The 114,984-nt window shown below is 65.0% G+C and carries 104 protein-coding genes (2 of these 104 only partly in view); 45 read left to right on the forward strand and 59 right to left on the reverse strand.

The window, feature by feature from the left end; genetic code table 11:
- Positions 1-744, forward strand: the final stretch of a protein-coding gene (locus N0K08_RS00995; RefSeq protein WP_261498126.1) for a sensor histidine kinase. 1,191 nt of this gene lie to the left of the window's left edge; only the last 744 of its 1,935 coding nucleotides appear in the window; the start codon falls outside the window, past its left edge; it ends in the stop codon at positions 742-744.
- A 76-nt stretch (positions 745-820) separates the two neighbouring features.
- Here N0K08_RS00995 and N0K08_RS01000 read toward each other — a convergent pair whose 3' ends face one another.
- From N0K08_RS01000 to N0K08_RS01015, 4 genes are all read right to left on the reverse strand, one after another.
- On the reverse strand, positions 821-2,263 hold the full coding sequence (locus tag N0K08_RS01000; protein ID WP_261498127.1) for an NAD-dependent succinate-semialdehyde dehydrogenase: 1,443 nt from the start codon (positions 2,261-2,263) through the stop codon (positions 821-823).
- Between the two features lie 183 nt (positions 2,264-2,446).
- A complete protein-coding gene (locus N0K08_RS01005) occupies positions 2,447-3,679 on the reverse strand; it encodes an acyl-CoA dehydrogenase family protein (protein ID WP_261498128.1) in 1,233 nt (410 codons plus the stop codon).
- 2 nt (positions 3,680-3,681) lie between these two features.
- Positions 3,682-4,671, reverse strand: coding sequence for a Bug family tripartite tricarboxylate transporter substrate binding protein (locus tag N0K08_RS01010; RefSeq protein ID WP_261498129.1), 990 nt, complete (start codon positions 4,669-4,671; stop codon positions 3,682-3,684).
- 30 nt (positions 4,672-4,701) lie between these two features.
- On the reverse strand, positions 4,702-5,511 hold the full coding sequence (locus N0K08_RS01015) for an IclR family transcriptional regulator (protein ID WP_261498130.1): 810 nt from the start codon (positions 5,509-5,511) through the stop codon (positions 4,702-4,704).
- Positions 5,512-5,671: 160 nt separating this feature from the next.
- Between N0K08_RS01015 and N0K08_RS01020 the strand changes: the two genes are divergently transcribed.
- The 3 genes from N0K08_RS01020 (at position 5,672) to N0K08_RS01030 (ending at position 7,706) form a co-directional block, all read left to right on the forward strand.
- Positions 5,672-6,889 (forward strand): CaiB/BaiF CoA transferase family protein, encoded by a 1,218-nt coding sequence (locus N0K08_RS01020; protein WP_261498131.1) that lies wholly within the window; start codon positions 5,672-5,674, stop codon positions 6,887-6,889.
- A 104-nt stretch (positions 6,890-6,993) separates the two neighbouring features.
- Positions 6,994-7,386: a YidH family protein gene (locus N0K08_RS01025; protein WP_315967982.1), complete on the forward strand. Its 393-nt coding sequence runs from the start codon at positions 6,994-6,996 to the stop codon at positions 7,384-7,386.
- Positions 7,383-7,706, forward strand: a complete 324-nt coding sequence (locus N0K08_RS01030) for a DUF202 domain-containing protein (protein ID WP_261498132.1) — start codon at positions 7,383-7,385, stop codon at positions 7,704-7,706. Before N0K08_RS01025 ends, N0K08_RS01030 begins: the two co-directional genes overlap by 4 nt.
- 13 nt (positions 7,707-7,719) lie before the next feature.
- On the opposite strand, the gene N0K08_RS01035 is transcribed toward N0K08_RS01030, so the two are convergent.
- Both N0K08_RS01035 and N0K08_RS01040 read right to left on the reverse strand, forming a co-directional pair.
- Positions 7,720-9,204: a sensor histidine kinase gene (locus tag N0K08_RS01035; RefSeq protein ID WP_261498465.1), complete on the reverse strand. Its 1,485-nt coding sequence runs from the start codon at positions 9,202-9,204 to the stop codon at positions 7,720-7,722.
- Positions 9,204-9,929 carry a response regulator transcription factor gene (locus N0K08_RS01040; protein ID WP_261498133.1) on the reverse strand — a complete coding sequence of 242 codons (726 nt, stop codon included), beginning with the start codon at positions 9,927-9,929 and terminating at the stop codon, positions 9,204-9,206. The genes N0K08_RS01035 and N0K08_RS01040 overlap by 1 nt, the downstream gene beginning before the upstream one ends.
- 96 nt (positions 9,930-10,025) lie before the next feature.
- Between N0K08_RS01040 and N0K08_RS01045 the strand changes: the two genes are divergently transcribed.
- From N0K08_RS01045 to msrA, 4 genes are all read left to right on the forward strand, one after another.
- The gene (locus tag N0K08_RS01045; RefSeq protein WP_261498134.1) at positions 10,026-10,664 is read left to right on the forward strand and encodes a cytochrome b/b6 domain-containing protein; all 639 of its coding nucleotides are present in this window, start codon (positions 10,026-10,028) and stop codon (positions 10,662-10,664) included.
- Positions 10,664-11,455 (forward strand): molybdopterin-binding protein, encoded by a 792-nt coding sequence (locus N0K08_RS01050; protein WP_261498135.1) that lies wholly within the window; start codon positions 10,664-10,666, stop codon positions 11,453-11,455. Before N0K08_RS01045 ends, N0K08_RS01050 begins: the two co-directional genes overlap by 1 nt.
- Positions 11,456-11,550: 95 nt before the next feature.
- Complete coding sequence (locus tag N0K08_RS01055) at positions 11,551-11,847, forward strand: pentapeptide MXKDX repeat protein (RefSeq protein WP_261498136.1); 297 nt, start codon at positions 11,551-11,553, stop codon at positions 11,845-11,847.
- Positions 11,848-11,929: 82 nt separating this feature from the next.
- On the forward strand, positions 11,930-12,631 hold the full coding sequence (msrA, locus tag N0K08_RS01060) for a peptide-methionine (S)-S-oxide reductase MsrA (RefSeq protein ID WP_261498137.1): 702 nt from the start codon (positions 11,930-11,932) through the stop codon (positions 12,629-12,631).
- Between the two features lie 38 nt (positions 12,632-12,669).
- Here msrA and dsdC read toward each other — a convergent pair whose 3' ends face one another.
- From dsdC to N0K08_RS01075, 3 genes are read right to left on the reverse strand one after another with little or no spacing between them, the layout of a single operon-like run.
- Entirely contained in the window at positions 12,670-13,638 is a 969-nt protein-coding gene (dsdC, locus tag N0K08_RS01065) for a DNA-binding transcriptional regulator DsdC (RefSeq protein WP_261498138.1), read from the reverse strand.
- 46 nt (positions 13,639-13,684) lie between these two features.
- Positions 13,685-15,040, reverse strand: coding sequence for a D-serine ammonia-lyase (dsdA, locus tag N0K08_RS01070; RefSeq protein WP_261498139.1), 1,356 nt, complete (start codon positions 15,038-15,040; stop codon positions 13,685-13,687).
- Between the two features lie 29 nt (positions 15,041-15,069).
- A complete protein-coding gene (locus N0K08_RS01075) occupies positions 15,070-16,410 on the reverse strand; it encodes a GntP family permease (RefSeq protein WP_261498140.1) in 1,341 nt (446 codons plus the stop codon).
- Between the two features lie 247 nt (positions 16,411-16,657).
- Here N0K08_RS01075 and N0K08_RS01080 point away from each other — a divergent pair, with 247 nt between their 5' ends.
- The 4 genes from N0K08_RS01080 to xth all read left to right on the forward strand — a co-directional run bounded on the left by N0K08_RS01080 (position 16,658) and on the right by xth (position 21,104).
- Positions 16,658-18,910, forward strand: a complete 2,253-nt coding sequence (locus N0K08_RS01080) for a hypothetical protein (RefSeq protein WP_261498141.1) — start codon at positions 16,658-16,660, stop codon at positions 18,908-18,910.
- Positions 18,911-18,937: 27 nt separating this feature from the next.
- Positions 18,938-19,507, forward strand: coding sequence for a hypothetical protein (locus N0K08_RS01085; protein WP_261498142.1), 570 nt, complete (start codon positions 18,938-18,940; stop codon positions 19,505-19,507).
- Positions 19,504-19,992: a type III secretion system chaperone gene (locus N0K08_RS01090; protein WP_261498143.1), complete on the forward strand. Its 489-nt coding sequence runs from the start codon at positions 19,504-19,506 to the stop codon at positions 19,990-19,992. Before N0K08_RS01085 ends, N0K08_RS01090 begins: the two co-directional genes overlap by 4 nt.
- A 335-nt stretch (positions 19,993-20,327) precedes the next feature.
- Complete coding sequence (gene xth, locus N0K08_RS01095) at positions 20,328-21,104, forward strand: exodeoxyribonuclease III (protein ID WP_261498144.1); 777 nt, start codon at positions 20,328-20,330, stop codon at positions 21,102-21,104.
- 75 nt (positions 21,105-21,179) lie between these two features.
- Here the strand turns inward: xth and N0K08_RS01100 are convergent, their stop codons facing one another.
- The 32 genes from N0K08_RS01100 to surE form a co-directional block, all read right to left on the reverse strand.
- Positions 21,180-21,890, reverse strand: a complete 711-nt coding sequence (locus N0K08_RS01100; protein WP_261498145.1) for a PA2169 family four-helix-bundle protein — start codon at positions 21,888-21,890, stop codon at positions 21,180-21,182.
- A gap of 267 nt (positions 21,891-22,157) precedes the next feature.
- Positions 22,158-23,720, reverse strand: coding sequence for a nitrogen regulation protein NR(I) (ntrC, locus tag N0K08_RS01105; RefSeq protein ID WP_261498146.1), 1,563 nt, complete (start codon positions 23,718-23,720; stop codon positions 22,158-22,160).
- 39 nt (positions 23,721-23,759) lie between these two features.
- Positions 23,760-24,839 carry a nitrogen regulation protein NR(II) gene (gene glnL / locus N0K08_RS01110; protein WP_261498147.1) on the reverse strand — a complete coding sequence of 360 codons (1,080 nt, stop codon included), beginning with the start codon at positions 24,837-24,839 and terminating at the stop codon, positions 23,760-23,762.
- Between the two features lie 9 nt (positions 24,840-24,848).
- Positions 24,849-25,346, reverse strand: coding sequence for a hypothetical protein (locus N0K08_RS01115; RefSeq protein ID WP_261498148.1), 498 nt, complete (start codon positions 25,344-25,346; stop codon positions 24,849-24,851).
- A 208-nt stretch (positions 25,347-25,554) separates the two neighbouring features.
- Complete coding sequence (gene glnA / locus N0K08_RS01120) at positions 25,555-26,970, reverse strand: type I glutamate--ammonia ligase (protein ID WP_261498149.1); 1,416 nt, start codon at positions 26,968-26,970, stop codon at positions 25,555-25,557.
- Between the two features lie 178 nt (positions 26,971-27,148).
- Positions 27,149-27,970: a competence/damage-inducible protein A gene (locus N0K08_RS01125; protein ID WP_261498150.1), complete on the reverse strand. Its 822-nt coding sequence runs from the start codon at positions 27,968-27,970 to the stop codon at positions 27,149-27,151.
- A gap of 6 nt (positions 27,971-27,976) precedes the next feature.
- The gene (locus tag N0K08_RS01130) at positions 27,977-28,864 is read right to left on the reverse strand and encodes an EI24 domain-containing protein (RefSeq protein WP_261498151.1); all 888 of its coding nucleotides are present in this window, start codon (positions 28,862-28,864) and stop codon (positions 27,977-27,979) included.
- A 25-nt stretch (positions 28,865-28,889) separates the two neighbouring features.
- Positions 28,890-29,876: a sterol desaturase family protein gene (locus N0K08_RS01135; protein ID WP_261498152.1), complete on the reverse strand. Its 987-nt coding sequence runs from the start codon at positions 29,874-29,876 to the stop codon at positions 28,890-28,892.
- A gap of 20 nt (positions 29,877-29,896) precedes the next feature.
- A complete protein-coding gene (locus N0K08_RS01140) occupies positions 29,897-30,697 on the reverse strand; it encodes a polysaccharide deacetylase family protein (RefSeq protein ID WP_261498153.1) in 801 nt (266 codons plus the stop codon).
- A 7-nt stretch (positions 30,698-30,704) separates the two neighbouring features.
- Positions 30,705-31,652 (reverse strand): YncE family protein, encoded by a 948-nt coding sequence (locus N0K08_RS01145; RefSeq protein WP_261498466.1) that lies wholly within the window; start codon positions 31,650-31,652, stop codon positions 30,705-30,707.
- 285 nt (positions 31,653-31,937) lie between these two features.
- Positions 31,938-32,462, reverse strand: coding sequence for a phosphoribosyltransferase (locus N0K08_RS01150; protein WP_261498154.1), 525 nt, complete (start codon positions 32,460-32,462; stop codon positions 31,938-31,940).
- A 40-nt stretch (positions 32,463-32,502) separates the two neighbouring features.
- Positions 32,503-33,879, reverse strand: a complete 1,377-nt coding sequence (locus N0K08_RS01155; RefSeq protein WP_261498155.1) for an adenylosuccinate synthase — start codon at positions 33,877-33,879, stop codon at positions 32,503-32,505.
- Between the two features lie 19 nt (positions 33,880-33,898).
- Positions 33,899-35,056, reverse strand: coding sequence for an ATP phosphoribosyltransferase regulatory subunit (locus tag N0K08_RS01160; RefSeq protein ID WP_261498156.1), 1,158 nt, complete (start codon positions 35,054-35,056; stop codon positions 33,899-33,901).
- A 215-nt stretch (positions 35,057-35,271) separates the two neighbouring features.
- Positions 35,272-36,156 carry a protease modulator HflC gene (hflC, locus tag N0K08_RS01165; RefSeq protein WP_261498157.1) on the reverse strand — a complete coding sequence of 295 codons (885 nt, stop codon included), beginning with the start codon at positions 36,154-36,156 and terminating at the stop codon, positions 35,272-35,274.
- A gap of 9 nt (positions 36,157-36,165) precedes the next feature.
- On the reverse strand, positions 36,166-37,533 hold the full coding sequence (hflK, locus tag N0K08_RS01170) for an FtsH protease activity modulator HflK (RefSeq protein WP_261498158.1): 1,368 nt from the start codon (positions 37,531-37,533) through the stop codon (positions 36,166-36,168).
- A 174-nt stretch (positions 37,534-37,707) separates the two neighbouring features.
- Complete coding sequence (hflX, locus tag N0K08_RS01175) at positions 37,708-38,871, reverse strand: GTPase HflX (protein ID WP_261498159.1); 1,164 nt, start codon at positions 38,869-38,871, stop codon at positions 37,708-37,710.
- A gap of 58 nt (positions 38,872-38,929) precedes the next feature.
- Positions 38,930-39,187 (reverse strand): RNA chaperone Hfq, encoded by a 258-nt coding sequence (gene hfq / locus N0K08_RS01180; protein ID WP_408642885.1) that lies wholly within the window; start codon positions 39,185-39,187, stop codon positions 38,930-38,932.
- A 274-nt stretch (positions 39,188-39,461) separates the two neighbouring features.
- A complete protein-coding gene (gene der / locus N0K08_RS01185; protein WP_261498161.1) occupies positions 39,462-40,799 on the reverse strand; it encodes a ribosome biogenesis GTPase Der in 1,338 nt (445 codons plus the stop codon).
- Positions 40,800-40,812: 13 nt separating this feature from the next.
- Positions 40,813-41,952 carry an outer membrane protein assembly factor BamB gene (bamB, locus tag N0K08_RS01190; protein WP_261498162.1) on the reverse strand — a complete coding sequence of 380 codons (1,140 nt, stop codon included), beginning with the start codon at positions 41,950-41,952 and terminating at the stop codon, positions 40,813-40,815.
- Between the two features lie 8 nt (positions 41,953-41,960).
- Positions 41,961-42,635 carry a YfgM family protein gene (locus N0K08_RS01195; protein ID WP_261498163.1) on the reverse strand — a complete coding sequence of 225 codons (675 nt, stop codon included), beginning with the start codon at positions 42,633-42,635 and terminating at the stop codon, positions 41,961-41,963.
- Positions 42,636-42,652: 17 nt separating this feature from the next.
- The gene (gene hisS / locus N0K08_RS01200) at positions 42,653-43,921 is read right to left on the reverse strand and encodes a histidine--tRNA ligase (protein WP_261498467.1); all 1,269 of its coding nucleotides are present in this window, start codon (positions 43,919-43,921) and stop codon (positions 42,653-42,655) included.
- 137 nt (positions 43,922-44,058) lie between these two features.
- The gene (ispG, locus tag N0K08_RS01205; protein ID WP_261498468.1) at positions 44,059-45,297 is read right to left on the reverse strand and encodes a flavodoxin-dependent (E)-4-hydroxy-3-methylbut-2-enyl-diphosphate synthase; all 1,239 of its coding nucleotides are present in this window, start codon (positions 45,295-45,297) and stop codon (positions 44,059-44,061) included.
- 30 nt (positions 45,298-45,327) lie between these two features.
- Complete coding sequence (locus N0K08_RS01210) at positions 45,328-46,242, reverse strand: helix-turn-helix domain-containing protein (protein WP_261498164.1); 915 nt, start codon at positions 46,240-46,242, stop codon at positions 45,328-45,330.
- Between the two features lie 13 nt (positions 46,243-46,255).
- Positions 46,256-47,083 carry a type IV pilus biogenesis/stability protein PilW gene (gene pilW / locus N0K08_RS01215; RefSeq protein WP_261498165.1) on the reverse strand — a complete coding sequence of 276 codons (828 nt, stop codon included), beginning with the start codon at positions 47,081-47,083 and terminating at the stop codon, positions 46,256-46,258.
- Positions 47,084-47,105: 22 nt separating this feature from the next.
- A complete protein-coding gene (rlmN, locus tag N0K08_RS01220) occupies positions 47,106-48,227 on the reverse strand; it encodes a 23S rRNA (adenine(2503)-C(2))-methyltransferase RlmN (RefSeq protein WP_261498166.1) in 1,122 nt (373 codons plus the stop codon).
- An 81-nt stretch (positions 48,228-48,308) separates the two neighbouring features.
- On the reverse strand, positions 48,309-48,734 hold the full coding sequence (gene ndk, locus N0K08_RS01225; protein ID WP_261498167.1) for a nucleoside-diphosphate kinase: 426 nt from the start codon (positions 48,732-48,734) through the stop codon (positions 48,309-48,311).
- Positions 48,735-48,859: 125 nt separating this feature from the next.
- The gene (locus tag N0K08_RS01230; protein WP_261498168.1) at positions 48,860-50,194 is read right to left on the reverse strand and encodes a pseudouridine synthase; all 1,335 of its coding nucleotides are present in this window, start codon (positions 50,192-50,194) and stop codon (positions 48,860-48,862) included.
- Positions 50,195-50,239: 45 nt separating this feature from the next.
- A complete protein-coding gene (scpB, locus tag N0K08_RS01235; protein ID WP_261498169.1) occupies positions 50,240-50,929 on the reverse strand; it encodes an SMC-Scp complex subunit ScpB in 690 nt (229 codons plus the stop codon).
- Positions 50,930-51,080: 151 nt separating this feature from the next.
- A complete protein-coding gene (locus tag N0K08_RS01240; RefSeq protein WP_261498170.1) occupies positions 51,081-52,076 on the reverse strand; it encodes an RluA family pseudouridine synthase in 996 nt (331 codons plus the stop codon).
- A gap of 61 nt (positions 52,077-52,137) precedes the next feature.
- The gene (locus tag N0K08_RS01245) at positions 52,138-52,998 is read right to left on the reverse strand and encodes a peptidoglycan DD-metalloendopeptidase family protein (RefSeq protein ID WP_261498171.1); all 861 of its coding nucleotides are present in this window, start codon (positions 52,996-52,998) and stop codon (positions 52,138-52,140) included.
- Positions 52,999-53,010: 12 nt separating this feature from the next.
- The gene (locus tag N0K08_RS01250) at positions 53,011-53,682 is read right to left on the reverse strand and encodes a protein-L-isoaspartate(D-aspartate) O-methyltransferase (RefSeq protein WP_408642891.1); all 672 of its coding nucleotides are present in this window, start codon (positions 53,680-53,682) and stop codon (positions 53,011-53,013) included.
- Between the two features lie 104 nt (positions 53,683-53,786).
- Entirely contained in the window at positions 53,787-54,569 is a 783-nt protein-coding gene (gene surE, locus N0K08_RS01255; protein ID WP_261498173.1) for a 5'/3'-nucleotidase SurE, read from the reverse strand.
- Between the two features lie 116 nt (positions 54,570-54,685).
- Here surE and N0K08_RS01260 point away from each other — a divergent pair, with 116 nt between their 5' ends.
- From N0K08_RS01260 to rpoD, 10 genes are all read left to right on the forward strand, one after another.
- Positions 54,686-55,660, forward strand: coding sequence for an NADPH:quinone oxidoreductase family protein (locus N0K08_RS01260; protein WP_261498174.1), 975 nt, complete (start codon positions 54,686-54,688; stop codon positions 55,658-55,660).
- A gap of 503 nt (positions 55,661-56,163) precedes the next feature.
- Positions 56,164-57,375 (forward strand): sodium/glutamate symporter, encoded by a 1,212-nt coding sequence (gene gltS, locus N0K08_RS01265; protein ID WP_261498175.1) that lies wholly within the window; start codon positions 56,164-56,166, stop codon positions 57,373-57,375.
- Positions 57,376-57,384: 9 nt separating this feature from the next.
- Positions 57,385-59,334 carry a gamma-glutamyltransferase family protein gene (locus tag N0K08_RS01270; RefSeq protein ID WP_261498176.1) on the forward strand — a complete coding sequence of 650 codons (1,950 nt, stop codon included), beginning with the start codon at positions 57,385-57,387 and terminating at the stop codon, positions 59,332-59,334.
- A gap of 175 nt (positions 59,335-59,509) precedes the next feature.
- The gene (locus N0K08_RS01275; protein WP_261498177.1) at positions 59,510-61,024 is read left to right on the forward strand and encodes a phospholipase D family protein; all 1,515 of its coding nucleotides are present in this window, start codon (positions 59,510-59,512) and stop codon (positions 61,022-61,024) included.
- A 77-nt stretch (positions 61,025-61,101) separates the two neighbouring features.
- Positions 61,102-61,350 (forward strand): ParD-like family protein, encoded by a 249-nt coding sequence (locus tag N0K08_RS01280; protein WP_261498178.1) that lies wholly within the window; start codon positions 61,102-61,104, stop codon positions 61,348-61,350.
- Positions 61,347-62,138 (forward strand): type I methionyl aminopeptidase, encoded by a 792-nt coding sequence (gene map, locus N0K08_RS01285; RefSeq protein ID WP_261498179.1) that lies wholly within the window; start codon positions 61,347-61,349, stop codon positions 62,136-62,138. The genes N0K08_RS01280 and map overlap by 4 nt, the downstream gene beginning before the upstream one ends.
- A 12-nt stretch (positions 62,139-62,150) precedes the next feature.
- Positions 62,151-62,486 carry an SMR family transporter gene (locus N0K08_RS01290; protein ID WP_261498180.1) on the forward strand — a complete coding sequence of 112 codons (336 nt, stop codon included), beginning with the start codon at positions 62,151-62,153 and terminating at the stop codon, positions 62,484-62,486.
- Positions 62,487-63,999: 1,513 nt separating this feature from the next.
- Positions 64,000-66,315: a membrane-bound PQQ-dependent dehydrogenase, glucose/quinate/shikimate family gene (locus N0K08_RS01295; RefSeq protein ID WP_261498181.1), complete on the forward strand. Its 2,316-nt coding sequence runs from the start codon at positions 64,000-64,002 to the stop codon at positions 66,313-66,315.
- Positions 66,316-66,563: 248 nt separating this feature from the next.
- The gene (gene dnaG, locus N0K08_RS01300) at positions 66,564-68,582 is read left to right on the forward strand and encodes a DNA primase (RefSeq protein WP_261498182.1); all 2,019 of its coding nucleotides are present in this window, start codon (positions 66,564-66,566) and stop codon (positions 68,580-68,582) included.
- A 269-nt stretch (positions 68,583-68,851) separates the two neighbouring features.
- Positions 68,852-71,260, forward strand: a complete 2,409-nt coding sequence (gene rpoD / locus N0K08_RS01305) for an RNA polymerase sigma factor RpoD (RefSeq protein WP_261498183.1) — start codon at positions 68,852-68,854, stop codon at positions 71,258-71,260.
- A gap of 232 nt (positions 71,261-71,492) precedes the next feature.
- Here rpoD and N0K08_RS01310 read toward each other — a convergent pair whose 3' ends face one another.
- From N0K08_RS01310 to N0K08_RS01325, 4 genes are all read right to left on the reverse strand, one after another.
- Positions 71,493-72,485, reverse strand: a complete 993-nt coding sequence (locus tag N0K08_RS01310) for an isopenicillin N synthase family dioxygenase (protein WP_261498184.1) — start codon at positions 72,483-72,485, stop codon at positions 71,493-71,495.
- 258 nt (positions 72,486-72,743) lie between these two features.
- A complete protein-coding gene (locus N0K08_RS01315; protein WP_261498185.1) occupies positions 72,744-73,712 on the reverse strand; it encodes a tripartite tricarboxylate transporter substrate-binding protein in 969 nt (322 codons plus the stop codon).
- Between the two features lie 57 nt (positions 73,713-73,769).
- On the reverse strand, positions 73,770-74,996 hold the full coding sequence (locus tag N0K08_RS01320; protein ID WP_261498186.1) for a CaiB/BaiF CoA transferase family protein: 1,227 nt from the start codon (positions 74,994-74,996) through the stop codon (positions 73,770-73,772).
- Positions 74,997-75,017: 21 nt separating this feature from the next.
- Positions 75,018-75,980: a hydroxymethylglutaryl-CoA lyase gene (locus tag N0K08_RS01325; RefSeq protein ID WP_261498187.1), complete on the reverse strand. Its 963-nt coding sequence runs from the start codon at positions 75,978-75,980 to the stop codon at positions 75,018-75,020.
- A gap of 113 nt (positions 75,981-76,093) precedes the next feature.
- Between N0K08_RS01325 and N0K08_RS01330 the strand changes: the two genes are divergently transcribed.
- The 3 genes from N0K08_RS01330 to N0K08_RS01340 all read left to right on the forward strand — a co-directional run bounded on the left by N0K08_RS01330 (position 76,094) and on the right by N0K08_RS01340 (position 77,953).
- Positions 76,094-77,017: a LysR family transcriptional regulator gene (locus tag N0K08_RS01330; RefSeq protein WP_261498188.1), complete on the forward strand. Its 924-nt coding sequence runs from the start codon at positions 76,094-76,096 to the stop codon at positions 77,015-77,017.
- A 198-nt stretch (positions 77,018-77,215) separates the two neighbouring features.
- Positions 77,216-77,530 (forward strand): winged helix-turn-helix transcriptional regulator, encoded by a 315-nt coding sequence (locus N0K08_RS01335; RefSeq protein WP_261498189.1) that lies wholly within the window; start codon positions 77,216-77,218, stop codon positions 77,528-77,530.
- 69 nt (positions 77,531-77,599) lie between these two features.
- Entirely contained in the window at positions 77,600-77,953 is a 354-nt protein-coding gene (locus tag N0K08_RS01340; RefSeq protein ID WP_261498190.1) for an FKBP-type peptidyl-prolyl cis-trans isomerase, read from the forward strand.
- 177 nt (positions 77,954-78,130) lie between these two features.
- Here N0K08_RS01340 and ppsA read toward each other — a convergent pair whose 3' ends face one another.
- The gene (ppsA, locus tag N0K08_RS01345) at positions 78,131-80,524 is read right to left on the reverse strand and encodes a phosphoenolpyruvate synthase (protein WP_261498191.1); all 2,394 of its coding nucleotides are present in this window, start codon (positions 80,522-80,524) and stop codon (positions 78,131-78,133) included.
- 290 nt (positions 80,525-80,814) lie between these two features.
- Here ppsA and ppsR point away from each other — a divergent pair, with 290 nt between their 5' ends.
- Complete coding sequence (ppsR, locus tag N0K08_RS01350) at positions 80,815-81,636, forward strand: posphoenolpyruvate synthetase regulatory kinase/phosphorylase PpsR (RefSeq protein ID WP_261498192.1); 822 nt, start codon at positions 80,815-80,817, stop codon at positions 81,634-81,636.
- A gap of 231 nt (positions 81,637-81,867) precedes the next feature.
- On the opposite strand, the gene ahpF is transcribed toward ppsR, so the two are convergent.
- A complete protein-coding gene (gene ahpF, locus N0K08_RS01355; protein ID WP_261498193.1) occupies positions 81,868-83,424 on the reverse strand; it encodes an alkyl hydroperoxide reductase subunit F in 1,557 nt (518 codons plus the stop codon).
- Between the two features lie 94 nt (positions 83,425-83,518).
- Positions 83,519-84,082, reverse strand: coding sequence for an alkyl hydroperoxide reductase subunit C (gene ahpC / locus N0K08_RS01360; RefSeq protein WP_175504699.1), 564 nt, complete (start codon positions 84,080-84,082; stop codon positions 83,519-83,521).
- A 281-nt stretch (positions 84,083-84,363) separates the two neighbouring features.
- On the opposite strand from ahpC, the gene bfr reads away from it, so the two are divergent.
- Positions 84,364-84,840 carry a bacterioferritin gene (gene bfr / locus N0K08_RS01365; protein WP_261498194.1) on the forward strand — a complete coding sequence of 159 codons (477 nt, stop codon included), beginning with the start codon at positions 84,364-84,366 and terminating at the stop codon, positions 84,838-84,840.
- 187 nt (positions 84,841-85,027) lie between these two features.
- Positions 85,028-85,294 carry a VF530 family protein gene (locus N0K08_RS01370; protein WP_261498195.1) on the forward strand — a complete coding sequence of 89 codons (267 nt, stop codon included), beginning with the start codon at positions 85,028-85,030 and terminating at the stop codon, positions 85,292-85,294.
- Between the two features lie 15 nt (positions 85,295-85,309).
- Here N0K08_RS01370 and N0K08_RS01375 read toward each other — a convergent pair whose 3' ends face one another.
- Positions 85,310-87,886, reverse strand: coding sequence for a DNA internalization-related competence protein ComEC/Rec2 (locus N0K08_RS01375; protein ID WP_261498196.1), 2,577 nt, complete (start codon positions 87,884-87,886; stop codon positions 85,310-85,312).
- Positions 87,887-88,037: 151 nt separating this feature from the next.
- Here N0K08_RS01375 and N0K08_RS01380 point away from each other — a divergent pair, with 151 nt between their 5' ends.
- On the forward strand, positions 88,038-88,496 hold the full coding sequence (locus N0K08_RS01380) for a RidA family protein (protein WP_261498197.1): 459 nt from the start codon (positions 88,038-88,040) through the stop codon (positions 88,494-88,496).
- Positions 88,497-88,568: 72 nt separating this feature from the next.
- Here N0K08_RS01380 and parC read toward each other — a convergent pair whose 3' ends face one another.
- Genes parC through N0K08_RS01395 form a run of 3 tightly spaced genes read right to left on the reverse strand, consistent with a single transcriptional unit; the run spans position 88,569 to position 93,747 of the window.
- The gene (gene parC, locus N0K08_RS01385) at positions 88,569-90,908 is read right to left on the reverse strand and encodes a DNA topoisomerase IV subunit A (protein WP_261498198.1); all 2,340 of its coding nucleotides are present in this window, start codon (positions 90,906-90,908) and stop codon (positions 88,569-88,571) included.
- A 2-nt stretch (positions 90,909-90,910) separates the two neighbouring features.
- Positions 90,911-91,729, reverse strand: a complete 819-nt coding sequence (locus N0K08_RS01390; protein WP_261498199.1) for a lytic transglycosylase domain-containing protein — start codon at positions 91,727-91,729, stop codon at positions 90,911-90,913.
- Between the two features lie 32 nt (positions 91,730-91,761).
- Positions 91,762-93,747 carry a DNA topoisomerase IV subunit B gene (locus tag N0K08_RS01395; protein ID WP_261498200.1) on the reverse strand — a complete coding sequence of 662 codons (1,986 nt, stop codon included), beginning with the start codon at positions 93,745-93,747 and terminating at the stop codon, positions 91,762-91,764.
- A 432-nt stretch (positions 93,748-94,179) separates the two neighbouring features.
- On the opposite strand from N0K08_RS01395, the gene N0K08_RS01400 reads away from it, so the two are divergent.
- The 5 genes from N0K08_RS01400 (at position 94,180) to bamC (ending at position 98,375) form a co-directional block, all read left to right on the forward strand.
- Positions 94,180-95,373, forward strand: coding sequence for an MFS transporter (locus tag N0K08_RS01400; protein ID WP_261498201.1), 1,194 nt, complete (start codon positions 94,180-94,182; stop codon positions 95,371-95,373).
- 3 nt (positions 95,374-95,376) lie between these two features.
- Entirely contained in the window at positions 95,377-95,523 is a 147-nt protein-coding gene (locus N0K08_RS01405; RefSeq protein ID WP_261498202.1) for a hypothetical protein, read from the forward strand.
- Between the two features lie 13 nt (positions 95,524-95,536).
- Positions 95,537-96,106: a class I SAM-dependent methyltransferase gene (locus N0K08_RS01410; protein ID WP_261498203.1), complete on the forward strand. Its 570-nt coding sequence runs from the start codon at positions 95,537-95,539 to the stop codon at positions 96,104-96,106.
- A gap of 228 nt (positions 96,107-96,334) precedes the next feature.
- The gene (gene dapA, locus N0K08_RS01415) at positions 96,335-97,231 is read left to right on the forward strand and encodes a 4-hydroxy-tetrahydrodipicolinate synthase (RefSeq protein WP_261498204.1); all 897 of its coding nucleotides are present in this window, start codon (positions 96,335-96,337) and stop codon (positions 97,229-97,231) included.
- Positions 97,232-97,274: 43 nt separating this feature from the next.
- Positions 97,275-98,375 carry an outer membrane protein assembly factor BamC gene (bamC, locus tag N0K08_RS01420; RefSeq protein WP_408642886.1) on the forward strand — a complete coding sequence of 367 codons (1,101 nt, stop codon included), beginning with the start codon at positions 97,275-97,277 and terminating at the stop codon, positions 98,373-98,375.
- Positions 98,376-98,433: 58 nt separating this feature from the next.
- On the opposite strand, the gene N0K08_RS01425 is transcribed toward bamC, so the two are convergent.
- The 3 genes from N0K08_RS01425 to N0K08_RS01435 form a co-directional block, all read right to left on the reverse strand.
- The gene (locus N0K08_RS01425) at positions 98,434-98,739 is read right to left on the reverse strand and encodes a hypothetical protein (protein WP_261498205.1); all 306 of its coding nucleotides are present in this window, start codon (positions 98,737-98,739) and stop codon (positions 98,434-98,436) included.
- 408 nt (positions 98,740-99,147) lie between these two features.
- A complete protein-coding gene (locus N0K08_RS01430; protein ID WP_261498206.1) occupies positions 99,148-100,269 on the reverse strand; it encodes a cupin domain-containing protein in 1,122 nt (373 codons plus the stop codon).
- Between the two features lie 196 nt (positions 100,270-100,465).
- Positions 100,466-101,419 carry an AraC-like ligand-binding domain-containing protein gene (locus N0K08_RS01435; RefSeq protein ID WP_261498207.1) on the reverse strand — a complete coding sequence of 318 codons (954 nt, stop codon included), beginning with the start codon at positions 101,417-101,419 and terminating at the stop codon, positions 100,466-100,468.
- A 205-nt stretch (positions 101,420-101,624) separates the two neighbouring features.
- Here N0K08_RS01435 and N0K08_RS01440 point away from each other — a divergent pair, with 205 nt between their 5' ends.
- From N0K08_RS01440 to N0K08_RS01470, 7 genes are all read left to right on the forward strand, one after another.
- Entirely contained in the window at positions 101,625-102,851 is a 1,227-nt protein-coding gene (locus tag N0K08_RS01440) for an amino acid ABC transporter substrate-binding protein (protein WP_261498208.1), read from the forward strand.
- Between the two features lie 48 nt (positions 102,852-102,899).
- Positions 102,900-103,781 (forward strand): branched-chain amino acid ABC transporter permease, encoded by an 882-nt coding sequence (locus tag N0K08_RS01445; RefSeq protein ID WP_261498209.1) that lies wholly within the window; start codon positions 102,900-102,902, stop codon positions 103,779-103,781.
- Positions 103,778-104,707, forward strand: coding sequence for a branched-chain amino acid ABC transporter permease (locus N0K08_RS01450; RefSeq protein ID WP_261498210.1), 930 nt, complete (start codon positions 103,778-103,780; stop codon positions 104,705-104,707). The genes N0K08_RS01445 and N0K08_RS01450 overlap by 4 nt, the downstream gene beginning before the upstream one ends.
- The gene (locus tag N0K08_RS01455) at positions 104,704-105,453 is read left to right on the forward strand and encodes an ABC transporter ATP-binding protein (protein ID WP_261498211.1); all 750 of its coding nucleotides are present in this window, start codon (positions 104,704-104,706) and stop codon (positions 105,451-105,453) included. Before N0K08_RS01450 ends, N0K08_RS01455 begins: the two co-directional genes overlap by 4 nt.
- Positions 105,446-106,159, forward strand: a complete 714-nt coding sequence (locus N0K08_RS01460) for an ABC transporter ATP-binding protein (protein WP_261498212.1) — start codon at positions 105,446-105,448, stop codon at positions 106,157-106,159. The genes N0K08_RS01455 and N0K08_RS01460 overlap by 8 nt, the downstream gene beginning before the upstream one ends.
- A 21-nt stretch (positions 106,160-106,180) precedes the next feature.
- Positions 106,181-107,632 (forward strand): aldehyde dehydrogenase, encoded by a 1,452-nt coding sequence (locus tag N0K08_RS01465; RefSeq protein ID WP_261498213.1) that lies wholly within the window; start codon positions 106,181-106,183, stop codon positions 107,630-107,632.
- Between the two features lie 144 nt (positions 107,633-107,776).
- Complete coding sequence (locus N0K08_RS01470) at positions 107,777-108,304, forward strand: FKBP-type peptidyl-prolyl cis-trans isomerase (protein ID WP_261498214.1); 528 nt, start codon at positions 107,777-107,779, stop codon at positions 108,302-108,304.
- A 42-nt stretch (positions 108,305-108,346) separates the two neighbouring features.
- On the opposite strand, the gene N0K08_RS01475 is transcribed toward N0K08_RS01470, so the two are convergent.
- From N0K08_RS01475 to coaBC, 4 genes are all read right to left on the reverse strand, one after another.
- Positions 108,347-108,934 carry an outer membrane lipoprotein gene (locus N0K08_RS01475; protein ID WP_261498215.1) on the reverse strand — a complete coding sequence of 196 codons (588 nt, stop codon included), beginning with the start codon at positions 108,932-108,934 and terminating at the stop codon, positions 108,347-108,349.
- A 186-nt stretch (positions 108,935-109,120) separates the two neighbouring features.
- Positions 109,121-109,570 carry a dUTP diphosphatase gene (dut, locus tag N0K08_RS01480; protein ID WP_261498216.1) on the reverse strand — a complete coding sequence of 150 codons (450 nt, stop codon included), beginning with the start codon at positions 109,568-109,570 and terminating at the stop codon, positions 109,121-109,123.
- Between the two features lie 143 nt (positions 109,571-109,713).
- On the reverse strand, positions 109,714-110,136 hold the full coding sequence (locus N0K08_RS01485; RefSeq protein WP_261498217.1) for a hypothetical protein: 423 nt from the start codon (positions 110,134-110,136) through the stop codon (positions 109,714-109,716).
- A gap of 53 nt (positions 110,137-110,189) precedes the next feature.
- Positions 110,190-111,446, reverse strand: coding sequence for a bifunctional phosphopantothenoylcysteine decarboxylase/phosphopantothenate--cysteine ligase CoaBC (gene coaBC, locus N0K08_RS01490; protein WP_261498218.1), 1,257 nt, complete (start codon positions 111,444-111,446; stop codon positions 110,190-110,192).
- Positions 111,447-111,569: 123 nt separating this feature from the next.
- Here coaBC and N0K08_RS01495 point away from each other — a divergent pair, with 123 nt between their 5' ends.
- The 4 genes from N0K08_RS01495 to eno form a co-directional block, all read left to right on the forward strand.
- Positions 111,570-113,234: a CTP synthase gene (locus N0K08_RS01495; RefSeq protein WP_261498219.1), complete on the forward strand. Its 1,665-nt coding sequence runs from the start codon at positions 111,570-111,572 to the stop codon at positions 113,232-113,234.
- A 29-nt stretch (positions 113,235-113,263) separates the two neighbouring features.
- Entirely contained in the window at positions 113,264-114,121 is an 858-nt protein-coding gene (gene kdsA / locus N0K08_RS01500; RefSeq protein ID WP_261498220.1) for a 3-deoxy-8-phosphooctulonate synthase, read from the forward strand.
- A gap of 2 nt (positions 114,122-114,123) precedes the next feature.
- A complete protein-coding gene (locus N0K08_RS01505) occupies positions 114,124-114,414 on the forward strand; it encodes a DUF1330 domain-containing protein (RefSeq protein WP_261498221.1) in 291 nt (96 codons plus the stop codon).
- A 118-nt stretch (positions 114,415-114,532) separates the two neighbouring features.
- Positions 114,533-114,984, forward strand: the 5' portion of a protein-coding gene (gene eno / locus N0K08_RS01510) for a phosphopyruvate hydratase (RefSeq protein ID WP_261498222.1). Its footprint extends 835 nt past the window's final position; the window shows 452 of its 1,287 coding nt (coding positions 1-452); the start codon lies at positions 114,533-114,535; its stop codon lies off the right edge, out of view.

A 114,984-nucleotide genomic window follows, 5' to 3' on the forward strand; every position in this document is an offset into this window, starting at 1 on the left:
TTGATGGGCTGGAAGATCGCCGGCTATATGCGGCGCATCGACGGCTTCAACACGGAGCTGCACGCCAACGTCACCCAGGCGCGCGCCGAACTGGCGCAGGTGCTGGAGCAGCAGAAAGCCCAGGCCGTGGAAAACGCCAAGCTGCAGGAGCGCGCCCAGATCGCGCACGATCTGCATGACGGCCTGGGCGGCAATCTGGTGCGCTCCATGGCCCTGGTGGCGCATGCGCCTGACTTGTCCCAGGACCGCGTCATGTCGATGTTCAAGGTGCTGCGCGATGACTTGCGGCAGGTCATTGATTCGGGCTCCAGCGCCACCACCCCTGTGCCCGAAACGCCGAGGCAATGGCTGGCCCCGCTGCGCCACCGGCTGACCATGATCCTCGACGAGCTGGGCATCCAGGCACAGTGGCGTATCGACGAAGACTGGAAGACCGCGCCCACCGCCATCCAGTGCCTGGCGATGGCGCGCTTCGTGGAGGAGGCGTTCTCCAACATCATCAAGCACAGCCGTGCACGCCATGTGCGCGTGGTCAGCATACAGCCCTCGGACATCTCATGGCAGGTGGTTGTCGAGGACGATGGCGTGGGCTTCGATGTCGCCACCGCGACCGCCGCGCGCCTGGGTATCGGCATGCAAAGCATGCGTGCGCGACTGGCGCGCACCAACGGCAGCCTGGAAATTCAGTCCCGACCGGGGCGTACGGTGCTGAACGCACACATGGTCCTCGCGCCCGGCAATTAACGTATCGCCCAATGAAAAAAGCCTGGGCCATGGCCCAGGCTTTGGTTCTCAACGCCCCATGGGGGCGCTGCGATCGTCAGACGCCGGTCACCGCCACGGCCTTGCTGATCAGGTGCTCTTCCAGCGCTTCGTGGCCGCCTTCGCTGCCCAGGCCGGAATCCTTGATGCCGCCGAACGGCAGTTCAGCCGAAGGCGTCGCGGGCTGGTTGATCCACAGCATGCCGGTTTCCACGCGATCGGCCAGGGTCTGCACGTTCTTGAACGACTTGGTGAAGGCATAGGCCGACAGGCCGTAGCTCAGGCGGTTGGCTTCGGCAATGGCGTCGTCCAGCTGACGGAAAGTGCGCAGGCCGGCGATGGGGCCGAACGGCTCCTCGTTGAACAGCATGGAGTCCATGGGCGGGTTGACCACCAGCGTGGGCGCGAAGAAGTTGCCGACGTCGCCGATGCGGTGGCCGCCGGTCACCACCTCGCCGCCCTTGGCCTTGATGTCGGCCATGATGGTTTCCATGGCCTGCAGACGGCGCTCGTTGACCAGCGGTCCGAGCTTGGTGTCGGCCGAGAGGCCGTCGCCGACCTTGAGGCTTTCCGAGTAGGCAACATAGGCATTCTGGAAATCCTTGGCCAGGGATTCATGCACCAGAAAGCGCGTAGGCGCGATGCAGATCTGGCCCGCATTGCGGTACTTGGCCACGCCGATGGACTTGGCCGCGAGTTCCACATCGGCATCTTCGGCGACGATCACCGGCGCGTGGCCGCCCAGCTCCATCACCACCTTCTTCATGTGCGCGCCGGCCTTGGCGGCCAGCAGCTTGCCCACGGCCGTGGAGCCGGTGAACGTGACGAAGCGGATCACCGGGTGGGCGATCAGGTAGTCGGAGATTTCGGCCGGATTGCCATACACCAGACCCACCACGCCGGGCGGCACGCCGGCGTCGACAAAGCACTGCAGGAAGGCGGCGGGCGAGGCCGGCGTATCTTCGGGGGCCTTGCACAGGAAGGAACAGCCCGTGGCCAGCGCCGGGCCGATCTTGCGGGCGACCTGGTTGAGCGGGAAATTCCAGGGCGTGAAGGCGGCAACGGGTCCGATGGGCTGCTTGAGCACCATCTGGTGGCTGGCGGGGTTGGCGCCGGGCACGATGCGGCCGTAGACGCGCCGGCCTTCGTCGGCAAACCATTCGATCATGTTCGCGCAGCTCAGCGCTTCGCCGCGCGCTTCGGCCAACGGCTTGCCCTGCTCCACGGTCATGATGTGGGCGATCGCATCCGCGCGCTCGCGCAGCAGCGCGGCGGCTGCGCGCATGATGCGCTGGCGCTCCACGGAGGACGTGGCACGCCAGATTTCAAAGCCTTTTTGCGCCGCGGCCAGGGCCAGGTCCAGGTCTTTCACGCCGGCATGCGCCACGCGGCCGATCACCGTGCCGGTCGCAGGATTGAGCACGTCGATGGTCCGGCCATCGGCTGCATCCTGCCATGCGTTGTTGATCAATAGACGCGTATCGGGGTATTGGAAGCTCATGGAAATCCTCTGCTGAAAGTGGACCGTTGGACGTTGGCTTGACTGCATGTTCCCCGCTATTGCGGGCAACGCGGCGAGACAAAGAATACTAGATGATCCAGCCGTGGCAAAAGTCCATTTCACCGATCGCCCATCGCGGGCTCGTTTGCCGGCCTTCTTTGGCGGATGGCCGGCGCCGCGCGCTCAGTAATCCACCAGCGACCCCGCGTGCAGACAGGGGTTGCGCTCCGCGGAGCGACTGCGGCGCACGGCATCGCGGCCGATCACGGTCTTGTGCACTTCGCTGGAGCCTTCACCGATCTGGTTGAGCTTGGCGTCGCGGAAGAAGCGCTCCAGCGGAAAGTCCTGCAGGTAGCCGCGCCCGCCAGTGAGCTGCAGCGCGTCGGTGACCACTTTCATGCACAGGTCCGTGGCCTGCAGCTTCGCCATGGAGGCAAAGATGGCCACGTCGGCATCGCCGCGATCGTATTTCTCGGCCGTCAGCGCCAGCAGCGCGCGTGCCGCCTCAATCTGCACGATCATTTCCGCCAGCATCCACTGCGCGCCCTGGTGCTCGCCCAGCGACTTGCCGAACAGCTGGCGGTCCACCATGTAGGTGGCGGCAATTTCCACGGCGCCGATCGCGCGCCCCAGCGCCATGGCGGCATGGCCGATACGGGCCCTGAGCAGTGCGTCCTGCGCCAGATGAAAGCCATCGCCTTCCGCGCCCAGCCGGTGGCTCACCGGCACGCTGACCCCCCGGAATTCCAGGGAGGAGATGGGCACGCCATACCAGCCGAGCTTACCCACCTCCGGACTGATGTCGAACCCCGGGGCATCCCTGGGCACCAGCACGGCGATGAAGACCGAGGGATCATGCGCCGCGCGCCCCACGACCGCGAACCAGTCGGCCGTGGTTGCGCGCGTGATGAACTTCTTGCGACCGTCCACGATGTAGTGGTCGCCCTCGCGGCGAATGACGGTTTCCAGCCCGCGCACGTCGGAACCCGCGCTGGGCTCGGTCAGCGCAAACGCCGCCTGGAGTTCACCGGAGCACAAGCCTGGCAGAAGGCGCGACTTGAAATCGTCTGAGGCCCCTGCCGCAATGGCCCGTGTGGAAAGGTCGGTGCCGGTGATCAGGGAGGCCGAAGTGCTGCAGACCCGGGCCAGTTCCTCGATCACGCGGATGCGCAGCACCTGGCGCGCATCCGTGCCGCCATAGGCCTTGGGAAACGCCGTTGCGACCACGCCTTCGCGTGCCAGCAGGCGGAAAGTGTCCCAGGCAAAAACGTCCTCTTTCGCCACCTCCGCGGCCTTGGGACCTATCACCTCCCTGGTGAGACGGCGCACGCGCTCCACCATTTGCAACTCCTCGGTCGTGAGGCCTTGCAGGAAATGTTCGCCGAACAGGCGCGCTGCTGCTGTTGATTCGCTCATTTTCAGTTTCCTTGATTCGGCTGGATCCCAGCCTGTTTCACCACCGCACTCCATCTGACGACTTCTTGGGACAGGAAGCGGTCGAACTCCGGCCCTGTCTGGGGCGCACCTTCCAGCGCCAGCGTCTGGAATTTCTTCTTCACGTCCGGCAAGGCCAGGGCCTGCGCGACGTCCGTGGAAAGCTTTTGCAGCACGGGCTCGGGCGTGCGCCTGGGCGCGACCAGCGCCAGCCAGGTACCGACTTCGAATCCCGGCAGCCTGGCGGCCTCGGCGACCGTGGGCGTGAGGGGCAAGGCCGTGGACCGTGCCCCGGTCGTGACCGCAAGAGGACGCAGCTTGCCGGCGTTGATGTGCGGCAGTGCCAGCGAGGTGGACATGGGCATCATGTCGACGCGCCCCGCCAGCAGATCGCTGATCGCTTCCGGCTGCCCCTTGTAGGGCACATGCGTCAAGGGGATGCGCGCCGACTGTGCCAGCAGCTCTCCGGTCAGATGCGACGAAGTGCCCAGGCCGGAGCTCGCGTAGGTGGGCGGCGCCGCGCCCTTCTTCGCGATGTCGACCAGTTCCGCCATGCTTTTTGCAGCGAAGCCGGGGTGCACCACGATCACGTTCGGGATGACGCCGAACCCGGCAATGCCTTTGAAATCGCGCACCGGATCCCAGGTGATGCTTTTCTGCAGCAAAGGCGCGACGGCATACGAAGGGGACACCATCAGCAAGGTGTAGCCGTCGGCCGCCGACTTGGCCACGTATTCCGTGCCTATAGCCCCCCCCGCACCGGGCTTGTTCTCCACGATCACCGGCTGGCCGTACTGGTGCGCCAGCTTGTCCCCGACGATGCGTGCGATCGAGTCCACCACGCCGCCCGCGGGATAGGGAACAAGGATGCGGATCGGCTTTTTCGGAAAGCCGTCCTGCGCCGCTGCCGTCGCGGCCATGCACAGGGCCGTGACGCCCATCACCGCGGCGATGGCCTGTTGAAAACGCTTCATGTTTTTGTCTCCTGATCGATGAACAACCGCCTACCTCAGGCCCTGCGCAAGCTCCAGTTCTCTGACGGCTTTCTTGAGCAGCGGCACGACTTCGTGCAGCAATTTCTCACTCGCATTGCGATGCGCATACAGCGTGCAATTCATGGCCAGCGCGGGTTCTCCCGGAACGCAGGCAATGGGCACGGCCACGGCATTGATGTCCTTGTGCCAGTCGCCGGCAACATGGCAGCAGCCCTCGGCGGCGAACAGCTGCCGGGCCTTCTCGAAGGCATCCCGAGAGCCCTCGAACATTGCCTGGTCGTGCACTTTCAGGTAGTTGAGGATGGCGGCGCTTTCCGCGGGCGGGGCCGCAAGAATGAGCGCAAAGCCGATGGCGCTTTGCAGCAGCGGGCGGGTCGTTCCGATGTCGGGCAGATGCGCATTTCCCTTGTCCGCCCGGACGGACTCCACGTAAACGACATGGGTGCGATCGCGCATCCCGAGGTTGACGCTGCACCCCGTGGCCTGCGCCACTGTTTCCATGATGGGCCGCGCGATCTGGCGCACGCTCATGCTGGCCAGCAAGGGATAGCCCAGCGACAGAACACCCGAGCCCAGGCGGTATTTCTGCAGCTTGTCCACCCGGCTCAGATAGCCCAGCAAGGTGAGCGTGTAGGTCAGCCGCGAGACCGTCGGTCTGGGCAGGCCGGTGCGCTCGGAGATCTCGCGGTTGCCCAGCAGCGGCTCGGCCAGCGTGAACGCGCGCAGCACTTCCATGCCGCGCGCCAGATTCATGGCGAACTGGCGGTCGGCGCTCAGATCGTGCGGATTGACCAGACCGGGCAAGTGGATGGGAGACATGGTGCGTGGCTTGGATGTGTTGGAGGGCATGATGGTTTTCGCCTGGTGGGAAGTCAACGAAACGTGCACGCGATTTCGCTGTGCGAAATGCCCATTGTGGGATGCAAGCCGCTCTGGCAAAACTCCGTGTACGCAACCCTTGCACCACGGAGATCTTCAGTTGAACCCTAGCCCCAGCAGCAGTAGCGGCGGCGCCTTGTCAGGCGTGCGCATTCTTGACATGGCCACGGTCCTGGCCGCGCCCTTTGGCGCCACCTTGTGCGCGGATCACGGCGCCGACGTGGTGAAGCTGGAGCTGCCCGATGGCAGCGACACCTTGCGCGGCCTGCAGCCGGTGAAGGACGGCACGGCCCTGTGGTGGAAAGTGGCCAACCGCGGCAAGCGCGGCATTTCGCTGGACGTGCGCCAGGCCCGGGGGCGCGAACTGCTGCTGCAGATGCTGCCGAAGTTCGATGTGCTGGTCGAGAACTTCCGCACCGGCACCATGGACCGCTGGGGCCTGGATGCGGCCACGCTGTTCGCCGCCAATCCGCGCCTGGTCATACTGCGGCTGACGGGCTTCGGCCAGACCGGGCCGGACCGCCTGCGCCCGGGCTTTGCGCGCATCTTCGAGGCCAAGAGCGGATTCACCAGCCTCACCGGCGAGAAAGGCGGCTCGCCGCTGCACTCCAATTTCCCCGTGGGCGATGCAGTGGCCGGCCTGTTTGCAGCCTTCTCCATTGCCGCGGAAATCGCGCGCCTGCGCGGCGACCCGCAGGCCCAAGGCGTGGAAGTGGACCTGTCGGCCACCGAAGCGCTGTTTCGCCTGCTCGACCCCTTGCCCGTGGAGCATGAGCAGCTGGGCCTGGTGCGCCAGCCCGAAGGCAATTGCGCCAGCTATACGGCGCCCAGCAATATGTATGCGAGCCGCGAGCAGGTGTATTTCACCGTCGTGGCCTCGTCGAATGCCATCTTTGCGCGCCTGGTCACGGCCATGGGCCAGCCTGGCTGGGCCAGCGACCCGCGCTTCGACACCAATCCGCACCGTGTGCAAAACCTGCAGGCCCTCGACAGCGCCTTGTCGGACTGGTTTTCGGCCCACTCTTACGCAGACATAGAGCGCACGCTGGAAGCGGCCGGCGTGCCGTTCAGCAAGGTCTACACCATAGAAGATATACAGACCGATCCGCAGTTCATGGCCCGCGAAGCCATCGTGCGCCTGCCCGACCCGCTATACGGCAGCCTGCCCGCACCCTGCATTGTTCCGCGGGTGCTGGGGCGTCACATGGCCATTCCGCGCACCGGGCCCGACGTGGGCGAGCACAACGCCCAGGTCTTTGCCGAATTCGACGTGGGCGCCGAGGAGCTGGCGTCGCTCAAGGCGCAAGGCGTGGTGTGAACGTGGGTCAGCGGTCATAGAATCGACAGCGACCCATCTGAATCCCACCCTCCATACGCTCCGTCCGCACCGCGCAGAGAGCGTCTGGAACCAACGAGGCTGCTGTGAAAGAGACCCCCTCTCCCAAGAAAAAACGCACGCTGCGCGAACCCCAATGGCGGCAGGAGGGAACGGAGCCCGATTACCGTTTCTCGCTGGCCAATGAACGCACCTTTCTCGCCTGGATACGCACCGCCCTGGCGTTGCTGGCCGGCGGGGTGCTGCTGGACCAGTTCTCCACCAAGCTCGGTCCGCACCTGGTGGTCGTGGCGCTGGCCGTCGTTCTGGGCATGCTGGCAACCGCGCTGTGCGGCCTGGCCTATGTGCGCTGGCGCGCCAATGAAGTCGCCATGCGCCATGCCCGCAAATTGCCGGGCACGCTGGCCATTCCGCTGATCTCGGCGGTCACGTTGGTCCTCTCGGCCGTGCTGGTGTTCCTGCTGATGGTGCAGGCATGAACCCCGGCGCGCAGGCGCGGGACCCCGGCCTGCAACCCGAACGCACGGCCTTGGCCTGGAGCCGTACCGGACTGGCGATGCTGGTCAATGCGCTGCTGGCCCTGCGCACGGGCTGGACCAGCCACCAGGCGCCCATCACGGTGCTGGGCTTTGTGTTGCTGCTGGCCTCGGGCGCCATCATCTTCTACGCGGCCTGGCGCCGGCGCCACCTGCTGCGCGGCCAGGGCCCCATAGCGCCATCGGCGCATGCCATCGCCGCAGTGGCGGCCGCCACGCTGCTGGCCTGCGCGGTCGAGCTGGCGTCGGTGATCTCGGGCTGAAGAATCCGGGCGCTCAAGCGCCTTCGGCGCCAGACAGCTGAAAGCGAAACACCGCGCCCTTGTCAGGCAGCTGCACCAACTGGATCTCGCTGCCGTGCAATTGCAGTATGCGCTGGACGATCACCAGGCCCAGCCCACCGCTGCTGGCGCTGTCGGTGCGCGAGCCGCTCATGAACACCGGGCGCATGAACAGCGACTTCTGCAGCGCCCCCGGAATACCGCCCCCGGTGTCGCTCACCTGCACCGCCACACCCGCGTTCTGGGCTCGCAACTGCACCACGATTTCACCGCCCACGGGCGTGTGGCGGATGGCGTTGTCGAGCAGGTTGGTCAGCACCCGCTCAATCATGCCCAGATCGGCCGACACCACCGGCAGGCCCGGCGCGATATCGGGCGTGAGCCGCTGGCGGCGCGCTTCCGCCGCCAGCTCGAATTTCTGGAACACGTCCTGCACCAGATCGGCCAGCGCGAAGCGCTCTTTCTCCGGCTTGACCACGCCGTATTCAAGCCGCGCCAACTCGAACACCTCCTGCGCGAGCCGGCCCACCTTGCGGCTCTGGCCCAGGGCGATTTCCAGGTAGCGCCGCCGCTCCGCCTCGTCCAGCGTGCCGGCCTTGAGCAGCAGGGTTTCCAGATAGCCATGCAGCGAGGTCAGGGGCGTGCGCAGGTCGTGCGAGATATTGGCGAACAGTTCGCGCCGCTGCTGGTCCTGCAAGCTCAGCTCGCGCCATTGCTCGGCGATGCGGCGCGTCATCTGGGTAAACGCCTGGCCCAGTTGCGCGATCTCGTCACGGCCCTGCGACAGACGCTCCAGTCTGGGCAGTTCGCTTTCCAGCGAAACGCCTTCGGTTTCGAAGCGCTTGACCGCGGCTGTGAGCTCGCGCAGCGGCCGGGTGATGAGGCGAAAGGCCGCCAGACCTGCAATCAGCCCCAGCAACGCCACCAGGCCCATCAAGCCCAGCGTGGTGCGCAGCACGTTGTCGGTCGCCGTGTGGGCCACCAGCGCATCGTGGTCTTCGCCCTGGAGCACCACATAGACATAGCCGGCGTCGCGCCCGCCCATGCGCAGCGGGGCCGCGCTGAACACCTTGGAAGCGTACGGACTGCGTGGATCGTCTCCCAGAATGGGCAAGGGTTTGCCGTCCAGCAAGGCGCGCACCGGCCCCAGATCCACGCGGTCGCGCTTGAGGTGACCGGGCGGTGCGGCCTGGGCCGCTATGCGGCCGTCCAGCCCCAGCAGGTAGACCTCCACGCTGGGATTGACGGCCATGAGCTTGTCGAACAACTCCTTCACCGCGGCCTGGTTGAGACCGCCTGGCTGCATCAGTTCGGCGTTCTCGGCGATGTGCGCCGCCAGGCCGCTGGACAGGCGCTGAATGACTTCCTGCTCATGCTTGCCGGTGGCGCGCACCTGCAGCCAGACCGACGCGCCGCAGCACACCAGCAACAGCACGGCGAACACGGCCGACAGCCGCCGCGACAAGCTGGCCCAGGCCATCATGGTGCGGCCTCCCCGCCGGCCGCGGCCGACAGCTTGTAGCCATGCCCCCACACGGTGAGAATGTGGCGCGGCTGCGCCGGGTCGGCTTCGATCTTGATGCGCAGCCGGTTGATGTGCGTATTGACCGTGTGCTCGTAGCCGTCGTGGCTGTAGCCCCAGACATGGTTGAGCAGGTCCAGCCGTGAGAACACTTTGCCGGGGTTGCGGGCGAAGAAATACAGCAGGTCGAACTCGCGTGGCGTGAGCTCTATGGACTTGCCCGCGACGCGCACTTCACGCGCCTGCGGCTCGATGTCGATCTCGCCCAGCGAGAGACTCCCCAACTCCATGCGCGCATTGCGCGCCAGCGCGTCGGTACGCCGCAGCAGCGCCTTGACGCGGGCCACCAGTTCCAGCACCGAGAAAGGCTTGGCCAGGTAGTCGTCGGCGCCCAGCTCCAGGCCGAGGATGCGGTGCACTTCGCTGGAACGGGCACTGATGATGATGATGGGCGTGTAGCGGGCCATGGCCCGGGCGCGGCGACAAATCTCCAGGCCGTCGACGCCCGGCAGCATCAGATCGAGCACCAGCGCATCCCATTGGCCGCGCTCCAGTTCGCGCAGGCCCGCATGGCCGTCGGCGGCGTGCTCGACCACATAGCCTTCATCGCGCAGATGCATGCGCAACAGCTCTGCAATGTGGAGATCGTCTTCGACGATCAGTACGCGCTTGGTGGAGTCCATGGGCTGCATTTTCTCGCGATACGCGCTGGAGAGTTATCACAATTAATTGAACTTTGCGTGATACATCCGCCATGGGCTGCGCTCAAGAATTCAGCCATGAACAGCACTCTCATCGCCCCTCCCGCCGATCCGGCTGATCGTCGGCCGATTCACCCGCTGTGGATGCGTATCACGCACTGGCTCAATGCCTTGGCCGTGGTCATCCTGGTGATGAGCGGCTGGCGCATCTACGACGCATCGCCCTTCTTCCCGTTCTCCATCCCGGCGGGCATCACGCTGGGCGGCTGGCTCGGCGGTGCGCTGCAGTGGCATTTCGCCGCGATGTGGCTGCTGGTGTTCAACGGCCTGTTGTACCTCACGCTCAACATCGCCAGCGGCCGGCTGGCCCGCAAGTTCTTCCCGCTCACACCGCAAGGCGTGCTGCACGACCTGCGGGCCGCCCTCCAAGGCAAGCTCGCGCACTCCGACCCACGCCGCTACAACCACGTGCAGAAACTGGCCTATCTGTTCGTCATGCTCGACCTGATCGTGCTCGTGCTGTCGGGCCTGGTGCTGTGGAAGTCGGTGCAGTTTCCCCTGCTGCGCGAATTGCTGGGCGGCTACGAGTTTGCGCGCCGCATCCACTTCTGCGCCATGGCCGCCATCGTCGCCTTTCTTGTCGTGCACCTGGTGATGGTGGCCCTGGTGCCCAGAACCCTGCTCACGATGATCCACGGCCGCGCGCCCAAAGCATGATGAAAATCCACAAAGCCCACACCCTGCTCGATATCGACGGCGACGCCGTGCTGCGCGAAGCCCGTTCGCTGATCGGCAAACAGCTGGCCCAGCCCGCTCGCCGCGCCTTCTTGCAGCGTTCGCTCACGCTCGGCGGCCTGTCGCTGCTGACCGGTTGCAGCCTCAGCGACAACAGCCAGGTCGAATCCGCGCTGCTCAAGATCTCGCGCTTCAACGACAAGGTGCAAGGCCTGATCTTCAGCCCGACGCAGCTGGCACCGACCTATACCGACGCCGAGATCACGCGCCCCTTTCCCTTCAATGCCTACTACGGCGAAGACGAAGTGCGCATCGTCGACGAAGCCGGCTACCGCCTGGAAGTGACCGGCATGGTCGCCGACCGGCATGCCTGGACGCTGACCGAGCTGCGCGCCATGCCGCAGACGGACCAGATCACCCGGCATATCTGCGTCGAAGGCTGGAGCGCCATCGGCAAGTGGGGCGGCGTGCGTTTTGCCGACTTCCTGCGCCACATCGGCGCCGACACCAGCGCCAAGTACGTAGGTTTCAAGTGCGCCGATGACTACTACACCAGCATAGACATGGCCACCGCGCTGCACCCGCAGACGCTGCTGACGCTGACCTATGACGGGCAGCCGCTGCCGCCCAAGTACGGCTTTCCGATGAAGCTGCGCATGCCGACCAAGCTGGGCTACAAGAACCCCAAACACATCATGGCGATGTTCGTCACCAACACCTATCCGGGTGGCTACTGGGAAGACCAGGGCTACAACTGGTTCGGAGGCAGCTGAGGGGCTGCGCCCCTCGACGGCCAAAGAAAGCGCGAGGCCCCGTTCCCAGGAACCGTGCCGATTTCGACAACCGACTCTCCACTGAAAGGCTACAAATGAACAAGCTCACCGCAACCCTGCTCGCCACCTGCCTCGCCTTCGCCGGCGCCTCGGCTTTTGCCGCGGACGACATGGCCAAGGATGGGATGGCGAAGGACGGCATGGCCAAGGATTCGATGTCCAAAGGCGGCGTGAAGAAGGACTCCATGTCCAAGTACGGCATGAAGAAGGACTCCATGGCCAAGGACGGCATGAAGAAAGATGCCATGGGCAAGGACAGCATGAAGAAGGACTCCATGGCCAAGGACGGGATGAAGAAAGACGCCATGGGCAAGGACGCCATGTCCAAGTAAGCACGGGGGAGCATGGCGGGCAGGACGCTCCTGCCACGCCATGGCCCCGCTCCAGAATCGACACCTTTCGAAAGCAAGCACCATGAAATCCTTCGCACTGACCGCCGCCGCCCTGGCCGCCGCGGCGCTGCTCGGCTATGCCGCGCCTTCGGCCGCGGAAGCTTCCCGGCGCGTGCCGGCGCCCGCGACCGACAGCACCGCGGCCAGCACCGCCAAGACCGAGACCGCGGTGTTCGCCGGCGGCTGCTTCTGGGGCGTGCAAGGCGTGTTCCAGCACGTCAAGGGCGTGAGCAACGCCGCCTCGGGCTATGCCGGCGGCGATGCCAGGACAGCGCACTACGATGCCGTCGGTTCAGGCCGTACCGGCCATGCCGAAGCGGTGCGCATCAGCTACGACCCGCAGCAGATCAGCTACGGCCGGCTGCTGCAAATCTATTTCTCGGTGGCGCACGACCCGACCGAACTCAACCGCCAGGGCCCCGATAGCGGCACGCAGTACCGCTCGACCGTGTTCGCGGAAAACGCCGAACAGGCGCGCATCGCCAAAGACTACATCGCCCAGCTCAACCAGGCCAAGACCTACGGCAAACCGCTGGCCACCACGGTGGAGCTGTCCAAGCCCTTTTATCTGGCCGAGGACTACCACCAGGACTATCTGACGCAGCACCCGAACCAGCCCTATATAGCGATCAACGACTTGCCCAAGATCGCCGAGCTGCAGAAGTTATTCCCCGAAATGTACAAAGCCACGCCGGCGTTGTTTCACGCGGCAAAGGCCCGCTGAGCTGAGGCGGGGGGTGACCAGACCTGCCCGCAGCCGCCTCACATCTCGAGCCGGCCATCGTCCTTGCCCGTCGATGGACCTGCGCACTCGTGCAGCCAGTTCATGAACACCTGCAAGCGCTTGGGAATGGCCGCCAGCGGCGGATGCACCAGGTAATAGTCGTAATGGCCTGAGCGGCGAAAGCCGGCGAAAGGCAGGACCAGCTCGCCACGATCCACCCGCTTTTGCACCAGCCGCTCGCGGCCGATGGCGATGCCTGCGTGGTTCATGGCCGCCGTCACGCTCAGATCGGAGCGATCGAAAGTCAGGCTGCGCTTGGGCAACATGGCCAGCATATGGTGTTGCTCTGCCCAGAGCATCCACTCCGCGTCATAGGCCGCATGGTCCCAGGCCAGGGAGTCATGCAACAGGGTGCAATGCCGCAGGTTCTCGGGATTTTCGTGCAGCCGGTGGCGCTGCGCGTAGGCGGGGCTGCACACTGGCGCCAGCCGTTCGCGCATCAGGCGATAACTCGTCAGCCCGGGAAATTCGCCATTGGCGTAATACAGCGCCAGGTCGATTTTCCGGGTGCGGAAGTCGACATTGTCATTGCCTACCCGCAGATCCAGCGAGACCAGGGGGTAGCGCTCAAAAAAGTCCGCCAGTCGGGGAACCAGCCAGCATTGAGCCACCGAGGGCCGGACATAGAGTGCGATGGCGCCAGCCACTTCCACTTGCGAGGATTGCTCCAGGGCGTCCGACAACTCGCCCATGGCATCCTGCAAGATGTTGAAGATGCGTTCGCCCTCCTCCGTCAGACCGACCTGCCGGGTCAGGCGCAGGAACAGCTTGATGTCCAAGGCCGCTTCCAGCCGACTGATGCGGTGGCTCACGGCGCTGGCGGTCAGACACAGCTCCTGCGCCGCGCGCGTGAAGCTCAGATGGCGCGCCGCCACCAAAAAGGTATGCAGGTTCGCGAACTGGCTGCTGTTGAGCCTGGAGCTGATACGGGGAGGAAGATTGAGCACGACAGTTTTCCTTCAGCCGCCGCCGCGCATGTGCACCGCGTGCGGCCTAGCCTGCAGCATTCTCCAGCAATTGGCGCCCCTTGGCGAGGTAGGCCTGCATCTCGTCCGCCGGCACCATGTTGCCGCCCGTGGCCCAGACCAGGTGGGTGGCGTTTGCCATGGTCTGGCTGTCCAGGCCCGCACGGGCCTGATAGCCCCGGTCCGCATGGACTCTGGCGATGCCCGGCACGCCGGCCAGCGCGGACGGCTCCAGGCGCAGACCTTCGCTGCGCTCCATCAGCGCCAGCAGGCAGTACAGCTCTTCATCGCTGACGGTGTAGAAACCGTCGAGCAGACGCTGCATGGCCTGTCCGACAAAGCCCGAAGCGCGTCCGACAGCCAGTCCATCGGCCGCCGTCACATTGTCTATGCCGAAATCCTGCACGGAGATCTTGTCGTGCAGCCCGGTATAGACGCCCAGGAACATGCACGGCGAGTGCGTGGGCTCGGCGAAGATGCAGTGCACGGCATCGCCGAAAGCCAGCTTCAAGCCGAACGCCACGCCGCCCGGCGCGCCACCGACGCCGCAGGGCAGGTAGACAAACAAGGGATGCTGTGCATCGACGGCAATGCCCGCTTGCGTCAACTGCCCTTTGAGCCGCTCGGCAGCGACCGAGTAGCCCAGGAACAGGTTGACCGAGTTCTCGTCATCGACGAAATGGCAGGTGGGATCGGCCTCGGCCTGCTTGCGGCCTTGCTCCACGGCGACGCTGTAATCCGAGGCGTACTCCACGACCGTGACGCCATGTGAGCGCAGCCTGTCCTTCTTCCATTGCCGCGCATCCGCGGACATGTGCACCGTCACCTGGAATCCCAGCGCCGCGCCCATGATGCCGATCGACATGCCCAGGTTGCCGGTCGAGCCGACCGCGATCTTGTATTGGCCGAAAAAGGCCCGGGCCCGGTCGCTGTCCAGCACGGCATAGTCATCGTCCAGCGCCAGCAGACCACCCGCCAGCGCCAGGTCTTCGGCATGCTTGAGCACTTCATAGATGCCGCCGCGCGCCTTGATGGAGCCGGAGATCGGCAGATGGCTGTCCCGCTTGAGCCACAGCGCGCCTTGCAGCGCCTGGCCGTAGCGCTCGGCCAGCAAGGGCGACAGCTGCAGCAATGGCTGAATGTCCGACTCGATGATGCCCTTGCTGCCCGCGGTTTCCGGGAATGCGCGCTGGAGGTAGGACGCAAAGCGCGCCAGTCGCGCGCTGGCATCGGCCACGTCGGCGGCGGTCAAGCCCACATCGCCCAGGGCTTGCGCCACCGGCGCCACCGCGGGATTGAACCAGCTGGTTTCCTGCAGCGCGACCAGGTCGCGAATCAAGGGGTGGCTGGCATACCAGCCTTCAAGTGTTTTTCCTGAAATCATGATGGGTTTCTTCTATTAAGACGGTGGAATCAAACAACGCGCGACAGCAGCAGCGTCAACGCCAGCGCGACACACGAAGCCAGCACGGTGGCCGAAGTGAACTTCTTCAAGGCGTCGGCCAAGGAGACGCCCAGGTATTCCTTGACCACCCAGAACGCCGAATCCGTCACATGGGTCCAGCCGATGGCGCCGGCACCGATGGCGATCGCAATGATTTCCTTGCTCACCGTGGGGTGCGCTCCCAGCATAGGCGCCACCATGCCGGCGGCGCTGATCATGGCCACCGTGGCCGAGCCGACGGCGAAGTGCATCAGCCCGGCCACCAGCCAGGCCAGGATGATGGGGTTCATATTGAATTGCGCCAGCGAGCCGGCCAGCGCCGTGCCCACGCCGCTGTCGATCAGGATGCCGTTGAACGCGCCGCCGGCCCCGATGATCAGCAAGATCCCGGCCAGCGGAGGAAAGCTTTTCTGCGTGTGCTTGAGCAGGTCGGCCATGGACAGGCCGCGGCGCAGGCCCAGCGCCCAATAGGCGAACAGCACGGCGATGGACAGCGCGATCAGCGGCGTTCCCAGAAACGACACCACGCGAAACGCCGCGGAGTCCGGGGGCAGGCTGGCGGCGAAGCTTTTGCCCACCATCAACAGCAAAGGCAACAGGATGGTCAGCAGCGTCAGGCCCAGGCTGGGCAGATCCCGGCTCTCGCGGTTCTCGCAATGCTCGTCCAGAAAAGCCTCTTGCGCGGCCGGCGCCTGGGGCTTGCACACCAGCTTGATCCACAGCGGCCCGGCAATGATGGCCGTGGGCAAGGCCACGATCAGGCCGTAGACGATGACCTTGCCCACATCGGCACCCAGCATGCCGGTGATGGCCATGGCCGCGGGGTGTGGGGGCAGCATGCAATGCACGGCCATCAAGGACACGGCCAGGGGCACGCCCAGGTACAGCAGGTTGATCCGGGTCTCCTTCGCCACGACATAGATCAGCGGAATGAGCAGAACAAAGCCCACCTCGAAGAACACCGGTATGCCGGCAATGAAGCCGACCAGCATCATGGCCCAGGAGGCGCGCTCCTTGCCCAATGCGTTCAACAGCGTCTGGGCGATGCGCTCGGCCCCGCCGGACTCTTCCAGCATCTTGCCGAGGATGCCGCCCAGGCCAATGATGGCGGCCAGGAAACCCAGGGTGCCGCCCACCCCTTTTTCAAACGAAGCGGCAATTTGCAGCAGCGGCATGCCGGATCCGACACCCACCACAAAGGACGCTGCGATCAAGGCCAGAAAGGCGTGGACGCGCACTTTGACGATGAGAAAAACGATCAACAAGATGGCGGCAAGCAACACCAGCAAGAGAGAGGAACCACTGTGCATTAGATCTCCTAGACGAGCTTTATTTCTGAAAATAGTGATATGAATCAGGCTCTTTCCAGGCATTAAAGGTCGCGGCACAGGATCTGACAACGGATGAATTTTCACCGGACGGATGACGTGGAGTCATCCATGGGGCGCATTGCGCGGCATTGTTTTCGGCCCCTCCCTGGACGCCATGGAACGCTCGGCGCGCTGGCGTTACTAACCCCCAACGATCTTCCCCCAAAGCACTGCGCAAGGAACCGCTGTGACCGCAATCATCGTGAATCAAGACAGTTTTCTGATGGGAATACTGAACGCTCCGTCGGCGTCTGCGTCCGAAGCGGTGAAAGGAAAATTTCAAGGGCGCCAGGTACAGGTGCGGGCTCAAGCGCAGAGCATCACCCCCGCGCCGGCGGAACCAACGGCGTCCGCCGCCCCCACTTCTCTGGAGCAGCGCCAGGCGCGGCCGGCGAGCGCTGCCCCCTCGCTGGTGCGGCAGGCCCGCTACGGAGCCCTGCCCTCCACCACTCAAGTGCACATCTCCACCGGAAACGCTGGCGAAGTCGCCAAGGCCAGGGGGCTTCCCTCGATGGGCCAGGTCATCGCCTACGGCGGCCCTGCCAAAAGCTACTCCCTGCTTGAACGGTTCATGAATCTTTTTCGCAGCGACAAGTCATCGGTCCACTATCAAAAAACGCTCACAGGGCTCAAGGCCTACCATGAAGCGTGCCTGACGGGGACAGCCCAAAAGGCGAAGACCCGCCTGGACGAGCTGGCCAAGATGGTGGATCGGTATGGCCAGGGTAGCGACGGCAACTACCTTCGCACGGGAGTCATGCGGGAGCTGCGCAAGCTGATCGCCAACGAACAGGTCGCGCTGACAAATCTGGCCACGGAATTGCAAGGTGGCGCCCTGCCCCAGGGGGCGAGCTTGTTGCATGCGCTGGCTTTCTCCCACGCAGGGGTGTCCCTCAAGGAGATGGCCGGCTTGATGGACAAGGGTTTGAAGCTGGACCAGGCTGCGCCGGAAACATTGGAGAACAAACGACGGCAGCCCCAGGGCTATCTGAAATTTCTCGCCAACCTGGAAAGCTACCACGCCGCCGGCGCCGCAAAGGACGCAGGCGCACGAAGCGACATTGGCCTGGCCAAGCAGGCGATGGCTTTGCTGAACAAGCTGGAAATCTCCACACAACGCTATATCCACACCAACAGCGGCGACCACAAAGACGATCCACACACCGAGACCCTCAATGACCTGCGCGATCAGATTCCCATCGAACGCCAGGTGCTGCAAGGCCTGCTCGATGAGCTGAAAAATGGTGGAAAACTGCCTGAAGGGGCCGATCTGTCACATGCACTGGCCTTCGCCCGCGAAGGCGTTTCACTGAAGGACATGGATCGCCTGATGGCCAAGGGCTTGCTGCCCAACCAGGCATCGGATGCACGCGAGCTGCTGGACTCCGAGCGTGCCATCAGCCTGATGGACAAATTGAATCACCTCACGCCCGAGAAAAAAGCCGAGATTGAAGAAAGCGGATTCAGCGAGAACGAGATCCTTTTGCTGGAACTCAGCGGGCTGGGCCCAGAAGGCGGTGCGGAATACCGGCGCCTGGGCATCCCTATCACTCACCAGACCATCGTCACCCAGCACACCGACGAGCAGCGCCTGGGCCATATGTCGCGCTTGGGTGCAGGCGCTTTCAACGAAGTCTTCATGGCGCGATACATCGGGTCTGATGGTGTCGTCAAAGGCGTCTTCAAACCGCTGAACAACACGGAAGACGGCTGGGTAGCCCATATGATCGGCATCGACTTGACGCACCCGCAGATCGCCAACCGCAATCTGGCCACCCAGGATGTGGCCCGCGCCCTCGGTTTCGATGTGGTGGTGGACTGCCGGATCGGCGCCCGCCAGGACCCAGAGACGCAGGAGTTGCAGCTCGGACTGGTGATGGGTCGCGCTCCGGGGAACACCGCATGCGACACTCCCCGCGACCACTACGCGAATCCCGAAGTGCGGCGCGAGATCACCAAGCTGCAGTTGCTCGATCACCTGGTCGGACAAGGAGATCGGCATGGCAACAACTACTTCATCGACGTGCAAAAAGATGAAAAAGGCCAAACCAAGGTCAAGGTTTCGGGCATAGACAACGACCAATGCTTCGGCAGGAACACCCTGCACGGCAACGACATCTGCCATGGCACGGGTAGGCGTCGCGATGGCTTCCGCGGCACGCTAATGCCCGGGCTGATCGATACCGACATGGCAGCAGCCCTTCGCAGCATCACACGGCAACGCCTGAGCGCCCTGCTGAACGACAAGCTGAGTCCGGCCGAAGTGGACGCGGCCCACATGCGCCTGCAGTCTCTGCACAATCACGTGGACCAGCTGGAACGCAGAGGGCGAGTCATCACGCCCTCTGAGTGGAATAAGCAAAGTGACAGAAGATCCCTTCTCAATAGTAGCAACAGCTACTTTGCACGGGACGCGGACAACGCCGATCTCGTCTTCTGAGCGACAGCCCCCATTGAGACATATTCCATGAACATCGACCTGAACCAAGCCGAAGCGTTCCTGCGCACCGAAGGCCTCAGCCTCCCCGCACTGCCGCCCGAGTTGGCCGCGCAATTGCGCGAGCGCGCTCCCGGCATCTATTCCACCGGAGAGCTCGTGGCTCCGCCCTATACGCTGGAGGCGTATGTGACCGAACTGCTGAGCGCCGCGAACCCTGGCGATTACGCCGTGCTGGCCATGGATGGCCACGGCAGCCAGAGCTGGGCGTTTCACTACTACCTGGTGAGCGGCCCGCTGGCGCTGTTCGTCCAGTTGCCCTGGGGGGGCGTCTACACCGACGTGGACAGCGCCCGCGCCGAAATCGAGCGCGTGCTGGCCTGGGCCCGACCCTTGCCACAGCGGCTGGCCGAACTCCGGCAGCAAGGCCGCCTGGCGCCACAGCAAAAGCTGCTGGTGGTGCTCACCCGCTTCTCCGAGCCACGCTGGGCCTGGGTCCACCCGCCCGAAACCGCGGAAATCCGCTGGCAACCGCCTGCGCAGATGCTCAGCCGCATCGACGCGGAACTGACTACCTTGAACGAAAAGCAGCACACATGAACACACCGGAACGCCTGCAGGCACTGTTGCACGAACTGGGTCAGCGCATGGGGCTCAGCCAGCTTCAGATGGACGCAGACGGAGGCTGCGCGCTGGAACTGGACCAGCGCATGGTCGTCAGCCTGCAGTACCGAGAGACCGAAGACGAACTCTGGCTGTACGCGGACCTCGGTCCGGTCCCCGGGAGCAGCCCGGCCTTCTACGAAAAACTGCTGCAGGCCAATCTCTTCTGGCAGCAAACCTCGGGCGCCACCCTCAGCCTGTCCGGAGACCAACCGCCCCATGCGGTGCTGACCCATGCCTTGCACTGGATGCCCATGGATGACACCCGCTTGGGCGCGGCGGTGGAACGCTTCGTCAACGCCGTTGAGGAATGGCAAGCTCAGCTGACCCAAGCCGAGACCGCCGCAGAATCCAAGGCCGAGGATTCGGCCCACGCCCCCATGGCAAACGCCATGGAGCTGCTGCTGCGCTCACGCGCCTGATACACCGGCGCGGCACGATCCCGCGCGGTTCACGGCCATCGCCCTGCCCCCCCCCCCCCGACCGGGGGCTTTCCCCCCGCCCCATACGCCTCACCCACCGCCGCCCTGGCGGCTGCGTTCCTCACCCTGCGTGCGGCAAACAGCGGGTGCGAGTCAACGCAGGCAAGCGAACGGTATCACCGCCCAAAGCCTTGAGAAGCGCCTCCAAGGCCGGCTGTCGCAAAATGCTGCATAGACCGTCGCGGCAAGGCCTTGAATTGCGGCTCGCCACATGGCGAGTCCACCGGACAAGACCCACGCCGCAAGCTACTGACTCTGCTGAGGATTTCCCAAAAATGAAAATTGCCACCTGGAACGTCAACTCCCTCACCGTGCGCCTGCCCCAGGTGCTCGACTGGCTGCAAGCCAACCCGGTCGATGCACTGGCCTTGCAGGAGCTCAAGCTCACCGACGACAAGTTCCCCCTGCTGGCCTTGCAGGAGGCGGGCTACCACGCGGTCACCCATGGACAGAAAACCTATAACGGCGTGGCCATTCTGAGCCGCACGCCGGCGCGCGACGTGGTGCGCAATATCCCGGACCTGGAAGATCCGCAGGCGCGCATCATCGCCGCCACGCTGGACACCCCTACGGGCCCGCTGCGCCTGATCAACGGCTACTTCGTCAACGGCCAGGAACCGGGCAGCGAGAAATTTGCCTACAAGATGCGCTGGCTGGAAGCGCTGCGCGAATGGGTGCGCCAGGAACTGGCCGCCAACGAGCGGCTGGTGCTGGTCGGTGACTTCAACGTCGCGCCCGAAGACCGCGACTCGTTCGACCCCGAAGGCCTGCGCGAAACCATCCACCACACGACCGAGGAACGCCAGCATTTCCGCGACTTGCTGGAGCTGGGCATGACCGACGCGTTCCGCATGTTCGAGCAGCCCGAGAAAAGCTTTTCCTGGTGGGATTACCGCATGCTGGGTTTTCAGAAGAACCGCGGCCTGCGCATCGACCACATCCTGGTCAGCGACGCCCTCAAGCCCAGCGTCAGCGCCTGCACCATCGACCGCGCGCCGCGCAAGAACCCCCAGCCCAGCGACCATACGCCCGTGGTGGTGACCCTGGACTGAAAGCCGAGTCAGTTATCCATGGCGCTTTGCGCCACCCGCCGCCGGTGAGCCTGGCGCGCAGCGGCTCAGGGGGGCTTAGATTCCCCCCGGCATGCAAGTGCGCAGCCAGTGCAAAGCTTCGATGCTGCGCTGCACCGCCATGGCCTGGCGTTGCAGCAGGGAGTGCGCGGCCTCGGGCAGGCTTTCGCGCAAGGCCACGCCATAGGCCAGCAGCAGGATTCTTTCGGCCTCCTCGCTGGCGTCGAGCAGGCTTTGGTCGGTGTGCGGACCCATGGCGGCCTTGATCGCCTCCCAGCCGCGCAGCAGGGAGCCCGCAAACGAGCGCCCGCCGGCCGCCGTCGACTCCAGGGTGAATTCGCGCGTCAACTCGCGTGAGGCGGATTCGAAATCCTGGCCGTGGCGTCCCAGCACCTGCTGCAACAGGCCTTGCGGCGTTTGCGCGGCAGCGATCTGCAGGCTTTTCACGGTCTGCAGGTTCAGGCGCTGCAGCCCCTGGACCACGGCCAGCAACTGCGGCCGCGGCAAAGCCGCTGCCGGCTCGGCACTGCGCACACGTTCCCAGGCCGCATGGGCCGCACCGACCACCTGACGCCAGTCCAGCAGGCTCGCGCCGCTGACCCGCCCCCATTGGGCTTCCAGCAAAGGGGTGATGGAGGCAAAGTCACCGGGGTATTTCTCGGCAGCCGTCCAACCCAGCTCGTAGGCGGGCCGGTACTGGTCGTAACCGCGGCCGTTCACGTAGTAGGGTTCGAGGTGGTAGTGGTTGTGCCAGAAGCTGTCCTGCAAGGCGCTCTGGCTTGGCGACGCAGGCCGGCTTTCGATGCCGGGCGCGCATGCCGTGGCGGTGGGTCGGTGCCAAGCCCGCCCCCAGCGCCAGCGCCGTTCTGCGCGCGGCCGGGAAGAAGCATCAGCAATCCGGGGGTCAGGCATGAAAACACACTCCGTAGACAATTTCATCCAATTGTCATCCTCTGCATGGAGTGCGCAGGTCAGCGAGGCCGACGCCAGGACGTAGGACAAGAGACGACGTGGGCCCGCGCCGTCACCTGCCGGTCAATGCTCTTCGCTGACGTCCAGACCCAGCTCCTGGATCTTGCGGGTGATGGTGTTGCGCCCTATGCCCAGGCGTTGCGCGGCCTCCATGCGGCGGCCATGGGTGACCAGCAAGGCCGTGCGGATCAGGTGCGACTCGAAACGGCGGCTGAGCACGTCCCAGACATCGGTCTGGCCGCTTTCGAGCAGTGCGCGTGCCTGGACGTTCATCAACGGCTCCCAGGTGAGCATTGCCGCCCCCGCCAGCAGTTCATCGGCGCTGGAAGCGGCCTGCGGCTCGACCCCGCCGGCCGCGGCCATCACCGGCTCGCCAAACCCGCTCTCGACGCTCACGGGCGGGACCGCCTCCGTCAACGGCACCACGCTGCTGATCGCTGCTCCGGGGTGCTCCTGCAGCACTTCGGGCGGCAGGTCCTTGACGGAAATCTGCTGCGCCGGCGCCATCACCGTCAGCCAGTGGCAAATGTTCTCCAACTGGCGCACATTGCCGGGAAAGGAAAATTCCTCCAGCCGCTGCAAGGCCGACTCGGCGATGCGTTTGGGCTCCACGCCCAGCTGGCGCGCGCTTTGCTGCAGAAAGTGACGCGCCAGCATGGACACGTCTTCCTTGCGCTCGCGCAAGGCCGGCAGGCGCAGCCGGATCACGTTCAGGCGGTGGAACAAATCCTCGCGAAAGGCGCCCGCACGCACGCGCAGCTCCAGATCCTGGTGGGTCGCGGCAATCACCCGTACTTTCGATTTGACCGGCGCATGACCGCCCACGCGGTAGAAATGTCCGTCGGACAGCACGCGCAGCAGCCGGGTCTGCAGGTCAAACGGCATGTCGCCGATTTCATCGAGAAACAAGGTGCCGCCATCGGCCTGCTCGAAGCGTCCGCGGCGCTGGGTCTGCGCACCGGTGAACGCGCCGCGCTCGTGGCCGAACAGCTCGCTTTCCAGCAAGTCCTTGGGGATGGCCGCGGTGTTGATGGCCACGAACGGGCCGCCCGACACCGGCGAGTGCTTGTGCAGCGCGCGCGCCACCAGCTCCTTGCCCGAACCCGACTCGCCCGTGATCAGCACCGTGACCTGGCTTTGACTCAGCCGGCCGATGGCGCGGAACACGTCCTGCATGGCCGGTGCCTGGCCCAGCATTTCGGCCTGCAGGGGCTGTTGCTCTTCAATGATTTCCTCGCGCTGGCTTTCCTCGACGGCGCGGCGGATCAACTCCACCGCCTTGGGCAGGTCGAAAGGCTTGGCCAGGTATTCGAAAGCGCCGCGCTGAAAGGCCGAAACGGCGCTGTCCAGATCGGAGTAGGCCGTCATGATGATCACCGGCAAGCCGGGCTGCTGGGCACGCACCTGCTCCAGCAATTGCAGGCCCGAGCCGCCGGGCATGCGGATGTCGCTGATCAGCACCTGCGGCGGCAGGCGTGCGGCATCGCTGGCATCGGCGTCGGCCAGGGCATCAAGCACTTCGCGCGGATGGGTAAAGCTGCGCGTAGGCAGGTTCTCCCTGGCCAGCGCTTTCTCCAGAACGAAGCGGATCGAGGGGTCGTCATCTACTATCCAGATCGGCTTCATACTTGCTTGCTTCCTTGCGTTTAGGGTGTATCCAGGACCTCAAGGCAGAGGGATGAGAATGCGGAAATCCGTGCACCCGGGCTGGCTGTCGCATTCGATCAAGCCATCGTGTCGCTGCACAAAAGTCTGGGCCAATGTCAGCCCCAAACCCGATCCCCCATCCCGTCCAGACACCAAGGGATAGAAAATCCGCTCCCTGATGGCCTCTGGCACGCCTGGTCCGTTGTCAATCACATGCAATTCCAATGCCAGGCGGTAGCGTTGCTTGCCAAAAGTCACCTGGCGCGCGACGCGGGTGCGCAAAGTGATGCAGGCATCGCCTTGCGCCATGCGTGCCGACAGCGCCTGCGCGGCGTTCTGCACGATGTTGAGCACCGCCTGGATCAGCTGCGCCCGGTCGCCGCGAAACTCGGGAATCGAGGTGTCGTAGTCGCGCCGCACGCTCAGGCCTTGCGGGTACTCGACCAGCACCAGCGAGCGCACGCGCTCGCAGACTTCGTGGATATTGACATCTCCCACCAGGTGCGGATGGCGATGGGGTGCGAGCAGGCGGTCGACCAGGCTTTGCAGACGGTCGGCCTCGTGCACGATCACCTGGGTGTATTCGCGCATCTCGGGGCTGTCGAGGTCCATTTCCAGCAGCTGCGCCGCGCCGCGGATGCCGCCCAGCGGGTTCTTGATCTCGTGGGCCAGATTGCGGATCAGCTCCTTGTGGGCCTGGGTCTGCTCCAGCAGCCGTTCTTCGCGGTCCTGGCGCACCTGTTGCTCCAGCGGCGACATTTCCAGCAGCACATGGCCCGTGCCTTCGGTGATGGACACGATCACCTGCACCGGCAAGGCCTCCTTGGCCTGGCGGCGCAGGCTGGCCTCATAGCGCAGGGCCGCGAAGTCCTGTCCGCGGGCGCCGGCCATGGCCTTGCGCAGCAGCGCCGGATCGACAAAATGCTCGGCGAAATCGCTGCCTTCGAGCATGCGGCGCGACAGCCCCAGGGCATTTTCCAGCGCCGCATTGGCAAACAGCGCGGCCCCGTCCATGTTGAGCACCGCCGTCAGCGTGCACAGCGAATCAAAGGCATCGTAGGCGCTCTCAGGGCGCTTGCGTTCAGTCGAAAGGGACATGCATGGTCTTCAGTTGCTGGGCGCATCACTGGATGCTGCCGGCAGGCGGGCGATTTCGCGGCGCAGGCCGGCAATATCGCTGGTGACACGCGCGATCTGGGCCTTGAGTTCGGCCGTGCGTTCGATATAGCCCTGGGGGTTGCGCAGCTCCAGCGCCGAGCGCTGGGGCGTGCCATTGTTGTATTCGAGCTCCAACTGCGCCAGGCGCTCCTGCGACTTGGCCAATTCGTCCTGCAGGATGGCGCGCGCATCCGAATCCCGGGCACGCTGGACGCTGCTGGCGGCAGGCGCATTGCCGCGCGGGGCCGCGGCCGCAGGCGCGGGCGTGGCCGCAGGAAGCGATCCACCGTGGATCACGGTCACATGACCGCCTTCCACGGGCTTGCAGCCGCGCTCCTTGGCCTGGCTGACGTTGTTGGTGTATTCATTGCCGCAGCGGTAGATCACATTCTGGGACCACGCAGCGGACATCCACAACGGCAACAACAGTACAAGCATTTTTTTCATGACATTCCCTCGGTCACCCGCGGCAGAAAACAGGCGCGGCTTATGACCCTCCAGTATCGCCTGATCACGTGACAAAAAGGCAAGTTTGTGCCCCCCACGCCCGCCGACCTTCGATGACCTGCAGGCGCAAAAAAAGCGGCTTGCGCCGCTTTCGGAGATCTGCCGGCCCCGGCAAACCGTGCGGGCTTGCGGGGCGGCATGCTCTGGCTCAGAGCGAGTAGTACATGTCGTATTCGACAGGGTGCACGGCCTGGCGGAAGCGGGTCACTTCGCCCATCTTCAGCTCGATGTAGGCGTCGAGCATGGAGTCGGAGAACACGCCGCCCTTGGTCAGGAAGGCACGGTCAGCGTCCAGGGCTTCGAGGGCCTGGTCCAGGCTGTGGCACACGGTGGGCACCAGCTTGTCTTCTTCCGGGGGCAGATGGTACAGATCCTTGGTCGCGGCTTCGCCGGGATGGATCTTGTTTTCCACGCCGTCCAGACCGGCCATCAGCAGAGCCGAGAAGCACAGGTAGGGGTTGGCCAGTGGATCGGGGAAGCGCGCTTCGACGCGGCGGCTCTTGGGGTTGGCCACGTAGGGAATGCGGATCGAAGCCGAGCGGTTCTTGGCCGAGTAGGCCAGCTTCACCGGAGCTTCGTAGCCAGGCACCAGGCGCTTGTAGCTGTTGGTGCCGGGGTTGGTGATGGCGTTCAGTGCACGGGCGTGCTTGATGATGCCGCCGATGTAGTACAGAGCGTAGTCCGACAGACCGGCATAGCCGTCGCCAGCGAACAGGTTCTTGCCGTCTTTCCAGACCGACTGGTGCACGTGCATGCCCGAGCCGTTGTCGCCAGCGTAAGGCTTGGGCATGAAAGTCGCCGTCTTGCCGTAGGTGTTGGCCACGTTCCAGACCACGTACTTGAGCTGCTGCGTCCAGTCGGCGCGTTCCACCAGGGTGGAGAAGCGCGTACCGATTTCGTTCTGGCCTGCGCCTGCCACTTCGTGGTGGAAGACTTCGACCGGAATGCCCAGGGATTCGAGAATCAGCGACATCTCGGCGCGCATGTCTTGCGTGCTGTCGACGGGAGGCACGGGGAAGTAGCCGCCCTTGGTCGTGGGACGGTGACCGCGGTTGCCGGAATCGAACTTGGTGCCGCTGTTCCAGGGCGCTTCGTATTCTTCGATTTCGTAGCTCACGTGACCGGGTTCATTGGTCCAGCGCACGCCGTCGAAGATGAAGAATTCGGGTTCGGGACCGAAGTAGGCCGTGTCGCCCAGGCCCGAGGCCTTGAGGTAGGCTTCAGCGCGCTTGGCGATCGAACGCGGATCGCGGTCGTAGGCCTTGCCGTCGCTGGGCTCGATCACGTCACACTGCAGGAACAGCGTGGTTTCTTCGAAGAAAGGATCGATGTTGGCGGTATTGGGATCGGGCATCAATTGCATGTCCGAGGCTTCAATGCCCTTCCAGCCGGCCACCGAGGAGCCGTCAAATGCATGGCCCGAAGTGAACTTGTCTTCATCGAAATGCGACACAGGCACAGTCACGTGCTGTTCCTTGCCACGGGTATCGGTGAAGCGCAGGTCAACAAACTTGACCTCGTTCTCTTTCACCATCTTCATCACGTCTGCAACGGTCTTCGCCATCAGGATCTCCTGGAAAAACGGCTTGTTCAAAAGGGTTGCGGAACATCAAGCAGTTTGCGTGCCAACTTTGCACACCCTGCCCTGAAGCCCCACGCGTGTCCCGCCACACGCCAAAGACGGGACACTGCGCACCCGCGGATGTCACCAAAACAGTGCAATCCGCCGGCGCTGAAAAAAATCACAAATCACGCACCAATTCGGTGCTTGTTTTTGCACCAATAGAGTGCAGACCCGCCAGCAACTCGGGCCAGGCCGCAGTCACGTCCACCGCCGGGCCTTTGAGGCCCAGCTCCACATGGGGGCCATGCTCGGCATGGTCCACGCTGGGCAGGCTGAAGACGCGGATTGCGCCATGCGTCGCTTCCAGCTGCTGCATCAGCGGCGTGAGTGTAGCCTCGCCCACGCCAAACACCAGCACCGAACGCTCCTGCCGCGCGGGGCCATTGAACAGCGGCGCATAGTGCCGCTCGAGCACGCTTTCCACCATGGGCCAGGCCATGACCGGAAAGCCCGGCACGAAATGCACGGCCCCGCCCTTGCGGCCCGCGCAGGAGAAGCCGGCAATCTTGTTGTAGGGGTTGGGAATGATGGTCGCGCCCTGCGGGAAATTGCCCATTTGCAGGCGGTGCAGGTTATCGGGTCGGTCGGGCTCGAAAGCCTCGCCTTTTTCCAGCGCGACATCGCGCATGCGCTCCTGGATCAGCGCCACCGCCTCGGGGTGCAGCGCGAGCGGCACGCCCAGGGCCTGGGCCGCGCACTGGCGGGTGTGGTCGTCGGGCGTGGCACCGATGCCGCCGAACGAGAACACCACGGATGCGCTGTCAAACGCCCGCGACAGCGCCGCCGTCAGCAGCGGGCGGTCGTCGCCCACGTACTCGGCATGGGACAGCGTCAAGCCGCGAGCGGACAACAGCTCGATCAGCTTGGTCAAATGCTTGTCGGCCCGCTTGCCCGAGAGAATCTCATCGCCAATGATGAGGGCGCCAAACTGCAAATCCATGAAGAATCACTTGGTGGAGGAGGAAAGAGAAGGCGCGACGACCTCGGCCGCGGGCTGCGGGGCCAGCGGCACGATCACGTCAGATGCATCAACGACGGGCCCGCCGGCGCGCAACTGCTCCAGCGCCGCCAGGCAGAAATGGGCAAACCACAGCGAAGAGAAAGCGAACACCAGCGCATAAATCCAGATGGCCACGGGAATCAGCACCCAGAACGCCGCCAGGAAGACCATGCCCGAAGCCCAGACCAGGGCCGGCGCCGCGCCCAGGTAGCCGCAGACCACGCCCATGGCCATCAGGCTGTAGCGGTGGCGCAGGAACAGCGTGCGTCGCTCGGCCTTGCTCGCATGCTCGGCCAGGGCGTCAAACGCCATGACGCGGTACGTCAGCCAGCCCCAGATGATGGGCGGAATGAGCAGCACCAGCGGCGGCACGAACCACAGCGGCACGGACACGATCAAGGCAATCAGCGCGATCAGGGTCGAGCCCAGCGACCAGGCCAGGCTGGCCAGCAGCGAGCCGCCCTTCTTGCGCTCGAGCCTGTCGAACCGCCGCTCGGCCACCAGGGACACCAGCGCGGGCGTCATGCACAGGGCCACCAGCAGCAGGGACAGCACGACGATGATGGGCATGGCCACCAGGACCACCAGCACCGGCGCGACAGCGGCCGAGCCAAAGCCCACGCCTCTGGCCTGGAGCCAGCCCCAGACGGTTTGCAACCAGCTCGCGCCGTCGAGCAGGCCTTGCACCCACTGCACGGCCGGAGCCCAGTAGAAGTAACCCAGCCCGGTGGAGAGCAAGGCCATGAACAGCAGCGGCACCAGCGACCACAGAATTACCCGTTTGTGCAGGCAATAAGCTGCTGCGCGCCAGAAGGAGTCGATAAGCAGTCTCATGCCCCTAGCATACCGATTGCGCGCCTCAAGCGCGACCCATCAAACGCTGAATTCCCCGCCACTGCTGTGACCAGAAGCCCTGGCCATAGTCACGCAGCCGTCCTTGGCGGTCCGGCTCGACCTGATCCCGCACGCCGGTAGGGTCATAGCGCAGCTCGAAATTTGCCGTGCCGAACAGCATGTCCCACCAGGGCAGCAGCACGCCGAAGTTGTTGCCACCCCTCCGCCGAGCGGCTTTCCCGGCCACTGGCGCCGCTTCGTGGCCTATGCCAATGGTGTGGTGGCGTCGATGAAAGCGCGGGCTGATCCACAGACGCTCGCCGATGCGGCCAAACCACAGGCGCACATTCGCGTGCTGCAGGCTTTCACTGAGTTGGGTGATGGCGACGATGGCGACGAACTGGCCCGGGGCCAGGCCGATGATCTGCGCCACCAGCACGATGATGCTGTCACGCAACAGGTCGTCGAGCAAATGGTTGCGGTTATCGCTCCACACCGTCATCTGGCGCTGCGAATGGTGCAGCGAATGCAGCTTCCACCACCAGCGGAAATGGTGCTGGCCGCGGTGAATCCAGTAATCGACCAGGTCGAACACCAGCAGATACAGCAGCAGGCTGACCCAGGCCTTGTCGGTCACGCCGGGCCAGAGATCGTCGATGTGGAAAGTAGGCAGGCCCCAGACGCGCAGCGTGCCGAACAGCCCGTCCCACAGCGGGTCCACGGCAAAGAACAGCGCGACGCGAAACAGGCCCAGCCGGTGCACCAGGGTGTAGACGATGTCCACGCGGATGGCGCGCCTGTCGGTCACGGCTTCGACCGGCCGCCAGCGTTGCAGCGGCACGATCAGCAGCAGCATCACGCTCAGCTGGATCAGGCCCACCAGCAGCCAGCCGGTGGCCGTATAGCCGTCCTCCAGAAACTGACCCAGGCCCGCGCCAAACAGCAAGGGCTGCACCACGGTCTCGAACAGCCACTGCCGTGCGGATTCAAATAAGTTCACCAATGCGTCCATTACCTGCCCTAGTCCTGTCTTCAGCGCTGCTGCGCAATCCAGCGTGAATAATCGGGGTGCGCATCCAGCGTGCGAAAGCAAAAGCCTTTCTGCTTGAGCCCGACGATCAATGGTTCGAGCACGGCCGGCGCCCAGGGATCCTTGCGCGACCAGATGCCCAGGTGCGCCAGCAAGATATCACCGCTGCGGATGCGCTGCAGCGCCTGCTGCAGCAAAGCCGCATTGCTCACGCGCTCACTGGGCAGTTCGTCGCCGAGAAAGCCCGCGGGCGACCAGCCCACATGCGCCCAGCCGCAGGACTTGGCCGCGGCCAGCAGCGCAGGCGAAGTCTTGCCGCCTGGCGCGCGAAACAGCGGCAGCGGCTTCTTGCCCGTGATCTGCTGCAACCGGTCGGCCGAGCGGGCGATTTCCGCGCAATAGCCGGCGGCGCTGAGCGTGAAGGTCTGGCCTTCGCGCGGGCCGGCCGAAGGCCGGACGCGAAACGCCGGCGACTGGACCGCGGTCGCATCGGCACGCCAGTAGGTATGCGACCAGGTGTGCGACGCAAACGCATGGCCTTCGGCGGCGCGTGCGCGCCACCAGGGCGCCCAATGCTCACCCAGGCTGCCATCGCCCTCTTGCGTGGCCTCGTTGGCCGCAAAAAAGGTGACCAGCACATGCTGGCGCTTGAGCACGTCGGCGACCAGCGGCGCCACGCCCATGTGGCCGGTGTCGAAAGTCAGGTAGACCGGCTTGCAGGCGTCCTGCGCCCAGGCCCCCAGGGACAGCAGGCTGCTGCCCAGCAGACAGACCCCCAGCCATGCGGTGCGACGCGGCAGCATGGCGCGCTCAGCGCGGCGCGTGCGCCAGCGTCCACACGCCGTGCGGCGACTTGCCCACGCTGACCTGCTTGATCACTTTTTTCTCCACGGTGTCGATCACCGACAGCTTGCGCGCCCAGCGCGAAGTCACATAGATGTAACGGCCGTCGGCCGACACATCCATGCAGTCCGGGCCGCCTGGCGCCGGATAGTTGTCGACCACCTGCAGGGATTGCATGTCGATCTTGCTGATGGTGTTGGCCACGCGGTTGCTGACGTAGAGGTGGCGCTTGTCGCCCACGGCGCGGAACGCATGCGCGCCGTTGCCGGTCTTGATCAGCGCGACATTGCGCGGCGGGCCCGCCGAAATGTCGAACACTTCCACGCTGTCGCTGCCCATGAGGCCGACAAACAGCCGGCGCCCATCTTCGCTGCCGTAGACATCGGCTGGCGTGGCACCGGTGCGTACCCGGGCCTTGATGGTTTGCGTGGCCAGGTCGATGGCCACCAGCTCATCGCTGTCCTGCATGGTGGAGTACACCGTGGTGCTGTTGGCGTCTATCCACAGATGGCTGGGCGTCTTGCCCGTGGCCACGCGCTTGGCCAGCACCAGTTGCTGGCCGTCCCAGCGGAAGAAGTCGATGTGATTGAGCCGGTTGGCGGCCGTCACCAGCCACTTCATGTCGGGGCTGAAACGCAAGTGATAGGGGTCGGAGATATCGCGCACCGTGCGCTGTACCTGGCCGGTGCGCGGGTCCAGGAAAGTCAGCGAGTTGCCGAGCGCATTGGCCACGACCAGCGACTTCTCATCGGGTGTCAGGTAAAGATGGTGCGGCTCCTTGCCCGTGGGAATGCGCTCCGTCTCGACCCAGCGCGACGGGTCGATCACGCTGATCGTGGCATCGAGGGAATTGAGCACAAACACCGGCGGCAAAGGCTGGGGTACGGGCTTGGGAGCCGGTGGCACGACAGACACCGGAGGCGCCGCGGCAGCCCCCTTGGACGCCACACAGGCCAATCCAATCAACGCCAGGGCAGCGCGTCGCTGCAGGAACGAATTGAGCTTCACAAACCACCACTTTCTAAAGTGCGTGCAGTGTATCTTCAGGCTTGCACGCTTCCAGCCGACGAGATCAAGCTTGTGACCTGATGTCATCTAAAACCAACAAATACCGCTGGCCTTCCCTGGGGAAAGCGGGTTTGCCCATGAAAAAGGACCGCCGCGGCGGTCCTTGAGGCGCAAAGCCCGGTCAGTGCAAGCTTACAGCTTCCACTTTTCCAGCAGCTTTTCAGGGCCCATGTTGTCGTAGCTTTCGAACGGCTGATGGATCCAGGGGTTGCTTGGCAGAAATTCCACCGAGTAGTCGGCTTCGAAAGTCGACAGGCCCTTGGTCCAGATCACGGCGCTGCGCAGCTCGGTGATCGGCGGGTAGTTGCTCTTGAGCATCTTGACCACGGCATTGAGCGTATGGCCCGAGTCCGCCAGGTCGTCGACCAGCAGCACGCGACCGGCGATCTCGCCCTTGGGCGTGGTGATGAAGCGCGCGATGTCCAGGTGGCCCTGCACCGTGCCGGCTTCGGCGCGGTAGGAGCTGGTGGACATGATGGCCAGCGGCTTGTCGAAAATGCGACTCAGGATGTCGCCTGGACGCAAGCCACCCCGTGCCAGGCACAAGATGGTGTCGAATTCCCAGCCCGACTGGTGGATCTTGAGCGCAAGCTTCTCGATCAGGCCGTGGTACTCGTCATAGCTCACATACAGGTGGTTACCGTCTTCGGTCAGCATGGTGAGGTCCTGTTTCTATCGTGGATACAGCAGGCTGCGTTCAAGCGGCGCTGTAAGGGTTGTGCATGAGAATGGTGTGGTCGCGATCAGGGCTGGTCGACACCATGGCGATAGGCACACCGGTCACTTCGGCGATGCGGTCCAGGTAGCGACGCGCCGATGCGGGCAGCTTGTCGTACTCGGTCACGCCCACGGTGGTATCGGTCCAGCCGGGAATGGTTTCGTAGATCGGCTTGCAGCGGGCGATGTCGTCCGCGCCCATGGGCAGCAGGTCGATCGTTTCGCCGTCGAGCTCGTAGCCCACGCACAGCTGGAGTTCTTCCAGGCCGTCGAGCACGTCGAGCTTGGTGATGCACAGACCGGACAGGCCGTTGACCTGGGCCGAGCGCTTGAGCAAGGCCGCGTCAAACCAGCCGCAACGGCGGCTGCGACCCGTGGTCACGCCCTTTTCGGCACCGATGGTGCTCATGTGATAGCCAGGCGTGCCTTCCTTTTCCCAATCCAGTTCGGTGGGGAACGGACCGCCACCCACGCGGGTGCAATACGCCTTGGTGATGCCCAGCACGTAGTGCAGCATGCCAGGGCCCACGCCCGAACCGGCGGCGGCATTGCCGGCCACGCAGTTGCTCGACGTCACATAGGGGTAGGTGCCGTGGTCCACGTCCAGCAGCGTGCCTTGCGCGCCTTCGAACAGCAGGTTGCCGCCAGCCTGGTGGGCTTCGTTGAGTTCACGCGAAACGTCGGCCATCATGGGCTTGAGCATTTCTGCATGGCGCATGGCTTCGTCGTAGACCGCATCGAACTGCACTTCGCCGTCGATGATGTAAGGCTTGAGGCCGTCGCCGAACGTGAAGTTCTTCGAGCCCAGCACGTGCACCAGGATGTGGTTGTGCAAGGCCAGCAGTTCGCGCAGCTTGGTGGCGAAACGCTCGGGGTACTTCAGGTCCTGCACGCGCAGCGCGCGGCGGGCGATCTTGTCTTCGTAGGCAGGGCCGATGCCGCGGCCGGTGGTGCCGATCTTCTCGGTGCCGCCTTGTTCACGCGCCGCTTCGCGGGCCACGTCCAGGGCTGCATGGAAAGGCAGGATCAGCGGGCAGGCTTCGCTCACGCGCAGGCGGTTGCGCACTTGCACGCCCGCCTTTTCCAGGCCTTCGATTTCCTCGAACAGCTTGGCTGCCGACAGCACCACGCCGTTGCCGATGTAGCACTTGACGCCAGCGCGCATGATGCCGCTGGGGATCAGGTGCAGCGCGGTCTTCACGCCGTTGATGACCAAGGTGTGGCCGGCATTGTGGCCGCCCTGGAAGCGCACCACGCCTTGGGCGCTTTCCGTGAGCCAATCCACCAGCTTGCCTTTGCCTTCGTCACCCCATTGGGTGCCGACCACGACGACGTTGCGACCTTTGCTTGTTTTCATAATCAAATCCGATGAATTGTCAAATGCCTGAAATGGCTTGTACGACCCATTGCCCGGCGACTTGCACCAGTTCTCGGTCGCAGTGAAATTCGTCCACTTCGCTGCCATGGCCCGGCAGCACGCAGACCACCGTTTCGCCCTGCGCGCGCAAAGCGGCGATGGCCGCGCTCACATCCTGCGCATCGCCCCAGGGCGCGCGAATGGCGGCCTTGAGGGGGCGTGTGGGCACGACGCTGACCAGTTGCTTGATGTCCAGACTGAAGCCGGCCGCGGGTCGGTTTCGACCGAACACGGCGCCGACTTCGTCGTAGCGGCCGCCGCGCACCAGCGCATCGCTGGCACCGGGCACGTACATCGCAAAACGGGTTCCGCTGTAGTAGCCGTAGCCGCGCAGATCGGCCAGATCGAAGGTCACATTCACGCCGTCAAGGCGCGATGCGAGCCACTTCAGATGGGCCAGCACTTCGGGCACGCCGGCAATGCCGGCCAGCGCCTTCTCGGCCTCGTCCAGCACCTGCACGTCGCCGTACAGCTGCAGCAAGGCCATCAGGCCCTGGCGCGAAGCGGTGGGGAAGTCGCGGGTCAGCTCGGCCAGCTCGCTGGCGTCCTTGGTCGCCAGCGCGCCGTGCACGGCATGCAGCCGCTGGGCATCGACGGGCACGCCGGCGAGCAGACTGCTCACCACGCGCACATCGGCCAGGTCGACGCTGACGTCGCTCACCTGGGCGCTGCGCAAGCAGGCCAAGGCCAGCAGCAAAGCTTCAAGGTCCGCCTCCAGGCCCGCATGGCCGTAGATTTCCGCGCCAAACTGCAGCGGCTCACGGGTGGCACGCGGGCGGTCGGGACGGGTATGGAGCACCGGGCCGCAATAGCAAAGACGTGTCACGCCTTTGCGATTGAGCAGGTGGGCATCGATACGGGCCACTTGCTGGGTGGTATCGGCGCGCAGGCCCAGCGAACGTCCGGACAGCTGGTCAACCAGCTTGAACGTTTGCAGGTCCAGGGCTTCGCCGGTACCCGTCAGCAGGGACTCCAGATGCTCCAAGAGGGGAGGCATGACCAGCTCATACCCATAGCTACGCGCCGTATCGAGCAATCCTCGACGCAATTCTTCGATGTGCCGTGCCTCGGAAGGCAATACATCGGCGATGTGATCCGGCAGGACCCAAGCAGACATGGAAAAATGGGAGGCTGTTAAAAACGCGATTCTACGGGATAGCGGCGACCCCTCACCCATCCAGACCCCATGGCCCAGCCTGGGTACACGTTATTGCTTGCACAGCGGCGCGGATCCACTTCCGAAAATCCATGTTCTGCCGCCGCCCCGCAATGCAAAGAGGGACCTGAGCCCCTCTTTTTTGCTTGCGTGCCTGACGCGCAGGCGCCGGTCGTTTACTTGGCGCCGCCGCTGCGCATCGCCTTGAAGAATTCCGACGACGATGGGTCGAGCACCATCACGTCGCTCTTCTTGCTGAAGCTCGCCTTGTAGGCTTCGAGGCTGCGATAGAACTGCGCGAACTGTGGATCGCGACCAAACGCTTCGGCATAGACCCGTGCGGCTTCGGCATCGCCCTGGCCCTTGACCTTCTGGGCGTCACGGTAGGCGTTGGCCAGCGTCACTTCACGCTGACGATCGGCTTCGGCGCGAATCTTCTCGCCTTCGGCCGCACCGGTCGAGCGCAGCTCGTTGGCGGCGCGCTTGCGTTCGGCTTCCATGCGGCGGTACACCGATTCGGTGATGGCTTCCGCATAGTCGACACGCGTGATGCGCACGTCGACCACATCCACGCCCCAGGGCTTGGCGCCGCGCACGGCTTCCAGCACTTCGCGCTTGACATCGGCCATCAGCGCTTCGCGCTTGTCCGCCAGCAGGTCCTTGACGGTGCGCTTGTTGATTTCCTCCTGGAAAGCATTGCGCACCACACGGTTGAGCTGCATGGCGCCGGCGTTTTCGTCCAGACCCACGTTACGGATGTACTCCGACGGCTCGGAAACGCGCCAGCGCACGTACCAGTCGATCACCACGCGCTGCTTTTCAGCGGTCAGCATGGGTTCGGTATCGGTGCTGTCAAGCATCAGCAGACGCTTGTCGAGGTAGCGCACGTTCTGGAACGGCGGGGGCATCTTGACGTGCAGGCCTGGCTCGGTGATCACATCCTTGATCTGACCCAAGGCGTAGACCACGCCAAACTGGCGCTGATCCACCACGAACAACATGGAACTCAGCAGGGCCAGCACCACCAACAGGCTGGAGACAATAAATCCGACTCTGTTCACAAGAATCTCCTAGCGTGCTTCGCGCTCGCGCGAACGACCGGAGTCGCGCACACGGGCATCATTCGACAAAGTGGAAGGCGCGACAGCCGCACCTGGCGCCGTGGCTGCAGCCGACGCATCCGCCGCGGCAGCCGCACCACCCTGACCGACGCTCTGCATGATCTTGTCCAGCGGCAGGTACAGCAGGTTGGAGCCCTGGCGTGAATCCACCAGCACCTTGGTCACATTGCCATAGATCTGCTGCATGCTTTCCAGATACAGCCGGTCACGCGTGACCTGTGGTGCCTTCTGGTACTCGGTGAGAATCGAGCTGAAGCGCTGGGCATCACCCTCGGCCTGGGCCACGATGCGCTCCTTGTAGGCGCCGGCTTCCTCGGCCAGACGGGAGGCGGCACCGACGGCACGCGGCACCACATCATTGGCATAGGCCTGGGCCTCGTTCTTGGCGCGCTCACGCTCCTGTGTGGCCTTGAGCACGTCGTCAAACGCCGCCTGCACCTGCTCGGGCGGACGCACGCCGCCCTGCTGCATGTTGATGCCGACAATTTCGACGCCGACCTTGTAGCGGTCCAGAATGGTCTGCATCAGGTCACGCACGCGGGGCGCGATCTGGTCGCGCTCTTCGGACAGGGCTGCGTCCATGCGCATCTTGCCGACCACTTCGCGCACCGACGATTCAGCCACCTGCACCACGGCTTCGGCCGGGTTCTTGCTCTCGAACAGCCAGGCGCGCGCATCGTTGAGGCGGTACTGCACGGCGAACTTGATTTCGACGATGTTCTCGTCCTGCGTCAGCATGGCCGACTCGCGCAGGCCCGTGCTCTTGATGATGTTGTCGCGGCCCACGTCCACCGAGCGGATCTGGGTCACGAACACCAGTTCATGGCGCTGGATGGGGTAAGGCAGGCGCCAGTTGAAACCCGCGCCGACCGTACTCTGGTACTTGCCGAACTGGGTGATCACGGCCTGCTGGCCTTCCTGCACGATGAAGAAGCCCGTTCCCAGCCAGATCAGCACGGCGACGCCGGCGATCAGGCCGACTCCCACACCGGCATTCTTCATGTCGGGCTGGAAGTTGCCGCTATTGCGACCATTGGGCGGCTGACCATTGCCACCGTTCTTGCCGCCGAACAGGCCGGACAGCTTGCGGTTGAGGTCACGCCACAATTCGTCCAGGTCCGGCGGTTGTCCGCCCTGTCCCTGGGGGTTACGGTCACGGCCATTGGCTGGCGGCGGGGTCGGCTTGTCGCCGTCCGGCCGCGTGCCGTCCGTGTCCTTGTCATCGCCTCGACCCCAACGAGGATCGTTCAGGTTGAACATCCCCCGAAGGCGCTTGGGCAGCAGCGCCCAACGGGGCGCGCGGTGTGAAAAATTCATGCGAAAAGTCTCAGTTTTTGCAAAAGACAGGGATCTCGTCGGCATTGTGCCCAAACTGGGCGTGGCGCCTTATTCCATCTCCATATCAAACGTGCACTTTGTCGGCTTCGCTTGTTTTATGTTTTGTACTGTCCGCGCTTCGCCTTCGCGTTCACGCTTGATCTAGAAATGGAATCACATATCAGCGTGTATATCGGGGATCTTATCCGCCCCCTTCGCCGCCAGAACACTTTCCGTGAGCAGTTGCCGCAAGGCGGGCAGGCCTTCGCCGCTGCGCGCACTGACAAACAGGCGCGGAACAGGTTGACCATCCCACTCATACTCATCCTGCAACACTGCCGGACGCAGCTCGCTGCCAATGGCATCGAGCTTGTTGAAGACCAGCACCTGCGGGATATCCGCGGCACCGATTTCGGTCAGCACTTTTTGCACTTGCGCGATCTGCTCTGGGAAATCCGGGTTCGAAGCATCGACCACGTGCAGCAGCAAGTCGGCATCGACGGCCTCCTGCAGCGTGGCCTGGAAGGCATCGATCAGGCCATGCGGCAAATCGCGGATGAAACCCACCGTATCCGACAGGGACACGGACTGGCGTGCATCGCTCAAGTAGAGCTGACGGGTCGTGGTGTCCAGCGTGGCGAAAAGCTGGTCGGCAGCGTAGGCCTTGGCCTTGACCAGGGCATTGAACAGCGTGGACTTGCCGGCATTGGTATAGCCGACCAGGGACACGTTGAACACATCCTGGCGTTCACGCTGGCGCCGCTGGGTCGCGCGCTGCTTCTTGACCTTGACCAGCCGCTCGCGCGTGCTCTTGATGGCCTTGTCGATCATCCGGCGGTCGAGCTCGATCTGGGTTTCACCCGGGCCGCCGCGCGCACCGATACCACCGCGCTGGCGTTCCAGGTGGGACCAGCGGCGCACCAGCCGTGTGGCCAGGTATTGCAGGCGGGCCAGCTCTACCTGGAGCTTGCCTTCATGGCTGCGCGCGCGCTGGCCAAAGATCTCGAGAATCAGCAGGGTACGGTCAGTGACCGGCATGTCCAGATGGCGCTCGAGATTGCGCTGCTGGGCCGGGCTCAGCGCCTGGTCGAACAGCACTTCCTGGGCACCATGCATCTGCGCGAGCATGCGGATTTCATCGGCCTTGCCGCTGCCGACAAACAGGGCCGCATCGGGCACCTTGCGCTTGCAGGACAGGCGGGCTACGGGCTTGAGGCCCGCGGTTTCGGCCAGCAGGCCAAGCTCTTCGAGCTCGCCGTCAAAATGGGGAAGTCCGAAGTCCACGCCGACCAGGAGGACGGGCGTGGGCTGGACATGGGGGGAGTCAGGAGAACCCATGGAGCTCTCCTGTCAGAACGCGACTCCCGGACGCATGGCTTAGGTCTGGGTGGTGCAATCAAGCGCCTGCGGGTTCGTTGTCCGCAGGCGTTTCGGCCGTGGAGAAATTCACGGCGCGGCCAGGAACAATGGTGGAAATGGCGTGCTTGTACACCATTTGGGTGACGGTGTTGCGCAAGAGCACAACGTATTGATCAAAAGACTCAATCTGACCTTGCAGCTTGATACCGTTGACCAAATAAATGGAAACCGGCACATGCTCGCGGCGCAGTGCGTTGAGAAAGGGATCTTGGAGGAGTTGGCCTTTATTGCTCACGATATTCTCCGTGTTCAAGGAGTGTTGTTGTAAACCGACACCTTACCACAGAGCCTTGCGCGCCCCGCATCACCGGGGTTTTGCAAGGCCTTGGGCTCAGTTATGCATGGTACTCGCACATCCACTGCCTCTGAAACTGGCGCGCACCAGCAATGGGGCAGCGAGGAAGGGCCGCCCCGCACCGAGGCTGCAGCCCCTAGCCGGGCGCCCCCCTCCACCGAAGGATGAGAGGGGGAAACCGGGGCCGGCCATCCGGCGTAAGCGGCTCAGGGGGTCAGTCCTTATCCGCGTAAGGATTGGTCGAGGTCTTCATTTCTATGCGCAGCGGCGTGCCCACAAGGTTGAATTCCTTGCGGAAACGCCCTTCGAGGAAGCGCTTGTACGTGTCGGTGACATGCTCCAGCGAATTGCCGTGGATCACGATCACCGGCGGGTTCATGCCGCCCTGGTGGGCGTAGCGCAGCTTGGGGCGGAACATGCCGCCGCGCTTGGGCGCCTGGAACTGCACGGCTTCCAGCAGCAGGCGCGTGAGCACCGGCGTGGACATCTTGCAGGTCGCGGCCTTGTGCGCCTGGACAATCGAAGTCCACACCGGGCCCAGACCCTGGCGCTTGCGCGCCGAGATGAAGTGCATGGAAGCGAACTTGAGGAAGGACAGGCGCGATTCGATGGAACGCTGCAGCAGCTCGCGCTGGTACTCGTCGACCGCATCCCACTTGTTCACGGCCAGCACCACGGCACGGCCGCTTTCCAGAATGAAGCCGGCGATGTGCGAGTCCTGCTCGGTCACGCCCTGGGTGGCATCGATCAGCAGCAGCACGACGTTGGCCGACTCGATGGCCTGCAAGGTCTTGACCACGGAGAACTTCTCGATGGCTTCGAAGACCTTGCCCTTGCGGCGCAGGCCGGCCGTGTCGATCAGCTCGAACTTCTGGCCGTTGCGCTCGAAAGGCACGGAAATCGCGTCGCGCGTGGTGCCGGGCATGTCGAACGCCACCAGACGCTCTTCACCCAGCCAGGTGTTGATCAGCGTGGACTTGCCAGCATTGGGACGGCCGGCCACGGCCAGCTTGATGGGACCCAGCTCGCCGTCGTTGATCTCTTCCTCGGGCTCGGGCAGGTGCAGCGGCGCCAGCGCCAGCTCCACCAGGTCGCGCACGCCCTGGCCGTGGGCCGCGGACACCGCGAGCACTTCGCCCAGGCCGAGTTCGTAGAACTCGGTGAGCTGCGCGCCCTCCTTCATGCCTTCGGCCTTGTTGGCCACCAGCAGACAGGGCTTGCCCAGTCGGCGCAGGTATCGGGAGATGTCATGGTCCTGCGCCGAAACGCCGGCCCGTGCATCGACCACGAAGACCACCACATCGGCTTCGGCCACGGCCTGCTGCGTCTGCTTGGCCATCTCCTTGAAGATGCCGCTGGTCGCGTCAGGCTCGAACCCGCCGGTGTCAATCACGATGTACTCATGCTTGCCCTGCTTGCCCTGGCCGTAATGACGATCCCGCGTCAATCCGGCATAGTCGGCGACGATCGCATCTCTCGACTTGGTCAGCCGATTAAACAGCGTCGATTTGCCCACATTCGGGCGCCCTACAAGGGCAATAACTGGCTTCATCCCAGAATACCTATCAATCCGGCCGGAAGCCGTACACGCCACCACGGCGCGTCACGATTACCAGCGTATCCGCAGCCACCACTGGTGCTGCAGCAATCCCGGAGTCATCCGTTGTCAGGCGGTTCAGCGGTGAACCATCCTCTTTGGACAACAAATGAACCAGACCATAGTCATCGCCTACGACCACCGAACGCCCCAACAGCAAAGGCGCTGTCAGCTTGCGGTGTTGCAGGCGATCCGTTGACCACAGGCGGCTGCCATCGGCACGCCTCCATGCGATCACTGTTCCATTGCTCTCGGCCCCGACCACGCTCTGGGCGTCGCCGCCCACGCCTTCGGCACCGCGGGCAGGTTGTGCCCACAGCAAACGGGCGCTGGCCGTATCCACGCAGCCCACGGACGCCTGGAAGGCGCGCGCGCACAGCTGAGCTCCATCCCGGCTGGTCGTGCCCACCAGATCCACCAGACGCTCCACATCATTCGTGCCGCGCGGGCTGGCCAAAGGCGCTTCCCAGAGCACGGCACCGTTGTCGGGGTTGAGGCCCACCAGGCGACCGGACAGGCCCGCCACCAGGGTATTGCCCACGGCCGTCAACACGCCCGCCTGGCGCAGGACCAGCGATTCGCCGGTGCGCTGCTGAACCCACAGCTGCTGACCGCTGTCGGCATCGAACGCGGTCAGCGCACGGTCCGCCGACAGGACGAAGACCCGCCCGCCGGCCACCAGCGGCGGCGTATAGGACGCTGCCGGCAGGCGCTTGCGCCAGACTTCGCGGCCCTGCTCCAGCAGCACCACTTCATTCGACTGGGTGACCACCGCCTGGCGGCGCTCGTCCCCACCGATGCCGGCGGTCAGCGGCTGGCCGATCTTGACCTGCCACAGCGCAGCACCGCTTTCGGCGTTGAGCGCCTGCAGGCTGCCGTCGGCGCCCGCGAAGGTGACCGTATTGCCACGCACCAGCACCGCCAGCGGCAGACGTGCCACCGGCTCGATCTTTGCCGTCCAGGCTTTTTGCACCTGCAGCAGCGCCACATTCGGGCCCAGGTCCAGAGGCTTGGCCTTCTCGGCGCTCCACAGGGCGCAGCCGCCCAGGCTGGCCAGCAAAGCCAGCGCGCACAGGCTGCGCGTCAGGCGGGCAGAGGTTGTTGACACGGCGCCGCTCACAGCTTGACCTTTGCGGCGGTTGCCTCGGCCTGCACTTGCACGCCCAGGGCATTGAGCTTGAACTCGACCAGGCGACGGTAGTCGATCTGGTTGTCAAAGGCCTTGTAGGCCTTTTCGTATTCCGCCACGGCTTCGGTCTTCTTGTCCTGCATCGCATAGACATCGCCACGGCGGTCTGCGGCCGCGGCGGCAAACTCGCTGGGGAAAGAAGCCGTCAGTTGCTGCAACGCGGCGTCCAGGTTCTTTTGCTCGATCAGCACGCCGGCCAGGCGCAGACGCGCCACGGCCTGCAGGCCGCTGTCATTGCCATGCTCGGCAACCCAGGCCAGCGCGCCCTTGGCTTTGTCCCACTCGGCGCCATCGGCCCAGGCCTTGGCAGCCATCAGACCGGCTTGCGACGCCTGCTCGGTGCCCGCGTAGCTGCTTTGCAGATCCGCCAGGGCCAGGCCCACTCGGTCGAGCTGCCGGCCTTCCACGGCCACCGTCACCGCGTCCGCCAGGGCCGCCGCTTGGGTGGCCTGGCGGGCTTGCCAGTACTGGTAGCCATTCCAGGCAGCAAAGCTGCCGACCACGACAAGCAGGGCACCCGTGATAGGGGTACCCCATTTGTTCCAGAAATGCTTGAGCTGGTCGAGTTGCTCTTGTTCTTCAAGGTCTAGATGTTGGGCCATGGCTTTGCTGGGTGTTTTTAGTCGTTCGATTGTAGAAGGGTCGCCCACTGCTCCACAGCGCTGAGGGATTGCGTGGTCTGGGCACCGCTGCCGTCGCGCAGGGATTTCACCGTCACCTGGCCCTGCGCCAACTCGTCCGAGCCGAACACCAGGGCAAAGCGGGCGCCGCTGGCATCCGCTTTCTTGAACTGCGATTTCATGCTGCCCATGCCTTCGCTGGCTGCGCCCGCGGGGCTGTGCAACTGCACGCTGACGCCGGCGCGGCGCAAGGCCTGCACCACCGTGCTGACCTGGGGCAGCGACGCCGCATCCGGCACCACCGCATAGGCGTCAGGCACGGGCACGGGCGATGCCACGCCCGCTTCCTTGAGCAGTTCGAGCACGCGTTCCACGCCCAGCGCCCAGCCCACGGCCGGAGCGGACTTGCCGCCGATCTGCTCGATCAGATAGTCGTAACGGCCGCCGCCGCAGATGGTGCCCTGCGAACCCAGCTGGTCGGTGATGAATTCGAACACCGTCAGGTTGTAGTAGTCCATGCCGCGCACCAGGCGCGGGTTGATGCTCCAGACCACGCCGTTGGCGTCCAGAATGGCGGTGACGGCATTCAGGTGGGCCAGCGAAGCTTCGCCCAGGAAGTCGAGCAGGCGCGGAGCGGCCTGGACCATGGCCTGCATGGCCGGGTTCTTGGTGTCCAGAATGCGCAGCGGATTGCTGTGCAGGCGGCGCTTGGCTTCTTCGTCGAGCAGTTCATGGTGCTGCTCGAAGTAGGCGATCAGCGCCGCACGGTGGGCCTTGCGCTCCTCGGGCTGGCCCAGGCTGTTGAGTTCCAGGCGCACATGCTGCAGGCCCAGTTCCTTCCACAGCGCGTCGGCCAGCAAGATCAGCTCGGCATCGACTTCGGCGCCGTGAAAGCCCAGGGCTTCGGCACCGATCTGGTGGAACTGGCGATAGCGGCCGCGCTGCGGACGCTCGTGGCGGAACATCTGGCCCATGTAATACAGGCGCTTTCCGCCGTCGTACAGCAGATTGCTTTCCACCACGGCACGCACCACGCCGGCCGTCGCTTCGGGGCGCAGCGTCAGCTGCTCGCCATTGAGCCGGTCTTCAAAGGAGTACATCTCCTTCTCGACGATATCGGTCACTTCGCCCAGGCCGCGCACGAACAAGGGCGTGGGCTCGACGATGGGCGTGCGGATATTGCGGTAGGCATAGCGCTGCATCAGGCTGCGCACCTTGTCTTCCAGCCATTCCCAGCGTGCGGAATCGGGTGGCAAGATATCGTTCATGCCTTTGACGGCAACGATTTTTCCCTGCTTGGGAGCCGAAGTTTTGGTTTCAGTGGTCACGGCAAAAATGGGTCAAATGAAAATACAGGCGCCTGGCCCGCGCCAAGGCAGCGGGTCAGGCGCGTCGGGCGCCGGGCTTACTGCCCCTGGGGCCCATAGCGGCGTCGCACATAGTTGTCGACCAGCGCATGGAATTCTTCGGCGATATTGTCCCCGCGCAGCGTCAAGGCCTTTTCACCATCGATGAACACCGGCGCCGCTGGCGCTTCGCCGTTGCCCGGCAAGCTGATACCGATGTCGGCATGCTTGCTCTCGCCCGGGCCGTTGACGATGCAGCCCATCACGGCCACGCGCATGGCTTCCACGCCGGGATAGCTCACGCGCCAGACCGGCATCTGCGAACGCAGGTGGTCGTCGATGCGCTTGGCCAGTTCCTGGAAGGTGGTGCTGGTGGTGCGGCCACAGCCTGGGCAGGCGGTGACGCTGGGCACGAACATGCGCATGCCCAGGGACTGCAGAATCTCCGAAGCCACCACGACTTCCTGCGTGCGCGCTTCGCCGGGCTGGGGCGTCAGGGACACGCGAATGGTATCGCCAATGCCTTCCTGCAGCAGTACCGACAGCGCGGCCGCCGAAGCCACCGTGCCCTTGGTGCCCATGCCGGCTTCGGTCAGGCCCAGGTGCAAGGCGTAGTCGCAGCGCTGCGACAGCGCGCGGTAGACCGAAATCAGGTCCTGCACGCCGCTGACCTTGCACGACAGAATGATCTGGTCGCCGTTCAGGCCCATGGATTCGGCCAGGCGTGCCGAGTCGATGGCCGAAGTGATCAACGCTTCGTACATCACCTGGCGCGGATCCCAGGGCTGGGACCGGCGGCTGTTCTCGTCCATCAGACTGGCCAGCAGATCCTGGTCCAGACTGCCCCAGTTGACGCCGATGCGCACGGCCTTGTCGTAACGCGCCGCGGCTTCGATCATCTGACCGAATTGCTTGTCGCGCTTGTCGCCCTTGCCCACATTGCCCGGGTTGATCCGGTACTTGGACAGCGCCTTGGCGCAATCGGGGAAGTCGGTCAGCAGACGGTGGCCGTTGTAGTGGAAGTCGCCCACCAGCGGCACGTTCTCGCCCATGCGGTCGAGCTGCTCGCGGATATAGGGCACGGCGGCGGCCGCTTCGGGCGTGTTCACCGTGATGCGCACCAGCTCGGAGCCGGCCTGGGCCAGTTCCTTGATCTGGATGGCCGTTTCCACCGCATCGACGGTGTCGGTATTGGTCATGGACTGGATGCGCACCGGGGCATCGCCACCGATGGTCACGACCCTGTCACCCCAGACCACCTTGGCCTGGCGCGAGCGCCGTGCCGCCGGAGCGGACATGGCGATGGCAAGCTGTTCTTTGCTGTTCACTTATTTCACCTCAAACCGCGCCGCGTTGCCGCGCGCAACCGCCGGCAGGTCGAATGCCTGACCGCGTACCTGCAGTGTGGTGACGTCGGGACGGCCGACAACCACCGACACCGGCAAGGCCGCGGACACCTGCACCGACTCGCCAGCATTCAAATTCTTTTGCAGCACCACCGCGCCGCGCGCGTCCTTGACCTGCACCCAGGAAGTGGCCGTGGCGTTGAACGCCAGCAAGGCACCGCCCGCATCGGCGCCAGCAACCGGAGTTTCCGGCGCGGGCACGGCGGGCGGGGTCACCGCGGGCGCAGCCACCGCAGCTGGCGGCACCGCCGCCGCAGGCTGCTCGGCCGCAGGCAGGACCGCGGCAGGCGCGACCTCTACGGCGGGCAGCATGGGCGCGGCCTCGGGCAAGACGCTTTGCGGCGCCTCCACGACGGCAGGCGCGCTGGCCGACTCTTGCACAGCCTCGTCCATGGCACCGTGGGGCATGAAATACACAATGCCCGCGGCCAGCAACAACGCCGCCATGGACCACAAAGCCTTGCGCGATACGCTGGAGCTGTTGGCCGTCATGCCGCCACCGCTCTTGCCCGCACGCGCCTTGATGGGCTCGTTCAAATGCATGCGCTGCGAGTCGAAACCCTTTTGCTCGCTGCGTGGCAGCTTGTCGAGAATCGGCCCTGCATCCAGGCGCAGGCTGCGGCAGATGCTCGAAGCCAGCGCGCGCATGAACACAGTATCGGGGAATGCCGCCAAATCGTCGGCTTCCAGCGCCTCGAGCTTGTGCACCGGCACTTTCAGCGAACTCGCCAGGGCCGCCACATGCAGGCCCGCGGCTTCGCGCGCCTGGCGCAGCAATTGCCCTGCGGTCACTTGACTCCCCTGCGCGGCCTGCTGCGTTTCCAAGACACCGGACATCTGCAACTCTCTCTCACTCATTGAATGCACCCCGTTGATAGGCCAACCACTCACGCGACTCTGGAAAACGCTTGCCCAGCGGGCCGGCCAACTGCGCCATCGCCAGCCGGTCCCCCCGCGCACGTTCCACCTTGATGCCCAGCCACAGCGACTCGGCGTTGGCCTGGTCGCTGTTGTTCAGGCGGCGGATATAAAACTGGGCGCGCGCCACATCCCCCTGAACATACAGCACGTTGGCCAGGTTGTAAGCCACGACCGGGTTGCCGGCGTCGATTTCATAGGCCTTGAACAAGGCCTCTTCGGCCGCCTTGTGCTGGCCCGCGCTCTCGTAGCACAAGCCCTTGGCCATCCAGGTCTTGACCTTGGCCTGGTACATGGGCTGGGACAAGGCCTCGTTGAACAGCTTGTCCGCCTGCGCAAAACGCCGCTGCTGGCACTGCAGCCAACCGTAGTTGTGCAGCAGATTCGCATCGCGCGGACTCAGCGCCAGGGCCCGTTGAAAGCCGTCTTCGGCCAACGGCAGATCGCCCATGCGCATATAGATCAGTCCGCGCAGATTGTGTGCGTCGGCATAGTTGGGATCGGTCGCCAGCGATTTCTTGACTTCGTCCAGCGCGACTTCCATCTTGTCCGACTGGAAATAATTGGATGCCAGCTCCAGGCGGATGCGGGCACGCCGCCGGACATCGGTCTCATCGGAAGGCGTGACCAGATCGGCATGCGAGGAATCCGCGCCGCGCATTCCTCCCGCGCACCCCGTCAGCAGGACCAGGCCAAGACAGGCTGCAAGCCCCCAGCCCTGGTATGAACTTCTTCGCCTACCGATTTTTCCAGGATTCATGCCATCTGCCTGTTAGGCCCCTTCAGGAGGAAGGAGTAATCGCGATTGTCCGACGTTTTGCCATGCGCTCCGCGGCGCGCGTCCTGTCCTGGACGTCTCCGGCCAATTGGCCGCAGGCGGCATCGATGTCATCACCGCGCGTTTTGCGCACCGTGGTCACAAGGCCCCCCTGGGTGAGGATGCGTGCGAACTCGGTCACCTGGGCCGCCGGCGAACGCAGCAGACCGGAGGCCGGGAACGGATTGAACGGAATCAGATTGAACTTGCACCAGGGCCGGCCGTTGCCGTACGAGCGCACCAGTTCGATCAGCTTGCGGGCATGCTCGGGCTGGTCATTGACGCCGTCGAGCATGCAGTATTCGAAAGTGATGAAGTCCCGCGGCGCGTGCTCGAGGTAGCGCTGGCAGGCCTGCAACAACTCATCGATAGGGTATTTGCGGTTGAGCGGCACCAGATCGTCGCGCAGCACGTCGATAGGCGCGTGCAGGGAGACGGCCAGGGCCACGGGGCAGTCCTGCCCCAGGCGGTCCATCATGGGCACGACGCCCGAGGTGGACACGGTGACACGCCGCCGCGACAGGCCGTAGCCGTGGTCGTCAAGCATGACGCGCAGCGCCGGCACCAGCGCCGTGTAGTTTTGCAGCGGCTCGCCCATGCCCATCATCACCACGTTGGAGATGATGCGCTCGCTCTTGCCCAGGCGCTTGCGCAGCGAATGTTCGGCAAACCACAGCTGGGCGACGATTTCGCCCGTGGTGAGGTTGCGGCTGAAGCCCTGGTGGCCCGTGGAGCAGAAGCGGCAACCCACGGCACAGCCGGCCTGGGACGAAATGCACAGCGTGCCACGGTCGTCCTCGGGGATGAACACGGCCTCGACCGCATTGCCACCGCCCACATCAAACAGCCATTTGACGGTGCCATCCTGGGACACATGTTCAGTGATCACAGGCAGCGCCGTGACGCAGGCGCGCGTCTTGAGCTTCTCGCGCAAGGACTTGGCGAGGTCGCTCATTTGTTCAAAGTCACTCGCACCGCGCTGGTGTATCCAGCGAAACAGCTGCGTAGCCCTGAAACGCTTCTCGCCGAGCTGTTCGCAGTAGGCGCTCAGTCCGTCGAGATCAAATTCGAGAAGATTAGTAGTCATATCGGCATGCGAGTCCACGCCGGCCGCAAGACACCGGCAGCGAGGAAACCCGAGGGCTCCCGCTGCGCAGCGTCTACGCGATCAACGCGAGTAGATGTTCAGGCCAGGGAAGAAGAAAGCAACTTCTGCCGCGGCGGTTTCTGCAGCGTCCGAGCCGTGCACTGCATTGGCGTCGATGCTGTCGGCGAAGTCAGCGCGGATCGTGCCGGCTTCAGCCTTCTTGGGGTCGGTAGCGCCCATCAGTTCGCGGTTCGTCAGAATCGCGTTTTCGCCTTCCAGGGCCGTGACCATCACGGGACCGGAGATCATGAAGTCGACCAGGTCCTTGAAGAAAGGACGGGCAGCGTGCACAGCGTAGAACTGTTCAGCTTCCAGGCGCGACAGGTGCATCATGCGAGCAGCCACGACCTTCAGGCCAGCGCCTTCGAAACGAGCGTAGATCTGACCGATCACGTTCTTGGCAACTGCGTCGGGCTTGATGATGGAGAGTGTGCGTTCGATAGCCATTTGATTTTCCTTGAGGGTATTAAAAATTTTTGTCCATAAGAACAAAACCCACCATTCTAGCGATCTCGGGCATACACCTGACTCTCCACCGGGGACTGTCAGCGCTCGCGCTCAGCGGCGACCGCTCAGCGGCGCCCGCGGCGCTGGGCCGTGGCGCGCTTGGCTTCCTTGCGGGCGCGCGACAGGCTGTCCTGACCGATGAAGCCGGGTCCCGTCTTCAGCGGATCGGCCTGGACTTCGCTCATCTGCGTAGGCTTGCGGCCTGCGCGCGGCGCTGCCGTGCGTGCGGCAAAAATGCCACCACCCTTGCGTTCTGGATTCGGCGGACGGCCGGTACCGCGTGTGGCCGGGCGACCCGCGCCACGCGGCGCGCGCTCTGCGCCTTCGCCTTCCGGGATCTCGGTCGGGATGCGGGCCGCCTGGCGCAGGGCCTGGATGTCCTTCTCGTCGAGTTCCATGAACGCGCCGCGCTTGAGGCCGCGCGGCAGCAGCATGGCGCCGTAGCGGATGCGGATCAGGCGGCTGACCGCATGGCCCACCGCTTCGAACATGCGGCGCACTTCGCGGTTGCGGCCTTCGGAGATCGTCACGCGGTACCAGCAGTTCGCGCCTTCGCCGCCGCCGTCTTCGATGGAGCCGAAGGAGGCTTCGCCGTCCTCGAGCTTCACACCGTCGAGCAGGCGCTGCTTTTCTTCCTTGTTCAGCGCGCCCAGAACGCGCACGGCGTACTCGCGCTCCAGGCCGAAGCGCGGGTGCATCAGGTTGTTGGCCAGCTCACCCGAGTTGGTGAACAGCAGCAGGCCTTCGGTGTTCAGATCGAGGCGGCCGATGGACTGCCATTTGCCCTGGTGCAGGCGCGGCAGACGACGGAACACGGTCGGGCGGTTTTGCGGGTCGTCATGGCTGACGACTTCGCCGGCCGGCTTGTGGTACGCCAGCACGCGCGCCTCAGGCGGCTCGATGCGAAAGCGGATGGGCTTGCCGTTGACCGTGATCTGGTCGCCGTACTGCACGCGCTGACCCACATGGGCCAGTTCCTTGTTGACCGAAATCTTGCCTTCAAGGATCAGCTTTTCCATTTCCAGGCGCGAACCCATGCCGGCCTGGGCCAGCACCTTGTGCAGCTTGGGCGAATCGGCCTGGGGCGTCAGAACGCGCTTTTCCGGCGTCGTGTCTTCGGGCAGCAGCTCCTGAGCGTCGAGCTCACCGGCCACCACATCGGCAAAATCGAAGCCCGCCAGGGGCTCGACCACTGGCGCGGGCACAGGCACGGGCGTGGGCTTGATCGCCGTGGCACGGCGCGGGCCCTTGCCGAACGCGCCCTTGACCTGCTCGGGGCGCTGGCGTGGCTGGGGACGCTGGCGCGCTGCGGGGCGCGTTGCGGGATGCGCTTCCTGGCTTGCGTCTGCATCAGGCACCGCGTTGAGGTTGCCGTCTTTATCCGCCGTCGATTCATTCATCATATTTTCCTGTGTCGCATCACTGCGAGACCCTGTTCATTCCATTCAAACCTGGGGCAAAAGCGAACTTTGTCCATCCAGGCCCGTGGTGTTATCCGAAGCTGCTTCCAGCACCGCGTCACCCTTTTCCACGCCCTCTTCCACCTGCTCCACTGCCTGCGCCGTTTCGGGCTCCGGCATGGACGACGCCTGGTCCAGCGCCTTGAACAGCTCTTGCTGCGCAACGCCAGCTTGCGTCGCCGGCAGCTGGTCCAGGGACCGAAGGCCCAGGTCGTCCAGAAACTGCCGCGTCGTGGCCAGCAGCGCCGGTCGACCCACGGTTTCCCGGTGGCCTATGACCTCCACCCAGCCGCGGTCTTCAAACTGCTTGATCAGCAGACTGTTGACGGTGACACCACGGATATCCTCGATATCGCCGCGGGTCACGGGCTGCTTGTAGGCAATGATCGCCAGCGTCTCCAGAGCCGCCCGTGTATAGCGCGGGGGTTTTTCCGGATGCAGTCGATCGAGGTAAACGCGCATTTCCGGACGGCTTTGAAACCGCCATCCGGAAGCAACCTGCACCAGCTCCACGCCGCGCGACGCCCAGTCTTCTTGCAGTTCCAGGAGCAGGTTTTTGACAGTGTCGGTCCCGAGTGCATCGTCAAACAGCGCACGCAGGTCTCGCAGGGAGACCGGCAGCGGCGCGCATATCAGTGCAGTTTCCAGAACCCGTTTGGCATCGACCGTATTCATGGTGCAGCGACTCGGGATAACGCGCCCCGGTGCAGGGGCTAAAGGGGGAAAGCGAAAAGCGCTTTCAAGTGTGGGCAGCTTCTACAGAACGTGTCGTCAACACGTTCTCAGGGCGTGGCGCTCACGCGGCTCACCCCGGACTGACCTGGCGTCAATTGTAGCTGAGTCGCCAAAATTCACAGGCTGCCTGCATATCGGCCGGCAGCGGCGCATGGAATTCCAGCGACTTGCCGGTCATGGGATGCACAAAGGCCAGACGAAAAGCGTGCAAGGCCTGGCGCTGCATGCCCGCGGCCGGATGGCCGCCGTAGACGCTGTCGGCCACCAGCGGGTGACCGATAGAGGCCATATGCACCCGGATCTGGTGGGTGCGGCCGGTGTGCAGTGTGCATTGCACCAGCGCGCCTTCGTCGCAGCCGGCGAGCAGCGCGAAATCCGTCTGCGCGGTCTTGCCCGCATGCAGGCCCAGATCGACCACCGCCATCTTCAGGCGGTTGCGCGGATCGCGGCCTATGGGCCGGTTCACGCTGCAGGTCTTGGCGCCCAGCCAGGGCTTGTGCGCCAGCGCCAGATATTTGCGGCTGACATCGCGCGCGGCGATCAGCGCCACCAAGGCGTCCATGGTGGCGCGGTCGCGCGCGACCACCATCAGGCCGCTGGTGTCCTTGTCCAGGCGGTGGACGATGCCCGCGCGCGGCACATGGGCGGCGCGGGGATCGCGGGCCAGCAAGGCATTGAGCAGCGTGCCGCTCCAGTTGCCCGGCGCGGGATGGACCACCATGCCCGGCGCCTTGTTCACGATCAGCAGGTGTTCGTCTTCATAGACCACGTCGATGGGCAGGGCTTCGGGCTTGAAGGCCTGGCTTTGCAGCGTGGGGCGCATCTCGACCACCAGCGCATCGCCGGCCTTGACCTTGAGCGAGGCTTTTTCCGCCACGCGCTGGTTGACCTGCACCGCGCCCAGCGCCAGCAGTTGCTGCAGGTAGCTGCGCGAAAACTCGGGCACCAGCGCGCACAGCGCCAGGTCCAGGCGCTGGCCGTGCTGCTCTATCCCCACGCGGGCCTGGCGCGATTCCAGAATTTCTTCTTCCGGTGCGCCAGACTCCTCGCTGAGGGACGAGTCCGACTCCAGAGAAAATTGATTCATAACGTAAACAGTGTTCGCAGGGCCGCCGGCCATCCGGCATAGCTCCTGCGGCTCTCAGGCTTTAGCGCGAAGGCAGGTAACGCGAAGGGTCGACAGGCTTGCCCTGGCGACGCACTTCAAAGTGCAGCTTCACGCGGTCGGCGTCGGTGCTGCCCATTTCGGCGATTTTCTGTCCCTTGCGCACGCTTTGGTCTTCCTTGACGAGCAAGGACTGGTTGTGCGCGTAGGCCGTCAGATAGGTGTTGTTGTGCTTGAGGATGATCAGGTTGCCGTAGCCGCGCAGACCTGCGCCTGCATAGACCACCCGGCCATCGGCCGCCGCCAGCACGGGATCGCCGGCCTTGCCGCCGATGTCGTAACCCTTGTTGCGCGACTCGTCAAAGCCCGCGATCAAGCTGCCCGACGCAGGCCAGATGAAGCCCATGTCATCGTCGGAGCCGGTTTGCGCGGACGCAGCTGGCTTGGGCGTGACAGGCGTAGCCGTGGCCGCGGGAGCAGGCGTGGCGGGCGTCGTTGCGCCGCCAATCACCACGGGCGCCACCGAGCGACCATTGCCGGAGTCCGTCGAGCCGGACGACGACACCGCGGAAGCCGGAGGAATCACGCGCAGCACCTGACCTACCTCGATCAGGTTGGCGTTTTCCAAGTTGCTCCAGCGGGAAATATCTTTCCAGCTCTGGCCGGTTTCCAATCCGATACGGATCAGCGTGTCTCCAGGCCTGACGGTGTAGTAACCCGGCTTGCCCGCATTCTCCGCACCCGGCAAGGGCTTGGCAGCCACACCCGACGACACGGAACCCGCTGACGATGCGGTTCCTCGATCTTCCACTGGAGCCCTGTTCACTTGTGAACCACAGCCGGCCAGGACAAACCCCGCGAGCAGCACAGATCCCCAAGCCCCAAGACTTCGCGATACCAACATAAGCAATCCCTTTTAGGCAATACCTGATTTTAGAGGGACAAAGTTCACTGCCTCGAGAACCGTCCTTTTAAGCCCGTACGGCGTTTTGTCAATTACCAATAAACTTTGGCCGCCAGCGCCGTTGCCCATGGGCGCAACCAGCCTGCCGCCCATGGCCAATTGTTCGCACCAGGCGTCGGGAATGGACTCGCCACCCGCCGCCGCCAGGATGCCTGCATAGGGCGCACCCTGGGCATAGCCCAGCATGCCATCGCCGAACAGCAGGTGTACATGCGCCAGCCGCAGCGGACGCAGATTGTTGCGCGCTTTCTCATGCAGGCCACGCAAGCGCTCTATGGAGTAGACCTCCCGCGCCACGCGCCCCAGCACCGCCGCCTGGTAGCCGCAGCCGGTGCCGACTTCCAGCACCCGGCCCAGACCGCCCTGCGCGCATTCGGCGCCCAGCAGCAGCTCGGTCATGCGCGCGACCACGCTGGGCTTGGAAATCGTCTGGCCCAGGCCTATGGGCAGGCTCGTGTCTTCATAGGCCTGATTGACCAGGGCGGTGTCGACAAAATGGTGGCGCTCCACGCTGGACATGGCCTGCAGTACCTTTTCCGACGTCACGCCGCCGCGCGCCAGCCGTTGCACCATGCGACTGCGTACCGCGATCGAGTCCATGCCCACGCCCAGGGGCACGTGCATGGGCGCGGGCGCACGCGGCACCTGCCCCTGGCCGGCTTTCGCGGACACGGCGGAAGGACTGGCCGAAGAAGCGATCCAGGAAGGGAAACCAGGTCGGCGTTGCGTCACGGCGCAGGCCCTCCCTGGTCCGGATCCAGCATGCGTGATGCCGTCTGCGCCCAGTAGCGCAGGTTGTCGTGGTCCGTCAGGTCGACTTTCAACGGCGTCATGGCCACATGGCCCAGGGCCGTGGCGTGAAAATCCGTGCCTTCGGCGTCGTCCTTGACCGCCCCAGCGCTACCGATCCAGTACATCACATCTCCTCGAGGGCTTTCCTGGGTGATCACGCGCTCGGCCGCATGCCTGCGCCCCAGGCGGCATAGCTTGAGCGGCCTCAGGGCCGCGAGCGGCATGTTCGGAATATTGACGTTGAGCAGCCAGGGCGTCTCGCCCACCAGTTGCTGGGCCTGCATCTGCTGCACGATTTCCCTGGCCTTGGAAGCCGCAGCTTCGATCTCCGTCCAGCCTTTGTCCACCTGGGAAAACGCGATGGACGGCACGCCGAACAGATAACCCTCCATGGCCGCGCCTACGGTGCCGGAGTAAATCGTGTCGTCACCCATGTTGGCGCCGTTGTTGATTCCCGACACTACCAGGTCGGGACGGTAGCCCAGCAAGCCGGTCAGCGCGATGTGCACGCAGTCGGCGGGCGTGCCGTTGACGTAGCGAAAGCCGTTGGCTGCCTGGTGCACGTACAGGGGCGAATGCAGGGTCAGGGCATTGGATTTGGCACTGTTGTTGTGCTCAGGAGCGACCACCTCCACATCGGCAATGGTCTTCAACGATTCATAAAGCGCCACCAGACCGGGCGCTTGATAACCGTCATCGTTGGAAATGAGGATTTTCATGGGTTCTCGACACAATGCAGCGGATTGTAGGCGCCAGTCGACCGGTCGCGGGAGGGACAAGCCTGGCCAGGCACTCGCTTCTATCATTCCCGGGAAGAAAACAACAGGAGACTTTCATGCAAGCTTGGCTGTGTACCACGCCTACCGGCGTCGATTCCCTGCAATGGACGGAAATGCCGACGCCCGCGCCCAAGGCCGGTGAAGTACTGGTGGAAATCAAGGCGGCGAGCCTGAATTTCCCCGACCTCCTGATTGTGCAGAACAAATACCAGATCAAGCCACCCCTGCCTTTCGTGCCCGGATCCGAGTACGCGGGCGTGGTCCGCGCCCTGGGCGAAGGCGTCACGCACCTGGCCGTGGGACAGAACGTCGCCTGCCTTTCCGGCACCGGCGGCTTCGGCAGCCATGTGCTGGCACCCGCGGCCATGTGCCTGCCTTTGCCCGCGGATTTCCCGCTGGTCGACGCTGCCGCCTTCATCATGACTTACGCGACCTCCCACCACGCACTGATAGACCGTGCCCAGCTCCAGGCCGGCGAAACCGTGCTGGTGCTGGGTGCGGCCGGCGGCGTAGGCACGGCGGCGATCCAGATTGCCAAGGCCGCGGGCGCACGCGTCATCGCGGCCGCGTCCAGCGACGAAAAATGCGCGCTGTGCACCACGCTGGGCGCCGATGCCACCATCAACTACAGCACCACCGACCTGCGTGAAGCCCTCAAGGCCGCGACCGGCGGCAAGGGCCCGGACGTGGTCTACGACCCGGTGGGCGGCGATCTGGCCGAGCCCGCTTTCCGCTCCATCGCCTGGCGTGGCCGCTACCTGGTGGTCGGCTTTGCCGCCGGCCCCATCCCGGCCCTGCCCTGGAACCTGGCCCTGCTCAAGGGCGCGTCCCTGGTCGGCGTCTTCTGGGGTGAATTTGCCCGGCGCGAACCCAAGGCCAACGCAGCCATGATGGCCACACTGGTCCAGTGGTATCAGCAAGGCAAGATCAAGCCCGTGATTGACTCCACCATGCCCCTGTCCGAGCTGCCCGCCGCCTACGAGCGCATGGGCTCGCGCGCGGTCATGGGCAAGCTGGTACTGACGAGATAAGAGCCCCCTGAGCGGCTTTGCGGCAGGGGCCGTCCCCCGCTTCCCCCTCTCATCCTTCGGTGGAGGGGGACGGCAGCCTCGCTGCGCGACGGCGCTTGCTCGCTGCCCCCTTGCTGGGGCGCGCCAGTTTCATAGGCATGCGCGCCAGCGATGACAGAGAAGCCGCCAGCGCAGGCGGCGGCCTTCGGCCCTGAAACGTCCAGGGCCTTGCGGCGCGATCTCCTACAAAGTGAGTGCTACACTGCGCGCCGTCCACACCCCTCCTCGGGTGGCCCCCTCGTCCAAGCATTTGCGCCATCGCCCATCCCCGGGCCTGGTGCGGGCCCGACACCGGCCTGTTCAGACAACACCTGTGCCTTTGCTTCTGCCGCCCCCGGCCGCAAGACACAAAGGACCCCCTAGTAGCGTGCGCTCAACCCGCGCCTGACCGAGCTCAGCCCCAGCCGCTGACAACCGACAGGCCGTCAGCCGCGCTTTTCATTCGTCTCGCCTTCGGACGCCGCATGCAACTGAATTTCAGTACTTACTACACCCTCATCTGCGCAGCCCTGGTGCTGCTGGTCGGCAAATACCTGGTCCACAAGATCCGTTTTCTGCGTGACTTCAACATCCCCGAACCCGTGGCCGGCGGCCTGGTTGCGGCCGCGGTGATTTTCAGCATCCATGAATTCACCGGCTATTCCTTCACGTTCAACAGCGACCTGCAGACCGGCTTCATGCTGATCTTCTTCGCGTCCATCGGTCTGAGCGCCAACTTCGCCAAGCTGCGCGAAGGCGGAGCCGGCCTGGTGCTGTTCCTGTGCGTCATCACCGTCTTCATCCTGGTGCAGAACGCCGTGGGCATAGGCCTGGCCACGGCCCTGGGTCTGGATCCGCTGATCGGCCTGATCGCCGGCTCCATCACCCTGCTCGGCGGCCACGGTACGGCCGGTGCCTGGGGCCTGGTGCTGGAAAACGAACACGGCGTGCAAGGCGCAATCACCTTGGGCATTGCCTGCGCCACCTTCGGCCTGGTCATCGGCGGCCTGATCGGCGGCCCGCTGGCCAAGGGGCTGATCACGCGCTACCGGCTGACGAACCCCGCCGCAGCCGAGGCGACGGCCTCCGCGCCTGACGACGCGAACTTCGAGAACCCGCAGAAAGTACGGTTGATCACCACCGAGGCGGCCATAGAGACGCTGGCCCTGTTCGCGGCCTGCCTGGGCTTTGCCGAGTTCATGACGGCGTTCTCCAAGGGAACCTTCTTCCAGCTGCCGACTTTTGTCTGGGCACTGGGCGGCGGCGTGGTGCTGCGCAACACGCTCAACTACCTGTTCAACTTCCAGGTCTTCGACCGCGCCATCGACCTGTTCGGCAATGTCGGCCTGTCGGTCTACCTGGCCATCGCCCTGCTGTCGCTCAAGCTGTGGGAACTCAGCGGCCTGGCCGGGCCGCTGATGATCATCCTGTTGGCACAGACCTTGACCATGGCCTTGTTCGCCAGCCTGGTGACCTTCCGCGTGATGGGGAAAAACTACGATGCCGCCGTGCTGTCCGCCGGCCACTGCGGCTTCGGCATGGGCGCCACGCCCACGGCCATCGCCAACATGCAGGCCATCACCAACCAGTATGGTCCGTCGCACAAGTCGTTCCTGATCGTGCCCATGGTGGGGGCGTTCTTCATCGATATCGTGAATGCTGCGATGATCCAGTTGTTCGTCAAATTCTTGCCATGAGGTAATGCCATGCCGCCGTGCGCGCCCCAGCCCCAGCATTGGATCTTTTGGCGGCGCGCGGCACTTGCTGCAAGTGCCGCCGTGGCCGCGGCCCTGACGGCCTGCAGTCACCTTTCCCCCGAGAATCCGCCCGACAGCCTTGCGGACTCCACCCTGGCCGCCACCGAGCCCGAGGCCGCCTCGGGCCTGAGCGAGCAACCGGGCTCGGCCATGCGCGACTTTGCGGTCGCCTCCGGCCATCCGCTGGCCACCGAGGCCGGCGTGCGCATGCTGCGCGCGGGCGGCTCGGCCGTGGATGCGGCGATTGCCGTGCAAATGGTGCTGACCCTGGTCGAGCCCCAGTCGAGCGGCATAGGCGGCGGCGCGTTTTTGCTGCACGCCCAGGGCTCCCGGGTCCAGGCCTACGACGGCCGCGAGACCGCGCCCGCGGGCGCCACCGAAAATCTCTTTCTCCAGGCCGACGGCCAAGCCCTGCCATTCAACGCAGCCGCGGCCAGCGGCCGTTCGGTCGGCGTGCCAGGCGCGGTACGCATGCTCGAACAGGCCCACCGCGAACACGGCCGCCTGCCCTGGTCCCAACTGTTCCAGCCCGCGATCGATCTGGCCGAGCGCGGCTTTGCGGTCAGCCCGCGCCTGAACACCTTGCTGTACAAGGATCCGCTGCTGGCGCGCGACCCCGTGGCGCGCCAGTACTTCTACGACGCCCAGGGCCAACCCTGGCCGGTCGGCCATCTGCTGAAGAACCCCGAACTGGCCCATGTGCTGCGCGGCATCGCCGCCCAGGGCTCGCGCGCCTTGCACGAAGGCCCCACGGCCCAGGCCATCGTCCATGCCGTGCAAACCCATCCCACGGCCCCGGGCACGCTGTCACTGGCCGACCTGGCCGCCTACCAGCCACGCCAGCGCAGCGCGCTGTGCCATGAACAGCAGATAGGCACGCCCGCCAGCCCGTACAGCGTGCGCCTGTGCGGCTTTCCGCCGCCGGGCTCGGGCGCCATTGCCATCGGCCAGATCCTGGGCATGCTGCGGCACACGCCGGCCCATGCCTTGCCGCTGGACGGCGACGGCCTGCCCAGCGCCGAATGGCTGCATTACTACAGCGAAGCCTCTCGGCTGGCCTATGCCGACCGGGCGCTGTACCTGGCCGACCCGGATTTCGTCCAGCCTCCGGCGGGCCAATGGCTCAGCCTGCTCGATCCCGCCTACCTGGCCCAGCGCGCCCGGCTGATAGGCCCGCACAGCATGGCCTCGGCACCGGCCGGTCAGCCGGCCGCACGCCCCGCGCGCGTGTCGTACGCCCCCATGCTGCCGCAGCCCGAATACGGCACCAGCCACATCAGCATCGTCGACGCCCGGGGCAATGCCCTGGCCTTGACCACCACCATAGAAGCCCAGTTCGGTTCGCGGCTGATGGTCAATACCAGCGCCGGCAGCGGCCCGACGCGGCCCGGCCCGGCGGGGCCCGGCCTAGCGCGGCCCGGCGGTTTTCTGCTCAACAATCAGCTCACCGATTTCAGCTTCATGCCACGCAACGCCGCCGGCCAGCCCGTGGCCAACCGCGTGCAGCCCGGCAAGCGCCCGCGCTCCTCCATGGCGCCGACGCTGGTGTTCGACCAGGCCACGGGCCAGTTGCTGGCCACGACCGGCAGCCCCGGCGGCGCCCACATCATTCACTACACGGCCAAGGCGCTCTATGGCGTGCTGCGCTGGGGGCTGATGCCCCAGCAGGCCATAGACCTGCCCAACTTCGCCAACACCGGCGGGCCCCTGCTGCTGGAGCAGCAGCGCTTCCCCGCCGCGACCGTGCAAGCCCTCAAAGCGCGTGGCGGCGCCGTGCAGGAAAGGGAAATGACCAGCGGCCTGCAGATGATCATGCGCGGCAGCGCGCACGGCACGCCGCTGTGGTTTGGCGGCTCCGATGCCCGGCGCGAAGGCCGGGTTATGGGAGGCACCCCCTGAGCGGCTGGCGCCGGATGGCCGGCCCCCGCTTCCCCCTCTCAACCTGCGGTGGAGGGGGGTGCCCGGCCAGGGGCGGCAGCCTCGCTGCGCGGCGGCGCTTGCTCGCTGCCCCTGGCCTGGGTCACGCCAGTTTCTAAGAATGGATCACTGAAACGTGCCAACTTTCTTTTCCCGCATGCTTGCGTTGCTCACCTGCAGCCTGCTGACCGCCTGCAGCCTGCCGCCCCTGGCCGATCGCGCGGTCAGCGCTGCCTTGCCGGTCGCCGAGGCGCAGCAGACCCGCTTGGGCCAGGCCCTCGCGCCGCAGGTCGCGGGCCATCCCGGGCTGAGCGGCATCCATGCCCTGTCCGATCCGCTGGCAGCCTTTGCCACGCGCGCGCTGTTGATCCGCGCCGCGCAGCGCACGCTCGACGTGCAGTACTACATCTGGCGCGGCGACACCACCGGCGACCTGCTGATCCAGGAGCTGCAGGCCGCGGCCGACCGGGGCGTGCGCGTGCGCCTGCTGCTCGATGACGTAGGCACTTCGGGGCTGGATGCGCAGTGGAGCCGCCTCGACCAGCACCCGCTGATCGAAGTACGCCTGTTCAACCCCATGGTGCTGCGCCGCCCCAAGGCCCTGGGCTATGTCACCGACTTCGCGCGCGCCAACCGGCGCATGCACAACAAGTCGCTGACGGTTGACAACCAGGCCACGGTGGTCGGGGGCCGCAACATCGGCGACGAATACTTCGGCGCCACCGATGGCGTGCTGTTCGCCGACCTCGACATCCTGGCCGTGGGCGCCATCGTGCCCCAGGTCTCGCAGGACTTCGACCGCTACTGGGCCAGCGACTCTTCCTACCCGGTGGACGCGCTGCTGCCCGCCAACAGCCCGGCCGTCAACCAGCGCCTGCAGATCGAACTCGCGCAGGCCACCGCGTCACCGGCCGCACAGCGCTACCAGCAGGCCGTGGCCCAGGCCCCGTTCATGCAGGAACTGCTGCAAGGCCGCCTGCCGCTGGAATGGTCGCCCGTGCGCATGGTCAGCGACGACCCGGCCAAGGGTCTGCGCCAGGCCAGTCGCGAAGGGCTGCTGATGGCGCAGTTGGCCCTGGTCATAGGCCAGCCCATGCAGTCGGTGGACCTGGTCTCGCCCTATTTCGTGCCGACCGAAGCCGGCGTCGCAGCCTTTGCGCAGCTGCGCGAGCGCGGCGTCGCGGTGCGCGTACTGACCAATGCGCTCGAAGCCACCGATGTGGCCGTGGTGCACGCCGGCTATGCCAAATGGCGCCGCGCGCTGCTCGAGCAGGGCGTGGTGCTGTATGAGCTGCGCGGTGCCGCCGGGACTGAACACTCGCTGAGCCCCCTGGGCAGCTCGGGCTCCAGCCTGCATGCCAAGACTTTTGCCGTCGATGGGCAGCGCATCTTCGTCGGCTCGTTCAACTTCGACCCGCGCTCGGCCCTGCTCAACACCGAGCTGGGCTTCGTGATCGAGAGCCCTCCGCTGGCGCAGCAGGTGTCGGAGGCGTTCGCGCAGCAGATTCCCCAGCGCAGCTACCGCGTGCTGCTCGATGACCAGGGCCGCATCGAATGGCGCAGCGGCGTGGGCCAGCCGCCAGCGGTCTTCCACCAGGAGCCCGGCACGCATTGGCTGGAGCGTGGCTGGCTGCGTTTGCTGGGCTGGCTGCCTATCGAATGGTTGCTGTGATCACCGCAGGAAACCGCAACGGACGGGTCAGCAATATACGAAACGTAATGAAACGTAATGAAACGTATAATGCCGCCATGGGAATTGTCAAAATATCAGACGCACTGCATGACAGCGTGCGCACCGCCAGCACGGCCTTGAGCCGTTCCATCAACGCCCAGGCCGAGCACTGGATGCGAGTCGGCATGATGGCCGAACTCCAGCCCCAGCTGACTTATTCGGACATCTGCCAGTTGCTGATCCAGCAGACCGGGCCCGCAGGTTTCGCGCTGCAAGCCGCCGTCGAAGGCAGCGCACGCCGCCCGAGCACGGGAGTGTCGCAATGAGGCGCCAGACCCCCATCCACACGCTGTCGGACATTGCCCAGTCGCGCCAGGCCGGCCACCTCGCTGCCAAGGTGCTGCACATGCTCACGCCCCATGTGCGTGCCGGCGTCAGCACCAATGACCTCGACAAGATCTGCCACGACTACATCGTCAACGAACTCGGCTGCATTCCGGCCAACATCGGTTACCACGGCTTCACCAAGACCGTCTGCGCCTCGATCAACCATGTGGTCTGCCACGGCATTCCGTCGGACCGGGACATCCTCAAGGACGGCGACATCGTCAACATCGACGTGGCGCTGATCAAGGACGGCTGGTTTGGCGACACCAGCCGCATGTACTGCGTCGGCGAGCCGCGCGCCCAGGCCAAGCGCCTGGTGCGCACCGCCTATGAGGCCATGCGCGCCGGCATCCACGCCGTGCGTCCCGGCGCCACGCTGGGCGACGTAGGCCATGCGATCGAAAGCGTGGCCCGGCGCGAGCGCTTCACCGTGGTGCAGGAATACTGCGGTCACGGCATAGGCATGATCTACCACGATGCGCCCGAGGTGCTGAACTACGGCCAGCCGGGCCAGGGCCTCAAGCTCGAGCCCGGGATGATCTTCACCATCGAGCCCATGCTCAACGCCGGCAAGGCCGCGACGCGCGAGCTCAGCGATGGCTGGACGGTGATCACCAACGACAAGTCTCTGTCGGCCCAATGGGAGCACATGGTCTGCGTGACCGAGACCGGCTTCGAAGTGCTCACCCCCTGGCCCGAAGGCACGGGCGACTACCCCGCGCTCTGAAAGACCTGGCCCATGTCCATCAGCTATCTGTACCTGGCCATCGCCATCGTCTGCGAAGTGATTGCCACGTCGTTTCTCAAGAGCGCTGAAGGCTTTACCCGGCTGTGGCCGTCGGTGATCACGGCCGTCGGCTACGCCCTGGCCTTTTTCTTCCTGTCGCTGACGCTGCGCACCGTGCCCACGGGCGTGGCCTATGCCATCTGGTCGGGCGCGGGCATCGTGCTGGTCTCGGCCATTGCCTGGTTCTGGCAAGGACAGGCCCTGGATGCCACAGCCCTCATAGGCATGGGACTGATCCTGGCCGGCGTGCTGGTGATCCAGCTGTTTTCCTCCACGGCCGGGCACTGACCGCAGCCCCGCTGCGCGCCCCATCCAGCCGCCGGCAGCGACTGCGCTGCCGGCGGCTGGCCATTTCATGCCCCGGCGCGGGGTCGCCACACGGCATCGTGAGCCGCGGCCTCGCGAGGTTTGGCGGTCGCCGGCTGCGCGGGCAAGACGCTGATGCGCGGGAACTCCGTCCAAGCCTGCCGGCCCGTGCCGCGTTGCGCCGCCTGCGCCGCCGCACGGGGCTCGTGAAGAATCATCTCCCACAGCGCCGCGGAAAGGCTGGCATGGGTTGGCTGGGCGGCAGTGCGCTGCGGCTTGAGCGCACGGGGACTTGCCTCGCCTCCCCGGGAGGCGGGAAGGGAGTCGACGGTCGATGGGCGGTATGCGGGCATGGTGATTTGGCTCCGTGTCTCTTGAATTGAACATTCAACGGGATGGCAACGGGACTCGCCGCAGCCCGGCAACATGCGCACCGCCGGCGCCTGTCACGCCCAAGCGCAGGCCTTTTCGCCAGCGCCGATGAATCAATTCAAAACTAACAAGAATGTCAAATAATAGTCACGAACTATCAGTCATCCTGTAAGACGCTGCCGCGCGGCGCCGCCAGCATTCATGGGTCGGCACAAGCACATCAGCCGATGCAAAAGACATCTGCGGGCGGCAGGCGACCGGTGCGCCAGAGCGGCCTCGGGCCCGCCTGGAATACCCGTTTCTTACACGCCATTGACCCCAGGCAGCTCTCAGGCATATAACCCCAGAGCATCAATTCAAGCGTTTCAGCATTTACTGAAACACAAAAATCACCTGCAGAAACAAGCACTTGCAGTGCCTCCACCCGCATTCCCGTGGGTCACACACGCAACAAAGTCTTGTGTCTTATATAAGACATCATTTATCAAAAAGAAAAGTACTGCAGCAAGTGCTCCGACTTCCTACAATGGCATTCTTTCCTGCCAGGCCCAGGCCAACCGCACGGAATCAACAGACAACAGAGGAGCCCCCCGGCATGTACCGGGGCGGAGGAGACCGGCCCGCATCGCAAGGTGCGGGCCATTTTTTTCGCCGCTGCCCAAGCCGGCGATGCCCCAGGTGAACGGCCTCCAGAACCCGGACCGTTGAACGCCGCTACCGCGCCGCTGATCCCGCTGCCCTTCGCATTCGCCGGGCATCACCGCCAGGACCGGCAAACCAGGGCATGCCTGTTACAGCCCCGCCCCCACAGCGCAGGCAATAAACCATGTCCCTCTTGCAGGAATCGCTCGCTTGCACCGTCCGCTCGCTTGCTTCCGCATGGACTGCGGAATGAGAATCATCAACATAAACAAGCACTTGCATCACCGCCGGCAGCCGATGCGCGGGCAATGCCGCTGAATAGTCTTGTATCTTATATAAGACAACCCTCAGCAAAAAACAAAGGGTCTGTACTATTGACGCGGGCTTTCTACAATGGCTGATACCTGTTAACCAATATATTCAAATGAAACAAAAAACAACAGTTCCCGGCAGGTGCGCATGGCTCCCGCCGGTCTTCGGCGTGGTGATTGCCCTTGTCGGCCTGGTCTTGCTGGCCGGGGGCATGCAGCTCGCCAGTCTCGACGGCTCCTGGTACTACCTGGTTGCCGGACTGGCCCTGGCCATCTCGGGTCTGTTGTTCTTCAAGCGCGCCACCCTGGCAGCGCCGCTGTATTTTGCGGTGCTGCTGGCCACCTGCGTCTGGGCGCTGAGCGAAGTCGGTCTCAGCTTCTGGGGCCTGATGCCCCGCCTGGCGCCGCTGGTGGTGCTGGGTGTGATCGCGGCCTTCGCGGCCCGCGCCATCAACACCCAGGCCAAATGGGCGCTGCCCGTGGCAGGCCTGCAGATCGTGGCCATCATCGCCGGCGGCATCGCGATATTCCAGCCCCACGGCGTGATCGAGAACTCGGCGCAAAAAGCCACCGAGATCCTCAACGCCGTGCCGGCCGTGACCGACGCCAACAGCACGGACAACCGCTGGACGCATTACGGCCGCGACGCCAACAGCGCGCGCTTCGCGCCCTTCGACCAGATCAACAAGGACAACGTCAAGCAGCTGCAAGTGGCCTGGACCTACCGCACGGGTGCCGCCACGACCGGCGCTGACGAAGACCAGAACACGCCCATCCAGATAGGCAACTCGGTCTACCTGTGCACTCCGCAGAACAAGGTGATTGCCCTGAACGCCGAAACGGGTGAGGAAAAGTGGACTTTCGACCCGCAAGCCGGTGAAACCAAGGCCTGGAACCGCTGCCGCGGCGTGGCGTACTACGAAGTGCCCGCGGAAATGAAGTCGGCGGACGGCCAGTGCAATGCCCGCATCATCACCTCCGCCAAGAACGCCCGCCTGTACGCGCTCGACGCCAACACCGGCGCACAGTGCACCAGCTTCGGCGACAAGGGCTCGACCGACCTGTCGACGGGCCTGGGCGAGTACAAGGGCTTTTACTACATGCCCACGTCGCAACCCCTGGTGGCCGGCGACCGCGTGGTCATCGGCGGCTGGGTCTGGGACGGCAAGCAGACCGAGCAACCTTCGGGCGTAATCCGCGCCTACAGCCTCAAGACCGGCGCACTCGAATGGGCCTGGGACCTGGGCAACGCCGACATCACCAAGCTGCCCGCGGCCGGCCAGACCTACACCAAGGGCACGCCCAACTACTGGTCCAGCGGCGCCTATGACGCCCAGCTGAACATGGTCTACCTGCCCATAGGCAACGGCACGCCCGACTTCTGGGGCGGCCACCGCAGCGAAGCGACCAACAAGTACGCGACCACGGTGCTGGCACTGAACGTCGCGACCGGCCGCGAAGCCTGGCACTTCCAGACCCTGCACAAGGACACCTGGGACTATGACAACGGCACGCCACCAGCGCTGGTCGATCTGCCCGACGGCAAGGGCGGCAAGACGCCGGCCCTGGTGCTGGGCACCAAGACCCACCAGCTGTTCCTGCTGGACCGCCGCGACGGCAAGCCCCTGGCCGAAGTCGAGGAGCGCGCCGCGCCCACCCGCGTGCAGGCCGGCGACATCATCTCCCCCACCCAGCCCTGGTCGGTGGGCATGCCGCAGATCGCGCCCATGCAACTGACGGAAAAGGACATGTGGGGCGCGAGCATGTTCGACCAGATGGCCTGCCGCATCGCTTTCAAGAAGTTGAAGTACGAAGGCGCCTACACCCACCTGACGACCGAGCCCACCCTGATCTACCCCGGCTACTACGGCGGCATGAACTGGGGCGGCATGGCCGTCGATCCCCGCACCAATCTGCTGATCGTCAACGACATGCGCATGCCGCAGATCGGCTGGCTGGTGCCCCAGGACAAGGCCGATGAAGAGTTCGCCAAGCTGCCCAAGAACGCGGGCTGGAGCCGCCACGTGCAGGAAGGCACGCCTTACCAGGCGTTCAAGGGCGCGTTCAATTCGCCCCTGGGCCTGCCTTGCCACCAGCCGTCGTGGGGTTCGCTCACGGGAGTCGACCTGAACACCAAGACCATCGCCTGGCAGGTGCCCCTGGGCACGGTGCAAGACAGCCGCGTGAGCGGCATCCGCGCCAGCCTGCCCGTGCCCATAGGCATGCCTTCGCTGGCCGGCCCCTTCGCCACTGCCGGCGGCCTCACGTTCTACGCCGGCACACAGGACTACTACCTGCGCGCCTTCGACAACGCCACGGGCCAGGAACTGTGGAAGAGCCGCCTGCCCGTCGGCGCCCAGGCCACGCCCATGAGCTATCTGTCGCCTGAAAGCGGCCGCCAGTTTGTCGTCGTCTCGGCGGGCGGCGCGCGCATGACGCCGGACCGCGGCGACTATGTCGTGGCCTACGCCCTGCCCAAGCCCTGAGCAGGCGATACGCACAGGAGGCCCGCATCGCAAGATGCGGGCCTTTTTCACGCCCGCGCTCCCTTCAACGCAGGCAGGGCCGGCATTCAATCGCGGCTTTGCACCTTTTGTTGCTATTATTTAAATAGCAACAAAAGACCTGCGGCACGCCGCTTTCGCTGCCGATTTTCTTTCTCAGCCCCAGTCCAGGGCTTCGCGCCCGGCCCCTGAGCGGCCAGGCCGATGCCGGATAGTTCAAAATACGCCCGGTGTCCATCCCCCAATCGTTTATCCAAGAGCTGCTGTCCCGTGTGGACGTGGTCGACATCGTCGGCCGTTATGTGCAGCTGCGCAAAGGCGGCGCGAACTTCATGGGGCTGTGCCCCTTCCACGGCGAGAAATCGCCGTCGTTCAGCGTCAGCCCCTCCAAACAGTTCTATCACTGCTTCGGCTGCGGCAAGAACGGCAATGCCATCGGCTTTCTGATGGAACATGCCGGCATGGGCTTCATCGAAGCCGTGCAGGACCTGGCCGGCCAGGTCGGCCTGGTCGTTCCGCAGGACGACATCAGTCCCCAGGAGCGCCAGCGCCAGGCCGCGCAAAAGGAAAAGCAGGCAACGCTCTTCGACGTGCTGGAAAAAGCCGGCGAAGCCTACCGCCGCCACCTCAAGGATTCGCCCCACGCCATCGAGTACCTCAAGCGCCGCGGCGTCTCCGGCCAGACCGCCGCCCGCTTCGGCCTGGGCTATGCGCCCGAAGGCTGGCGCAGCCTGGCCAGTGTCTTTGCCCAATACGACGATCCCCTGCTGCACGAAAGCGGCCTGGTCATCGTCAACGAGGAAGACAACAAGCGCTACGACCGCTTTCGCGACCGGCTCATGTTCCCGATCCGCAACGTCAAGGGCGAGTGCATCGGTTATGGCGGCCGCGTGTTCGGCGACGAAAAGCCCAAGTACCTGAACTCGCCCGAAACGCCGGTGTTCCACAAGGGGCGCGAGCTCTACGGCCTGTTCGAGGCCCGCAACGCCCTGCGCGAAATGGGCTACGCCCTGGTGACCGAAGGCTATATGGACGTGGTGGCGCTGGCCCAGCTGGGCTTTGCCAATGCCGTGGCCACGCTGGGCACGGCCTGCACGCCCGACCATGTGCAAAAGCTGTTCCGCTTCACCGACGCCGTGGTCTTCAGTTTTGACGGCGACAACGCCGGCCGGCGCGCCGCGCACAAGGCGCTTGAAGCCGCCCTGCCCTACGCCACCGACACGCGCAGCCTCAAATTCCTGTTCCTGCCCACCGAGCACGACCCCGACAGTTTCATTCGCGAATTCGGCACCGACGCGTTTGCGCGCCAGGTCGGCGACGCCAAGCCCCTGAGCCGCTTCCTCATCGATGCGGCCAGCGAAGGCTGCGACCTGGGCCTGGCCGAAGGCCGCGCCCACATGGCCAGCAACGCGCGCCCCCTGTGGACCTTGCTGCCCGACGGCGTGCTCAAGCGCCAGCTGCTCGCGGAGATTGCCGAACTGGCCCAGCTGCAGCTGCAGGACCTGAGCGAGCTGTGGAGCAAGGAACCCGCACGCCCCGGCATGCGCCCCAGCCACGCGCCAGCGCCGGGCCCCGAGTCCCACGGCGGCTACCCGCCCGACATGGACTGGGCCCAGGACAGCGGCAGCTACGCTCCCGCGGCGCAGGGCAGCTACAACGGCGGCTACAGCGCCAACGCGGGCGGCGGCAGCTGGAGCCCCAGCCAGGGCCAGGGCAAAGGCAAGAAATGGGAAAAAAGCTGGGGGCGCGACCGCCAGCCCGCGGACCGTTTCGAAGCCGCCTCGCGCGGGCCGCGCAGCATGCCGGCGACGCGCACCGACCAGGCCGCGCGGCTGCTGATGGCCCACATGGAGTTCATGGAAGAGCTCACGCACGAGGACTTTGACGCCTTGTCACGCTGCAATGCGCCGCACGGCCCCTTGTTTGCCTGGCTGGAAGCCCAATTTCAGGAATATGGGGCCCTGCCCTGGGCCGTGCTGCGCGAGCGCCTGCGCGACCCTTCGGCGGTCGCCGTGGCGCCGCTGGCCGAACGCCTGATGACCGGCCCCCATGCCCAGCCCGAAGGCGAGCTGCCCGAGCTGCGCCGCGAGCTGCGCGGCGTGCTCAATCGCATCCTGATCGACCACATCAAGCAAGAAACCCATGCGACTGCAATGGCTATTGCCAGCGACCCCCACGCAGCGCAACGGCTGCGGGATTTGTATGCCCGTTTGCAGTTTTTAGAAAATGAAACGCGTAATGGCTCTTGAAATAGCTGGACAAAGATATAATTAAAGGATAGCGGCAAGAGCGACAGCAGCACCTCCGGGCCGGGTCAACGTGAAAAACACGTAAGTAGCAGCAATTGCACGGACCCAAATTACCGCAAGGACTGCACCCCAAATGTTCGCCCATACATCTTGCCAAGGAGATCTTTCTCCGGATGCCTTATCGGTCAATGGCCGAGCTGCATCCTATGCGCCGGGATCCGAGGCGCTTGCGTTCTCTTTGTGTGTTCGATTTTGCTTCAGAGGTGTTCATGCCCGCTACAAAGTCCCCGAAGTTACCCAAGTCTGCCTCTGGCACCGCTGCAACACCTGAAAAATCTGTGCCTGCAACCGCAGCTGCCAAGGGCGTGTCCAAAACACCCTCCAAGGCCGTAAAAACTGCGACCACAACAGCGACTGCGCCGGCAGCCGCTGCCAAGAAAGTCAACCCCGTGGCCACCAAGACCTCTGCTGAACTCATCGCTGCCGCTGACGCGCTTCTCGCCGCCGCCGCACCCGCCAAGCGCGGCCGCAAGCCCAAGGCTGCGGCCGAAGACGGCGCCGAACCCGTCGCCAAGAAAGCTCCCGCCGCCAAGAAGGCAGCCGCTGCAGACAAGACCCCTGCCAAGCGCGGCCGCAAGCCCAAGGCCAAGGAAGGTGGCGACGACATGGACGACACCGACCTGTCGGACATCGAGTCGGACCTCGAAGGTGAAGTGGAAGCCGTCGAAACCACGACGACCACCACGACCGAGAAGGTCAAGCCGCTGCGCATGAAGATCAGCAAGGCCAAGGAACGCGCCTTGATGAAGGAATTCGGCCTGGACGAAACCGTCCTGACCGAAGAAGAAATGCTGACCCGCCGCCAGCGCCTGAAGGCGCTGATCAAGCTGGGCAAGACCCGCGGCTACCTCACGCACGGCGAAATCAACGATCACCTGCCCGACAAGCTGGTCGATGCCGAAACGCTGGAAGTCGTGATCTCCATGCTCAACGACATGGGTGTGGCGGTGTACGAGCAGACGCCCGACGCCGAAACCCTGTTGCTGAACAACACCGGCCAGTCGGCCACCACCGAAGAAGAAGCCGAAGAAGAAGCCGAAGCCGCGCTGTCGACGGTGGACTCGGAGTTCGGTCGCACCACCGACCCCGTGCGCATGTACATGCGTGAAATGGGCACCGTGGAGCTGCTGACGCGTGAAGGCGAAATTGAAATCGCCAAGCGCATCGAAGGTGGTCTGCAGAACATGATGCAGGCGATCAGCGCATCGCCCGCGACCATTGCCGAAATCCTCAACATGGCCGAAGAGATCCGTGGCGGCAAGGTCGTCATCTCGACCATCGTCGACGGTTTCTCCAACCCCAATGAAGCCGACGATTACGTGGCCGAAGAAGACTTCGACGAATTCGACGAAGAAGACGACGACGACGGCAAGGGCGGCTCCAAGGCGCTGACCAAGAAACTCGAAGAGCTCAAGAACGAAGCCCTGTCGCGTTTCGACAAGATGCGCGAGCTGTTCGAGAAGATGCACAAGATCTACGACAAGGAAGGCTACGGCACTCCTGCGTACATGAAGGTGCAGGCTGCGCTGACCGAAGAGCTGATGACCATCCGCTTCACGGCCAAGACCATCGAAAAGCTGTGCGACCTCGTGCGCGCCCAGGTGGACGACGTGCGCAAGAAGGAACGCGAACTGCGCCGCATCATCGTCGACAAGTGCGGCATGCCCCAGGAAACCTTCATCAAGGACTTCCCGGCCAACCTGCTGAACCTCGACTGGGTGGTCAAGCAAGCCAACTCCAACAAGCCTTGGAGCACCATCCTCGAGCGCAACATCCCGCCCGTGCAGGAATTGCAGCAGAACCTGCTCGACCTGCAGACCCGCGTGGTCGTGCCCCTGCCAGGCCTCAAGGACATCAACAAGCGCATGAACGACGGCGAACGTGCCTCGCGCGATGCCAAGAAGGAGATGATCGAGGCCAACTTGCGCCTGGTGATCTCGATTGCCAAGAAGTACACCAACCGCGGTCTGCAGTTCCTGGACTTGATCCAGGAAGGCAACATCGGTCTGATGAAGGCCGTGGACAAGTTCGAATACCGTCGCGGCTACAAGTTCTCGACCTATGCCACCTGGTGGATTCGCCAGGCCATCACGCGCTCGATCGCCGACCAGGCACGCACCATCCGGATTCCGGTGCACATGATCGAGACCATCAACAAGATGAACCGCATCAGCCGCCAGCACTTGCAAGAGTTCGGCTTCGAGCCCGATGCGTCCATCCTGGCCGCGAAGATGGAAATCCCCGAGGACAAGATCCGAAAGATCATGAAGATCGCCAAGGAGCCTATCTCCATGGAAACGCCGATCGGTGACGACGACGACAGCCACCTGGGCGACTTCATCGAAGACGGTGCCAACACCGCGCCTATCGATGCCGCCATGCAGGCCGGTCTGCGCGACGTGGTCAAGGACATCCTCGACGGCCTGACGCCACGCGAAGCCAAGGTGCTGCGCATGCGCTTCGGCATCGAAATGTCCACCGACCACACGTTGGAAGAAGTGGGCAAGCAGTTTGACGTGACGCGCGAGCGCATCCGTCAAATAGAAGCCAAGGCCTTGCGCAAGCTCAAGCACCCTTCGCGCTCGGACAAGCTGCGCAGCTTCATCGACTCGCTGTAAGCCACGCGCCTTCCCGGCACGACAAAAAGCCATCCCTAGGGATGGCTTTTTTCATGGGCGAGTGACTTCACCGTTCCCCGCAACGCACGGCGCCTAACACTGGGCGTGCCCCAACTCAGGGGCACCGAGCAAGCGCCGCACCTGGGCGCCCCCCCCCCGAAGCGATGGTGCCGTCCCCCTCCACCGAAGGATGAGAGGGGGAAGACGGGGCGGCCCATGCCGCGTAAGCGGCTCAGGGGGTGCCCTGAAAATTCACCGCCACCCGCTGATTCAGATACTCGCCCGCCGCGATGGGCGGGTATTTGCGGCCCGGACCTTCGATGATGGCGTCGCGGTTGGCCTGGGCGAAGAAGGCCAGGCTGTAGCGCGGCCCCATGTATTCACCGGGCAAGGGGTTCTTGACGCGGTGGAAGTTCGACGGCAGCTGGTCGTCGCTCCAGCGCATCAGCATATCGCCGATATTGCAGGTGATGGCCTGTTCATCGGGCTCCACCGACGTCCATTCCTGGGCCTGCATCTCCTTGCCGGGACAGACCTGCAGCCCGCCCTGGCCCTGGCGCTGGAACAGCAGGCTCAGGCAGTCGAAGTCGGTGTGCGCACCCGCGCGCCACAGGCCCAGGCTGGCTTGCTGCTCGGGCGGCGTGGCGAAGTAGTGCAGCAGGCGCAAGGTGCTCTGGTAGCTGGCCTGGGCCGGGTCGTGCGCACGCAGGAAGAAGCTTTCGTCAAAGCCCAGCTTCCAGGCAAAGCACGACAGCACCTGCATGGCCACCTGCCAGCACTGGCCTTCGAAGGCCAGCATGCTCGCCTGGAAGCCCGCAAGTTCTTGCTCGCTGGGCCACAGGCCTTCCATGTGCGGGCGCGTGATCTGGTAGGACTCCTTCTGGTCCGGCGTTCCCGTGGACGGACGCACCTGGGCGCGGCTTTCCCAGCCGACGTTGAGCGCCTTCTTCAACGGGTACCGGGCCTTGACGGCGTCGGGCAGCGCGAAGAAACGCTCGCTCATGGCGAAGGCCTGATGGACATCATGGAGCGCGATGCCGTGGTTCACGACCTGGAAGAAGCCGACATCGACGGCGGCGTCCCAGAGTTGCTCGGCGATCTCGACCTTGCGCGCGGCGAAGTCCGAGAGGTCGATGCGGCGGATCTCACGCTGGCCGGTTTCCGAGCCCATCGCGCCCATGCGCGTTTCTTTCTGCAGCTCGGTCAGTTCGTAGGTGGCGGTCATGCGGTGCTTTCGAAGAAGAGATGGAAGAAAAATCTTCCCGCTCCTGGCTTCGGAAATCCGGACGGCGATGGCCATGCCCTGTCCGGCATTCTCCTGAAGCCGCGGCGCGCGTGGGCGCACCGCACGGTGCGGGCTTCAAGAGCAATTTCCGGCTGACCTGGCCTTGTGCACCTAGGCACAGGGCTGCGCAGTGAACGCTTCTACTCTTGCCACAGGCCATGCAAGAAGAGTGCCACCAGGCGCGGCCGCGCCGCGGCCTCAATCCACTTTGACGCGCGCGTTCTTCACCACTTCGGCCATGCGCTGCAACTCCGAACGCATGAAGGCCGCCGTGGCTTCAGGCGTGCTCAGCTTGATCTCGTAGCCCTGGGCGACCAGCGCATTGCGCGCTTCGGGCTGGGCCAGTGCCTGCTGGAATCCGCGGTGCAGGCGGTTGCGTTCAGTCAGCGACAGGCCGCCCGGACCCACGGCGGCAATCCAGCCTTCGAGCGCGTACTCGGGAAAGCCTTGCTCGGCGATGGTCGGCAGCTCGGGCATGGACGACACGCGCTGGGCCGTGGTCACGCCCAGGGCACGCAGCATGCCGCTCTTGATGTGCGGCGCCGCGGGCGCCAGCGCCACTACGGCCCATTGCACCTGGCCGCTGAGCAGGTCGTTCATCAGCATGCCCATGCCCTTGTAGGGAATGTGCTTGATGTCGACCTTGGCCTGGTCGACCAGCATGGCCGCGCCCAAGTGCAGGATGGTGCCGTTGCCTGAGGAGCCGTAGTTGAGCGTGCCGGGCTTGGCCTTGGCCAGCGCCACCAGTTCCTGGATGTTGCGCGCCGGCAGATGCGGGTTGGCGACCAGCACGAAGGGCGTGGCGCCGATGATGGTGATGGGCGCGATGTCGTTCAAGGCGTCGAAGGGAATCGACGGGTAGACGCTGGGATTGACCACATGGTTGTTCGACACCACGCCGATGTGCGAACCATCCTTGGGCGCGCGCACGATTTGCAGGGTGCCGGTGATGCCGCCCGCGCCGGGCAGATTCTCGATGACCACCGGCTGGCCCATGGCCTTGCCCAGGCTGGCGCTGATGGCGCGAATGGCGCCGTCGGCGCCCGAACCCGCCGACAGCGGCAAGGTGATGCGCAGCGGTTTGTCGCTCTGGGCCATGGCGGGGGCCATGAGGCTGGCAGCAGCCAAGGCCAGGATGCTGCGGCGTGGAATGGTGGGGGAATGCATGCTTTTGTCTCCTGCTTTTTTTATGCAAAAAGCCTGCGCGCTGCGCAGGCTTGGGGATCAGACCACGGCGCCGTTGGCCTCCATGGACTGGACCTCGTCGGGGCTGTAGCCCAGCGATTCCAGCAGCTGCCGGGTGTGTTCGCCCAGCGCCGGCGGGTTGTGGCGTATGCCCGGGCGCTGTCCGTCCATGCGGATGGGCAGCAGCGTGGTGCGCGCCGTCTGGCCCGCGCGCACGCCGTCGGTGAGCGTGATTTCGGCCAGGCCGCCCGTGGCGTTGAGGTGCGGATCATCGAACAGCTGCTCGGGCCGCACGATGGGTGCATAAGGCAGGCCGTTGCGCTCGAAGATCTCGGACAGCTCCTCGGTGCTGTAGGCCGCCAGGCGGCGGCGCAGTTCGGGCAGCAGCGTGGCACGCGCGCGCACGCGGTCGTTGTTGCTGGCCAGGGCCGGGTCGGCCTTGAGGTCGGCAAAGCCCATGGCATCGCAGAGGGTCTTCCACTGCGCGTCGCTCACGGCCGCGAGAAAGATCTGGCCATCGTCCTTGACGCTGAACACGTCGTACACGGCCCAGGCCGAAATGCGGTCGGGCATGGGCGCGGCCGGCTCGCCCGTGACGGCGTACTGCATCATGTGCTGGCCCACCAGGAACACATTGTTCTCGAACAGGGCCGAGTCGACTTCCTGGCCCTTGCCGGTGATGGCGCGCTGCATCAGCGCCGCCATCGCACCGATGGCGCCGAACATGCCGCCCATGATGTCGTTGACGCTGGCGCCGGCGCGCAGCGGATCGCCCGGGCGGCCGGTCATATAGGCCAGCCCGCCCATCATCTGCACCACTTCGTCGAGCGCCGTGCGCTGTTCATAGGGGCCGGGCAGAAAGCCGGTGTGGTTCACATAGACCAGGCGTTCGTTCAGGCGCGACAGCGCGGTGTAATCCAGGCCGTACTTCTTCATCACGCCGGGCTTGAAGTTCTGCAGCACCACATCGGCCGACGAGGCCAGGCGGATCGCCGCCTGCAGGCCTTCGGGGTGGCGCAGGTCCAGCGCAATGCTTTTCTTGTTGCGGTTGAACATGGGGAAAAAGCCCGCGCCCGCGCCCAGCAGGTGGCGCGTGCGGTCGCCTTCCACGGGCTCGACCTTGATCACTTCAGCGCCTAGATCGGCCAGCACCATGCCGCAGGTCGGGCCCATCACCATGTGGGAAAACTCCACCACGCGCAGCCCTTGCAAGGGCAAGGGCGCAGCAGGGGCCTTTGCAGCGCCCGGATTCACATTCTCAGTCATCACAATCCATCCAAAACCGGCTCAGGCAGCGCAGGCTGCCACGCCATTGAGTACCTGGGGCAGACCGGCCTGCCACAGCGCACCATGCAGGGTCTCCCCCGGCAACCAGGCCCCAAGGCGCTGGCGCAACGCCAGCAGGGCCTGAACATCCAATCCCGTATCCACGCCCATGCGCTCCAGCATGAAGGCCAGGTCTTCGGTCGCCACATTGCCGCTCGCGCCCGGCGCGTGCGGACAGCCGCCAATGCCCGCCAGGCAGGCGTCAAAGCGCTCCACGCCCGTCTGCCAGGCCGCATAGGCATTGGCCAGGCCCATGCCGCGCGTGTCGTGAAAATGCGCGCAGCACAGCTTGTCGCCGACCGCGCGGCGCGCCCGTTCGAACAGCCGCTTCACCGTCTCGGGGTCGGCAAAGCCCACGGTATCGGCCAGGCTCACGCGGTCCGCGCCCGCATCCAGCAGCGCCTGCATCAGGCGCAGCACTTCGTCCTCAGCGACCTCGCCCTGCAGCGTGCAGCCAAAGGCCGTGCCCACGCCGCCTTCGATCAGCGTGGCATGGCCGCCCGCGTCGCGCTGCGCACGGATGCGCGCCACTTCGGCCACGACTTCATCAGGCGTCTTGCGCAGATTGGCCAGGCTGTGGGCGTGGCTGGCCGACAGCGGCACCACCAGCAGATCGGCGCCGCATTCGAGCGCGCGCTCCGCACCCTTGAGGTTCGGCACCAGCACCGAAGCGAACAGGCCGGGCAGCGTCTTCGCGTGCGCCAGCACCTCGGCCGTGTCGGCCAGCTGGGGCAGCAGGCGCGCGGGCACGAAGGAGCCGACTTCGATCTCGCGCTGGCCCGCGGCGTAGGCGGCATCAATCCAGGCGGTCTTGTGCGCCGTGGGCAGCAGGCTGGCCAGGCTTTGCAGGCCGTCGCGCAAGCCGACTTCGCGCAGGATGGCATGGCGTTTGCCCGGTGGAGCAAGAGAAGCGGTGGGCAGCATGCCGTCTCCGATTAAGGGAAAGTCATGATTCTAGGAATTCCCGACAGGAACTGATAATCAATTTTGGAACCTCTATCGTTCCCAAACGGAATACCTTAACTTTTCATTCCACCATGCACGACCTGGACCTGACGACTCTGCGGCTGTTTGTCGCCGTCTGCGAGCTGCGCAACATCAGCGCCGTGGCGCAGCGCGAAGCCATGGTCGCCTCGGCCATCAGCAAGCGCCTGGCGCAGCTCGAGCAGCGCGTGGGCACGCCGCTGCTGGTGCGCAAGCGCCGCGGCGTGCTGCCTACTGCCGCGGGCGAGACCCTGCTCGAGCACGCGCATGCCCTGCTAGCGCGCAGCGCGCTGATCGCCCGCGACATGGCGGCCTATGCCCAGGGCACACGCGGCCATGTGCGGCTGCTGGTCACGGCATCGGTGATGGCCGAGTCGCTGGCCGACGATGTGGCGGCCTTCCTGCAGGCACCCGGCAACCAGCAGATCCAGGTCAGCCTGGAAGAGCGCGTGAGCCCCGAAGTGGTGCGCGGCGTGCACGAAGGCAGCGCTTCGGTCGGCATCTGCTGGGACGCGGCCGATCTCAGCGGCCTGCAAACCCAGGCCTACCGCGGCGACCATCTGGGCATTTGCGCGCACGCCAGCCACCCGGTGGCGCAGCAAAGCCAGGTCTATTTCGCCGATGTGCTGGACTATGAGTACGTGAGCATGCCGGCGCTCAGCGCGGTGCAGCAACTGCTGACCCGCGCCGCCGCCGTGCAGGGCAAGGTACTCAACCACCGCATGCAGGTCTCGCACTTCGAAGCCGCCTTGCGCGTGGTCCGTGCCAATCTGGCCATCAGCGTGATGCCGGCCGAAGTGGCCCAGCCATTTGCCCAGGCCTACGGCCTGCGCGTGGTGCCGCTGGCCGACGTCTGGGCCCGCCGCCGCTTTGCCATCTGCTATCGCGCACAGGAGTCGCTGAGCCCTGCCGCCCACCTGCTGGTACAGCATTTGCATGCCTGCAGCCAGGCCCACGCCGCCGGCGCGGCGCCCTGAGGGCCATCGTGGCTTGGCCGCCACATTTGCCTTGGCTTTTGTGGATTTCCCAACGGATGCGCATGGCTGCTATGGATTTTGAGCTACTAAACTTGTAGCAAAATAATTTCCAAGCTATAGTCAATCACGACTTGGCGACGCGCCCGCATCTCGGTCAACGCGCCGCTCAACCTATCCATCGCGCCAGGAGAAGCGTCCATGAGCTCCAAGGAAAATGCCGCCATCAACCAGCTGTTCGAACGGCTCGAATGCCGCTACGCACTGCGGGTGTTGTGGGCGCTTCGGGATGGACATCCCCAGACCTTTCGCCTGCTGCAGGACAGCGTGGGTGGCATCACGCCCAACACGCTCAACACCCGCATCAAGGAGTTGCGCGAATGCGGTCTGCTGGAGCATGGCAGCGACGGCTACATCGTGACCTTGTCGGGCCACGACCTGCTCAAGCGCTTGAGCGATGTACAGGCCTTTGCGAACCGCTGGGTTGCGGCACGCGCCAAGAAGGAAAGCGCCTGACGGACGGGTCGTCCGCGGGTACAGTGTCCGCTTCGGGCACTTTTCACAGACACATTTCAAGGATTTCTCATGGCTTTCACCACCACCGCATCCGGCCTGCAATTTGAAGACACCGTTGTGGGCGAGGGCGCCGAAGCCACGCGTGGCGGCAACGTCACCGTGCATTACACCGGTTGGCTCTACAACGAAGGCGTTCAAGGCGCCAAGTTCGACTCCAGCAAGGACCGCAAGGACCCCTTCGTTTTCGCCCTGGGCGCCGGCATGGTGATCAAGGGTTGGGATGAAGGCGTGCAGGGCATGAAGGTCGGCGGCGCACGCACGCTGATCATCCCCGCAGCCCTGGGCTACGGCGCCCGCGGCGCCGGCGGCGTGATCCCCCCGAACGCCACGCTCAAGTTCGACGTGGAACTCCTGGCAGTCTAAGACTCCCTCGGACATGAAAAAAGCGGCCTAGGCCGCTTTTTTTTCATTTCCGCGCTTGGACGCAGCATCAGATACTGGCGCGCCCCAGCAAGGAGGCAGCGAGGAAGGGCCGCCCCGCACCGAGGCTGCCGTCCCCCTCAGGGGGAAGCCGCGCAGCGGCTCAGGGGGGGCCTAATTTCAGCGTGCCGCCAGTTGCTGCCAAGTGGCAACGACGCTGTCGGGATTCAGCGAGATCGAGGAAATGCCCAGGTCGGCGAGCCACAGCGCGAAGTCGGGGTGGTCCGAAGGACCCTGGCCGCAGATGCCCACGTACTTGCCCTTGGCCAGGCAGGACTTGATGACGTGCTCGAGCAGCTTCTTGACCGCGGGATCGCGCTCGTCGAAGTCGGCAGCCAGCAGTTCCAGGCCGGAATCGCGGTCCAGGCCCAGGGTCAGCTGGGTCAGATCGTTCGAGCCGATGGAGAAGCCGTCAAAGTGTTCGAGGAACTCGTCGGCCAGGACGGCGTTCGAAGGCACTTCGCACATCATGATCAGCTTCAGGCCGTTGTCGCCACGCTTGAGGCCGTTGTCCGCCAGCAGCTGGTTCACGCGCTCGGCCTGCTTCAAGGTGCGCACGAAAGGAATCATGATCTGCACGTTGGTCAGGCCCATGTCCTCGCGCACACGGCGCAGGGCTTCGCATTCCATCTTGAACGCTTCGCCGAACTCGGCGCTGATGTAGCGCGCCGCGCCGCGGAAGCCCAGCATCGGGTTCTCTTCCTCGGGCTCGTAGCGGCTGCCGCCGATGAGCTTGCGGTATTCGTTGGACTTGAAGTCCGACATGCGCACGATGACGGGCTTGGGGTAGAAGGCGGCGGCAATCGTTGCCACGCCTTCAGCCACCTTGTCGACATAGAAAGCGCGGGGCGACGCATGGCCGCGGGCCACGGATTCCACGGCCTTCTTCAGGTCGGCATCGACGGCGGGGTAGTCCAGGATGGCCTTGGGGTGCACGCCGATGTTGTTGTTGATGATGAACTCGACGCGCGCCAGGCCCACGCCTTCGTTGGGCAACTGGGCGAAGTCGAACGCCAGCTGGGGGTTGCCCACGTTCATCATGATCTTGGTCGAAATCTCGGGCATGGCGCCGCGCTGGACTTCGGTGACTTCGGTTTCGATCAGGCCGTCGTAGATCTTGCCGGTATCGCCTTCAGCGCAGGACACGGTCACCAGGGTGCCGGCCTTGAGCAGCTCGGTGGCGTTGCCGCAACCGACCACGGCGGGAATGCCCAGCTCGCGCGCAATGATGGCTGCGTGGCAGGTACGGCCGCCACGGTTGGTGACGATGGCCGCTGCGCGCTTCATCACCGGCTCCCAGTTGGGATCGGTCATGTCGGTCACCAGCACGTCGCCGGGCTGGACCTGGTCCATCTGCGAAATGTCGCTGACGTAGCGCACCGGGCCGGTACCGATCTTCTGACCGATGGCGCGGCCTTCGGCCAGCACGTCGCCCGTGCCCATCAGCTTGTAGCGCAGTTCGGCCTGGCCCTTGGACTGGCTCTTCACCGTCTCGGGACGGGCCTGCAGGATGTAGATCTGGCCGTCGGTGCCGTCCTTGCCCCACTCGATGTCCATGGGACGACCGTAGTGCTCTTCGATCACCAGTGCATAGCGCGCCAGCTGCTCGACGTCGGCGTCGCTCAGCGAGTAGCGGTTGCGCAGCTCGGGCGCCACGTCGGTGGTCTTGACCAGCTTGCCGCTGGCGGCCTTTTCCTCGGCCGAAGCAAACACCATCTGCACCAGCTTGGAGCCGAGGTTGCGGCGGATCAGCGCCTTCTTGCCAGCCTTGAGCATGGGCTTGTGCACGTAGAACTCGTCGGGGTTCACGGCGCCCTGCACCACGGTCTCGCCCAGGCCGTAGCTCGAAGTGATGAACACCACGTCTTCAAAGCCCGACTCGGTGTCGATGGTGAACATCACGCCGGCCGCGCCGGTGTCCGAGCGCACCATGCGCTGCACGCCAGCCGACAGCGCGACCACGTCGTGGGCAAAGCCCTTGTGCACGCGGTAGGAGATGGCGCGGTCGTTGTACAGGGAAGCGAACACTTCCTTCATCTTGTGCAGCACGTCTTCAATGCCCACCACGTTCAGGAAAGTTTCCTGCTGGCCGGCGAACGAAGCGTCGGGCAGATCTTCGGCCGTGGCCGAGGAACGCACGGCAAACGAGGCCAGGGGGTTGCCCGCGCTCAGCGTGGCGAAAGCATCGGCAATGGCTTTTTGCAGATCGGCCGGGAAAGGCTGGTTTTCCACCATGGCGCGGATTTCGGCGCCGGCAACGGCCAGGGCGCGCACGTCTTCGATGTCGAGCGCCGCAAGCCGGGCGTTGATGCGGTCGGCCAGGCCTTCGAAGGCCAGGAATTCGCGGAAGGCATGGGCCGTGGTCGCGAAGCCCGTGGGCACTTTCACGCCCTGGGGCAGCTGGGAAATCATTTCGCCCAGCGAGGCATTCTTGCCGCCGACCGACTCGACGTCGGTCATTCGCAGTTGTTCAAACGGCACGACCAGATCGGTCGCTTGGAAGAGTGCAGACATGAGAAAGCTCCAAAGTTAAAACCGGTATCGCCCTGCAGCCCCCTGGGGCATTGGCGTAATCCACGCTGCGCTGCACGCTGCTTTGCTGTTCTGGTTGTAGGCCGTCAACGAGCATGGACATGAAATTGGGAATAATGGGCGCCATTGTAGGGCCTGCCATCAATTAAGCCCCCTGGTCTGGATTTCCCTTCAGACTGCTCAGAGAACAGGGAAATCGATGGATGACAGACCCCAGGCCCGCGCCCATTTGCGCGCGGCCGGCTCGTTTACCCCCCTCTTCAAAGAGCACCATGCACACGCGCACCGTATTCCTGATCTCCGACGGCACGGGTATCACTGCCGAAACCTTCGGCAAAGCCCTCATGACCCAGTTCGATGTGAGCGCCCGCTTTGTGCGTGTACCTTTCGTCGATACGGTGGACAAGGCCCACCAGACGGTGCGCCAGATCAACCACACCGGCGAGATCGAAGGCCGCAAGCCCATCGTCTTCACCACGCTGGTGGACATGGAAGTGGTCGACGTCATCCGCGAGAACTGCAAAGGCATGCTGCTCGACATGTTCGGCACCTTCGTCAACCCGCTGGAGCAGGAGCTGGGCCTGAAGTCCCACCACCGCGTGGGGCGCTTTTCCGACATCAGCCAGAGCAAGGAATACCTGGACCGGATGGAGGCCATCAACTTCAGCCTGGCCCATGACGACGGCCAGACCAACCACGACCTGGCCGGCGCCGACGTGATCCTGGTCGGCGTGAGCCGCAGCGGCAAGACCCCGACCAGCCTGTACCTGGCCATGCAGTTCGGCCTCAAAGTGGGCAACTACCCCCTGATCCCCGAAGACTTCGACCGGCGCCAGCTGCCCCCGGCCCTGCTGCCGGTGCGCAAGAAGCTGTTCGGCCTGTCCATCGACCCGATGCGCCTGTCCGACATCCGCAACGAGCGCCGCCCCAATTCGCGCTACGCCAGCCTGGAGAACTGCCGCCACGAAGTCGCCGAAGCCGAAGCCATGATGCGCCGCGCGGGCATCCGCTGGCTGTCGAGCACCAACAAGTCCATCGAGGAAATCGCCACGACGATCCTGCAGGACATCAAGCCCGAACGCCTGGGGTACTAGCCCCCACGCTCGCCCACTGCGTGTAGCTCGCTGCCCCCCGAGGGGGCCGTCCGCCGCCTTGGGGGGGCCCGCCTAGGGGCGGCCCGGCGGCGGCGGAGCATGACCGTTTCTGACGCTCTGCTGCGGCTACCGGCGCCCTCCTCCAGCAACAGCGCGCAGGCGCAAAAAAGGACTGCCCAGGCAGTCCTTTTTTGCTTCAGCACCCGCCAGGCAGGTGCCTCCACGGTGCCATCAATGGCGGATCAGGTGATCGAAAGCCGACAACGCGGCCGTCGCGCCCGCACCCGCGGCAATGACGATCTGCTTGTAAGGCACGTTGGTGCAGTCGCCCGCGGCCAGCACGCCAGGCACACTGGTCTGGCCCTTGGCGTCGATGATGATTTCACCGAAGCGGGTCAGCTCGACCGTGCCCTTGAGCCAGTCGGTGTTGGGCAGCAGACCGATCTGCACGAAGATACCGTCCAGCGCCACGGTCTTGATTTCGCCCGTACCGCGGTCCTTGTAGGTCAGGCCGGTGACCTTCTTGCCGTCGCCGTTGACTTCCGTGGTCTCGGCGTTGGTGATGACAGTCACGTTGGGCAGGCTGCGCAGCTTCTTTTGCAGCACGGCATCGGCCTTGAGCTCGGTGGCGAACTCCAGCAGCGTGACATGCTTGACCACGCCGGCCAGGTCGATGGCCGCTTCCACGCCGGAGTTGCCGCCGCCGATCACCGCCACGGGCTTGCCCTTGAACAGCGGGCCGTCGCAATGCGGGCAGTAGGTCACACCCTTGGTGCGGTACTGCTCTTCGCCAGGCACGTTCATGTTGCGCCAGCGCGCGCCGGTCGACAGGATCACGGTCTTCGATTGCAGCGTCGCGCCCGACTCCAGCTCCACCGTGATCAGGCCGCCCTCTTCCTTGGCGGGCACCAGCGCCTTGGCGCGCTGCAGATTCATGATGTCGACTTCATAGTCGCGCACATGGCGCTCGAGCGCTGCCGCGAACTGCGGGCCTTCGGTCTTTTGCACCGAAATGAAGTTCTCGATGTCCACCGTGTCCAGCACCTGGCCGCCCATGCGTTCGGCGGCGATGCCGGTGCGGATGCCCTTGCGCGCCGCATACACGGCCGCGGCCGCACCGGCGGGGCCACCACCGACGATCAGCACGTCGAACGCTTCCTTGGCGCTGATCTTGGCGGCTTCGCGGGCCGAAGCGCCGCTGTCGACCTTGGCGACGATCTCGGCCAGCTCCATGCGGCCTTGACCGAAACGCTCGCCGTTGACGAAGACCGTGGGCACGCCCATGATTTCGCGCGCTTCGACTTCGCTCTGGAACAGGCCGCCGTCAATCGCCGTGTGGGTGATCTTGGGGTTGAGCACGCTCATCAGATTGAGCGCCTGCACCACGTCCGGGCAGTTGTGGCAGGACAGCGAGTAATAGGTCTCGAAATGCAAAGGCGTGTCGATGCCGCGGATCTGTTCCAGCAGTTCAGCCGACTCCTTCGAGGGGTGGCCGCCCACGTGCAGCAGGGCCAGCACCAGCGAAGTGAATTCATGGCCCAGGGGCACGCCGGCAAAACGCACGCCCGTGTCCACGCCGGGGTTGCTGATCAGGAACGAGGGCTTGCGTGCATCGGCGGCGTTGTTTTCGACCACGGTGATCTTGTCGCTGAGCGCGACCAAATCGGCCAGCAAGGACTTGACTTCGCCAGACGCCTTGCTGTCGTCGAGGGTGGCGACGATTTCAATGGGCTTTTGCACACGTTCGAGGTATGCCTTGAGTTGGGTCTTGAGGTTGGCGTCGAGCATGATAGTCAAATCCTTATTTAATTTATTGTTGATAGTTATTGTTCTAGTGCTTCAAAAAAAGCCCGGGTCGCCCCGGGCTTTTCAGGGGCTTTACTTAGATCTTGCCGACCAGGTCCAGCGAAGGAGCCAGGGTGGCTTCGCCTTCGTGCCACTTGGCGGGGCAGACTTCACCGGGGTGAGCGGCGACGTACTGAGCAGCCTTGACCTTGCGCAGCAGTTCGGTTGCATCGCGGCCAATGCCTTCGGCGGTGATTTCCACAGCCTGGATCACGCCCTGGGGGTCGATGATGAAGGTGCCGCGGTTGGCCAGGCCTTGGTCAGCGCGCAGGATTTCGAAGTTGTTCGAAATCGCCATGGTCGGGTCGCCGATCATGGTGTACTGGATCTTGGCGATGGTTTCCGAAGCATCGTGCCAAGCCTTGTGCACGAAGTGGGTGTCGGTGGACACGGAGAAGATCTCCACGCCCATCTTCTGGAATTCTGCGTAGTGGTCAGCCACGTCGCCCAGCTCGGTGGGGCAGACGAAGGTGAAGTCGGCTGGGTAGAAAACGAACACAGCCCACTTGCCCAGCACGTCCTTTTCGGTGATATCGATGAACTTGCCGGCCTTGAAAGCGCTGGCCTTGAAAGGTTTGATTTCGGTATTGATAACGGACATGGTTGCTTCCTTTAAGTAATGCGACTGAACACAGGACTGAAGTTTAGAGTGTTCACGAAATAAATCCAATCAATTGACTTGATCATGTCGATTTGATTTAACTATCAATAAACACCATTCATAGTCCTGCTGCCGTCATTTTCCCCGATACATCCTCGCCGGGAAACGCGAACGCGAGTCAACATCAAACGCAGACATACCGTAAATGCAGGGGATAGCGGTTACATGCACCTGATGAACGGCGACAATTGAGCGATTCACACAAGCGAAGGAGTACCCCCATGAAAGGCGACGCACAAGCCATTGCCCACCTGCAGGCACAACTGAAAAATGAGCTCACGGCCATTAACCAGTATTTTCTGCACTACCGCATGTACAAGCATTGGGGCTTCGACAAGCTGGCCAAGAAGGAATACGCCGAATCCATCGGTGAGATGAAGCATGCCGACTGGCTCATGGACCGCATTTTCACGCTCGACGGCCTGCCCAACCTGCAGGACCTGGGCAAGCTGCAAATCGGTGAAGACGTGCCCGAATGCCTGGCCTGCGACCTGCGCCTCGAGCTGGGTGCGCAGCAGACCATCAAGGACGGCATCGCCCACTGCGAATCCGTGCGCGACTACGTTTCGCGCGACCTGCTGCAGAAGATCCTCGACGACACGGAAGAGCACATCGACTTCCTCGAGACCCAGATCGACCTGATCGACAAGGTCGGCGTGCAGAACTACCTGCAGTCGCAAATGGGTGAGTTGGAATAACACCCCCTGAGCCGCTTCGCGCTAGGCGCGCCCCGGCTTCCCCTTGCTGGGGCACGCCAGTTGCGTGGGCTGTGGACGTTGCGAGAGCCAGGAAGATTCTTGAAAGCGGGCAATGCCCGCTTTTTTTGCGTCTGCAGCTTGCCCTTCATAGCGACGGCCCAAGCCAATCCCGATATCCTCGCCCCCTATGCAAACGCCTCCTGAAAAGCCCCCCGCGCCGCCGGCCCGGCAAGCCAACAACCCCTTGCACGGCCTGACCCTCGCCGCCATCGTCGAAGCCTTGCAAGCGCACTACGGCTGGGAAGAATTGGCCCGGCTGGTGCCCATACGCTGCTTCCAGAGCCAGCCCAGCGTGAACTCCAGCCTGAAATTCCTGCGCCAGACGCCCTGGGCGCGCGAGAAGGTGGAAAGCCTGTACCTGTTCATGCTGCGCGAGCAGCGCCGCAACAAGTAAGCCCCAGAGATCGGGTCACGGCCCCTGGCCGCCCCCCTGCTGCCAGTAGCGCGGTCGCAACTGGCGTTCGCAGTCCATCTGCTGTGGCCGTGCCGAAGACCACCGCGCCGCGCCGCAGCGCACGCTGTCCACCAGCTGCACGCCCTGCGCGATATAGCGCTGCACCACCGGGGCCGCGGGATGGCCGTAGCGGTTGCGGTAACCGGCCTGCACCAGCGCATGGCGCGGCGCCACGGCGGCAATCCAGGCCGAGGTCGAAGACGTCTTGCTGCCGTGGTGCGGCACCAGCAGCCAATCGGCACGCAGCGGCGCGCCCTGCGCCAGCAAAGCCTCTTCCTGCCGGCGTTCGATGTCCCCCGCGAGCAAGGCCACGGCGCCAGTGGCCGCGCGAATGCGCAGTACGCAGCTGCGCGTATTGGGACCGTCCCTGGCCGAGCGCCGCCTGCGCCCGCTCGCTTCGGGCTCGGGCGCCAGGCCCGGCGGCGGATGCAGCACTTCGAAGGCCACGCCATCCCACTGCCAGCGCTGGCCCGCAGCGCAGGGCGTGGCAGCGCGCAGCGCCTGCTGCGGCAGTTCCTCGGTGGCCGCGCCCACCAGCGCGGCCTGGGGCTGGGCGCGCAGCACGGACGCCGCGCCGCCGGTGTGATCGTTGTCGCTGTGGCTGAGCATCAACATGTCCAGGCGCTCGCCCTGGGCGCGCAACAAGGGCACCAGCACCCGCTGACCCGCGTCGCTGTCCGGCCCATGGCGCGGCCCCGTGTCGTACAGCAGGCTATGGCCTTGCGTGCGCACCAGCACGGCATTGCCCTGACCGATATCGGCCGCCAGCAGCGTGAATTCGCCGGCTGCGGGGCGCGCGGGCTGCCACCACAGCGCCGGCAGCAGCAAGGGCAGGCCCAGCAGCCGCACGGGCACTGGCAGGCGCAGCACCAGCCAGACACCGCCCAGCACCGCGGCAAGCGCGGCCCAGGCCGGCGCCGCGGGCAGGAACAGCACGGCGGCTGGCCATTGCGCCAGCCAGTGCAGCACGGCGCTCAAAGGCAGGACGCTGGCCGCGGCCAGCTGCCACAGCGGCGCCCAGCCCATGCCCAGCATGGCCAGGGGCGTGACCACCAGCGTTACCCAGGGAATCGCCAGCAGGTTCGCCAGCATGCCCACCAGCGAGACCTGACCGAACAGCAGCAAGGCCAGCGGCGTCAGCGCCAGCGTCACCACCATCTGCTCGCGCAGCAGGGCCTGCAAGCGTGGGCGCAGGCCGCGCGCCGCGGGCTCTCCCGTCGCTGAAGCGAACAGCACGCCCACGGCCACGAAGCTCAGCCAGAAACCCGCCTGCCACAGCGCCCAGGGGTCGGCCACGACCACCGCGGCCAGCGCCAGCAGCCAGACCTGAGGCCAGGGCCAGCGCGCACCGGCCAGGCGCAGACAAGCCACCACCGCCAGCATGCCCACCGTGCGCTGCGCGGGCAGACCCCAGCCGCTGAGGGCGCTGTAGCCCAGGGCCAGCAGCACGCCGCCCAGCAGCCCCGCCGTGGGCGCGGGCAGCCACAGACAGCAGCGCGCCGAACGCCGCCAGGCCCAGCCCAGCAGCGCGGCGGCCAGCCAGGCGAACATGGTGATGTGCAGGCCGGAAATACTCATCAAATGCGCCACGCCAGTGGCGCGAAACAGTTCCCAATCGCTGCGCTCTATCGCCCCCTGGTCGCCCACCACCAGGGCCGCGACCACGCCACGCGCACGCTGCCCCTCCTGACCGCCCGCACCCGGCCACAGCGCGCGCAGCATGGCCGGCGGAGCACGGTCCGCCACGATGGCATCGCGCAATTGCTGGCGCAGCCACGCCACCGGGTAGCGCCCGGTCTGCCCCAGCTTGCGCGGTGGCGCCTGGCCGCGACCCGCGCGCACCGTGCCCGTGGCCTGCACGCCCTGCTCCCACAGCCACAGCTCCTGGTCAAAACCATGGGGATTGCGCAGGCCGTACGGGGCCTTGAGCCGCACCGTGAACGACCAGCGCTGGCCGGCCGCCAGCGGCTGTGGCGGCGCAGCGCCCGCGGCCGGCCACTCACCGGCGCGCGGCCCATACCAGGCCAGTTCGATCAGCGGCGGCAATGCGACCTCCGCCCCGGACTGCGCGCCGCCAGCCCGCTCGGCCCGCTCCACTTCCAGGCGCCAGCGCAGGCCCCAGGGCGCGGGCTGGGGCATGGCCGCGACCACGCCAGTCACGCGCAGATCCACGCCTTCGAGGTCCGCGGACAGCGCCTGCGCCTGGAACGCCAGCGCCCGGGCGCCGCACCCCGCGGCCATGGCACAGGCCGCGGCCAGCGCCCACAACCCGCCCACTGCCCAGGCCCGGCCCGCGCCCGCGCCCGCGCGGCGATTGCAGGCCCAGGCCAGCCCGGCGCAGCCCACGGCGGCCAGCAACAGGCCGGCATAGCCCCCAGGGCGCCACAGCGCCGGCTGCGTGACCTGCCAGGCCGCTCCCGCGACCAGGCCCAAGAGCGCCACCTGCCAGCAGGCCCAGGGCCGCAGCGCCCAGGTGCAGGCGGCGGGCGCAATAGCGTCCGGCACAGACGAATGGCTAAGCGGAGCGCCCATGCCGCACATGCTAGCCAGCGCCATCCAGACGCACCAGAACGCCGCCTGTCCTTGCGCCCATCAGTGGCTATCGGGCATGCGGCCTGTGTCACACTCTTTCCCAGGGAAATGCAGCCGTTTTCCCCTTGAATTTTTGCAAAAGGAAACAGTCATGAGCGTTTACGAGAAGCTGAAACAACTCCAGATCGAACTGCCGGACCTGGCCGTGCCTGCCGCCGCCTACCTGCCTTACGTGCAGACCGGCAAGCTGGTGTTCCTCAGCGGCCACATCGCCAAGAAGGATGGCAAGGTCTGGGTTGGCCAGCTGGGCCTCAACACCACCACCGAAGAAGGCAAGGCCGCCGCGCGCGGCGTGGCCATCGACCTGATGGGCACGCTGCAGCATGCGGCCGGCGGCGACCTCAACCGCGTGCAGCGCATCGTCAAGGTGATGAGCCTGGTCAACTCCACGGGCACGTTCACCGAGCAGCACCTGGTCACCAACGGCTGCAGCGAGCTGCTGGGCGAAGTCTTCGGCGCCAAGGGCAAACACGCGCGCAGCGCGTTTGGCGTGGCGCAAATCCCCATGGGCGCCTGCGTGGAAATCGAGCTGATCGCCGAACTGGCCTGAACCCGGCTGAACGCAAAAAAGCCCCTCGACGAGGGGCTTTTTTCATGCTCAGGCCCATTGCCGGGCTTGGCTTCACTCCACGCGTGTAATGCGCGCCGGCTTGAAGCCCAGGTCGGCCGCCTTGCCCTTGCCGCCGCGCTTGCCACGGGCGTTGTTGAGGCTGCGGATTTCCAATGTCTCCTCGCGCGCCTTGCCGCCGCGGCCCGTGCCTTCGAGGCGGATGCTGCGGGTATAGGCCGCGGCGCCCGCCAGGCTGTCGCCCTCTTCAAGCGCCAGCAGCATCAGGCCGCGCGCCGCGCTGCCCATGGTCTTGAGTTCGCTGATCTCGAACGTGATGATGCGTCCGCCGACCGAGCCCGCGGCCACATGGGTGGCGGGCAGCAGCGCGGTACTGCCGGTGCTGCCGCTGGCGTGCGACGGCGCGCAAAGGGTTTCGCCTTCGGCCAGATTGACAAAGGCCTTGCCGCCCTTGTTGCGCGAGACCAGGCTCTCCACGGTCGCCAGGAAGCCGTAGCCGCCCGAGCTGGCCAGCAGCAGGCAGGCCTGGGCCGGGCCGGCAAAGTAGTACTGCAGCTGGGTGCCGCTTTCGAGCTCGACCAGCGTGGTCACGGGCTGGCCGTCACCGCGCCCGCCGGGCAGTTGCGCCACGGGCACGGAATAGACCCGGCCGTTGCTGCCGAAGGCCAGCAGCTGGTCGACGGTGCGGCACTCGAAAGTGCCGTACAGCGCATCGCCGGCCTTGAAGGTGAAACTCGCCGCCTCGTGGCCGTGGCCCTGGCGCGTGCGCACCCAGCCTTTTTCCGAGACCACCACGGTGACGGGTTCGTCGGCCACCTTGACTTCGGCACTGGCTTTTTTCTCTTCCTGGATCAGCGTGCGACGCTCGTCGGCAAACTGCTTGGCGTCGGCTTCGATTTCCTTGACCATCAAGCGGCGCAGCGTGGCGGGATTGCCCAGGATATCTTCGAGCTTGCCCTGGCTTTCGCGCAGCGCCTTGAGCTCCTGCTCGATCTTGATGGCTTCGAGCCGCGCCAATTGGCGCAGGCGGATTTCGAGGATGTCGTCGGCCTGGCGCTCGGACAGCGCGAAGCGCGCCATCAGCGCCTCCTTGGGATCGTCGCTCTCGCGGATGATGGCAATCACCTCGTCGATGTTGAGCAGCACGATCTGCCGGCCTTCGAGGATGTGCGAACGGTCCAGCACCTTGGCCAGGCGGTATTGCGAGCGGCGGGTGATGGTGGACTGGCGGAATTCGATCCACTCGCGCAGCATCTGCAGCAGGGATTTCTGCACCGGCTTGCTGTCCAACCCGATCATGGTCAGGTTGATGGAGCTCGAGGTTTCCAGGCTGGTGTGGGCCAGCAGCAACTGGGTCAAATCGGACTGGCGCACCTTGCCGCTCTTGGGCTCGATGACGATGCGCACGGCCGCATCCTTGCTCGACTCGTCGCGCACGGCGTCGAGCACCGCCAGCAGATTGGTCTTGAGCTGCTGCTGGTCCTGGGACAGGGCTTTCTTGCCCGTCTTGATCTTGGGGTTGGACAGCTCTTCGATTTCTTCCAGTACCTTTTGCGTCGACACGCCGGGCGGCAGCTCGGTCACCACCATTTGCCACTGGCCGCGCGCGAGCTCTTCGATCTTCCAGCGCGCACGCACCTTGAGGCTGCCGCGGCCGCTGCGGTAGGCATCGGCGATGTCGGCCGGGCTGCTGATGATCTGGCCGCCGCCCGGATAGTCGGGACCGGGCACCAGCAGGGCCAGCTCGGCTTCGCTCAGCAGCGGCTTCTTGATCAGCGCAACGCAGGCATCGGCGATTTCGCGCAGATTGTGGCTGGGGATTTCAGTGGCCAGGCCCACGGCAATGCCGCTGGCGCCGTTGAGCAGGCTGAACGGCAGGCGCGCGGGCAGCTGGCGCGGCTCCTGGGTCGAGCCGTCGTAGTTGGGCACGAAGTCCACCGTGCCTTCATCGATCTCGTCGAGCAGCAGGCCGGTGATCTTGGACAGGCGCGCTTCGGTGTAACGCATGGCGGCGGCGCCATCGCCGTCGCGGCTGCCGAAGTTGCCCTGACCGTCGACCAGCGGATAGCGCTGGGCGAAGTCCTGGGCCATGCGCACCAGGGCGTCATAGGCCGACTGGTCGCCATGGGGGTGAAAGCGCCCCAGCACATCGCCCACCACGCGCGCGCTCTTGACCGGCCGGGGCACGGTATTGCCCGAATGGCTCAGGCCCATGCGGTCCATGGCGTAGAGAATGCGCCGCTGCACGGGCTTGAGGCCGTCGCAGACATCGGGCAGGGCCCGGCCCTTGACCACCGACAGGGCGTACTCGAGGTAGGCGCGCTGCGCATAGGTGCCCAGGTCCAGCGCATCGCCGTCGGCGTGCGCTGCCAGATCCAGAATTTGATCGCTCATGGTCATTGTTTCTCGTCGAAAGACTGCCGCTGTCTGCCCGCGGGCAGGGTCATGCGGATGCGTGAAGACGGTTCAGCCAGGGCCAGGTCACCAGGCACCAGGGGCTGGAGCTGGCGGTACAGGGCCAGCACGGTCTTCACATAGTTTTGGGTTTCCTTGAAGGGCGGAATTTTCTGGCCGGCGCGCAGCACCGCGCCTTCGCCGGCGTTGTAGGCCGCGAGGGCCAAGTCCAGCCGCCCGTCGTACAGGTCCATCAGATGGCGCAGGTAGCGCGCACCGGCCGGCACATTGACGGCCGGGTCGTGCAACTGCTGGGCCAGGCTGCGCGCGCCGGTCGCCGCCACGCCAAAGCGTTCAGCGGTGGCCGGCATCAGCTGCATCAGGCCGATCGCGCCCTTGGGAGAGACCGCCTGGGCATCAAAGCCCGACTCGGTGGCGATCACCGCCTTGAGCAGCGCATAGTCCAGGCCGGTGCGTTCGGCCGCGCGCCGCAAATGCGGGCGCACGCTTTTGTAGGCCGGCAAGATATCGAAGTAGGCCTGCACACGCGCCCGCGCGGCCAGCGCCACGCCAGGATTGTTCACATCGGTGTCCGCGGCGAGGGCGCCGGCGGCATCACGCTCGGTATCGAAACGCTGCCCGCGAAAGAACAGCGTGTAGCGCTCGTCCAGCGGCTCGGCCGAAAAGTGCGTCACGCCCTGCGCATCGATAAAGGCCCAGAGGTCGGCACGCGCCGCCCCTGCCCCCAGCGCCAGCCAGGCGCCCAGCAGCCCGGCCACCAGCAGGCGGCCGGACATGGAGGAATGGGGAAGGTGGAACATGGGACCGTTCGACAGGCGGTACTGCCGTCTCCTCAGATGTCGACCACCACGGCGTCGCCGTGCAGTTCCATGAGCTCGCGCCGGGCCGCAGCCTCGCCCTTGCCCATGAGCTTGGTGATCACGTCCTCGGCCGCGGCAAAGTCCAGGTTCAGCAACTGCACCGGCAGCAGGCGACGCGTGTCGGGGTTCAGCGTGGTGTCCCACAGCTGCTCGGCATTCATTTCGCCCAGACCCTTGAAGCGGCTGACCTGGCACTTCTCGCGCGGCACGCCGTCCTTGGCGCATTTCTCGAAGATCACGGCCAGTTCATTCTCGTCGAGCGCATAGACCTTGAGCGCCGGCTTCTTGCCGCGCGCCGGCACGTCCACACGGAACAGCGGCGGCAAGGCCACATGGATGTGGCCGGCCTCGATGAGCTTGGGGAAGTGGCGGAAGAACAGCGTCAGCAGCAGCACCTGGATGTGCGAGCCGTCGACGTCGGCGTCCGACAGGATGCAGACCTTGCCGTAACGCAGACCCGACAGGTCGGGCGTGTCGTTGGGGCCGTGCGGATCGACGCCGATGGCCACGGAAATGTCGTGGATTTCGTTGTTGGCGAACAGCCGGTCACGGTCCACTTCCCAGGTGTTGAGCACCTTGCCGCGCAGCGGCAGCACGGCCTGGGTTTCCTTGTCGCGGCCCATCTTGGCACTGCCGCCGGCCGAGTCGCCCTCGACCAGAAAGACTTCGTTGTGCGCGAGGTCGCGGCTTTCGCAATCGGTGAGCTTGCCCGGCAACACGGCCACGCCCGATCCCTTGCGCTTTTCGACTTTCTGACCGGCCTTCTGCCGGCTCTGCGCGGCCTTGATGGCCAGCTCGGCGAGCTTCTTGCCCCACTCGACATGCTGGTTGAGCCACAGCTCCAGCGCCGGGCGCACAAAGCCCGAAACCAGGCGCACGGCATCGCGCGAATTCAGCCGCTCCTTGATCTGGCCCTGGAACTGCGGGTCGAGCACCTTGGCGTTGAGCACATAGCTGGCGCGGGCGAACACGTCGTCGGGCATCAGCTTGACGCCCTTGGGCAGCAGCGAATGCAGCTCGATGAAGCTTTTCACCGCCTGGAACAGGCCGTCGCGCAAGCCGCTTTCGTGGGTGCCGCCGGCGGTGGTGGGAATCAGGTTGACATAGCTTTCACGCACGGGCGCACCGTCTTCGGTGAACGCCACGCACCAGGCCGCGCCTTCGCCTTCGGCAAAGCTGTCGTGGTTGCGGTCGGCGAAGCCTTCGCCTTCGAACAGGGGAATGGCCGGCTCGCCGTTGAGGCTTTGCTGCAGATAGTCGCGCAGGCCGCCCTTGTATTGCCATACCTGCGGTGCATCACGGGTCTTTTCGTTGACCAGCGTCACCTGGACGCCCGGCATCAGCACGGCCTTGCTGCGCAGCAGGTGCACCAGCTCGTTCATGGGCAACTGGGCGGATTCGAAATAGCTCGCGTCGGGCCACACGCGCACCGTGGTGCCGCGCTTGCGCTCGCCGTTGGTCAGCGGCTGGACCTGCAGGGGCTCGACCACGTCGCCCGCGGAAAACACCAGGCGGGCGCAGTGGCCGTCGCGGTAGCTGGTGACTTCCATGCGCGTGGACAAGGCGTTCGTGACCGAGACGCCCACGCCGTGCAGACCGCCGGAGAAGCTGTAGGCGCCGCCCTGGCCCTTGTCGAATTTGCCGCCCGCATGCAGGCGCGTGAACACCAGCTCGATCACGGGTGCATTTTCTTCAGGGTGCAGACCGTAGGGAATACCGCGACCGTCGTCTTCCACGCTGACCGATTGATCGGCGTGCAGGATGACTTTGATTTTCTTGCCGTAGCCGGCCAAGGCTTCGTCGGCCGCGTTGTCCACCACTTCCTGCAGGATATGCAATGGGTTGTCGGTACGCGTATACATGCCCGGCCGTTGCTTGACGGGCTCCAGGCCCTTGAGCACGCGGATCGAGCCTTCGGAGTAAGCGCTGGTGGAGGAGGATGAAGGTTTAGCTGCCATGGGCTGGGATTGTAGTGCTGCGCGGAGCGGAAAGCTGTATGGGCAAACAGCATGGCCTTGCGACCGCTGTGGCGCCGTCTTCCACGCAACGTGGATGACAGCGGCCCGGAGGGCGTGTCATCCATTGATTTCCCCACGCGAAAGTCAGGGGACGGTGCAGTGCTAGGCGCCCTGAGCGCCGCGTAGCGCGCTACGTCAGCGAGGGGCAACGACGCAATGCGCCGCCCCCTGGCTTTCCCTTCGGGCTGGCCTGGGCATGCGGCGTCTGCTTTGTCGCTTGGCTTGCCCATAGCACGCTATGGGCTGCGCCGCGCTTCGCGCATCCATCCGCATGTCCAGGCCAGCGCGTGGGGGGATCAATGGATGACACGCCCTCACCATTTTGGCTACAGTCGCATCATCATGCAAAAAACACCAACAACACCGCTTTCCATGCTGCAGGTACTGCTGTGCGGGGGCGCAGTCGTTACCTTGTCCATGGGCATTCGCCACGGCTTCGGACTGTGGCTGCTGCCCATTACCCAGGAAATGGGCTGGACCCGCGAATCCTTTGCCATGGCCATCGCCATCCAGAACATTGCCTGGGGTGTGATGGGCATTTTTGTCGGCATCGTGGCCGACCGCCTGGGCGCTTTTCGCGTGCTGCTGGTGGGCTCCGCGCTGTATGCGCTGGGCCTGGCCGGCATGGCGCTGTCGACCACGCCGCTGTGGTTCGCACTCACGGCAGGCCTGGTGATAGGCGCGGCCCAGGCCGGCACCACCTATGCCGTGGTGTTCGGCGTGCTGGGTCGGCAGATTCCGGCCGCGCGCCGCTCCTGGGCCATGGGGGTGATGGCGGCCGCGGGTTCGTTCGGCCAGTTCTTCATGGTGCCCGTGGAAGGCGCGCTGATCGCCCAGATCGGCTGGTCGAATGCGCTGCTGGTGCTGGCCATGCTGGTACTGATGATCGTGCCGCTGGCCTTCGGCCTGCGCGAGCCGGGCTTTTCGGGCAGCAGCCCCCGGCCCCTGCGCGATCAAAGCGTGGGCCAGGCCATGGCCGAAGCGTTTCGCACGCCCAGCTTTCTGCTGCTCACCGCCGGCTACTTCGTCTGCGGCTTCCAGCTGATGTTCATCGGCGTGCACATGCCCAGCTACCTCAAGGACTACGGCCTCGCGCCCCACGTGGCCAGCTACTCGCTGGCGCTGGTCGGGCTGTTCAATATTTTCGGCACCTTCACGGCGGGCCACCTGGGCCAGCATTTCCCCAAGCGCTACCTGCTTTCGGGCATTTACGTGCTGCGCTCGGTGGCCACGGTGGCCTTCTTGCTGGTGCCGATCTCGCCCATGACGGTCTACCTGTTTTCCGCCGCCATGGGCTTTCTGTGGCTGTCCACCGTGCCGCTGACCAACGCCACCGTGGCACAGATCTTCGGCATCCAGCATCTGTCCATGCTCAGCGGCTTTGTGTTCTTCAGCCACCAGGTCGGCAGCTTCCTGGGCGTCTGGATAGGCGGCTATCTCTATGACCGCAGCGGCAGCTATGACATCGCCTGGTATCTGTCGATCGGCCTGGGCATTCTGGCCGCGCTGGTCAACCTGCCGGTGCGCGAAGCCGCGCTGCAACGCCCCACGCCGGTGGCGGCCTGAACCATGACGGAACACCGCCCCTTGCGCCAGCGCATCCTCACCGGACTGGGCTATGCCCTGGCCGCGCTGGTGCTGCTGGCAGTATTCGGCCTGTACACCGACCCAGACTTCATGATCCTGATGGCCGATCAGATCTGGGCATGCTTCTAGACTCCCTTTTCCCGTGACCGACCACCTGAACCCTATTCCCTCTCCCGCCTCGGCCTGGATACAGAGCTTTGGCCACCTGGTGCCCGCGGGCGGCACGGTGCTTGACGTGGCCTGCGGCCAAGGCCGCCATATGCACTGGTTTGCCCAGCGCGGCCACCCCTGCCTGGGGCTGGATCGCTCGGCCGAGGCGCTCGCCGCCCTGCCCGCATCCGCCCAGCGGCTGTGCGCCGATATCGAGAACGGCGCCTGGCCCCTGCCCGGCGCCCGGTTCGACGCCGTGGTGGTCACCAACTACCTCTGGCGCGCGCTGCTGCCCACGCTGGTGGCCAGCGTGGCCCCGGGTGGCGTGCTGCTGTATGAAACTTTTGCCGACGGCAACGCGCGTTTTGGCAAGCCTTCGCGCCCCGATTTTCTGCTGCAACCGGGCGAACTGCTGCAAGCCTGCGGCGGCGAGCTGCGCGTGGTCGCCTATGAAGACGGCTTCCTCGACGACCCCGCGCGCTGCGTGCAGCGCATTGCCGCCGTGCGCCCCCTGGACGGCAGCGACACGCTGGCGCCGGCCTTGCAGCCTGCGCCAGCTTGAAAGCCGAGGGCTATTGCCTACAGCGCCATTTCGTTCTTGCGGAAACAATTGACCTGTGCGGGCCTTGCCTGGCTTGCTAGGATGGAGGCTGTGGCCGCATTCCGCGGCTGCCACGGGTGCCGGGCCGGTACCGCCGAAGGCCATCCATGCCTGCGACAGCTCCGCCCCAGTCCCCTGCGCGCCGCGCACACTCGTTAGAATGCCCTTTTCCCGTTTTCAACTGCGGACATGACCACCTCCACCGTCGCCCTCACTGGCAGCATTGTTGCCCTCGTCACCCCCATGCACGAAGACGGTAGCGTCGACTACCCGAGCTTGCGCAAACTGATCGACTGGCACATCACCGAAGGCACTGACTGCATCGGCGTGGTCGGCACCACGGGTGAATCCCCCACCGTCAACGTGGAAGAGCACTGCGAAATCATTCGCGTGTCCGTGGAGCAAGCCGCCAAACGCGTGCCCATCATGGCCGGCTGCGGCGCCAACTCGACGCGCGAAGCGATCGAGCTGGCCCAGTTCGCCAAGAAAGTCGGCGCCGACAGCCAGCTGCAAGTCGTGCCCTACTACAACAAGCCCACGCAAGAAGGCCAGTACCAGCACTTCAAGGCGATTGCCGAAGCCGTCGGCGACCTGCCCACGATTCTCTACAACGTGCCCGGCCGCTCGGTCGCCGATATGCAGCACGAAACCGTGCTGCGGCTGACCCAGGTGCCTGGCATCATCGGCATCAAGGAAGCCACGGGCAACATCGAGCGCGCCCAGTGGCTGATCCGCGATGTGCCCGCCGGCTTTGGCGTGTACTCGGGCGATGACCCGACCGCCGTGGCCTTGATGCTGTGCGGCGGCCACGGCAACATCAGCGTGACGGCCAACGTCGCGCCGCGCCTGATGAGCGAGCTGTGCAAGGCGGCCCTGGCCGGCGATGTCCAGCGCGCGATGCAGATCCAGCTCCAGCTGATGCCCGTGCACAAGAATCTGTTCATCGAAGCCAACCCCATCCCGGTGAAATGGGCCGTGGCCCGCATGGGCCTGTGCGGCCCCACCATGCGCCTGCCGATGACGGACTTGAGCCCCCAATACATCCCCGTGGTTGAGGGCGCGCTGCGCTCCGCTGAGCTGATCTGAGCCCGCCGCGTTTTCCATTACCTGAGCACCGAGGATTTTTCGCGTGAAACCAACTATTGCACGTCTGGGCCTTGTCGGCCTGGCCATGGCGCTTTCCGCCTGCTCCACGTTCGAGTCGGACAAGATCGACTACAAGAGCGCCACCAAGGCCCCGACACTGGAAGTACCGCCCGACCTCAACCAGCTCACCCGCGATACGCGCTATGCCGTGCCTGGTGGCGTGGTGTCGGCCAATGCCTTGCAGGCCGGCCAGGCCGCGCAAGCGCCTACCGGCGCGCAGACCGTGGTCAACACCGTCGGCGATGTGCGCATCGAGCGCAGCGGCGGCGAACGCTGGCTGGTCATCCAGCGCCCCGCCGACAAGCTCTGGGATCCGGTGCGCGAGTTCTGGCTGGAAAACGGCTTTGTGCTGGTGCAGGACGATGCCAAGCTGGGCATCATGGAAACCGACTGGGCCGAAAACCGCGCCAAGCTGCCCCAGGATGTGATCCGTTCGGCACTGGGCAAGGTGTTCGACTCGCTCTACTCCACCGGCGAGCGCGACAAGTTCCGCACCCGCCTGGAGCGCCGGGCCGACGGCGGCACGGAAATCTATGTCACGCACCGCGGCATGCAAGAGGTCTATACCACCAAGGAAAAAGACGGCACCGTCTGGCAGCCACGCGCGGCCGACCATGAGCTCGAAACCGAGTTCATGCGCCGCATGATGGTCAAGCTGGGCCTGAGCCAGGAGCAATCCAAGGCCGCCGCGGCTTCCGTGCAGGCCGCACCGCCCGCGCCCAGCGCGCGCCTGGACACCCTGAACAACGCTCCCGTGGTCTTGCTGGACGAAGGCTTCGACCGCGCCTGGCGCCGTGTGGGCCTGGCCCTGGACCGCACCGGCTTCACCGTCGAAGACCGTGACCGCAGCCGTGGCATCTACTACGTGCGCTATGTCTCTCCCGAAGCGCAAAAGGCCTCGGGCGGCTTCCTCAACAAGCTGTTCAGCAAGTCGGGCGAAGCTTCGGCTCCCGTCAAGTACCAGATCCAGGTGCGCGGCGAAGGCGAGCGCTCGACCATCTCGGTGCTGACCTCGGCCGGCGTACCCGAAACCTCGACCAACGCCCAGCGCATCACGCGCGTGCTGACCGACGATCTGAAATAAAACCCGCAGCGCCTGTCACCAGGCCTGCCCCGAAAGCCACCGCCTGCGGTGGCTTTTTTCATGCCCGCGCGCAGGGGCGAGCTACAGACATAAAAAAAGGCCTCGATCCGAAGATCGAGGCCTTTTTGCCAGACAAGGAGCCGGTGAACCGACTCCCTGCGGCGCAAGTATTACTTGGCAGGAGCAGCAGCGTCAGCAGCAGCCTTGGCAGCATCAGCAGCAGCCTTGGCAGCGTCGGAAGCAGCGTCAGCAGCAGCACCGGCGGCGCCAGCAGCAGCGTCAGCAGCGGCGGCTGCAGGAGCAGCAGCGTCAGCGGCAGGAGCAGCAGGAGCGGCTTCTGCGGGAGCAGCAGCAGGAGCTTCAACAGCAGGTGCGGCCACGGGAGCAGCTTCTTCCTTCTTGCCGCAAGCGACGAGGGCAGCAGCAGCGATCACGGTAGCCAGAACGAAAGATGTCTTCATGTCAGTTTTCCTAATTGAGGAGCAGTAAGAATTCGATATGCCATTAACGGCCAGCCTCTTGCAGCCACGGAACGTTCCGGCAGAGTCGCAAGAAAAAATAACTGCGACACAGCGAGCAATTATAGGGAGATTTCGTCAATCCTGACGAATCCTGACAACACTTCTACATTTGCCCACAAAATTTCTGCCGTACGCGTAAACCGCAGGTACCGCAGGCCAGTGCAGCACCTGTTTACTTAACGCGCCAACGCCCTCCGGCGCTGACAAGAGCGCGGCCATTTCTGCAAAAAAATGCCGCCCTCGACTGCGCTTCACTCTGCGCAGCGCACCCAGCCCGCCTCATGCCAGGCCGACAGCAGCTCCAGCGCATCGTCGCTGGCCCGCGCCAGGTCACGCGCCGACAGCGCGCGCTGGTCGGCCAACAGGCGCATCAGCTTGGCATCGCGACCACCCGCCAGATAGCTTTCGCCATTGATGAAAATGTGGCGCGCGTCATACATCATGCGCGTGCGGCGGTCGAGCACCACGCTCTCCAGCATCACGCCCTCCTCGCCGGCCTCGAACCAGACGTTCTGCTTGGGGTCGGTCAGGTACTCTCCCAGCGCCCGCTCCAGCGCCAGCGGCTCGGCCAGCGCACGCTCCAGCGCCTTGCGCGCGAACTCCGCCATGCTGGCTGGAATTTCGCCCGGATGGGTCACGGCTTCCTGCTTGGGGTCGCGGTACAGCACAGGGGTTTCTGGCTCGTCGGGCTCGTCCGACATGCGCAGCAGCAGCTCGCGCGCCAGCTCATCGCGGCCGGGCGAGCGAAAACCGATCGAATACGTCATGCACTCGCCTTCGGCCACGCCGTCATGGGCATAGCGCGGGGGCAGGTACAGCATGTCACCCGGCTCCAGCACGAATTCCTGCTCGGGCTCGAACTCGGCCAGGATCTTCAGCGGCACGTTTTCCTGCAATTGCAGGTTCTTTTGCTGGCCTATGCGCCAGCGGCGCGTGCCATGGGCTTGCAGCAGGAACACGTCATAGCTGTCGAAGTGCGGGCCCACGCCGCCGCCATCGGTGGCGAAGCTGATCATCAAGTCGTCGAGACGGGCTTCGGGCACGAAACGGAACTGCTGCAGCAAGGCATGCACGCCCGCATCGTGCAGATCCGCGCCCTGGACCAGCAACGACCAGGCCTTCTGGCTCAGCGCCGGCAGCTCCTTGCGCGCAAACGGGCCGTGGCCCATGGTCCAGCCTTTTTTCTGCTGGCAGATCAGGCGCGACTCGACGCCATCCTGGCCGGCCAGCGCGAACAAGGCGTCGCGCCCCACGGGCGCCACCATGTTGGGAACGGCCTGGCGCACCAGCAAGGGCTTCTTTTGCCAATGGCGGCGCATGAACTGGGAAGCGGTCAGGCCGCCAAGCAAGGCGAGGGGTTGGTCAATATCCATGGCAGTCAGCTATTTCGCGATCTAAGAATGGGGGCTATTGTCCTATGCAACAAGAAACCGCCCCAAACCTCTGCGAAGTGCAGGCACGTTATCGCTCACAGCCTATGAAACTGGCGCGGCCCAGCAAGGGGACAGCGAGCAAGGGCCGCCCCGCAGCGAGGCTGTCGTCCCCCTCAGGGGGAAGCGACGAAGTCGCTCAGGGGGTGCTTAGTTTCAACATGCGAAAATCACTGGGCGCCATGCCGGTATAGGCCTTGAAAGCCCGGCTGAAATGCGCGCTGTTGCTGAAACCGCAGCCAAAAGCGATGTCGGTGATGGTGCGCTGCGCGCCGCGCATGTCGCGCAACTCACGCATGCACAGCTCGAGGCGCAGCTGCTGAATCCAGGCGGCCAGCGTCAGCGACTCGTCGGCAAATGCGTTGTAGAGGTGGCGCTTGCTGCAGTTCATCGCCAGGGCGATGTCGTCGATGCTCAAGCGCGCGTCGCGCACATGGGCCACGACATGGGCCCGGATGCGGTCCTTGAACGCTTCCTGCTGGGTCACGGCCGTACCGCGGCCCGACAGCTCCTGCAGCGACAAGTGCACCAGATCGATCAGCAGCTCGCCCGCGCGCTCGGCCAGCGCCGGCCCCATGGTCGGCAGCTCCTGGTAGGTGCTGCGCATGGCCTCGAGCGCCACGCGTGCAATGCCCGAGGCGCCGCCCACATTGCGGCCCATCAGGCCTTCGAGCCGGATGCCGCGCTGCACCAGGCTTTGGCGCGGCAGCATCACGATCAGGTGCTCCGACCATTCGGGGTTGGCGACTTCGTAGGCCTGGCTGGTGTCGTAAATCACCCAGCTGCCGCTGCGCGCGCTGGCCTCGCGCCCCTGCTGGCTGACGGCCGCCAGCCCCTGCCAGGGCGCGACGATCTTCACGTAATCCGCGTCGTGCGAGCGCCGCCCCTGGACGCTGCGGATCACGCGATGCCGCGCCGCCTCGATGCGGGTCATGATCACGGCACCGGCCTGCGAGCGCTGGATATGGCCTTCGAACACCGTGTCGCCATAGAGGTCGCTGCCCAGGCCGGCGAACAGCTTGGACATCCAGTCCTGCCATGCGGGCACGGCGTCCTGGGCCGACAGGCCGTCCGTTGTCAAGATGCTGCTCATGTGCGGTCTCCTGCCTTGCAGCGTGGTGTCAAACGTCGGAACCGGCAATTATCCCGGGACCGGCCCGCACCCGGCGCCGCAGGAAAACCCTGAGTTCCGTGCACGCTCAGTCAAGCACTTAGTGCATGCACAGCACAGCCCCGCCCACCGTCTGCTTCTAGCATCCATGCACGCCCAGCCAAAGGGCGACCAAGGAGACAAAAGCATGAAGACAGACAGCAAACGTTTCTGGCTCCAGCAGGTGACTGCTGCGGCCGCCCTGGCCGCGCTGGCGCCCCTGGCCCTGGCCCAGGAAGCCCCCAAATCCGTGCGCATAGGCTGGGCCATCGCCAAGACCGGCCACAACGCCGGCGGTACGGCCGCCACCGTGACGCCCAACTACCAGTTGTGGGTCAAGGAGATCAATGCCGCGGGCGGCATCATGCTCAAGGCCTACGGCAAGCGCGTGCCCATCGAAGTCGTGGAATACGACGATCGCTCCAGCACCGAAGAGGCCGTGCGCGCCACCGAGCGCCTGATGACCCAGGACAAGGTGGACTTCGTGCTGCCGCCCTGGAGCACGGGCAGCAACCTGGCGGTGGGCCCGACCTACGAAAAGCACAAATACCCGCTGCTGGCCGCGACCGCGGTGACCGACAAGGCGCCCGAACTGGCCAAGCGCTGGAAACATGCGTTCTTCTTCCTGGGCACGGGCGCGGGCTACGCCGAGTCGCTCGTGAGCTACCTCGAGACCGCGAAGAAGGAAGGCAAGATCGGCAACAAGATCGCCATGATCAACATCGCCGACGGCTTTGGCGTGGAGCTGGCCAACGCCACCCGCAAGGCCGCCAAGCAGCATGGCTTCGAGTTGGTCTACGACAAGAGCTATCCCATTGGCACGCAGGACATGACTCCCATCCTGACCGAGGTCAAGAGCAAGAGCGCCGATGTCTTCATCGCCTACTCCTACCCGCCCGACACCATGCTGATCACCGAGCAGTCGCGCGTCAACGGCCTCAATCCCAAAGTGATGTTCACCGGCGTGGGCACGCAGTTCCCGATGTTCAAGGCCAAGTTCGGCGCGGCCACCGAAGGCATCATGGCCCCGGGCGGCGTGGACTTCGACGCCCCGGCCGTCAAGGACTACTTCCAGCGCCACAAGGCATCGGCCGGCCATGAGCCCGACCGCTTCGCCAGCACCATCCAGTACACCACGCTGCAGGTGCTGCAGCAGGCCATAGAGCGCGTCGGCAAGATAGACCGCGCGGCCGTGACGCAGGAGATCAGGACCGGCACGTTCGACACCATCATCGGCCCAATCAAGCTCGAAAACCAGATGCTGACCAAGCTCTGGTACGTGGGCCAGTGGCAAGGCGGCGAGTTCTACGGCATTGCGCCGAGCAACCGCGCGGGTGCCAAGCCGGCGGTGATTCCCAAGCCGGCATGGAAGTAACTGCAGCCAAGCCGCGCAGTGCCCGGCGCTGCGCGGCCGCCTGACACCATGAACCTCCTCGACATCCTGCTCGCGGGCAGCACCCTGGGCGGCCTCTACGGGCTGATCGCCATGGGGCTGACCCTGCAATACGGCGTGGCGCGGATCATGAATCTCTCCTATGGCGAGTTCCTGATCGCGCCGGCCTTCCTGGCCTACCTGGGCGTGACCGCCTGGGGCCTGTCTCCCATTCTGATGCTGCTGCTGCTGCTGGTGCTGCCCCTGGGCTTCATCGTGCAGTGGCTGGTCTATCAATTGCTGCTGACGCCGCTGGTGCGCCGCACCGGCTCCGGCCCGGCGCTGGAAGTGGACTCCATCCTCGCCACCTTCGGCCTGATGTTCGTGGTGCAGGGCGTGATGATGGTCGCCTTCGGCGGCAACTACCACAGCTATTCCTACCTCTCGACGCCGGTGCAGATCCTGGGCAGCACGGTCGCGGCCAACCGCCTGCTGGTGCTGGGCGTGGCCGTCGCGCTGGGCCTGGGCCTGTACCTGCTGCTGACCCGCACCCGCATGGGCACGGTGGTGCGCGCCGTGTCGGTGGCGCCGCGCTTCGCGCCGCTGGTCGGCATCGACGTGCGCCACACGGCGGCCCTGGCCTTCGGCATAGGCGGCGCCATGGTCGCGGCTTCGGGCGTGCTGGTCAGCATGTTCCTGCCCTTCTCCGCGGCCATGGGCACCATGTTCGCGATGAAGGCCTTGATCGTGGTGATCATGGGCGGCGTCGGCAACCTGCTGGGCTGTCTGGTCGCGGGCCTGATGCTGGGCTTTGCCGAAACGCTGGTCGCCACTTTCATCGACCCGGGCCTGACGCTGGCGGTGAACTACGCGCTGTTCCTGGGCGTGCTGCTGCTGCGCCCCACGGGCCTGTTTGGAAAGGGCGCACGATGAGCCGCCGCGAATGCATGGCATGGGGCGCAGGCGCCCTCGCCCTGGCCTTGCTGGCCACGGTGCCCCAGTGGATGCACAACGACTACTACCTGTCGCTGCTGATCAGCGTGCTGATGTACAGCGTGCTGGCTTCGGCCTGGGCGCTGTTCTCGGGCCCGACGCGCTATGTCTCGCTGGCCACCGTGGCCTTCTTTGGCGTCGGCGCCTACACCACGGCCGTGTTCGGCGAGACCCTGCCCTGGGCGGCCGTGCTGCTGATCGCCCTGGGCGTGGGCGTGGCCATGGCGCTGGTCGTCGGCCTGGCCACGCTGCGGCTGTCGGGCGTGTACTTCGTGATCTTCAGCTTCGGCCTGGCCGAGCTGACCAAGCAGCTCGTGACCTGGTGGGAAGTCAACATCACCAAGGACCTGGGGCGCTATGTGTTCGTCGACATCACGGCCCAGGACATCTACTGGCAACTGCTGGTGCTGCTGGCCCTGGTGCTGGGCCTGCGCGCCTGGATTGCGCGCACGCGGCTGGGCCTGGCTTTGCGCGTGATCGGCGAGGACGAGACCGTGGCCCGGCACGTGGGCATCAACACCACGCGCGTCAAGGTGCTGCTGTTCACGCTCAGCGCCTCCTTCATGACCGTGGCCGGAGCCATCATGGCGCCGCGCTGGACCTATCTCGACCCGACGATTGCCTTTGCGCCGGCGATCTCGTTCCAGACGCTGATCATGGCCTTGCTCGGCGGCGCGGGCAGCCTGTTCGGCCCGCTGCTGGGCGCGGTGCCGCTGGTGCTGCTGTTCGAATTTCTGTCGGCCCATTTCCCCAACCACTTTGCAATCCTCGTCGGACTGGTCTTCATGGTCATTGTGTATGCCGTGCCCCAGGGCATTTCGGGCTGGCTGCGCCAGCGCAAGAGCAAGAGCGGAGGCCCGCAATGACGGCGCCCCTGCTGGAGCTCAAAGGCCTGGCCAAGCGCTTTGGCGGCCTGGTCGCCGTCAACGACCTGTCGTTTGACGTGCATGCGGGCGAAGTCGTGGGCCTGCTGGGCCCCAACGGCTCGGGCAAGACCACGGCCATGAATCTGGTCTCGGGCGCCTTGCCGCTCAATGCAGGCGAAGTGCGCTTCCAGGGCAAGACCATCAGCGGCCTGGCCAGCCACCAGATCGCGCGCCTGGGCGTGGCCCGTACCTTCCAGCTGGTGCGCGTGCTCGGCGGCATGAACTGCCGCGACAACGTGGCCGCGGGCCTGGCGTTTCGCCCCGGCGGCCTGCATGGGCGCGCCGCCGAGCATGCGGCACAGCTGCTGCTGGAACGCGTGGGCCTGGGTGCCCAGGCCGAGCTGGCCGCGAGCGAGCTGACCTATATCGACCAGAAGCGCCTGGAGCTCGCACGCGCCCTGGCGCTCGCGCCCCAACTGCTGCTGCTCGACGAATGGCTGGCCGGGCTCAACCCCACGGAGCTGCAGCAGGGCATTGACTTGATACGCGCGCTGCAGGGCGAAGGCATGACCATCCTGATGGTCGAACACGTGATGGATGCGGTGCATGCGCTGTGCAGCCGCTGCGTGGTGATGAATACCGGCGCGAAGATTGCCGACGGCGCTACGCGCGAAGTGCTCAGCGACCCGCGCGTGATCGAAGCCTATCTGGGCAGCGACGACACCCAGGAGGCCGCCCATGCTTGAAGTGCGCAATCTGTCCGTGGCCTATGGCAAGCACCAGGCCTTGCGGGGCGTGTCGCTGGAAGTGGCCAAGGGCGAGCTGGTGGTGATGCTGGGCGCCAACGGCGCGGGCAAATCCTCGCTGCTCAAGGCGCTGGGCGCCATGCTTGTGCCGCAAGCCGGCACCAGCGTGTTGCTGGCCGGCCAGGAGCTCACGCGCCTGCCGGCACATCAGGTGGTGGAAGCCGGCCTGGCCCTGGTGCCCGAAGGGCGCGGCGTGTTCGGCGATCTGACCGTGCGCGAGAACCTGCAGCTCGGCGCCCAGCCGCGGCGCGCACGCGCGCTCGAGGCGCAAAGCCTGGCGCGCGTGCTCGACCTTTTCCCCAAGCTCGCCCAGCGCATGCCGCAGACCGTGCGCACCATGAGCGGCGGCGAGCAGCAGATGGTGGCCGTCGGCCGGGCGCTGATGTCGGCGCCCGATATCCTGTTGCTCGACGAGCCGTCGCTGGGCCTGTCGCCGCTGATGTGCAAGGAGCTGTTCGCGGCGCTGGCGCGCATCCGCACGCTGGGCGTAGGCGTGCTGCTGGTCGAGCAGAACGCGCGCCAGAGCCTGGCGATCGCCGACCGCGGCTATCTATTGGAAACCGGGCTTGTTGTAGGCCAGGGCAGCGCCCCAGAATTGCAGGCCAGCCCGGCAGTCCGCAAGGCATATCTGGGCGCAGCCCACTGATTTTTTTGTGAAGGAAGTTCCATGATCGAACAACAAATGCTGATCGGCGGCCAGTCCGTGGGCGCCACCGGAGGCGCGACTTTCGAGCGCCGCAACCCGCTCGACGGCCAGGTGGCCACGCGCGCCCCGGCCGCGACCGCCGACGACGCGCGCGCCGCGATCGACGCCGCGGCCAAGGCCTTTCCCGCCTGGGCCGCGATGGGCCCGGGCGAGCGCCGCGGCCTGTTGATGAAAGCTGCCGCGGCCATTGAAGCCAAGGGCGAAGCCTTTGCCGCGGCCATGGCGGCCGAGACCGGCTCGTCGGGCATCTGGGCGGGCTTCAACGTGCACCTCGCGGCCGACATGTTCCTCGAAGCCGCATCGCTGACCACGCAGATCAGCGGCCAGGTCATTCCCTCGAACGTTCCCGGCAGCGTCGCGCTGGCCGTGCGCCAGCCCGCGGGCGTGGTCGTGGGCATCGCGCCCTGGAATGCGCCCATCATCCTGGCCGTGCGCGCCATCGCCACCCCGCTGGCCTGCGGCAACACCGTGGTGCTCAAGGGCTCGGAGCTGTGCCCCGCAACCCACGGCCTGATCATCGAGGCGCTGCAGGAAGGCGGCCTGCCGCCGGGCGTGGTGAACTTCGTGACCAACGCGCCCGCCGATGCAGGCACCGTGGTCGAAGCCATGATCGCCCACCCGGCCGTGCGCCGCGTGAACTTCACGGGCTCGACGCGCGTGGGCCGCATCATCGGCCAGACCGCGGCCAAGTACCTCAAGCCCGCCATCCTCGAACTCGGCGGCAAGGCGCCGTTCCTGGTGCTCGACGACGCCGATGTCGACGCAGCCGTGGCCGGCGCGACCTTCGGCGCCTTCGCCAACTCGGGCCAGATCTGCATGTCCACCGAGCGCATCATCGTCGACGAGAAAGTCGCCGAAGAATTCATCGCCAAGCTGGTCGCGCGCGCCACTTCGCTGCCGCTGGGCGACCCGCGCCAGGGCCCGGTGGTGCTCGGCTCCGTCGTGGACCAGACCACGGTAGCGCGCGTCAACGCGCTGATCGACGACGCGCTCGCCAAGGGCGCGAAGCTGCTGTGCGGCGGCAAGGCCAGCAACACCTTGATGCCCGCGACGCTGCTCGACCATGTGACCTCGGCGATGGACATCTTCTACGAGGAGACTTTCGCCCCCGTGAAGGCCATCGTGCGCGTGAAGAATGTCGAGGAAGCGATCGCCATCGCCAACGACAACGAGTTCGGCCTGTCGGCCGCGGTCTACGGCCGCGACACCGCGCGCGCCTGGCAGGTGGCGTCGCGCATCGAATCGGGCATCTGCCACATCAACGGCCCCACCGTGCATGACGAAGCGCAGATGCCTTTCGGCGGCGTGAAAAGCTCGGGCTACGGCCATTTCGGCGGCCAGGCCGGCATCGACGCCTTCACCGACACGCGCTGGATTACGATGCAGACCACCCCGCGCCACTACCCGTTCTAAAGCCGCGGCGGGCCGCGAATGCCCGCCGCGGCATGCCGGCCTTGGCCGGCGTGGGAAAATCAGGCCATACGGGCCGCTCGCCATGCGGGCGGCCTTTTCCTACTTCCCCTGTGTACAGGGCTGACTGCACAAGGCTGCAAACCGATGGACATCAAACAACAATGCGTGGTCGCTCTGACCTGGACCCTCAAGGACACCCTGGGCGAAGAGCTGGATGTGCTCGAAGAGCCGGTGGATTTCCTCATCGGCGGCGATGACCTGCTGCCACGCATCGAGGAGGCCTTGCAAGGCCACGGCATGGGCGCCACGCTGGACCTGCACCTCGAGCCCGAAGACGCTTTCGGCGACTACAACGAAAAACTGATCTTCCTTGAGCCGCGCGGCCTGTTCCCGGCGGAGATCGAAGAAGGCATGACGTTCGAAGGCCATGCCCTGCCCCAGGGCACGAGCGCCGAAGCGCCCAAGGAAGCGCTCTACACCGTCACCGACATCTACCCCGAACATGTGGTGCTCGACGGCAATCACCCGCTGGCCGGCATTGCGCTGCGCCTGCACCTCAAGGTCGAAGGCGTGCGTGAAGCCACGGAAGAGGAAATCGGCCGCGGCAGCGCCGGCACGGGCTTTTTCCGCATCCAGCCGCCCCAGGCACCGGGCAACGACACGGTTCACTAAAAAAAAGGGACTCCGCGGAGTCCCTTTTTACTTTGACCAGATTCAGCGGTAGATCTGGTTGCCGTCAATGCGTACGTATTCGCCGATATTGAACTGCGGCGGCTGCTGGTAGTCGAACGCCCGCACGCTGCCGTCCTGGAGCTGCACGGTCACGCGGTAGATGTCGCGCACACTGCCGCCACCCATGTTGTTCTGCACGGCATTGCCCGCGAGGGCACCGCCCACCACGCCGGCAATCGTGGCCAGCGTCTTGCCAGAACCCTTGCCGACCTGGTTGCCCACTACGCCGCCAAGCAAACCACCGGCGATGGCGCCACCAGCCCCGATGCCGCTGGAATCTTGCACGCGCACGGTCTCGATATTGAGAATGCGGCCTTGCTGCACCTGGTAACCCTGATTGCCCTGGTAACCCTGATTGCCCCAGGCATTGTTGCCGTTCTGGACGGGATAGCCGGTGCTTGGATATCCGGTCGCGGGATAGGAAGTGACAGGGTAAGACGTCGTGGGCTGACCGCCCACGGGATAGCCAGCCTGGTTGTAGCCGCCTTGCGGGTAAGCCACGCAGGCGGTCAGCGCGGCGACCATCGCACCCGCACCAACCATCCGGCCCCAACGTTCAAATACTTGCATGAAAGTCTCCTGTGGAGAAATGCCAAAAACACCTGGGTCAATGGACTTCAGGCCTTCAGTATGGACCTGATCCATGCCAACGACCTGTGTGCCCTTTGGTGTTTAACGGCGCACAGGCTGCCGCCGCCTACAGGTTTGACACTTGCTCACAACTTTCATAGCGGCGACAACGTGGTGACAGGATTCTTACTGCTTGCCCGTGGAGCCGTAACCGCCTTCGCCACGCTCCGATGCAGCGGCAAATTCTTCCACCAGGCGGAAGCTGGGCTGCACCACGGGCACGATCACCAGCTGGGCCAGGCGGTCCATGGGCTGCAGGGTGAAGGCCGTGGACGAGCGGTTCCAGGCGCTGACCATCAGCTGGCCCTGGTAATCGCTGTCGATCAGCCCGACCAGATTGCCCAGCACGATGCCGTGCTTGTGGCCCAGGCCCGAGCGCGGCAGGATCATCGCCGCATAGCCCGGGTCTTCGAGGTGGATGGCCATGCCCGTGGGCACCAGTTGCCATTCGCCGGGCGCCAGCGTCAGCGGCGCGTCCAGGCAGGCGCGCAGGTCCAGGCCGGCGCTGCCGGGCGTGGCGTAGGCAGGCATGTTGTCGCGCAGGCGCGCGTCGAGAATCTTGAGGTCAACGTTCATGGAATGGTCCCCCGGTCCGGCTGCGCACTAAAGCACGCGGACCGATCTGGGATCTGTATCAAAAGAGATGAATTCTCCGGGCAGCGCGTGCCGCCCGGCAGGGTGCGGCCGCCATCATCGCCGAAATTTCCGGCGCCCCGGGTTCAGGGCTTTTTGCCGGGCAACGCCTTGCCGGGCAGCGCCTTGCGCCCGCCCTTGAACAGCATGCCCCCCACGATCAGCATGCCGATCAGCCAGGGCGCCACGCCTTGCCAGAACACCATGGCCAACACCACCAGCAACCACAGGGCGAAGGGGAGCAGCTTGGTCCAGGGCAGCAATGCCGAGATCGATTTTTGCTGCTCCACGGCCTGCGACCGGGGCGCTGTGCTGACAGGGTGCGGAGGCACGGGCGCTCCGGAGGCAGAAATGCGCGGGCGCCCAGGCGCCTCGCGGGCATCGCGCAAAGCCGCCGGCATGTCGGCATGGACCTGGCGCTGGGCGGCGGCGCTGGCCAGCAGTTGCTCGACATAGCGCGCATAGTCGCCGTCTGCCGGGCCGTTGTAATTGTGGATTTCGTGGGCCATGAAAGTCTCCCCGCCTTGGCGGCGACTGCCGGACAGAAGTTCAGTCCAGCCCATTACACCAACACCTGCGCACCGACCCGGCGTGGCGCGGCAGGCGCGGCGCGCAGGCGCGATGCGATATCGGCCACCAGTTGCTGGGCCAGCACCCGTTTGGACGCATGGGGCAGTTCGCGGTGACCATCGGCGTCGATCAGCAGCAGGGCGTTGTCGTCCTGGCCAAAAGTCGCCGGGCCGATGTTGCCGACCAGCAAAGGCACTTGCTTGCGCAGCCGCTTGGCCGTGGCGTGGGCCAGCAGGTCATGGCTTTCGGCCGCAAAGCCGACACAGAACAGCTGACCGGCCCGGGCCCGCGGCGACTGGGCCACGCGCGCCAGGATGTCGGGGTTTTCGACAAAGGCCAGCGCGGGCACCTCGCCCGAACCGTCCTTCTTGATTTTCTGCTCCGAGGCCAGCGCCGGGCGCCAGTCGGCCACGGCCGCCGTGGCGACGAAGATCGTGGCCGCATCCACCGCCTGCTCCACGGCCATGAGCATTTGCTCGGCCGACTGCACATTGATGCGGCGCACGCCGCGCGGCGTGGGCAAATGCACCGGTCCGGCCACCAGCGTGACTTCGGCGCCGGCCTCGCGGGCCGCGCGGGCGATGGCAAAGCCCATCTTGCCGCTGGACAGGTTGGTGATGCCGCGCACCGGGTCTATGGCTTCGAACGTCGGACCGGCCGTGACCAGCAGGTGCTGACCGACCAATTGCTTGGGGGCGAAAAAGGCGCTGAGCTCTTCCATCAGTTCGGCGGGCTCGAGCATGCGGCCGTCGCCGGTCTCGCCACAGGCCTGCTCGCCCGTGCCCACGCCCAGCACCGTTGCGCCGTCCTGCGCCACCTGGGCGAAATTGCGCTGCGTCGCGGGATGGACCCACATTTCGCGGTTCATCGCCGGTGCCAGCAGCAGCGGCACGCGCTCGACGGGGCGCGCCAGGCACAGCAGGCTCAGCAGTTCGTCCGACCGGCCCTGCACCAGCCGGGCCGCGAAATCGGCGCTGCAGGGCGCGATCAGGATGGCGTCGGCCTCGCGGCTGAGGTTGATGTGCGGCATGTTGTTGGGCTCGCGCGTGTCCCACTGCGAGCCATAGACCGTGCGCCCCGACAGCGCCTGCATGGTCACGGGCGTGATGAATTGCTCGGCCGCCTCGGTCATGACGATTTGTACGGTCGCCCCCGCCTTGATCAGCAGCCGACATAGCTCCGCCGACTTGTAACAAGCAACGCCTCCACTGAGACCCAGAACCAGATGTTTGCCAGCGAACTCTTTCATGTGCCTAATTTAGCAGACTCGGCAAGTAGATGAACAGCCTCTGGACAGGGGATAACCGCTGGGGTTCAGGCAGGTGAAATGGGCGCGCATCTATAATCCTTCTTTACCAACACCAATAAAGACATGACCAAATTTGTCTTCGTCACCGGCGGTGTGGTGTCTTCCCTGGGCAAGGGAATCGCCTCCGCCTCCCTTGCTGCGATCCTCGAATCGCGCGGCCTCAAAGTCACTCTGATCAAGCTCGATCCCTACATCAACGTGGATCCGGGCACCATGTCGCCGTTCCAGCATGGTGAAGTGTTCGTGACGGACGACGGCGCCGAAACCGATCTGGACCTGGGTCATTACGAGCGTTTCATTGAAACGCGCATGAAGCAGTCCAACAACTTCACCACCGGCCGCATCTATCAGAGCGTGCTCGAGAAAGAACGCCGCGGCGACTACCTCGGCAAGACCGTGCAGGTCATCCCGCACATCACCAACGAAATCCAGGACTACATCAAGCGCGGCGCCGGCATTGGCACGCCCGACGCTGTCGATGTGGCGATCTGCGAAATCGGTGGCACTGTGGGCGACATCGAGTCCCTGCCCTTCCTCGAAGCCGTGCGCCAGTTGAGCCTCAAGCTCGGCCCCAACAACTCGGCGTTTGTGCACCTGACCTACCTGCCCTGGATTGCCACGGCCGGCGAGCTCAAGACCAAGCCCACCCAGCACACGGTGCAAAAGCTGCGCGAAATCGGTATCCAGCCCGACGCGCTGCTGTGCCGCGCGCTGCACCCCGTGCCCGCGGAAGAACGCGAAAAGATTTCGCTGTTCACCAACGTGCCCGAGTGGGGCGTGATCTCCATGTGGGACGTGGACACCATCTACAAGGTGCCGCGCATGCTGCACGAGCAAGGCCTGGACGGCCTGGTCTGCGACAAGCTGCGCCTGAACACGCCCCCGACCAGCCTCAAGCGCTGGGACGATCTGGTGCATGAAACCGAACACCCCCAAGGCGAAGTCAAGATCGCCATGGTCGGCAAGTATGTGGACCTGTCGGACAGCTACAAGTCGGTCAACGAGGCCCTGCGCCACGCCGGCATGCGCAACCATGTGCGCGTGAAGATCGACCACCTCGACTCGGAAGCCATCGAAGGCCATGCGGCCGAGAAGCTGGCCCAGTACGACGCCATTCTGGTGCCCGGCGGCTTCGGCTCGCGCGGCGTGGAAGGCAAGATCGCCACCGCCCAGTTTGCCCGTGAACACAAGGTGCCTTACCTGGGCATCTGCCTGGGCATGCAGGTTGCGACCATCGAGTACGCACGCCATGTGGCCGGCCTCAAGGGTGCCAATTCGACCGAGTTCGAACCCACCTGCGCCCACCCGGTGATCGCCCTGATCAACGAGTGGAAAGATGCGGACGGCACGATCAAGAAGCGCGACGAGAATTCCGACCTCGGCGGCACCATGCGCCTGGGCGCGCAAAGCTCCGACGTGCAGCCTGACACCCTGGCCCACAGCATCTACGGCGACGTGGTCACCGAGCGTCATCGCCACCGCTACGAAGCCAACGTGAACTACCTGGACCAGCTGCGCGAAGCCGGCCTCGTGATCTCGGCGCTGACCCAGCGCGAGCAGCTCACCGAGATCGTCGAATTGCCCAAGAAGGTTCACCCCTGGTACATCGGCGTGCAGTTCCACCCCGAGTTCAAGTCGACCCCCTGGAACGGCCACCCGCTGTTCAACGCCTTCATCAAGGCGGCCCTGGAGCACCAGAAGCAGCGCACCAGCACTGCCAAGGCCTGACGCTCGCTACTGTTAAAAGGAATACCCCCATGAAACTCTGCGGCTTTGATGTCGGTCTGGATCACCGCTTTTTCCTCATCGCCGGCCCCTGCGTGGTCGAGTCCGAGCAGTTGCAGATGGACGTGGCGGGACAGCTCAAGGAAATCACTTCCAGCCTGGGCATTCCTTTCATCTTCAAGAGCAGCTTCGACAAGGCCAACCGTTCCTCGGGCACGAGTTTTCGTGGCCCGGGCATGGAAAAAGGCCTGGAAATCCTGGCCAAGGTCCGCAAGGAGCTGAACGTTCCCATCCTCACGGACGTGCACACCGTCGAAGAAGTGCCCTATGTGGCCAGCATCGTCGACATGCTGCAGACGCCGGCCTTTCTGTGCCGCCAGACGGATTTCATCCGTGCGGTGGCCCAGTCGGGCAAGCCGGTGAATATCAAGAAGGGCCAGTTCCTGGCCCCGCATGACATGAAAAATGTCATCGACAAGGCGCGTGCCGCAGCCCTGGAAGCGGGTCTGCCTGCAGACTCCTTCACGGCCTGCGAGCGCGGCGCGAGCTTCGGCTACAACAACCTGGTCAGCGACATGCGTTCGCTGGCCATCATGCGCGAGACCGGCGCTCCCGTGGTGTTCGACGCCACCCACAGCGTGCAACTGCCCGGCGGCAACGGCACGACCAGCGGCGGCATGCGCGAAATGGTGCCCGTGCTGTCGCGCGCGGCCGTGGCGGTGGGCGTTTCCGGTCTGTTCATGGAAACCCATCCGGACCCGAACAACGCCATGTCCGACGGCCCCAACGCCGTGCCGCTCAAGCACATGCGCGCGCTGCTCGAAACGCTGGTGGCACTCGACGACATCACCAAGCGCAACGGCTTCCTCGAAAACCAGTTTGGAGCTTGACCATGGCCAGCGGCTACGTGATTGCATCGATTGATGTCACCCACCCCGAGCAGTACGCCGAGTACCGCATCTGGAGCAGCAAGGCCATGCAGGCCCATGGCGCCGAAGTCTGCGTGCGCGGCGGCCAGGTCGAAGTGCTCGAAGGCGACTGGAACCCCGGCCGCACGGTGGTGCTCAAGTTCCCCAGCTTCGAAGCCGCCCAGGCTTTTTACGAGACGCCCGAGTACCGCAAGGCACGCGAAGTGCGCGAAGGCGCAGCCATCGTGCGCATGGTCTGCGTCGAAGGCGTCTGACGCGCAACCCTGTCCAACCCAAGCGCTTGCCGGTCAAGCGCGAAAGCCGAGCCACAGGGGCCCTGCCCCGCCGGTGCTCGGCCGGATGACCTGATTCAAAAACCTTCAAAGGAAAATCATGAGTGCGATTGTTGATATCGTCGGCCGCGAAGTGCTGGACAGCCGCGGCAACCCCACCGTCGAATGCGACGTGCTGCTGGAATCGGGCGTGATGGGCCGTGCGGCCGTGCCTTCGGGCGCGTCCACCGGTTCGCGCGAAGCCATCGAGCTGCGCGACGGCGACAAGAGCCGTTACCTGGGCAAGGGCGTGCTCAAGGCCGTGGAACACATCAACACGGAAATCTCGGAAGCCGTTCTGGGCCTCGACGCTTCGGAACAGGCCTTCCTCGACAAGACCTTGATCGACCTCGACGGCACCGACAACAAGGGCCGCCTGGGCGCCAACGCCATGCTGGCCGTGTCGATGGCCGTGGCCCGCGCCGCTGCCGAAGAAGCCGGCCTGCCCCTGTACCGCTACCTCGGCGGCATGGGCGGCATGCAGTTGCCCGTGCCCATGATGAACGTCATCAA

Source organism: Acidovorax bellezanensis (assembly GCF_025421555.1).
Lineage (GTDB): Bacteria > Pseudomonadota > Gammaproteobacteria > Burkholderiales > Burkholderiaceae_C > Comamonas > Comamonas bellezanensis.

Bases quoted from the DNA above. Each gene is read 5' to 3' on its own strand.
- N0K08_RS01000 (WP_261498127.1), bottom strand. From the start codon at position 2,263: ATGAGCTTCCAATACCCCGATACGCGTCTATTGATCAACAACGCATGG.
- N0K08_RS01005 (WP_261498128.1), bottom strand. From the start codon at position 3,679: ATGAGCGAATCAACAGCAGCAGCGCGCCTGTTCGGCGAACATTTCCTG.
- N0K08_RS01010 (WP_261498129.1), bottom strand. From the start codon at position 4,671: ATGAAGCGTTTTCAACAGGCCATCGCCGCGGTGATGGGCGTCACGGCC.
- N0K08_RS01015 (WP_261498130.1), bottom strand. From the start codon at position 5,511: ATGTCTCCCATCCACTTGCCCGGTCTGGTCAATCCGCACGATCTGAGC.
- N0K08_RS01030 (WP_261498132.1), top strand. From the start codon at position 7,383: ATGAACCCCGGCGCGCAGGCGCGGGACCCCGGCCTGCAACCCGAACGC.
- N0K08_RS01035 (WP_261498465.1), bottom strand. From the start codon at position 9,204: ATGGCCTGGGCCAGCTTGTCGCGGCGGCTGTCGGCCGTGTTCGCCGTG.
- N0K08_RS01040 (WP_261498133.1), bottom strand. From the start codon at position 9,929: ATGGACTCCACCAAGCGCGTACTGATCGTCGAAGACGATCTCCACATT.
- N0K08_RS01045 (WP_261498134.1), top strand. From the start codon at position 10,026: ATGAACAGCACTCTCATCGCCCCTCCCGCCGATCCGGCTGATCGTCGG.
- N0K08_RS01050 (WP_261498135.1), top strand. From the start codon at position 10,664: ATGAAAATCCACAAAGCCCACACCCTGCTCGATATCGACGGCGACGCC.
- N0K08_RS01055 (WP_261498136.1), top strand. From the start codon at position 11,551: ATGAACAAGCTCACCGCAACCCTGCTCGCCACCTGCCTCGCCTTCGCC.
- msrA (WP_261498137.1), top strand. From the start codon at position 11,930: ATGAAATCCTTCGCACTGACCGCCGCCGCCCTGGCCGCCGCGGCGCTG.
- dsdA (WP_261498139.1), bottom strand. From the start codon at position 15,040: ATGATTTCAGGAAAAACACTTGAAGGCTGGTATGCCAGCCACCCCTTG.
- N0K08_RS01075 (WP_261498140.1), bottom strand. From the start codon at position 16,410: ATGCACAGTGGTTCCTCTCTCTTGCTGGTGTTGCTTGCCGCCATCTTG.
- N0K08_RS01085 (WP_261498142.1), top strand. From the start codon at position 18,938: ATGAACATCGACCTGAACCAAGCCGAAGCGTTCCTGCGCACCGAAGGC.
- N0K08_RS01090 (WP_261498143.1), top strand. From the start codon at position 19,504: ATGAACACACCGGAACGCCTGCAGGCACTGTTGCACGAACTGGGTCAG.
- xth (WP_261498144.1), top strand. From the start codon at position 20,328: ATGAAAATTGCCACCTGGAACGTCAACTCCCTCACCGTGCGCCTGCCC.
- ntrC (WP_261498146.1), bottom strand. From the start codon at position 23,720: ATGAAGCCGATCTGGATAGTAGATGACGACCCCTCGATCCGCTTCGTT.
- glnL (WP_261498147.1), bottom strand. From the start codon at position 24,839: ATGTCCCTTTCGACTGAACGCAAGCGCCCTGAGAGCGCCTACGATGCC.
- N0K08_RS01115 (WP_261498148.1), bottom strand. From the start codon at position 25,346: ATGAAAAAAATGCTTGTACTGTTGTTGCCGTTGTGGATGTCCGCTGCG.
- glnA (WP_261498149.1), bottom strand. From the start codon at position 26,970: ATGGCGAAGACCGTTGCAGACGTGATGAAGATGGTGAAAGAGAACGAG.
- N0K08_RS01125 (WP_261498150.1), bottom strand. From the start codon at position 27,970: ATGGATTTGCAGTTTGGCGCCCTCATCATTGGCGATGAGATTCTCTCG.
- N0K08_RS01130 (WP_261498151.1), bottom strand. From the start codon at position 28,864: ATGAGACTGCTTATCGACTCCTTCTGGCGCGCAGCAGCTTATTGCCTG.
- N0K08_RS01135 (WP_261498152.1), bottom strand. From the start codon at position 29,876: ATGGACGCATTGGTGAACTTATTTGAATCCGCACGGCAGTGGCTGTTC.
- N0K08_RS01140 (WP_261498153.1), bottom strand. From the start codon at position 30,697: ATGCTGCCGCGTCGCACCGCATGGCTGGGGGTCTGTCTGCTGGGCAGC.
- N0K08_RS01150 (WP_261498154.1), bottom strand. From the start codon at position 32,462: ATGCTGACCGAAGACGGTAACCACCTGTATGTGAGCTATGACGAGTAC.
- N0K08_RS01155 (WP_261498155.1), bottom strand. From the start codon at position 33,879: ATGAAAACAAGCAAAGGTCGCAACGTCGTCGTGGTCGGCACCCAATGG.
- N0K08_RS01160 (WP_261498156.1), bottom strand. From the start codon at position 35,056: ATGTCTGCTTGGGTCCTGCCGGATCACATCGCCGATGTATTGCCTTCC.
- hflK (WP_261498158.1), bottom strand. From the start codon at position 37,533: ATGAATTTTTCACACCGCGCGCCCCGTTGGGCGCTGCTGCCCAAGCGC.
- hflX (WP_261498159.1), bottom strand. From the start codon at position 38,871: ATGGGTTCTCCTGACTCCCCCCATGTCCAGCCCACGCCCGTCCTCCTG.
- der (WP_261498161.1), bottom strand. From the start codon at position 40,799: ATGAAGCCAGTTATTGCCCTTGTAGGGCGCCCGAATGTGGGCAAATCG.
- N0K08_RS01195 (WP_261498163.1), bottom strand. From the start codon at position 42,635: ATGGCCCAACATCTAGACCTTGAAGAACAAGAGCAACTCGACCAGCTC.
- hisS (WP_261498467.1), bottom strand. From the start codon at position 43,921: ATGAACGATATCTTGCCACCCGATTCCGCACGCTGGGAATGGCTGGAA.
- ispG (WP_261498468.1), bottom strand. From the start codon at position 45,297: ATGTCCGCTCCGGCGGCACGGCGCTCGCGCCAGGCCAAGGTGGTCTGG.
- N0K08_RS01210 (WP_261498164.1), bottom strand. From the start codon at position 46,242: ATGTCCGGTGTCTTGGAAACGCAGCAGGCCGCGCAGGGGAGTCAAGTG.
- pilW (WP_261498165.1), bottom strand. From the start codon at position 47,083: ATGAATCCTGGAAAAATCGGTAGGCGAAGAAGTTCATACCAGGGCTGG.
- rlmN (WP_261498166.1), bottom strand. From the start codon at position 48,227: ATGACTACTAATCTTCTCGAATTTGATCTCGACGGACTGAGCGCCTAC.
- ndk (WP_261498167.1), bottom strand. From the start codon at position 48,734: ATGGCTATCGAACGCACACTCTCCATCATCAAGCCCGACGCAGTTGCC.
- N0K08_RS01230 (WP_261498168.1), bottom strand. From the start codon at position 50,194: ATGAATGAATCGACGGCGGATAAAGACGGCAACCTCAACGCGGTGCCT.
- scpB (WP_261498169.1), bottom strand. From the start codon at position 50,929: ATGAATACGGTCGATGCCAAACGGGTTCTGGAAACTGCACTGATATGC.
- N0K08_RS01240 (WP_261498170.1), bottom strand. From the start codon at position 52,076: ATGAATCAATTTTCTCTGGAGTCGGACTCGTCCCTCAGCGAGGAGTCT.
- N0K08_RS01245 (WP_261498171.1), bottom strand. From the start codon at position 52,998: ATGTTGGTATCGCGAAGTCTTGGGGCTTGGGGATCTGTGCTGCTCGCG.
- N0K08_RS01250 (WP_408642891.1), bottom strand. From the start codon at position 53,682: ATGCACGTGCCCCTGGGCGTGGGCATGGACTCGATCGCGGTACGCAGT.
- surE (WP_261498173.1), bottom strand. From the start codon at position 54,569: ATGAAAATCCTCATTTCCAACGATGACGGTTATCAAGCGCCCGGTCTG.
- N0K08_RS01260 (WP_261498174.1), top strand. From the start codon at position 54,686: ATGCAAGCTTGGCTGTGTACCACGCCTACCGGCGTCGATTCCCTGCAA.
- gltS (WP_261498175.1), top strand. From the start codon at position 56,164: ATGCAACTGAATTTCAGTACTTACTACACCCTCATCTGCGCAGCCCTG.
- N0K08_RS01270 (WP_261498176.1), top strand. From the start codon at position 57,385: ATGCCGCCGTGCGCGCCCCAGCCCCAGCATTGGATCTTTTGGCGGCGC.
- N0K08_RS01275 (WP_261498177.1), top strand. From the start codon at position 59,510: ATGCTTGCGTTGCTCACCTGCAGCCTGCTGACCGCCTGCAGCCTGCCG.
- N0K08_RS01280 (WP_261498178.1), top strand. From the start codon at position 61,102: ATGGGAATTGTCAAAATATCAGACGCACTGCATGACAGCGTGCGCACC.
- map (WP_261498179.1), top strand. From the start codon at position 61,347: ATGAGGCGCCAGACCCCCATCCACACGCTGTCGGACATTGCCCAGTCG.
- N0K08_RS01290 (WP_261498180.1), top strand. From the start codon at position 62,151: ATGTCCATCAGCTATCTGTACCTGGCCATCGCCATCGTCTGCGAAGTG.
- rpoD (WP_261498183.1), top strand. From the start codon at position 68,852: ATGCCCGCTACAAAGTCCCCGAAGTTACCCAAGTCTGCCTCTGGCACC.
- N0K08_RS01310 (WP_261498184.1), bottom strand. From the start codon at position 72,485: ATGACCGCCACCTACGAACTGACCGAGCTGCAGAAAGAAACGCGCATG.
- N0K08_RS01315 (WP_261498185.1), bottom strand. From the start codon at position 73,712: ATGCATTCCCCCACCATTCCACGCCGCAGCATCCTGGCCTTGGCTGCT.
- N0K08_RS01320 (WP_261498186.1), bottom strand. From the start codon at position 74,996: ATGACTGAGAATGTGAATCCGGGCGCTGCAAAGGCCCCTGCTGCGCCC.
- N0K08_RS01325 (WP_261498187.1), bottom strand. From the start codon at position 75,980: ATGCTGCCCACCGCTTCTCTTGCTCCACCGGGCAAACGCCATGCCATC.
- N0K08_RS01330 (WP_261498188.1), top strand. From the start codon at position 76,094: ATGCACGACCTGGACCTGACGACTCTGCGGCTGTTTGTCGCCGTCTGC.
- N0K08_RS01335 (WP_261498189.1), top strand. From the start codon at position 77,216: ATGAGCTCCAAGGAAAATGCCGCCATCAACCAGCTGTTCGAACGGCTC.
- N0K08_RS01340 (WP_261498190.1), top strand. From the start codon at position 77,600: ATGGCTTTCACCACCACCGCATCCGGCCTGCAATTTGAAGACACCGTT.
- ppsA (WP_261498191.1), bottom strand. From the start codon at position 80,524: ATGTCTGCACTCTTCCAAGCGACCGATCTGGTCGTGCCGTTTGAACAA.
- ppsR (WP_261498192.1), top strand. From the start codon at position 80,815: ATGCACACGCGCACCGTATTCCTGATCTCCGACGGCACGGGTATCACT.
- ahpF (WP_261498193.1), bottom strand. From the start codon at position 83,424: ATGCTCGACGCCAACCTCAAGACCCAACTCAAGGCATACCTCGAACGT.
- ahpC (WP_175504699.1), bottom strand. From the start codon at position 84,082: ATGTCCGTTATCAATACCGAAATCAAACCTTTCAAGGCCAGCGCTTTC.
- bfr (WP_261498194.1), top strand. From the start codon at position 84,364: ATGAAAGGCGACGCACAAGCCATTGCCCACCTGCAGGCACAACTGAAA.
- N0K08_RS01370 (WP_261498195.1), top strand. From the start codon at position 85,028: ATGCAAACGCCTCCTGAAAAGCCCCCCGCGCCGCCGGCCCGGCAAGCC.
- N0K08_RS01375 (WP_261498196.1), bottom strand. From the start codon at position 87,886: ATGGGCGCTCCGCTTAGCCATTCGTCTGTGCCGGACGCTATTGCGCCC.
- N0K08_RS01380 (WP_261498197.1), top strand. From the start codon at position 88,038: ATGAGCGTTTACGAGAAGCTGAAACAACTCCAGATCGAACTGCCGGAC.
- parC (WP_261498198.1), bottom strand. From the start codon at position 90,908: ATGAGCGATCAAATTCTGGATCTGGCAGCGCACGCCGACGGCGATGCG.
- N0K08_RS01390 (WP_261498199.1), bottom strand. From the start codon at position 91,729: ATGTTCCACCTTCCCCATTCCTCCATGTCCGGCCGCCTGCTGGTGGCC.
- N0K08_RS01395 (WP_261498200.1), bottom strand. From the start codon at position 93,747: ATGGCAGCTAAACCTTCATCCTCCTCCACCAGCGCTTACTCCGAAGGC.
- N0K08_RS01400 (WP_261498201.1), top strand. From the start codon at position 94,180: ATGCTGCAGGTACTGCTGTGCGGGGGCGCAGTCGTTACCTTGTCCATG.
- N0K08_RS01405 (WP_261498202.1), top strand. From the start codon at position 95,377: ATGACGGAACACCGCCCCTTGCGCCAGCGCATCCTCACCGGACTGGGC.
- dapA (WP_261498204.1), top strand. From the start codon at position 96,335: ATGACCACCTCCACCGTCGCCCTCACTGGCAGCATTGTTGCCCTCGTC.
- N0K08_RS01430 (WP_261498206.1), bottom strand. From the start codon at position 100,269: ATGGATATTGACCAACCCCTCGCCTTGCTTGGCGGCCTGACCGCTTCC.
- N0K08_RS01435 (WP_261498207.1), bottom strand. From the start codon at position 101,419: ATGAGCAGCATCTTGACAACGGACGGCCTGTCGGCCCAGGACGCCGTG.
- N0K08_RS01440 (WP_261498208.1), top strand. From the start codon at position 101,625: ATGAAGACAGACAGCAAACGTTTCTGGCTCCAGCAGGTGACTGCTGCG.
- N0K08_RS01445 (WP_261498209.1), top strand. From the start codon at position 102,900: ATGAACCTCCTCGACATCCTGCTCGCGGGCAGCACCCTGGGCGGCCTC.
- N0K08_RS01450 (WP_261498210.1), top strand. From the start codon at position 103,778: ATGAGCCGCCGCGAATGCATGGCATGGGGCGCAGGCGCCCTCGCCCTG.
- N0K08_RS01455 (WP_261498211.1), top strand. From the start codon at position 104,704: ATGACGGCGCCCCTGCTGGAGCTCAAAGGCCTGGCCAAGCGCTTTGGC.
- N0K08_RS01460 (WP_261498212.1), top strand. From the start codon at position 105,446: ATGCTTGAAGTGCGCAATCTGTCCGTGGCCTATGGCAAGCACCAGGCC.
- N0K08_RS01465 (WP_261498213.1), top strand. From the start codon at position 106,181: ATGATCGAACAACAAATGCTGATCGGCGGCCAGTCCGTGGGCGCCACC.
- N0K08_RS01470 (WP_261498214.1), top strand. From the start codon at position 107,777: ATGGACATCAAACAACAATGCGTGGTCGCTCTGACCTGGACCCTCAAG.
- N0K08_RS01475 (WP_261498215.1), bottom strand. From the start codon at position 108,934: ATGCAAGTATTTGAACGTTGGGGCCGGATGGTTGGTGCGGGTGCGATG.
- dut (WP_261498216.1), bottom strand. From the start codon at position 109,570: ATGAACGTTGACCTCAAGATTCTCGACGCGCGCCTGCGCGACAACATG.
- N0K08_RS01485 (WP_261498217.1), bottom strand. From the start codon at position 110,136: ATGGCCCACGAAATCCACAATTACAACGGCCCGGCAGACGGCGACTAT.
- coaBC (WP_261498218.1), bottom strand. From the start codon at position 111,446: ATGAAAGAGTTCGCTGGCAAACATCTGGTTCTGGGTCTCAGTGGAGGC.
- N0K08_RS01495 (WP_261498219.1), top strand. From the start codon at position 111,570: ATGACCAAATTTGTCTTCGTCACCGGCGGTGTGGTGTCTTCCCTGGGC.
- kdsA (WP_261498220.1), top strand. From the start codon at position 113,264: ATGAAACTCTGCGGCTTTGATGTCGGTCTGGATCACCGCTTTTTCCTC.
- N0K08_RS01505 (WP_261498221.1), top strand. From the start codon at position 114,124: ATGGCCAGCGGCTACGTGATTGCATCGATTGATGTCACCCACCCCGAG.